At 71.1% G+C, this 113802-nt stretch carries 108 protein-coding genes (2 of these 108 cut by a window edge); 67 read left to right on the top strand and 41 right to left on the bottom strand.

All coding sequences use genetic code 11. From position 1 onward, the window contains the following. Both AB0M35_RS10180 and AB0M35_RS10175 read right to left on the bottom strand, forming a co-directional pair. Positions 1-660, bottom strand: partial view of an ABC transporter permease gene (locus AB0M35_RS10180; protein ID WP_363743709.1) — the 5' portion only. 75 nt of this gene lie to the left of the window's left edge; only the first 660 of its 735 coding nucleotides appear in the window; its start codon is at positions 658-660; its stop codon lies beyond the left edge, outside the window. Positions 661-669: 9 nt separating this feature from the next. Beyond that, on the bottom strand, positions 670-1578 hold the full coding sequence (locus tag AB0M35_RS10175) for an ABC transporter ATP-binding protein (RefSeq protein WP_363743707.1): 909 nt from the start codon (positions 1576-1578) through the stop codon (positions 670-672). Positions 1579-1908: 330 nt separating this feature from the next. Here AB0M35_RS10175 and AB0M35_RS10170 point away from each other — a divergent pair, with 330 nt between their 5' ends. Together AB0M35_RS10170 and AB0M35_RS10165 are read left to right on the top strand one after the other, a co-directional pair. Beyond that, complete coding sequence (locus AB0M35_RS10170; protein ID WP_363743836.1) at positions 1909-2685, top strand: EI24 domain-containing protein; 777 nt, start codon at positions 1909-1911, stop codon at positions 2683-2685. A gap of 3 nt (positions 2686-2688) precedes the next feature. Next, entirely contained in the window at positions 2689-3204 is a 516-nt protein-coding gene (locus AB0M35_RS10165; RefSeq protein ID WP_363743705.1) for an O-acetyl-ADP-ribose deacetylase, read from the top strand. 68 nt (positions 3205-3272) lie between these two features. Here AB0M35_RS10165 and AB0M35_RS10160 read toward each other — a convergent pair whose 3' ends face one another. From AB0M35_RS10160 to AB0M35_RS10130, 7 genes are all read right to left on the bottom strand, one after another. Beyond that, positions 3273-3695: a RidA family protein gene (locus tag AB0M35_RS10160; protein WP_363743703.1), complete on the bottom strand. Its 423-nt coding sequence runs from the start codon at positions 3693-3695 to the stop codon at positions 3273-3275. 118 nt (positions 3696-3813) lie between these two features. Beyond that, entirely contained in the window at positions 3814-4821 is a 1008-nt protein-coding gene (locus AB0M35_RS10155; protein ID WP_363743701.1) for a LacI family DNA-binding transcriptional regulator, read from the bottom strand. A 19-nt stretch (positions 4822-4840) separates the two neighbouring features. Then, positions 4841-6214 (bottom strand): GH1 family beta-glucosidase, encoded by a 1374-nt coding sequence (locus AB0M35_RS10150; protein ID WP_363743699.1) that lies wholly within the window; start codon positions 6212-6214, stop codon positions 4841-4843. Continuing rightward, positions 6211-7044: a carbohydrate ABC transporter permease gene (locus tag AB0M35_RS10145; protein WP_363743697.1), complete on the bottom strand. Its 834-nt coding sequence runs from the start codon at positions 7042-7044 to the stop codon at positions 6211-6213. The genes AB0M35_RS10150 and AB0M35_RS10145 overlap by 4 nt, the downstream gene beginning before the upstream one ends. Next, the gene (locus AB0M35_RS10140; RefSeq protein WP_363743695.1) at positions 7041-8042 is read right to left on the bottom strand and encodes a sugar ABC transporter permease; all 1002 of its coding nucleotides are present in this window, start codon (positions 8040-8042) and stop codon (positions 7041-7043) included. The genes AB0M35_RS10145 and AB0M35_RS10140 overlap by 4 nt, the downstream gene beginning before the upstream one ends. 117 nt (positions 8043-8159) lie before the next feature. Further along, the gene (locus AB0M35_RS10135; RefSeq protein WP_363743693.1) at positions 8160-9464 is read right to left on the bottom strand and encodes an ABC transporter substrate-binding protein; all 1305 of its coding nucleotides are present in this window, start codon (positions 9462-9464) and stop codon (positions 8160-8162) included. Positions 9465-9706: 242 nt separating this feature from the next. Continuing rightward, positions 9707-10471, bottom strand: a complete 765-nt coding sequence (locus AB0M35_RS10130) for a maleylpyruvate isomerase family mycothiol-dependent enzyme (protein WP_363743691.1) — start codon at positions 10469-10471, stop codon at positions 9707-9709. 70 nt (positions 10472-10541) lie between these two features. On the opposite strand from AB0M35_RS10130, the gene AB0M35_RS10125 reads away from it, so the two are divergent. Further along, positions 10542-11624, top strand: a complete 1083-nt coding sequence (locus AB0M35_RS10125; protein WP_363743689.1) for a UDP-N-acetylmuramate dehydrogenase — start codon at positions 10542-10544, stop codon at positions 11622-11624. An 81-nt stretch (positions 11625-11705) separates the two neighbouring features. On the opposite strand, the gene AB0M35_RS10120 is transcribed toward AB0M35_RS10125, so the two are convergent. Further along, on the bottom strand, positions 11706-12503 hold the full coding sequence (locus AB0M35_RS10120) for a class I SAM-dependent methyltransferase (RefSeq protein WP_363743687.1): 798 nt from the start codon (positions 12501-12503) through the stop codon (positions 11706-11708). An 11-nt stretch (positions 12504-12514) separates the two neighbouring features. After that, positions 12515-13285: an SDR family oxidoreductase gene (locus AB0M35_RS10115; protein WP_363743685.1), complete on the bottom strand. Its 771-nt coding sequence runs from the start codon at positions 13283-13285 to the stop codon at positions 12515-12517. Between the two features lie 106 nt (positions 13286-13391). Here AB0M35_RS10115 and mshA point away from each other — a divergent pair, with 106 nt between their 5' ends. From mshA to AB0M35_RS10100, 3 genes are all read left to right on the top strand, one after another. Continuing rightward, positions 13392-14816: a D-inositol-3-phosphate glycosyltransferase gene (gene mshA / locus AB0M35_RS10110; RefSeq protein WP_363743683.1), complete on the top strand. Its 1425-nt coding sequence runs from the start codon at positions 13392-13394 to the stop codon at positions 14814-14816. 105 nt (positions 14817-14921) lie between these two features. Further along, positions 14922-15542: a YbjN domain-containing protein gene (locus tag AB0M35_RS10105; RefSeq protein WP_363743834.1), complete on the top strand. Its 621-nt coding sequence runs from the start codon at positions 14922-14924 to the stop codon at positions 15540-15542. A 248-nt stretch (positions 15543-15790) separates the two neighbouring features. Continuing rightward, positions 15791-16795, top strand: coding sequence for a hypothetical protein (locus AB0M35_RS10100; protein ID WP_363743832.1), 1005 nt, complete (start codon positions 15791-15793; stop codon positions 16793-16795). Between the two features lie 435 nt (positions 16796-17230). Here the strand turns inward: AB0M35_RS10100 and AB0M35_RS10095 are convergent, their stop codons facing one another. After that, complete coding sequence (locus AB0M35_RS10095) at positions 17231-18574, bottom strand: MFS transporter (protein WP_363743681.1); 1344 nt, start codon at positions 18572-18574, stop codon at positions 17231-17233. 156 nt (positions 18575-18730) lie between these two features. On the opposite strand from AB0M35_RS10095, the gene AB0M35_RS10090 reads away from it, so the two are divergent. Next, complete coding sequence (locus AB0M35_RS10090; RefSeq protein WP_363743679.1) at positions 18731-19498, top strand: phosphoglyceromutase; 768 nt, start codon at positions 18731-18733, stop codon at positions 19496-19498. Between the two features lie 70 nt (positions 19499-19568). Here AB0M35_RS10090 and phoU read toward each other — a convergent pair whose 3' ends face one another. After that, entirely contained in the window at positions 19569-20219 is a 651-nt protein-coding gene (gene phoU, locus AB0M35_RS10085) for a phosphate signaling complex protein PhoU (protein ID WP_363743677.1), read from the bottom strand. A 207-nt stretch (positions 20220-20426) separates the two neighbouring features. Here phoU and AB0M35_RS10080 point away from each other — a divergent pair, with 207 nt between their 5' ends. Further along, positions 20427-21713, top strand: coding sequence for an ATP-binding protein (locus tag AB0M35_RS10080; protein ID WP_363743675.1), 1287 nt, complete (start codon positions 20427-20429; stop codon positions 21711-21713). 23 nt (positions 21714-21736) lie between these two features. After that, the gene (locus AB0M35_RS10075) at positions 21737-22420 is read left to right on the top strand and encodes a response regulator transcription factor (protein ID WP_363743674.1); all 684 of its coding nucleotides are present in this window, start codon (positions 21737-21739) and stop codon (positions 22418-22420) included. Positions 22421-22436: 16 nt separating this feature from the next. Here the strand turns inward: AB0M35_RS10075 and AB0M35_RS10070 are convergent, their stop codons facing one another. Then, positions 22437-23246: a hypothetical protein gene (locus tag AB0M35_RS10070; protein WP_363743672.1), complete on the bottom strand. Its 810-nt coding sequence runs from the start codon at positions 23244-23246 to the stop codon at positions 22437-22439. A gap of 72 nt (positions 23247-23318) precedes the next feature. On the opposite strand from AB0M35_RS10070, the gene AB0M35_RS10065 reads away from it, so the two are divergent. Both AB0M35_RS10065 and AB0M35_RS10060 read left to right on the top strand, forming a co-directional pair. Then, the gene (locus AB0M35_RS10065) at positions 23319-24263 is read left to right on the top strand and encodes a Ppx/GppA phosphatase family protein (protein WP_363743670.1); all 945 of its coding nucleotides are present in this window, start codon (positions 23319-23321) and stop codon (positions 24261-24263) included. Positions 24264-24339: 76 nt separating this feature from the next. Next, on the top strand, positions 24340-25143 hold the full coding sequence (locus AB0M35_RS10060; RefSeq protein WP_363743668.1) for a sugar phosphate isomerase/epimerase: 804 nt from the start codon (positions 24340-24342) through the stop codon (positions 25141-25143). Between the two features lie 78 nt (positions 25144-25221). Here AB0M35_RS10060 and AB0M35_RS10055 read toward each other — a convergent pair whose 3' ends face one another. From AB0M35_RS10055 to AB0M35_RS10045, 3 genes are read right to left on the bottom strand one after another with little or no spacing between them, the layout of a single operon-like run. Beyond that, the gene (locus tag AB0M35_RS10055; RefSeq protein ID WP_363743666.1) at positions 25222-25779 is read right to left on the bottom strand and encodes a CGNR zinc finger domain-containing protein; all 558 of its coding nucleotides are present in this window, start codon (positions 25777-25779) and stop codon (positions 25222-25224) included. A gap of 19 nt (positions 25780-25798) precedes the next feature. Then, complete coding sequence (locus tag AB0M35_RS10050) at positions 25799-26965, bottom strand: glutathionylspermidine synthase family protein (RefSeq protein WP_363743664.1); 1167 nt, start codon at positions 26963-26965, stop codon at positions 25799-25801. A 1-nt stretch (position 26966) separates the two neighbouring features. Further along, a complete protein-coding gene (locus AB0M35_RS10045; RefSeq protein WP_363743662.1) occupies positions 26967-27209 on the bottom strand; it encodes a hypothetical protein in 243 nt (80 codons plus the stop codon). A gap of 245 nt (positions 27210-27454) precedes the next feature. Here AB0M35_RS10045 and AB0M35_RS10040 point away from each other — a divergent pair, with 245 nt between their 5' ends. The 11 genes from AB0M35_RS10040 to AB0M35_RS09990 all read left to right on the top strand — a co-directional run bounded on the left by AB0M35_RS10040 (position 27455) and on the right by AB0M35_RS09990 (position 37809). Next, a complete protein-coding gene (locus AB0M35_RS10040) occupies positions 27455-28375 on the top strand; it encodes a proline dehydrogenase family protein (protein WP_363743660.1) in 921 nt (306 codons plus the stop codon). Between the two features lie 175 nt (positions 28376-28550). Continuing rightward, positions 28551-29351, top strand: a complete 801-nt coding sequence (locus AB0M35_RS10035) for an alpha/beta hydrolase (protein ID WP_363743658.1) — start codon at positions 28551-28553, stop codon at positions 29349-29351. Beyond that, entirely contained in the window at positions 29344-29925 is a 582-nt protein-coding gene (locus AB0M35_RS10030; protein ID WP_363743656.1) for a WHG domain-containing protein, read from the top strand. The genes AB0M35_RS10035 and AB0M35_RS10030 overlap by 8 nt, the downstream gene beginning before the upstream one ends. Positions 29926-29997: 72 nt before the next feature. Beyond that, on the top strand, positions 29998-31401 hold the full coding sequence (locus tag AB0M35_RS10025) for a hypothetical protein (protein WP_363743654.1): 1404 nt from the start codon (positions 29998-30000) through the stop codon (positions 31399-31401). A 51-nt stretch (positions 31402-31452) separates the two neighbouring features. Beyond that, entirely contained in the window at positions 31453-32838 is a 1386-nt protein-coding gene (locus AB0M35_RS10020; RefSeq protein WP_363743652.1) for an HlyD family efflux transporter periplasmic adaptor subunit, read from the top strand. Continuing rightward, positions 32835-33665 (top strand): ABC transporter ATP-binding protein, encoded by an 831-nt coding sequence (locus tag AB0M35_RS10015; protein ID WP_363743651.1) that lies wholly within the window; start codon positions 32835-32837, stop codon positions 33663-33665. Before AB0M35_RS10020 ends, AB0M35_RS10015 begins: the two co-directional genes overlap by 4 nt. Then, complete coding sequence (locus AB0M35_RS10010; RefSeq protein WP_363743649.1) at positions 33662-34846, top strand: ABC transporter permease; 1185 nt, start codon at positions 33662-33664, stop codon at positions 34844-34846. The genes AB0M35_RS10015 and AB0M35_RS10010 overlap by 4 nt, the downstream gene beginning before the upstream one ends. A gap of 227 nt (positions 34847-35073) precedes the next feature. Further along, complete coding sequence (locus AB0M35_RS10005) at positions 35074-35283, top strand: helix-turn-helix domain-containing protein (protein WP_013736082.1); 210 nt, start codon at positions 35074-35076, stop codon at positions 35281-35283. Between the two features lie 223 nt (positions 35284-35506). Next, positions 35507-35608 (top strand): AURKAIP1/COX24 domain-containing protein, encoded by a 102-nt coding sequence (locus tag AB0M35_RS10000; protein ID WP_007465623.1) that lies wholly within the window; start codon positions 35507-35509, stop codon positions 35606-35608. Between the two features lie 117 nt (positions 35609-35725). After that, entirely contained in the window at positions 35726-36799 is a 1074-nt protein-coding gene (locus tag AB0M35_RS09995; RefSeq protein ID WP_363743647.1) for an NAD-dependent epimerase/dehydratase family protein, read from the top strand. Continuing rightward, entirely contained in the window at positions 36796-37809 is a 1014-nt protein-coding gene (locus AB0M35_RS09990; RefSeq protein WP_363743645.1) for a lysophospholipid acyltransferase family protein, read from the top strand. The genes AB0M35_RS09995 and AB0M35_RS09990 overlap by 4 nt, the downstream gene beginning before the upstream one ends. Positions 37810-37842: 33 nt before the next feature. Here AB0M35_RS09990 and AB0M35_RS09985 read toward each other — a convergent pair whose 3' ends face one another. The 4 genes from AB0M35_RS09985 to AB0M35_RS09970 form a co-directional block, all read right to left on the bottom strand. Continuing rightward, positions 37843-38742: an HAD-IB family hydrolase gene (locus tag AB0M35_RS09985; protein ID WP_363743643.1), complete on the bottom strand. Its 900-nt coding sequence runs from the start codon at positions 38740-38742 to the stop codon at positions 37843-37845. 104 nt (positions 38743-38846) lie between these two features. Further along, entirely contained in the window at positions 38847-39698 is an 852-nt protein-coding gene (locus tag AB0M35_RS09980; RefSeq protein WP_363743641.1) for a DUF5667 domain-containing protein, read from the bottom strand. 255 nt (positions 39699-39953) lie between these two features. Continuing rightward, positions 39954-40904 (bottom strand): ECF subfamily RNA polymerase sigma factor, BldN family, encoded by a 951-nt coding sequence (locus tag AB0M35_RS09975; RefSeq protein WP_363743639.1) that lies wholly within the window; start codon positions 40902-40904, stop codon positions 39954-39956. Then, positions 40901-41047: a hypothetical protein gene (locus AB0M35_RS09970; RefSeq protein WP_363743638.1), complete on the bottom strand. Its 147-nt coding sequence runs from the start codon at positions 41045-41047 to the stop codon at positions 40901-40903. The genes AB0M35_RS09975 and AB0M35_RS09970 overlap by 4 nt, the downstream gene beginning before the upstream one ends. Before the next feature lie 629 nt (positions 41048-41676). Here AB0M35_RS09970 and AB0M35_RS09965 point away from each other — a divergent pair. From AB0M35_RS09965 to hemB, 7 genes are all read left to right on the top strand, one after another. Then, on the top strand, positions 41677-41928 hold the full coding sequence (locus tag AB0M35_RS09965) for a glutaredoxin family protein (protein ID WP_013736076.1): 252 nt from the start codon (positions 41677-41679) through the stop codon (positions 41926-41928). 51 nt (positions 41929-41979) lie between these two features. Further along, complete coding sequence (locus AB0M35_RS09960) at positions 41980-42642, top strand: HAD hydrolase-like protein (RefSeq protein ID WP_363743636.1); 663 nt, start codon at positions 41980-41982, stop codon at positions 42640-42642. 326 nt (positions 42643-42968) lie between these two features. Continuing rightward, on the top strand, positions 42969-43739 hold the full coding sequence (locus AB0M35_RS09955; protein ID WP_363743634.1) for a redox-sensing transcriptional repressor Rex: 771 nt from the start codon (positions 42969-42971) through the stop codon (positions 43737-43739). Then, positions 43736-45064: a glutamyl-tRNA reductase gene (locus tag AB0M35_RS09950; protein WP_363743632.1), complete on the top strand. Its 1329-nt coding sequence runs from the start codon at positions 43736-43738 to the stop codon at positions 45062-45064. The genes AB0M35_RS09955 and AB0M35_RS09950 overlap by 4 nt, the downstream gene beginning before the upstream one ends. Positions 45065-45075: 11 nt before the next feature. After that, a complete protein-coding gene (hemC, locus tag AB0M35_RS09945) occupies positions 45076-46071 on the top strand; it encodes a hydroxymethylbilane synthase (protein ID WP_363743830.1) in 996 nt (331 codons plus the stop codon). After that, positions 46068-47648 (top strand): uroporphyrinogen-III synthase, encoded by a 1581-nt coding sequence (locus AB0M35_RS09940; protein ID WP_363743630.1) that lies wholly within the window; start codon positions 46068-46070, stop codon positions 47646-47648. Before hemC ends, AB0M35_RS09940 begins: the two co-directional genes overlap by 4 nt. 17 nt (positions 47649-47665) lie before the next feature. Then, positions 47666-48649, top strand: a complete 984-nt coding sequence (gene hemB, locus AB0M35_RS09935; RefSeq protein WP_363743628.1) for a porphobilinogen synthase — start codon at positions 47666-47668, stop codon at positions 48647-48649. 56 nt (positions 48650-48705) lie between these two features. Here the strand turns inward: hemB and AB0M35_RS09930 are convergent, their stop codons facing one another. Both AB0M35_RS09930 and AB0M35_RS09925 read right to left on the bottom strand, forming a co-directional pair. Then, a complete protein-coding gene (locus tag AB0M35_RS09930) occupies positions 48706-49722 on the bottom strand; it encodes a GNAT family N-acetyltransferase (RefSeq protein ID WP_363743828.1) in 1017 nt (338 codons plus the stop codon). 72 nt (positions 49723-49794) lie between these two features. After that, complete coding sequence (locus tag AB0M35_RS09925) at positions 49795-51234, bottom strand: lytic murein transglycosylase (RefSeq protein WP_363743626.1); 1440 nt, start codon at positions 51232-51234, stop codon at positions 49795-49797. A gap of 38 nt (positions 51235-51272) precedes the next feature. Between AB0M35_RS09925 and AB0M35_RS09920 the strand changes: the two genes are divergently transcribed. Both AB0M35_RS09920 and AB0M35_RS09915 read left to right on the top strand, forming a co-directional pair. Continuing rightward, the gene (locus tag AB0M35_RS09920; RefSeq protein WP_363743625.1) at positions 51273-51491 is read left to right on the top strand and encodes a zinc ribbon domain-containing protein; all 219 of its coding nucleotides are present in this window, start codon (positions 51273-51275) and stop codon (positions 51489-51491) included. A gap of 163 nt (positions 51492-51654) precedes the next feature. Next, entirely contained in the window at positions 51655-54450 is a 2796-nt protein-coding gene (locus AB0M35_RS09915) for an adenylate/guanylate cyclase domain-containing protein (RefSeq protein ID WP_363743623.1), read from the top strand. 86 nt (positions 54451-54536) lie between these two features. On the opposite strand, the gene AB0M35_RS09910 is transcribed toward AB0M35_RS09915, so the two are convergent. From AB0M35_RS09910 to AB0M35_RS09900, 3 genes are all read right to left on the bottom strand, one after another. After that, complete coding sequence (locus AB0M35_RS09910; RefSeq protein WP_363743621.1) at positions 54537-55073, bottom strand: phospholipase; 537 nt, start codon at positions 55071-55073, stop codon at positions 54537-54539. 192 nt (positions 55074-55265) lie between these two features. After that, a complete protein-coding gene (locus AB0M35_RS09905; protein WP_363743617.1) occupies positions 55266-55991 on the bottom strand; it encodes a methyltransferase domain-containing protein in 726 nt (241 codons plus the stop codon). 41 nt (positions 55992-56032) lie between these two features. Beyond that, positions 56033-57670, bottom strand: a complete 1638-nt coding sequence (locus AB0M35_RS09900; RefSeq protein ID WP_363743616.1) for an ABC-F family ATP-binding cassette domain-containing protein — start codon at positions 57668-57670, stop codon at positions 56033-56035. A 237-nt stretch (positions 57671-57907) separates the two neighbouring features. Here AB0M35_RS09900 and AB0M35_RS09895 point away from each other — a divergent pair, with 237 nt between their 5' ends. The 3 genes from AB0M35_RS09895 to AB0M35_RS09885 all read left to right on the top strand — a co-directional run bounded on the left by AB0M35_RS09895 (position 57908) and on the right by AB0M35_RS09885 (position 59548). Next, complete coding sequence (locus AB0M35_RS09895) at positions 57908-58660, top strand: ROK family protein (RefSeq protein ID WP_363743614.1); 753 nt, start codon at positions 57908-57910, stop codon at positions 58658-58660. Positions 58661-58809: 149 nt separating this feature from the next. Next, on the top strand, positions 58810-59178 hold the full coding sequence (locus AB0M35_RS09890; protein WP_363743612.1) for a tetratricopeptide repeat protein: 369 nt from the start codon (positions 58810-58812) through the stop codon (positions 59176-59178). A gap of 115 nt (positions 59179-59293) precedes the next feature. After that, a complete protein-coding gene (locus AB0M35_RS09885) occupies positions 59294-59548 on the top strand; it encodes a Smr/MutS family protein (protein WP_013736060.1) in 255 nt (84 codons plus the stop codon). A 199-nt stretch (positions 59549-59747) separates the two neighbouring features. Here the strand turns inward: AB0M35_RS09885 and AB0M35_RS09880 are convergent, their stop codons facing one another. Further along, complete coding sequence (locus AB0M35_RS09880; protein WP_363743611.1) at positions 59748-62123, bottom strand: M28 family peptidase; 2376 nt, start codon at positions 62121-62123, stop codon at positions 59748-59750. A 199-nt stretch (positions 62124-62322) separates the two neighbouring features. Here AB0M35_RS09880 and AB0M35_RS09875 point away from each other — a divergent pair, with 199 nt between their 5' ends. The 7 genes from AB0M35_RS09875 (at position 62323) to AB0M35_RS09845 (ending at position 71213) form a co-directional block, all read left to right on the top strand. Then, positions 62323-63528, top strand: a complete 1206-nt coding sequence (locus tag AB0M35_RS09875) for a fused response regulator/phosphatase (protein WP_363743609.1) — start codon at positions 62323-62325, stop codon at positions 63526-63528. Then, positions 63525-65270, top strand: a complete 1746-nt coding sequence (locus tag AB0M35_RS09870) for an ATP-binding protein (RefSeq protein WP_363743607.1) — start codon at positions 63525-63527, stop codon at positions 65268-65270. Before AB0M35_RS09875 ends, AB0M35_RS09870 begins: the two co-directional genes overlap by 4 nt. Next, the gene (locus AB0M35_RS09865) at positions 65267-65719 is read left to right on the top strand and encodes a response regulator (protein ID WP_013736029.1); all 453 of its coding nucleotides are present in this window, start codon (positions 65267-65269) and stop codon (positions 65717-65719) included. Before AB0M35_RS09870 ends, AB0M35_RS09865 begins: the two co-directional genes overlap by 4 nt. Then, entirely contained in the window at positions 65712-66527 is an 816-nt protein-coding gene (locus AB0M35_RS09860) for an inositol monophosphatase family protein (protein WP_363743605.1), read from the top strand. The genes AB0M35_RS09865 and AB0M35_RS09860 overlap by 8 nt, the downstream gene beginning before the upstream one ends. Positions 66528-66849: 322 nt before the next feature. Beyond that, on the top strand, positions 66850-67854 hold the full coding sequence (locus AB0M35_RS09855; protein WP_363743826.1) for a hypothetical protein: 1005 nt from the start codon (positions 66850-66852) through the stop codon (positions 67852-67854). A 36-nt stretch (positions 67855-67890) separates the two neighbouring features. Further along, positions 67891-69444, top strand: coding sequence for a fused MFS/spermidine synthase (locus AB0M35_RS09850; protein WP_363743602.1), 1554 nt, complete (start codon positions 67891-67893; stop codon positions 69442-69444). A gap of 71 nt (positions 69445-69515) precedes the next feature. After that, positions 69516-71213 carry a serine/threonine-protein kinase gene (locus tag AB0M35_RS09845; protein WP_363743599.1) on the top strand — a complete coding sequence of 566 codons (1698 nt, stop codon included), beginning with the start codon at positions 69516-69518 and terminating at the stop codon, positions 71211-71213. A 67-nt stretch (positions 71214-71280) separates the two neighbouring features. Here the strand turns inward: AB0M35_RS09845 and AB0M35_RS09840 are convergent, their stop codons facing one another. Further along, complete coding sequence (locus tag AB0M35_RS09840; RefSeq protein WP_363743596.1) at positions 71281-71952, bottom strand: TrkA family potassium uptake protein; 672 nt, start codon at positions 71950-71952, stop codon at positions 71281-71283. After that, complete coding sequence (locus AB0M35_RS09835) at positions 71942-73276, bottom strand: potassium transporter TrkG (RefSeq protein ID WP_363743593.1); 1335 nt, start codon at positions 73274-73276, stop codon at positions 71942-71944. The genes AB0M35_RS09840 and AB0M35_RS09835 overlap by 11 nt, the downstream gene beginning before the upstream one ends. A gap of 89 nt (positions 73277-73365) precedes the next feature. Here AB0M35_RS09835 and AB0M35_RS09830 point away from each other — a divergent pair, with 89 nt between their 5' ends. Both AB0M35_RS09830 and AB0M35_RS09825 read left to right on the top strand, forming a co-directional pair. Next, a complete protein-coding gene (locus tag AB0M35_RS09830) occupies positions 73366-73629 on the top strand; it encodes a glycerophosphodiester phosphodiesterase family protein (protein ID WP_363743590.1) in 264 nt (87 codons plus the stop codon). Between the two features lie 142 nt (positions 73630-73771). Then, positions 73772-74527 carry a phage Gp37/Gp68 family protein gene (locus AB0M35_RS09825; RefSeq protein ID WP_363743824.1) on the top strand — a complete coding sequence of 252 codons (756 nt, stop codon included), beginning with the start codon at positions 73772-73774 and terminating at the stop codon, positions 74525-74527. A gap of 18 nt (positions 74528-74545) precedes the next feature. On the opposite strand, the gene tcmP is transcribed toward AB0M35_RS09825, so the two are convergent. After that, on the bottom strand, positions 74546-75709 hold the full coding sequence (tcmP, locus tag AB0M35_RS09820) for a three-Cys-motif partner protein TcmP (RefSeq protein WP_363743588.1): 1164 nt from the start codon (positions 75707-75709) through the stop codon (positions 74546-74548). A 232-nt stretch (positions 75710-75941) separates the two neighbouring features. On the opposite strand from tcmP, the gene AB0M35_RS09815 reads away from it, so the two are divergent. The 6 genes from AB0M35_RS09815 (at position 75942) to AB0M35_RS09790 (ending at position 81560) form a co-directional block, all read left to right on the top strand. Then, on the top strand, positions 75942-76403 hold the full coding sequence (locus AB0M35_RS09815; RefSeq protein WP_363743585.1) for a tetratricopeptide repeat protein: 462 nt from the start codon (positions 75942-75944) through the stop codon (positions 76401-76403). A gap of 361 nt (positions 76404-76764) precedes the next feature. Next, positions 76765-77970, top strand: coding sequence for a substrate-binding domain-containing protein (locus tag AB0M35_RS09810; protein ID WP_363743582.1), 1206 nt, complete (start codon positions 76765-76767; stop codon positions 77968-77970). 2 nt (positions 77971-77972) lie between these two features. Then, the gene (locus AB0M35_RS09805) at positions 77973-78716 is read left to right on the top strand and encodes an ABC transporter ATP-binding protein (RefSeq protein WP_363743579.1); all 744 of its coding nucleotides are present in this window, start codon (positions 77973-77975) and stop codon (positions 78714-78716) included. After that, a complete protein-coding gene (locus AB0M35_RS09800; RefSeq protein WP_363743576.1) occupies positions 78713-79543 on the top strand; it encodes an ABC transporter ATP-binding protein in 831 nt (276 codons plus the stop codon). Before AB0M35_RS09805 ends, AB0M35_RS09800 begins: the two co-directional genes overlap by 4 nt. Beyond that, positions 79543-80433, top strand: a complete 891-nt coding sequence (locus AB0M35_RS09795; RefSeq protein ID WP_363743573.1) for a branched-chain amino acid ABC transporter permease — start codon at positions 79543-79545, stop codon at positions 80431-80433. The genes AB0M35_RS09800 and AB0M35_RS09795 overlap by 1 nt, the downstream gene beginning before the upstream one ends. Next, on the top strand, positions 80430-81560 hold the full coding sequence (locus AB0M35_RS09790; RefSeq protein ID WP_363743570.1) for a branched-chain amino acid ABC transporter permease: 1131 nt from the start codon (positions 80430-80432) through the stop codon (positions 81558-81560). Before AB0M35_RS09795 ends, AB0M35_RS09790 begins: the two co-directional genes overlap by 4 nt. A gap of 73 nt (positions 81561-81633) precedes the next feature. Here AB0M35_RS09790 and AB0M35_RS09785 read toward each other — a convergent pair whose 3' ends face one another. After that, entirely contained in the window at positions 81634-82431 is a 798-nt protein-coding gene (locus tag AB0M35_RS09785) for a hypothetical protein (protein WP_363743567.1), read from the bottom strand. A gap of 100 nt (positions 82432-82531) precedes the next feature. Here AB0M35_RS09785 and AB0M35_RS09780 point away from each other — a divergent pair, with 100 nt between their 5' ends. Together AB0M35_RS09780 and AB0M35_RS09775 are read left to right on the top strand one after the other, a co-directional pair. Continuing rightward, a complete protein-coding gene (locus AB0M35_RS09780; RefSeq protein WP_363743565.1) occupies positions 82532-84673 on the top strand; it encodes a RecQ family ATP-dependent DNA helicase in 2142 nt (713 codons plus the stop codon). A gap of 258 nt (positions 84674-84931) precedes the next feature. Continuing rightward, positions 84932-85906 carry a hypothetical protein gene (locus AB0M35_RS09775; protein WP_363743563.1) on the top strand — a complete coding sequence of 325 codons (975 nt, stop codon included), beginning with the start codon at positions 84932-84934 and terminating at the stop codon, positions 85904-85906. Between the two features lie 26 nt (positions 85907-85932). Here AB0M35_RS09775 and AB0M35_RS09770 read toward each other — a convergent pair whose 3' ends face one another. From AB0M35_RS09770 to AB0M35_RS09760, 3 genes are all read right to left on the bottom strand, one after another. Beyond that, on the bottom strand, positions 85933-86349 hold the full coding sequence (locus tag AB0M35_RS09770) for a helix-turn-helix domain-containing protein (RefSeq protein WP_363743561.1): 417 nt from the start codon (positions 86347-86349) through the stop codon (positions 85933-85935). A 120-nt stretch (positions 86350-86469) separates the two neighbouring features. Continuing rightward, positions 86470-87666, bottom strand: coding sequence for an SAM-dependent methyltransferase (locus AB0M35_RS09765; protein ID WP_363743559.1), 1197 nt, complete (start codon positions 87664-87666; stop codon positions 86470-86472). 144 nt (positions 87667-87810) lie between these two features. Continuing rightward, entirely contained in the window at positions 87811-89517 is a 1707-nt protein-coding gene (locus AB0M35_RS09760) for a DEAD/DEAH box helicase (protein WP_363743557.1), read from the bottom strand. A 471-nt stretch (positions 89518-89988) separates the two neighbouring features. Between AB0M35_RS09760 and AB0M35_RS09755 the strand changes: the two genes are divergently transcribed. Further along, positions 89989-90177: a hypothetical protein gene (locus AB0M35_RS09755; protein WP_363743555.1), complete on the top strand. Its 189-nt coding sequence runs from the start codon at positions 89989-89991 to the stop codon at positions 90175-90177. Positions 90178-90248: 71 nt separating this feature from the next. Here AB0M35_RS09755 and AB0M35_RS09750 read toward each other — a convergent pair whose 3' ends face one another. Together AB0M35_RS09750 and AB0M35_RS09745 are read right to left on the bottom strand one after the other, a co-directional pair. Then, positions 90249-90476 carry a DUF3107 domain-containing protein gene (locus AB0M35_RS09750; RefSeq protein WP_013736008.1) on the bottom strand — a complete coding sequence of 76 codons (228 nt, stop codon included), beginning with the start codon at positions 90474-90476 and terminating at the stop codon, positions 90249-90251. Between the two features lie 63 nt (positions 90477-90539). Continuing rightward, on the bottom strand, positions 90540-91178 hold the full coding sequence (locus AB0M35_RS09745) for a TetR/AcrR family transcriptional regulator (protein ID WP_131302398.1): 639 nt from the start codon (positions 91176-91178) through the stop codon (positions 90540-90542). Between the two features lie 684 nt (positions 91179-91862). Between AB0M35_RS09745 and AB0M35_RS09740 the strand changes: the two genes are divergently transcribed. The 6 genes from AB0M35_RS09740 to AB0M35_RS09715 all read left to right on the top strand — a co-directional run bounded on the left by AB0M35_RS09740 (position 91863) and on the right by AB0M35_RS09715 (position 99645). Then, on the top strand, positions 91863-94493 hold the full coding sequence (locus AB0M35_RS09740) for a hypothetical protein (protein WP_363743553.1): 2631 nt from the start codon (positions 91863-91865) through the stop codon (positions 94491-94493). A gap of 23 nt (positions 94494-94516) precedes the next feature. Beyond that, positions 94517-95491 carry an alpha/beta hydrolase gene (locus AB0M35_RS09735; RefSeq protein ID WP_363743551.1) on the top strand — a complete coding sequence of 325 codons (975 nt, stop codon included), beginning with the start codon at positions 94517-94519 and terminating at the stop codon, positions 95489-95491. Between the two features lie 128 nt (positions 95492-95619). Beyond that, positions 95620-96438, top strand: a complete 819-nt coding sequence (locus tag AB0M35_RS09730) for a DUF3152 domain-containing protein (RefSeq protein WP_363743549.1) — start codon at positions 95620-95622, stop codon at positions 96436-96438. Positions 96439-96509: 71 nt separating this feature from the next. Further along, complete coding sequence (locus tag AB0M35_RS09725) at positions 96510-97313, top strand: DUF3152 domain-containing protein (RefSeq protein ID WP_363743547.1); 804 nt, start codon at positions 96510-96512, stop codon at positions 97311-97313. Positions 97314-97487: 174 nt separating this feature from the next. After that, complete coding sequence (gene moeZ / locus AB0M35_RS09720) at positions 97488-98669, top strand: adenylyltransferase/sulfurtransferase MoeZ (RefSeq protein WP_363743545.1); 1182 nt, start codon at positions 97488-97490, stop codon at positions 98667-98669. A gap of 154 nt (positions 98670-98823) precedes the next feature. Next, complete coding sequence (locus tag AB0M35_RS09715) at positions 98824-99645, top strand: prenyltransferase/squalene oxidase repeat-containing protein (RefSeq protein ID WP_363743544.1); 822 nt, start codon at positions 98824-98826, stop codon at positions 99643-99645. 289 nt (positions 99646-99934) lie between these two features. Here the strand turns inward: AB0M35_RS09715 and AB0M35_RS09710 are convergent, their stop codons facing one another. Both AB0M35_RS09710 and proB read right to left on the bottom strand, forming a co-directional pair. Then, positions 99935-101176 carry a glutamate-5-semialdehyde dehydrogenase gene (locus AB0M35_RS09710; protein WP_363743543.1) on the bottom strand — a complete coding sequence of 414 codons (1242 nt, stop codon included), beginning with the start codon at positions 101174-101176 and terminating at the stop codon, positions 99935-99937. A gap of 85 nt (positions 101177-101261) precedes the next feature. Then, positions 101262-102371: a glutamate 5-kinase gene (gene proB, locus AB0M35_RS09705; RefSeq protein ID WP_363743542.1), complete on the bottom strand. Its 1110-nt coding sequence runs from the start codon at positions 102369-102371 to the stop codon at positions 101262-101264. Positions 102372-102432: 61 nt separating this feature from the next. Here proB and AB0M35_RS09700 point away from each other — a divergent pair, with 61 nt between their 5' ends. The 5 genes from AB0M35_RS09700 to AB0M35_RS09680 all read left to right on the top strand — a co-directional run bounded on the left by AB0M35_RS09700 (position 102433) and on the right by AB0M35_RS09680 (position 107934). Continuing rightward, on the top strand, positions 102433-102747 hold the full coding sequence (locus tag AB0M35_RS09700) for an MGMT family protein (RefSeq protein WP_363743540.1): 315 nt from the start codon (positions 102433-102435) through the stop codon (positions 102745-102747). Between the two features lie 32 nt (positions 102748-102779). Beyond that, positions 102780-104207 carry an MFS transporter gene (locus tag AB0M35_RS09695; RefSeq protein ID WP_363743538.1) on the top strand — a complete coding sequence of 476 codons (1428 nt, stop codon included), beginning with the start codon at positions 102780-102782 and terminating at the stop codon, positions 104205-104207. Next, entirely contained in the window at positions 104204-105679 is a 1476-nt protein-coding gene (locus tag AB0M35_RS09690) for an aminotransferase class V-fold PLP-dependent enzyme (RefSeq protein ID WP_363743536.1), read from the top strand. The genes AB0M35_RS09695 and AB0M35_RS09690 overlap by 4 nt, the downstream gene beginning before the upstream one ends. Before the next feature lie 125 nt (positions 105680-105804). Continuing rightward, positions 105805-106398 carry an NADH-quinone oxidoreductase subunit B family protein gene (locus AB0M35_RS09685; protein WP_363743535.1) on the top strand — a complete coding sequence of 198 codons (594 nt, stop codon included), beginning with the start codon at positions 105805-105807 and terminating at the stop codon, positions 106396-106398. A 222-nt stretch (positions 106399-106620) separates the two neighbouring features. Then, entirely contained in the window at positions 106621-107934 is a 1314-nt protein-coding gene (locus AB0M35_RS09680; protein WP_363743533.1) for a DUF2252 domain-containing protein, read from the top strand. Between the two features lie 27 nt (positions 107935-107961). Here the strand turns inward: AB0M35_RS09680 and AB0M35_RS09675 are convergent, their stop codons facing one another. Further along, positions 107962-109008 carry a glucose 1-dehydrogenase gene (locus AB0M35_RS09675; protein WP_363743531.1) on the bottom strand — a complete coding sequence of 349 codons (1047 nt, stop codon included), beginning with the start codon at positions 109006-109008 and terminating at the stop codon, positions 107962-107964. Between the two features lie 158 nt (positions 109009-109166). On the opposite strand from AB0M35_RS09675, the gene AB0M35_RS09670 reads away from it, so the two are divergent. Further along, on the top strand, positions 109167-109994 hold the full coding sequence (locus AB0M35_RS09670) for an NADH-quinone oxidoreductase subunit C (RefSeq protein ID WP_363743529.1): 828 nt from the start codon (positions 109167-109169) through the stop codon (positions 109992-109994). Next, on the top strand, positions 109994-110956 hold the full coding sequence (gene nuoH / locus AB0M35_RS09665; RefSeq protein ID WP_363743527.1) for an NADH-quinone oxidoreductase subunit NuoH: 963 nt from the start codon (positions 109994-109996) through the stop codon (positions 110954-110956). The genes AB0M35_RS09670 and nuoH overlap by 1 nt, the downstream gene beginning before the upstream one ends. A 331-nt stretch (positions 110957-111287) precedes the next feature. On the opposite strand, the gene AB0M35_RS09660 is transcribed toward nuoH, so the two are convergent. Then, positions 111288-112334 (bottom strand): glutathione S-transferase C-terminal domain-containing protein, encoded by a 1047-nt coding sequence (locus tag AB0M35_RS09660; protein ID WP_363743525.1) that lies wholly within the window; start codon positions 112332-112334, stop codon positions 111288-111290. Positions 112335-112486: 152 nt separating this feature from the next. Continuing rightward, positions 112487-113062, bottom strand: a complete 576-nt coding sequence (locus tag AB0M35_RS09655) for a Uma2 family endonuclease (RefSeq protein WP_363743523.1) — start codon at positions 113060-113062, stop codon at positions 112487-112489. A 98-nt stretch (positions 113063-113160) separates the two neighbouring features. Here AB0M35_RS09655 and AB0M35_RS09650 point away from each other — a divergent pair, with 98 nt between their 5' ends. Next, positions 113161-113802 (top strand): NADH-quinone oxidoreductase subunit I, encoded by a 642-nt coding sequence (locus tag AB0M35_RS09650; RefSeq protein ID WP_363743521.1) that lies wholly within the window; start codon positions 113161-113163, stop codon positions 113800-113802. After that, a protein-coding gene (locus AB0M35_RS09645) for an NADH-quinone oxidoreductase subunit J (protein ID WP_363743518.1) crosses the window boundary here: on the top strand, positions 113799-113802 show its start. The gene runs 557 nt beyond the window's last position; only the first 4 of its 561 coding nucleotides appear in the window; it begins with the start codon at positions 113799-113801; the stop codon falls past the right edge of the window. Before AB0M35_RS09650 ends, AB0M35_RS09645 begins: the two co-directional genes overlap by 4 nt.

Here is a 113802-nt window from a genome sequence, read left to right as displayed (position 1 = left end):
CGGATGCGGGGCGCTGCCCGTCCAGGCGTCCAGCAGGGCCTGCACGCCCGGCGGGGTGTAGGCGCCGATCTCGGCCAGGAAGTCGGGCAGCAGGAACCTCGGCAGGTACACGCCACCGAAGAACATCACCGCCATGAACACCGGTACGGCCAGCGCCTGGGCCGACTTGGCGGTGGGCGCGACCGCCGCCACCAGCAGCCCGAGCGCGAGCAGCGCCGCGGTGCCGAGGACCAGGGCTGCGGCGAATCCGAGCGGATGCTGCGGCAGCGGTACGCCGAACGCCAGCCGGGCCACCACGGCGAGCAGCAGCGCGCTGGCCAGGATGCCGACCAACGCCAGCACCAGTTGGGCCAGCAGCAGGGCCAGCGGGCTGGCCGGGGTGGTGGCCAGCCGGCGCAGGATGCCGCGCTCCCGATAGTTGGCCAGCACGGTGGGCAGGACGTTGACCCCGACCATCGCCAGCGTGACCACCAGCAGGGAGGGGGTGAAGTAGGTGACGAAGGACTGCCCGTCGAGGTCCGGGCTGGGCTGGCGGAGGGTGGGGATGAGCCCGAGGACCACCAGGATCAGGGTGGGTAGCCCGATGGTGAGCACCAGCGTCGAGGTGTCCCGCAGGTAGAGCCGGGCCTCGCTCTTGAGGATCTGTCTGAAGGCGTGCATGGTTTCCCCTCAGTCGGTGAGCCGGTGCCCGGTCAACTCGACGAACGCGTCGTCCAGCGTGGCCTGCTCCAGCCGCAGGTCGGCGGCGATGATCTGGTTACGGGCGAGGACCGAGGTGACCGCGTGCAGCACGTCACCGGTGCCGGTCACCACCACCTGGGCGCCGCTGCGGGTCACTGAGGTCACCTGCGGCAACCCGGTGAGCAGTTGATCGTCGAGCGGGGTGGACGGGCGGAACCGGATCCGTTGCTCGGGTACCACGGCCGAGACCAGCCTGGCGGGGCTGTCCAGCGCGACCACCCGTCCCTTGTCGATCACGGCGAGCCGGTCGCAGAGCCGCTCGGCCTCCTCCATGAAGTGGGTGACCAGCACAATGGTCACGCCGCGATCCCGGACCCGTTCGATCAGGTTCCAGGTGTCCCGGCGGGCCTGCGGATCCAGCCCGGTGGTCAACTCGTCCAGGATGGCGATCCTCGGATTGCCGACCAGCGCCAGCGCGATCGACAGCCGCTGCTTCTGGCCGCCGGAGAGCTTGTCGTACGGGGTGTTGCGCTTCTCGCCGAGCCCCAACTCGTCGATGAGCTGCGCCGGGTCGGCCGGGTCGCGGTAGAACGAGGCGTACAGATCGAGCGCCTCGGCGACTCGGAGCCGATCCGGCAACCGGCTCTCCTGCAGTTGCACCCCGACCAGTTGGCGCAGCCGGGTGGCGTCCCGGCGAGGGTCGAGCCCGAGGACCGACACCTCGCCCCCGTCTGGGACGCGCAGCCCGGCGACACACTCGACCGTGGTGGTCTTGCCCGCACCGTTGGGGCCGAGTACGCCGAAGATCTCGCCCGTCGCGACGTCGAACGACACGTCGTGCACCGCCACTGTCTCGCCGTACCGCTTGTGCAGGTGGGACACCTCGATCACCGGCATCGCGTCGCCCTTCGCTCGGTTACCCGTACAGCGTCGCGGCGGCGGGCCGGCAGGGGATCGACCAGCTGTAGATGATCTCCGTCGGCTCCGGTTGACCCGACCGATCCGTCAATCGGTTGATGCGCTGGCCGGTGACCAGTGCGGTGTCCAGGAACGTTCACCGGGCCGCGCCGGGTCCAGACGACGACCGGCGGCGTTGGAGTCGGGCCCGGATACAACACCGGTATCCAGACCCGACTCCGCCTTGCCGGATCGCCGCCTGGCCCTCGCCGCGACACCGCCAACGTTCCTGGACACCGCACTAGGCTCAGCGGCGTGAACGTTTCCGAGATGTCCGGCACCGCCACGAGCACCGCGCGGCGGTTCGCCGGAGGTGCCGGGTTCCTGCTGCGTGGCATCGGTCTGTACGTACGCAATCCCGGTCTGATGCTGCTCGGCGTGGTGCCGGCGCTGATCTCCGGCGTGCTGTTCCTAGCCGCGTACGCCATCCTGGTCGTCTTCGTCGGCGACCTGGCCACGGCGGTGACACCGTTCGCGGACGACTGGTCGACGGCGACCCGCAGAGTGGTCCGGGTGATCGCCGGCCTGGCCATCCTCGGCCTCGGTGGCCTGCTCGCCGTGCTCACCTTCACCGCCGTGACCCTGGTCATCGGCGACCCGTTCTACGAGAAGATCTCCGAGCGGGTGGAGCAGCGGTACGGCGGCGCGCCCGACGCGGTCGAGGTGCCGTTCTGGGCGTCCCTGCGGCGCAGCGCCGTCGACTCGATCCGGTTGGTCGCCCTGGCGGCACTGTTCGGCATCCCGCTGTTCGCCGCCGGGTTCATCCCGCTGCTCGGCCAGACCGTGGTCCCGGTGATCGGCGCCGCCGTCGGTGGTTGGCTGCTCGCCGTGGAACTGGTCGGCGCGCCCTTCTACCGGCGGGGCAAGGGGCTGCGGGAGCGCCGGGCAGCGCTGAAGGTCGACCGTCCCACCGCGCTCGGCTTCGGGATGGCGGTCTTCGTCTGCTTCCTGATCCCGCTCGGGGCGGTCCTGCTCATGCCCGCCGCGATCGCCGGTGCCACCCTGCTCGCCCGCCGTACCCTCGGCCAACCCGTCACGGAGGACTGACGCATGGACATCACTCTGGTCGAGGGGGACATCACCGCCGAGCGGGTGGACGTGGTGGTCAACGCCGCGAACTCGTCACTGCTCGGCGGCGGTGGGGTGGACGGTGCGATCCACCGCCGGGGCGGCCCGGCGATCCTCGCCGAGTGCCGGGCGCTGCGCGCCTCCCGCTACGGCCGGGGCCTGCCGACCGGGCAGGCCGTCGCGACCACGGCCGGTGAACTGCCGGCGCGGTGGGTGGTGCACACCGTCGGCCCGGTCTGGTCGGCCACCGAGGACCGATCAGGGCTGCTGCGGGACTGCTACGCCAACAGCCTCGCCGTCGCCGACGACCTGGGCGCGGCCACCATCGCCTTCCCGCTCATCTCCGCCGGCGTCTACGGCTGGCCGGTCTCCGACGCCGTTCACCAGGCACTGACGGTGCTGCGGGCGGCCACCCCGGCGAGCCTCACCGAGGCCCGACTGGTGCTGTTCGGCGCCGACACCTACGCCACCGCCGAGCGCGTGTACGTGACCACCTGACCCGCCCGGCTCGGAGCGTGTAAGGAAGGGCCCCTTGTTAACGCCTCGCGTAGTACAGGGGTCCCCTTTTAACGCGCAGCGCCGGAGGCGGGTACGGCGGCGATCGCTTCGACCTCGACGAGCTGGTCGCGGTAGCCGAGCACGGTCACCCCGAGCAGGGTGCTGGGAGCGTCGTGGTCACCGAAGGCCGCCCGTACGACCTCCCAAGCCGTGACCAGGTCCTCCTGGCGGGTGGAGGCCACGTACACCGTGCTCTTGACGACGTCGGACAGGGTGGCACCGGCGGCGGCCAGGGCGGTCTCCAGGTTGGCCATCACCTGCCGGGCCTGGGCCGCGTGGTCGCCGGGGGCGACGGTCCGGCCCTCGGCGTCGAGCGGGCAGGCGCCCGCGGTGAAGACCAGGCGGGTGCCGGGTGCCACGGTGGCCAGATAGGCGTACGGGGCGACATCGGTGAGTGCGGGAACGGGCAGCAGGCGAACCGGGTGGGACATGCGCGGCAGGCTAGCCGCCATCCGAGGCGGGTGCCACACGATAACTCGCTGCCGGCGGTTTGTTAATAAGGGGCCCTTCCTCTACCTGAGGCGTTAATAAGGTGCCCTTCCTTACACCTCAGGCGGAGTCGCGGAGGATGAGTTCGGTGGGGAGGATGAGGGCCGGTTCGACCTCCTCGCCGGCCGCCAGGCGCAGCAGCAGCCGAGTGCCCTGTCGACCGAGTTCCACGATCGGCTGCCGCACGGTGGTCAGGGGCGGTTCGGTGTAGGCGGCGGTCTCGATGTCGTCGAAACCGATCACGGCGACGTCGTCCGGCACCCGCCGTCCCGCCTCGCGCAGGGTTCGCAGGGCGGCGTGCGCCATCAGGTCCGACGCGGCGAAGACGGCGTCCAGGTCGGGGTGGGCGGTGAGCAGTTCGCGCATCGCTGCGGCACCGGACTCCCGGGTGAAGTCCCCGACCGCCACCATCTCCGGCAGCCCGGCGGCGGCCACCGTGTCCCGGTAGCCGGTCAGCCGTTCGATGCCGGCCACCATGTCCTGCGGCCCGGCGATGGTGGCGATGCGTCGCCGCCCGCTGTCGATCAGGTGGCGTACCGCCTTGGTCACCCCGGCGACCTGGTCGACGTCGACGTACGGCACGTTCGCGCCGTCGAGCGGTCGGCCGCTGCACACCACCGGGATGCCCAGCGCGGCGAGCTTGGCGGGCAGCGGGTCGGCGCCGTGCAGCGAGGCGAACAGCACCCCGTCGACGTGCCGACCGGTGGTGTACCGCTCGACCCGTTCGTGCCCGGCCGGCGAACCGGCCAGCATCAGCACCAACTGCTTGTCGGCGGCCTCCAACTCCTGCGCGGCGCCCCGGATGATGCCGGGAAAGACCTGGTCGTCGGAGAAGACCCGGGTCGCCTCCTCCGGCATCACCAGGGCGATCGAGTCGGTCCGCTGGGTGACGAGGGTGCGGGCGGCCAGGTTCGGTACGTACCCCAACTCGGCCACCGCCCGGCGGACCGCCTCCCGGATCGGCTCGGCGACCGTGGTGGAACCGTTCACCACCCGGGAGACGGTGGCCCGGGACACCCCGGCCCGCCGCGCCACCGCTTCCAGAGTGGGCCGTTGTGCGCCCGTCATCGGAGAAACCACCACCTCGTCACAGCCCGTTCCGGGAGATCACCTCCTGGTACCACCGGGCGCTGGACTTCGGTGTACGCCGTTGGGTGAGGTAGTCGACGTGCACGATTCCGAATCGCTTACGGTACCCCTCGGCCCACTCGAAGTTGTCCAGCAATGACCATACGAGATAGCCGCGCAGGTCGACGCCCCGGGCGATGGCCTCGTGCACGGCCCGCAGGTGCCCGTCGAGGTAGGCGATCCGGTCAGCGTCCAGGATCGGGCTGGTGACGTCCGAGGTGCCCTTGTCCGGGAACGCCGCCCCGTTCTCGGTGATCAGCAGTGGCACCGACGGATAGTCGGTGGCGATGCGTTCCAGCAGCCGGGTCAGCCCCGCTGGTTCGATCATCCAGCCCATGTCGGTCAGCGGGCCGACCGGCGGCAGGAACTCCACCGATCCCGCGGTGCCCGGGTATGCGCCGCCGCCACCGGCGCCGTCCGGCCGCCCGGCGACGTAGGTCGGCGCGTAGTAGTTGATTCCGAGCAGGTCGATCGGTGCCGCGATGATCTTCTCGTCGCCGTCGGCGACGAACACCGGCTCGATGATCCGGGCCACGTGCTCGCGGACGTCGTCGGGGTAGCCACCGACCAGCAGCGGATCCAGGAAGATCCGGTTGTGCAGGCCGTCGACCAGGCGTACCGCTTCGGCGTCGGCCGCGCTGTCCGCGTCGGCGGGGCGTACGTCGGCCGGATTGAGGGTGATGCCGACCCGCCCGGCACCGCCCGCGCGCAGCGCCTGCGTGGCCAGGCCGTGCGCCAGCAGCAGATGGTGTACGGCGCTGAAGGCGGCGCCCGGGTCCTGCACCCCGGGGGCGTGCACCCCGTTGCCGTAGCCGAGGTACGCCGAGCACCAGGGTTCGTTGAGCGTGGTCCAGGTGTCGATGCGGTCACCGAGTCGGGCGTACACGGCGGCGGTGTAGGTGGCGAAGTGCTCGGCGGTCTCCCGTGCCGTCCAACCACCCCGGTCCTGCAACGTCTGTGGCAGGTCCCAGTGGTACAGCGTGACGATCGGATCGATCCCCCGGCCGAGCAGTGCGTCGGTCAGCCGGTCGTAGAAGTCCAGGCCGCGCGGGTTGACCGGGCCGCTGCCGTCGGGCTGGATCCGGGGCCAGGACACCGAGAACCGGTACGCCTGTAGGCCCAGGTCGGCCATCATGGCCACGTCGTCGGCGTACCGGTGGTAGTGGTCGCAGGCGACGTCGCCGGTGTGCCCGGCGTACACCTTGCCGGGAGTGCGGCTGAAGGTGTCCCAGATCGACTCCCCGCGCCCGTCGTCGCGGGCCGCACCCTCGATCTGGTACGCGGCCGTCGCCGCTCCCCACAGGAAATTCTCCGGGAACCGTATTCCACTCACGATTTGACCGCACCTTCCATGATTCCGCCGATGATCTGGCGCCCGAACAGTACGAAGACCAGCAGCAGCGGCAGCGTGGCGATTGCCGTACCGGTGAACACCTGGGACATGTCCTGGTAGTAGCCGTCGGACAGGGCCCGCAGGGACAACTGCACGGTGGGATTCTCCGGATCGTTGAGCACCGCGTACGGCCACAGGAAATCGTTCCAGGTGGTCATGAACGTCAGCAGCCCGAGCACCGCGGCGGCTGGCCGCAACGCGGGCAGGACCACGTTCCAGTAGATCCGTGCGGTGCCACAGCCGTCCACCCGCGCCGCCTCGATCAGCTCGGTGCTGATCGCCTGGCCGGCGTACTGCCGCATCATGAAGACACCGAAGCCGGTGACCAGGGCGGGCAGGATCACCGCGGGCAGCCGGTCGTTGAGGTTCAGCCTCGTCATCAGCATGTACAGCGGGATGATGCCGAGCTGGGTGGGCACCATCATCGTCGCGATGATGACCATCAGCAGCGCGTTGCTGCCCCGGAAACGCAGCTTGGCGAAGGCGAACCCGGCCAGCGAGGAGAAGAACACCACCGAGACGGTGACCGTGACCGCCACGATCGCCGAGTTGATCAGACCGGTCAGGAAGTAGGCGTCGGTGTTGTCGAACAGTCGGGAGATGTTGGCGCCCAGATTGCCGCCGGGCGTGACCGGTGGCGGCAGTTGCCCCATCGCGTCGCTGGAGCGACTGGCCACCACGAACATCCAGTAGATCGGGAAGATCGACAGGACTCCGGCAGCGATCAACGCGAAGTACGTCAGCGGGCTGGCCCGCCACAGCCGGCTCATCGGAACCCTGCCTTTCGCTTGCCCTCCGGGGGCCGGGCGGAGGAACCGAGCCGGCGGATGATCAGTACGTTGATCGCGGCGACGATGGCGATCAGGGCGAACAGCAGCCAGGCCACCGCCGAGCCGTAGCCGAAGTTGTAGTGGGGCGCGAAGGCGTTCTCGAACATGTACATGGTCATCGTCTGCGACTCGCGCAGGGTGCCGCCCCGGATCGGGTTGGTGCCGGAGTGGAACAGCCGGGGCTCGGTGAAGAGTTGCAGCCCACCGATGGTGGAGATGATGACGCAGAAGATGATCGTCGGTTTGAGCAACGGCACGGTGACCGACCAGAACTGCCGGGCCCGGTTCGCGCCGTCGATCGCCGCCGCTTCGTACAGGTCGCGGGGAATGGCCTGCATGGCGGCCAGGAAGATCAGCGCGTTGTAGCCGGTCCACCGCCAGTCGACCATGGTCGAGATGGCCACCCAGGAGGCGAACCGGTTGGACTTCCAGCCGATGGGATCGACACCGATCATGTCGAGCAGCCAGTTGACCATGCCGAACTCGCGACCGAACAGCACCCCGAACACGATCGCCACGGCGGCGGTGGAGGTGACGTTGGGTACCAGCACCGCCATCCGCCAGCCGGTACGCATCCGCAGTTGGCGGTTGAGCAGGTTGGCCAGCCAGAGCGCCAGCAGCAGCTGCGGCACCGTACTGAGCAGGAAGATGCCGAGGGTGTTGACCACCGAGTGCCAGAAGTCGCTGTCGGCGAGCAGTTGGGTGTAGTTGTCCGCGCCGATGAAGGTCGGATTGCTGCCGAGCAGGTCCCAGTCGTGCAGCGAAACCCAGAAGGTGTACGCGAGCGGCCAGGCCCCGAAGATCGCGAAGACCACGAAGAACGGGGCGATGTAGAGGTAGGGCGAGTACTTCGCGTCGATCCGGCTGAGCCGGCCGGCCCGCGACCGACGGGACGGTGTCGGCACGGCCGGCGGTCGCGCGTCGAGCTGCAACGCCATGACCCGTTGACTCCTTTCCACACCTCCGCCCCGCGCCGATCCTCCGGCCGGTCGCCACGTACGCCCGGCGAGCGCGGCGGCCCTGGATCGGCGGCGGGGTGGAGGCCGTCGGGCCGGTTACTTGGCGGCGGCCTTCTTGGCGTTGTTGACGGCGTCCTGCCAGCCCTGTTCGGGGTTGCGCTGTCCCAACTCGACGGTGCGGACGGCGTTCTCGACCTCGGTGCGGACCGCCTGGTTCTTCGGGCCCATGTAGACCGGCTGCAGCGTCTTCGCGCCCTCACCGAAGATCGTCCCGATCGGCGCGCCGGAGAAGTACGGGTTGGTGGCCCCGGCGATCGCCGGGTCGTTCAGCGCCTGCGGCGAGGACGGCAGCGGGCCCTTGACCTTGAAGGCGCCGATCTGGCCCTGCGGGCTGGTCAGGAACTTGGCCAGCTTGATGGCCTCTTCCTTGTGCTTGCTCTGCGCCGGCACGGCCAGATGCGAGCCACCCCAGTTGCCGCCGTCGCCGGGCACCCGGGCGATGTCCCACTTGCCGCTGGCCTCCGCCCCGGCGTTGCCCTCGATCACCCCGGTCATCCAGGCCGGGCAGGCGATGGTGGCGAACTTGGCCTGCTTGAAGGCCGAGACCCACTCCTCCGACCAGGAGCCGTACTTGCCGGACAGGCCGGCGCCGATGATCTTCATGGTGGTGTCCCAGGCCTGCTTGACCGCCGGGTTGCTGTCCACCACGAGGTTGTTGCTGGTGTCGTAGTAGTGGTAGCCCTGTGCCTTGCCGGCGGTCTGCAACACGATGGTGTTGAACGTGTTGGTCGCCGCGTCCAGGAACGACGCGCCGGTGTTGGCCGCCTTGAAGCGCTCGCCGACCGCGATGTAGTCCTCCCAGGTCGGCCAGAGCTTCGAGACCTCCTCGCGCTCGGTGGGCAGCCCCGCCTTGGCGAACAGGTCGGTGCGGTAGCACATCGCCATGCCGCCCACGTCGGTGCCGAGCCCGATGAGCTTCTGGCCGTCGGCGGTCAGCCCCTGGTTCCACTTCCATTCCAGGAAGTTGCCCTTGAGTTCCGCAGCGCCGTGGTCGAGCAGGTTGACGAAGTTGTCCGGGTTGGCCTTGTACTCGACCATCAGGCCTTCTTCGATGGCCACGACGTCACCGGCGCCCTTGCCGGCGGCGAGCCACTGGGTCAGCTTCGGCGAGTACTCGTCGAGGTTGCCGCCGGTGCCCCGCTCGACGATCTTCACGCCCGGGTTGGCGTCCATGTACTCCTGGTAGAGCTGGTCATAGCCGAACTGTCCGAAGACGTCGACGGTGAGCGTTATCTTGCCGTCGCCGGCGGCGTCGTCGCTGCCGCAACCGCTGGTGGCGAGTAACGCGCCGACGGTTGCCAGGGCGACCGCCGCGAGGCGGTGGCGCGGAAAAGTGGCCATGGTCAGGTGACCCCTCTCAGGTGTGGGGTGGTGGTGGGATGAGTCTGAGAGCGCTCTCACGTAGCCTGCGGTCCCCGGACCGGACGTGTCAAGAGAGCGCTCTCTCGCCGACGGTCACAGAATGGCCACGAGCCCGCCGGGGAGGCCGTCGTTACGGCGGAAGGGCGGTTACCGGGGTCTACCCGGTAACCGCCCTTCCGTTGGAACGGTGTTGATCAGTGGTGCACCCGACCGGACGTGGGTCAGCCGGTGCGTACCCCGTCGAGCAGGGTCGGGTCACCGGCCACGGTCAGGGTCTCGAAGCTGACCCGCCCCCAGAGCGCCAGCAGCAGGTCGCTCGCCGTGCCGCTGACGTGCACCCGGGCGTGGTGCTCGTCGTGGTCGAAGATGGTGCCGGTGTCCAGCAGGGCCACCCCCTCGCCACGCAACCGCAGGTACCACTCCTGCGCGGCGTCGACCGCGGTGAGCCGCACCACCCCACGCCAATGCCCGGTCGCCGTCCGCCGGCCGGCCGGCAGCCAGGTGTCGAGCACCTCGCTCACCCCGTCGGCCGCGAGCTTGGCCTCGATCGGTTCACCGGCGGCGATGGCGAGCTGGGCGTCCCACCGGTGCACCGCCGTCTCGTGCGCCATCCGGCGTGGCCAGAAACCGGCCTTCTTCGGCTGGGGGGCCCAGTTCCACGCCGGTGCCTCCGGGTCCAGGGTGTCGAAGAGCGCCATCAGTTCGGCGTACGCCTGCTGCCACTGCTCGGCGGCCGTGCGCCCCGGCGAGAGCTGAGGGCGCTGCGACCGGGGGTGCTCCGGCGGGGTGGTCCGACCCGACCCGGCGATGTCGCGCACCCACTGGTAGATGCCGGCGAGGTGCAGGGCCAGGTCGGTCACCGTCCAGCCGGGGCAGGACAGCACGGGTGTCTCGGGCGGCGCCTCGGCCACCGCAGCGGCGAACGCCGGGCCCTCCGCCCGGAGCGCGCCGATCCAGAAGTCCTTGGTGCCGTGCATTCTGCTCATCGCCATCCTCCCGGGGGTGACCGGGCCACCAGTGGGTGCCGCGGCTACCTCTCAGCCTAGGGTGAAAGATGTGTCTGACGTCTACGCCCAGCCGACAGCAGCCGATGAACCCACCAGCACGGACGAGCTATCGCAATACACCACATTGCGTCTCGGTGGACCGGCCCGGCGGATCGTCACCGCAGCCACCGCCGAGGAGATCGTCGCCCGGGTGGGCGAAGCGGGCGAGCAGGTGCTCCTGCTCGCCGGCGGCAGCAACGTGGTGATCGGTGACGCCGGCTTTCCGGGCACGGTGGTCCTCGTCCGGTCCCGGGGCCTGCGGGTGCTGGCCGAGGACGAGCAGACCGTGACCATCCGCGTCGAGGCCGGCGAACCGTGGGACGACCTGGTCGACACGACCGTACGCAACGGGTGGTCCGGGTTGGAGTGCCTGTCCGGCATCCCCGGCTCCACCGGCGCCACCCCGATCCAGAACGTCGGGGCGTACGGGCAGGAGGTCGCCGAGACCATCCTCGGCGTGCAGGTGTACGACCGTACGGCCGGGACGGTCGGCCGGGTGGACGCCGCCGACTGCGGCTTCGCCTACCGGGCCAGCATCTTCAAGCACAGCGAGCGTTACGTGGTGCTCGGGGTCGACTTCCGGCTGGCCCGCTCGCGGCTGTCCGGCCCGGTGCGGTACGCGGAACTGGCCCGGGCGCTCGGCGTCGAGGTCGGTGACCGGGTGCCGCTGGCCCAGGCCCGGGCCACCGTGCTGGGGCTGCGAGCCGGCAAGGGGATGGTGTTGGACGCGGCGGACCCGGACACCCGTTCGGTCGGTTCCTTCTTCACCAATCCGGTCCTCGACGGCGCCGGATACGAGGTGCTGCGACACCACGCCGCCGACCTGGGCGAGCCGCCGGCCTGGCCGGGTGCCGGCGACCGGGTCAAGGTCAGCGCGGCCTGGCTGATCGACAAGGCCGGCTTCGGCAAGGGGTACCCCGGCCCCGAGGGCGTCGCCATCTCCACCAAGCACACCCTCGCCCTCACCAACCAGACCGGCACCGCCAGCACCGAAGCGCTGCTCACCCTGGCTCGCGAGATCCGCGACGGCGTCCACGCCCGCTTCGCCGTCACCCTCCACCCCGAACCCGTCCTAATCAACTGCACCCTCTAACCCGCCCACCCATCCACCGGCGCGTCGATCAAGAAGTGTAGAAAGCGCTTCGCGCGCAAACCTCTTGGTCAACGCGGGGCATCAGGTGCGGGGGGCAATGGCGGGCCAGGGGAGGGTCAGCTCACCTTGGCGCCAGCGGCGGGGGCGGTGGAGGACGGGCCAGCCTTGAGCCCGGACCGCGGCCACGGTGTGCAGCCAGCGCTGACGCGGGCCGTACGGGGCGTAGCCGGCGGCGGCGTGCCAGGCGTCGTCCAGAGTGCGGATCAGGTCGTGGATGGGTTCCCCGGGAACGTTGCGGTGGATCAGAACCTTGGGCAGCCGTTCGGCCAACTCGGCCGGAGTCTGCATGGTGGACAGGCGGGCGGCCAGGGTCAGCGAACGCGGGCCGTCGGCGTCGAGCAGCACCCAGCCGGCGAGGCGGCCCAGTTCGTCGCAGGTGCCCTCGACGAAGAGCCCGCCCGGCGCCAGCCGCCCGGTGACGGTGGCCCAGGCGCCCGCCACCTCGCTCTCGTCGTACTGGCGCAGCACGTTGAACGCGCGCACCAGGGCCGGACGCAGGCCGGCGAGTTCGAACCCGCCCCGGGCGAAGGTGAGGCCGGGTGGGTCGGCGGCGGGCTGGGCGTCGGCGACGCGGATCGGATCGATCTCCAGCCCGACGACGCGTACGTCGGGGCGTACCCCGGCGGCCAGCCGGGCGCGTAGCTCCACCGACGTCACCGGGCTCGCGCCGTATCCCAGGTCGACCACGAGTGGGTCGGGTGCGGCGTGCAGCATCTCGCCGCAGATGTCGACGATCCAGTTGTCCGCCCGCCGGAGCCGGTTGGGATTGGTGGTACCCCGGGTGATGACCCCGAGCGGCCGGGACGCCCGCGTCGCCATGGCCGCGTTCCTCAGGCTCCGCTCGCCCGGTGCACCTTGTGCTGGGCGGCCTGCGCCAACGGGCGGACGACGAGACGGTCCACGTTGACGTGCTGTGGACGGGTCGCGCACCAGGCGATGCAGTCGGCGACGTCCTCAGCGACCAGCGGTTCGGCGACCCCGGCGTACACGGCGTCCGCGCGGTCGGCGTCCCCGCCGAAGCGGACCAGCGCGAACTCGTCGGTCCTCACCATGCCCGGGTCGATCTCGATCACCCGGACCGGTCGGCCGCACAACTCCAGCCGCAACGTGCCGGCGATCGCGGTCTGGGCGTGCTTCGCGGCGGTGTAGCCGCCGCCGCCCTCGTACACGGTGAAGCCGGCGGTCGACGAGACGATGACGATGGTGCCGGCCCCGGAGGATTCCAGGGCGGGCAGCAGCGCCTGCGTCACCCGCAGGGTGCCCAGTACGTTGACGTCGTACATCCATTGCCAGTCATCGATCGAGCCGGCCTCCACCGGGTCCAGGCCCCGAGCGCCGCCGGCGTTGTTGACCAGCAGGGTGACCGGCCCGGGTGCTTGCTGTGCGGCTCGGGCGAGCGCCGCCACCGACTCGTCGGAGGTGACGTCGCAGGCCACCGCGGTGGCGTTGCCGCCGTCGGCGGTGATCTCGGCGACCAGTTCGGCCAGCCGGTCGGTACGCCGGGCTGCCGCCAGGACGTGGAAGCCCTCGCCGGCCAGTCGGCGGGCGGTGGCGGCGCCGATCCCGCTGGATGCACCGGTGACGATGGCGACACGACTCATCCAGCCATTCTCGCCCCTGTCGAGGGGGCGGTCCGGGCCGACCCCGTGATGAGGTCGATCACGCCCGTGGCCCTGGGCGACGTATTACCCGCCGCCCATCGGGAAGATGACATGTGGCGCGGAGGTTGACGCAGAGGCACGTCGGTCGTGCAGCGCGGCATCAACCCTGGCAAAGGGAGCAAAAGTGGCGAAATTGCACACCGGTGTCGGTCGTCAGCGAGGTGCCCTGCCGTGGCCGCGACCCCGGCGGATCGCGACACTCTCGGTGCACACCTCGCCCCTGCACCAACCCGGCACCGGGGACGCGGGCGGTATGAACGTCTACATCCTGGAGGTCGCCCGGCGACTGGCCGAGGCCGACGTCGAGGTGGAGATCTTCACCCGGGCCACCTCGGGGGACCTGCCGCCGGTGGTGGAGGTCGCTCCCGGAGTCCAAGTCCGGCATGTGATGGCCGGTCCGTTGGAAGGGTTGACCAAGGAGGAACTGCCTGGTCAGCTCTGCGCCTTCACGGCCGGCGTACTGCGTGCTGAGGCGGCCCGCCCGCCGGGCCACTACGACCTCGTCCACTCCCACTACTGGCTCTCCGGCCAGGTCGGTTGGCTGGCCAAGGACCGCTGGGGGGTGCCGCTGGTACACACCGCACACACCCTGGCCAAGGTGAAGAACGCGCAGCTCGCCGCCGGGGACCGGCCGGAACCCAAAGCCCGGGTGATCGGCGAGGAGCAGGTCGTAACCGAGGCCGATCGGCTGGTCGCGAACACCCGGGTCGAGGCGCAGGACCTGATCGACCGGTACGACGCCGACCCGACCCGGGTCGCGGTGGTCGAGCCCGGGGTGGACCTGGACCGCTTCTGCCCACCGGTCGGCGACCGGGACGCCGCGACCAGCGCCGCCCGGTCCCGGCTGGGCCTGCCCACCACCGGTTACCTGGTCGCCTTCGTCGGTCGGATCCAACCGCTGAAGGCCCCGGACGTGCTGATCCGCGCGATCGCCGCGTTGCGCGAGCAGGATCCCGTGCTGGCCGGCGAGGTCTCCGTGGTGATCTGCGGTGGCCCCAGCGGCAGCGGACTCGACCGGCCCACCGCCCTGATCGAGTTGGCGGCTTCGCTCGGCGTCGCCGACCGGGTGCACTTCCTGCCGCCGCGTACCGGCGCCGAGCTGCCCCTGCTGTACCAGGCGGCCGACCTGGTCGCGGTGCCTTCGTACAACGAATCCTTCGGCCTGGTCGCCCTGGAGGCACAGGCCTGCGGTACGCCGGTGGTGGCCGCCGCCGTCGGCGGTCTGGTGACCGCGGTGCGGGACCAGGTCAGCGGCATGCTGGTGCGCGGTCACGACCCGGTCGACTGGGCGCACGCCCTGGCCCGCCTGCTGCCCGACCGCACCCGGCGGGCGCAACTGTCGGTCGGCGCCGCACAGCACGCTCGCAACTTCTCCTGGCACCGTACGGCCGAGGGCCTGCTCGCCGTGTACGGCGAGGCGATCACCGCCCACCGCGCCCGCCTGACCTCCGCCCTCGCCGCCACCTACTGACGGAAGGAAGGGCCCCTTGTTAACGCCGCTACCCGTGCTGCTCGCCGTGTCGGCGCCGCTCGCGCCGCCTACGGCCGGACTGCACGTTGCCGGGCGGACCGTAGAATCGATCCGATGAGTGACCTGGGTGCTCTGATCGAGTCGGTCTGCGCCGAACGGGAACTGGCCTGCGAGTCGACGGGTCCAGGCTCGTACGCGGTGACCCTGCCCGGCACACACAAGCTCAAGACGATCTGCAACCTGATCGTCGGCGAGCACGCGCTGCGGATCGAGGCGTTCGTGATGCGCCAGCCGGACGAGCGGCGCGAGGAACTCTGGGCCTGGCTGTTGCAGCGCAACGCCCGGATGTACGCCGTCTCGTTCTCCATCGACGCGGTCGGCGACATCTACCTCACCGGCCGGGTCAACCCCGCCGGAGTCGACGCCGACGAACTGGATCGCCTCCTCGGCTCGGTGCTCAGCTACGCCGACGAGTCCTTCGACAAGATGCTGGAGATCGGTTTCGGCAGCTCGATCCGGCGGGAGTGGGAGTGGCGGGTCAAGCGGGGCGAATCGACCGCGAACCTCGCAGCCTTCGCGCACCTCTTCGAGCCGTCGGGTGAGGCCGCACCCGCCACCGGTGCCTTACCCACCGATGGGGCCGTACCCACCGATCGGGCCGTGCCTGCTGATGCTGCCGTGCCTGCTGATGGGACCGCCTCGGCGGGTGGCGCGGTCCGGCCCTGACCGGGATTTCGGCGCGAGTTCAGCAAGGCGTTCGAACCAGTGGGTTCAGAGCGTTTCTGCTGGGTAAGCCGCACCGCGCGGTGCGGCGTTGGGACCCGCCGCGCGCCGAGACTGAGTGTCGAGGAGCGTGAGCGTTCATGGCTCAGCGAAACAGCTCGGGTCGCGGCGGGACCGCGACCAGGACCAAGCGGCAGGCCGGCAACCAGACCCCGAACACGCCACGGATCTCCGAGGCGGAGATATCCCGCATGCGGGTGGACGACATCCGTGGCCAACTGCGTCGGTACGGGGTCTCCGGTATCTCCGCGCTGCGCAAGCCGGAACTGGTGAAGAGGCTGGCCAGTACGCTCCGTTCGGGCGGAGCGGCACGCGGCAGCAGCGGACCGGCCGGTCGCGCCAGCACCACGAAGACCACCGGAACGAAGCAGGCCCGTACCGCTGCGGGGCGGGCGAAGGCCACGCCCGCCAAGCGGACCGGCCCGGCGCGGAAGGCGACGAGCGGCACCGCCCGCACAACCGGCACCGCCCGCAAGACGACGACGGCCGCCCGCAAGACGACAGCTACCGCCAAGACGACAGCTACCGCGCGGGCGACCACCACCGGGGCCAGGAAGGCGGCCCCGCGCAAGACGGCGCCGGCCGCGAAGACCACGTCGGCGGGGCGGGCCACCAGTGCCCGCAGGTCGGCACCGGCCCGCAAGACCGCGACGGGCACCACCACCAGAGCAGGTACGACGACCCGCGCGGCCACCCAGAAGGCACCGGCCCGTGGCGCGGCGAAGGCGGCACCGGCTCGTGGCGCGGCGAAGGCGGCTCCGGCTCGTGGCGCGGCGAAGGCGGCACCGGGCCGTGGCGCGGCGAAGGTGGCTTCAGCCGGTGGCGGGGTGCGGACCGGCAGGTCGACGGCCCGTTCGTCCCGGTCGTCGCAGGTGATCTCCTCGTTGCAGGATCGGCCGGAGCGCCCCGGTCGGAGCCTGGTCACCACGAACCATGACGTGATCCAGCGGTGGGCCAGGGAGCGTGGGGCGAAGCCGGCGACGATCAGTGGTACCGAGCGGGACGGGCGGGCCGGCGTACTGACGTTCAACATTCCCGGCTACCGGGAGAGCAGCCGGATCCGTGAGATCACCTGGGAGGAGTGGTTCCACACCTTCGATCTGCGCCGGCTGAATCTGATCTATCAGGAACAGTTGCGCGACGGCCGGCAGAGCAACTTCTTCCGTACCGAGTCACCCGATCGGGAAGACGCCTGAGAGGTTTGTGGGAATCCTCGCCGGGTAACCGCTGTTGGCCGTGAACGAAGGCCGCAAGCACCCGCTGTGACGGGCGAGACAGCGAGCCAAGTTGAATCCGTACCACGGGGCGAACTAGCGTTATTGCACCGCACCGCGCTTGGAACCGTTCGGGGGAGCGGCAGATCGAGCAGATCTGTGCACCAGGCGAGGTGTCGGGGGACGGGTGGACCAACACCGTTGGGGGACGGTGCCCACCTGTTTGGACCGGCGGCGCGAGCGGGCGTCGCTTACGGGGGTGAGTGCCGCCCGCCGCCGCCGGTCGTACCGATGACCGATGTGCCCGGCGCCCACGCGCCGGGCACATCGCGTTGTGGGCCTACTCGCGTTGTTAGCCGGCTCAGCCTGTCGGCTACGTCGCTGCCGGGCTCGGTGAGGGCCGGCGCATGGCGGCAGCTACCCGCCGGTGGTCCTGACCGGCTCGGCCGCTTGGGGCGTGACCGGCTCGGCCGTCGGCGCGACCGGCTCGGCCGCCTTCGGGGCGGCCGGCTGGGGTGCCGTCGACTGCGGCGTCACCACGGGCGGGGCTCCGGTGGTGCGCAGCGCGAGGGCGCGGCGTTCCCGGGCCGGCCCGGACAGCAGGTGGCCCACCGCCATCACCAGGCCGATGCCCGCGCAGCCGAGCCAGAGCGTGGCGTTGCCGGCCTGTTCCCGGATCAGGCCGCCGAGGATCGGCGCGGCGGCACCGGCCAACTGCCAGGAGAGGGAGAAGGCGCCTTGGTAGCGACCACGCAGTTCGTCCGGGGACAGCTCGGCGATGAGGGTGGCGTTGGACGGCGAGTTGAGCATCTCGCCGAGCGTCCAGATCAACACCGTCAACCCGTAGAACCAGGCCGCGTCGGCGAACGCGGTCAGCCCGAAGCCGATGCCCATCACCACCGCAGCCAGCGCGAGTACATGCGACCGGCTGCGGCCCCGGATCAGCCGGGGTACGAAGAGTTGACCGGCCACGATGAGTACGCCGTTGAGGGCGATCACCGAACCGTACGTGGCGGGACTCAGCCCGGAGTCGGCCATCGCGATCGGCAGCATCGAGATGTGCTGGAGGAAGACCAGCGCGCCGAGCAGGTTCAGCCCGACGAACACCAGGTAGACCCGGTCGGTCAGGATCGCGCGTAGCGCACCGACGGGAGCGGCGTCGGCTCGTTTGGCCACCGTGATCGTCCGGGTCTCCTTCACCTTGACGAAGATGATCACGGCGGTGACCAGCGTGGTGCTGGCGTTGACCACGAAGAGCAGGAGATAACCGGCCTGGGCGGCGAAGCCGGCGAGCACTGCGGCGCAGGCGAAGCCGAGGTTGATCGCCCAGTAGTTGAGTGAGAAGGCGCGTAGTCGATCCCGGTCGGGCACTACGTCGATCATCATCGCGCCGAATGCGGGCCGGGCCGCCTCGGCGAACAGGCCGAGCAGCAGGGCACCCAGCCCGACCGCCCACAGCTCATGGGCGAAGCCCAACGCGAGCATCATGACCGCGCCGCCCAGGTGGGCGGTGAACAGGGTCGGTCGCCGACCCCACCGGTCGGTCAGGGTGCCGCCGATGGTGGTGCCGACTGCGCCGCCGGCTCCCCAGAGGCCGAGCACGATGCCGGCCTGGGAGGCGGAGAATCCGCGTTCCTGGGTCAGGTAGATGGCGAGGAAGACGAGGACGAACGAGCCGAGTCGATTGATCAGGGTGCCGGTCCAGAGATACCAGAAGGTTCTTGGTAGACCACCGGTGGTGTCCCGGAACCATGCTCGCATCGCACCCACGCGACGCCCCCGTCCGTAATGAGTGATGATCTAAGTGACCCTTACAACCTAGTGGCGCTCCGAAAGCAAGGTCATCCCGTTTTCCACGTGGTGGTCGTCACGACCCTTCTCGCGCGGGCGATCCCGGGTTACGGCAGGATGATCGGCATGACAGCTAGCGAGGGACCCACCGTCGGGACGCTGGTCCTGTTGCGGCACGGCGAAAGCGACTGGAACGCCAAGAACCTCTTCACCGGCTGGGTCGACGTGGACCTGACCGAGAAGGGGGAGAACGAGGCGCGCCGCGGCGGCGAGCTGCTGCGCGAGCACAACCTGCTGCCGGACGTGGTGCACACCAGCCTGTTGCGCCGCGCCATCCGTACCGCCGAACTGGCCCTGGGTGCCGCGGACCGGCACTGGATCGCGGTGCGTCGGTCGTGGCGGCTCAACGAGCGGCACTACGGCGCCCTGCAGGGCAAGGACAAGAAGCAGACCCTGGACGAGTACGGCGAGGAGCAATTCATGCTCTGGCGCCGCTCGTACGACACCCCGCCCCCGCCCATCGCCGACGACGACGAGTGGTCCCAGGTGGGCGACCCCCGGTACGCACTGCTGCCGACCGAGCTGATGCCGCGTACCGAGTGCCTCAAGGACGTCGTCGAGCGGATGCTGCCGTACTGGTACGACTCGATCGTGCCGGACATCCTGGCGGGTCGGACGGTGCTGGTGGCGGCGCACGGGAACTCGCTGCGCGCCCTGGTCAAGCACCTGGACCAGATCAGCGACGAGGCGATCGCGAAGCTGAACATCCCGACCGGGATCCCGCTGCGCTACGACCTCGACCCGCTGCTGCGTCCGCAGACGCTGGGCGGCACCTACCTCGACGCCGAGGCGGCCAAGGCAGCCGCTGCCGCCGTGGCCAACCAGGGCCGCTGACCCGTACCCGTTTGTCAATAAGGGCCCCCTGCTATACGCGAGGCGTTAACAGGGGGCCCTTCCTTGCACCTCAGCTGGGGGTGACGGGTTCGCCGGTGATCAGATAGACCACGTGCTCGGCGCTGTTGACCGCGTGGTCGGCGAACCGTTCGTAGAAGCGGCCGAGCAGCGTGGCGTCGATGGCGGTCTCCACCCCGTACGGCCAGTCCGCGCCGAGCAGCACCCCGAACAGGCCCTTGTGCAGCTCGTCCATCGCGTCGTCGTCGCTGTCCAGCTCGGCGGCGAGGTCGGCGTCCGGGTGGGCCAGCACCTTGGCGATCTTCTCCGCCATCCGGTCGGCGATGGCCGCCATGTCGGTGAAGACCGGCCGCAGCTCCGCAGGCACGGCGGGCGAGGGATGCCGGCGCAACGCGGTCTTGGCGACGTGGTCCGCCAGGTCACCCATCCGCTCCAGGTCCGCGGCCACGTGCAGCGCCGTGATCATGGCTCGTAGGTCGGAGGCGACCGGCGCCTGACGGGCCAGCAGGTCACAGACCCGTTCCTCCACCTGCCGGTAGAGCTCGTCGATCTGGGCGTCCTGGTCGATGACGGTCTCGGCGGCCCGCCGGTCGGCGGTGAGCAGGGCCCGGGTCGCCTGTCGTAGCGCAGCCCGTACGCCCTCGGCCATCTCCACCAGCAGTTGGCTGACGGCTTGCAGTTCGGCCCGGAACTCGTCGCGCATACTCACGTCCTGTCAGGGGTTCGGTGCCGCCGGTACCGGCCGGCGATGCTTTTGCGCAGGTCGCCGCCCAAGTTAGGGCCGCTGGGAGGCTCGGAGGTGAACGCCGGTGAACTGCGCCGGACGCGAAGGTGAACTTTCCCGGAAGTGAGCGTGCTTCGTCCCGTTTTCGTCCGGTAGCTGGGGGAGCATTGACCCTACGATCACCGAGTGACGTGGGCGGTGACGGTGGGATTGGCTGTGGCGCTGGTGGCCGGGGTGGTCGCCGGGCTGTGGCTGTCCCGGGTCATCCCCGCCGCACGTCGTCCGGCCAGCTCCAACCGGAGTGGGTGGGCCGGGCTCGGGTTCGGTAAGGGGAGGCACACGATCGTCGAGGATGTGCAGGCCGGGCTCGGCCGACGAGCGATCGACTCGCTGCGCGCGGGGGTCGTGGTGCTCGACGCCGACGACGTGCCGGTGCTCGTCAACCCCGCAGCCCGGGCGTTGGGGCTGTTGCGTACCGGCGCTCGGCCGGGCTCGATCATCGCGCATCCGTTGGTCCGTACCCTGGCCGGGCAGGTCCGGCGCACCGGTGTGCGTCGCGAGATCGAGCTCGACCTGCCCCGGGGCCGCGACAACGGCGGGGAGAACCCGCTGGGCGTGCACCTGCGGGCGATGGGACTGGGCAACGGCCACGTCGCGGTGGAGGCGGTCGACGTGACCGAGTCCCACCGACTCGCCCGGGTCCGCCGGGACTTCGTGGCCAACGTCAGTCACGAGTTGAAGACGCCGATCGGTGCGCTGCAACTGCTCGCCGAGGCGCTGCTCGACGCCACCGAGCCGGCGAGTGCGGGGCCCGACCGTTCCGAGGACCTGGTTGCCGCCCGGCGCTTCGCCGAACGGATCCAGCACGAGTCGACCCGGCTGGGGCGGCTGGTGCAGGAGTTGCTGGAACTCACCCGGTTGCAGGGCGCCGAACCACAGCCGGCACCGGAACCGGTCGCGGTGGACTGGGTGATCTCCGAGGTGATCGACCGTACCCGGACCGCCGCAACCGCCCGAAGGATCACCGTTGTCGTCGAGGCGCCGCGCGGGCTGACCGTGTACGGCAGCGACAGCCAGTTGGCCACGGCGGTGGCGAATCTGGTGGAGAACGCCGTCAACTATTCGAGCGAGGGTACGACCGTCCTGGTCACCGCCCAGGCCACGCCGGAGCATGTCGAGATCGCCGTGACCGATCAGGGCATCGGCATTGCCCCCACCGACGTGGACCGGGTCTTCGAGCGGTTCTACCGGGCCGACCAGGCCCGTTCCCGCGCGACCGGCGGCACCGGGCTCGGGCTGGCGATCGTCAAACACATCGCCAGCAACCATGGCGGACGGGTGGAGGTGGCGAGCACTCTTGGTGGCGGGTCGACGTTCACTCTCCGGCTGCCCGCCCGTCCTCCGGACGACCTGCTGTCGACACTGCCGTCGGTTGGTATCGAGGCCGGTCCGGCCGAGGCCCGGCAGAGCTGAGTGCACATGGAAAGGAAACGCCGTTGAGCCGCGTACTGGTGGTCGAGGACGAGGAGTCGTTCTCCGACGCCCTGTCGTACATGCTTCGCAAGGAGGGCTTCGAGGTCTCCGTGGCCGCCACGGGCACCTCGGCGCTCACCGAGTTCGACCGGACCGGCGCCGACATCGTGCTGCTCGACCTGATGCTGCCCGAGATGTCCGGCACCGAGGTCTGTCGTCAACTGCGCCAGCGCTCGCACGTGCCGATCATCATGGTCACCGCACGGGACAGCGAGATCGACAAGGTGGTCGGCCTGGAGATCGGCGCCGACGACTACGTCACCAAGCCGTACTCGCCGCGTGAGCTGGTGGCCCGGATCCGGGCGGTGCTGCGTCGGCAGAGTCCCGAAACCGTCGAGTCGGGTACGCCGACGCTGGCCGCCGGTCCGGTCCGGATGGACATCGAGCGGCACGTGGTGACGGTCGGCGGTGCTGCGGTGCAACTGCCGCTCAAGGAGTTCGAGCTGCTGGAACTGCTGCTGCGCAACGCCGGCCGGGTGCTCACCCGAGGGCAGTTGATCGACCGCGTCTGGGGTGCCGACTACGTGGGCGACACCAAGACCCTGGACGTGCACGTCAAGCGCCTGCGTTCCAAGATCGAACCGGAGCCCTCCACGCCACGGCACATCGTCACCGTGCGCGGTCTCGGCTACAAGTTCGAGCCCTGATCCCGGCGTCCGGTCCTCAGGTCGGGTCGGCGGGGTGCGGGGCGACCATGCCCTGCCGCAGTCGCGCCGCACACAACTCGGCCAGCTTCGCGTACGCGGCGGCGCCGATGAGGGCGGTCAACTCCGGGCCGTACGACAGATACATCGGCTCGGCCCCGACGTGCGCGTCCGTGGACGAGGTGCACCACCAGTCGAGGTCGTGGCCGCCGGCGCCCCAGCCCCGGCGGTCGAACTCGGCCAGCGTGGAGACCAGCACCTTGGTGTTGTCCGGCCGCTTCACCCAGTCCTGGTCCCGGCGGATCGGCAACTGCCAGCACACATCCGGCTTGTACTCCAGCGGATGAACCCCGTCGCGCAGCGCCTGGGCGTGCAGCGCGCAGCCGCCACCGCCGGGGAAGTCCGCGTCGTTGAGGAAGACGCAGGGCCCCTCCGCGTCCCGGGTGGCGGTCCGCCGGGCCGGGTTCTTGCCGTCCACGGTGTCGTTCTCGGTCCAGTTCTTGAACCCGCGACGGAAGTGCTGCCAGGTCGCCGGGGTCAGCCGCTTCACCGCCGCCCGGACCCGCTTCTCGTCGTCGGAGTCGGTGAAGAAGGCGCCGTGCGAGCAGCAACCGTCGGCGGCCCGGCCGGCGATGATGCCGTGGCAGCCCTGACCGAAGACGCACGTCCAGCGGGAGAGCAACCAGGTGAGGTCGGCGCGCACCAGGTGCCGCTCGTCCGCCGGGTCGACGAATTCGATCCACTCGCGGGGGAAGTCCAGCGGCACCTCACGGCTGCGCGGGTCCGTCGGGTCGTCCACCAGCACGCGGAGTTCGATCTGCCCTGTCACCCGGCCCAGCGTACGCGTGGTGCGGCGGGCAGGCCGGGCAGTGACGCGAACCGGTTGCCCTAGGGTTCTCCCATGCGACTGGGTGTCCTCGACGTCGGTTCCAACACGGTGCACCTGCTGGTGGTCGACGCCCATCGCGGCGCACATCCGTGGCCGGCGCACTCCGAGAAGGCGGTGTTGCGGCTCGCCGAGCAACTCGGGCCGGACGGTGCGCTGCCCCCGGCCGGCGCGGACGCCCTGGTCGAGGCGGTCGGCGCGGCCCGCGCCTCGGCCACCGCATTCGAGGTCGACGAACTGCTCGCCTTCGCCACCTCCGCCGTACGCGACGCGGCCAACTCCGCCGAGGTGCTCGCCCGGGTCCAGGAGACCACCGGCGTACGCCTGGAGGTGCTCTCCGGTGCCGACGAGGCGCGGATGACCTTCCTCGCGGTGCGGCGGTGGTTCGGCTGGTCGGCGGGCCGACTGCTGGTGCTGGACATCGGTGGCGGCTCGCTGGAGATCGCGGCCGGTGTCGACGAGGACCCCGACGTGGCGGCCTCCCTGCCGCTCGGCGCGGGGCGGCTGACCCGGGACCGGCTCGCCGTCGATCCGCAGAGCGCGGCCCCGCCCGGCCCACAGGCGGTTGACGAGCTTCGGGAGTACGTCGACAGCCTGCTCGAACCGGTGGCCGAGCGGATGGCCGAGGTGGGCTGGGAACGTGCGGTGGCGACCTCCAAGACGTTCCGTACCCTGGCCCGGTTGGCCGGTGCCGCGCCCAGCGGCGCCGGGATCCGGACCCGTCGCCGGCTCACCCGCGCCGGGCTGCGCCAGGTGCTCGGCTTCATCCGGCACATCGCCCCCGCGCAGCTTGCCGAGTTGGAAGGGGTCAGCGCCGGGCGGGCACACCAGTTGCTGGCCGGTGCGGTCGTCGCCGAGTCGGTGATGCGGCGTCTCGGCGTCGACTCGCTGGAGATCTGCCCGTGGGCGCTGCGTGAGGGCGTGATCCTCGATCGGTTGGATCGGTTGACTCCGGAGTGATCGAAGCGCCCCTGATTGACCGGTTTGTGGAGTTCTCGTCGTATTGGCTCAATCGATGGCGGCTACCCTCGGTGGTGTGACTTCCCGCGTCCCGGTGCTTCTCTCCAGTTCCTCGGTCTTCCCTGAGCGGACCGCGGCGGCGTTTCAGCTGGCCGCCGAGCTCGGCTACGACGGGATCGAGGTGATGGTGTGGACCGACGCCGTCAGCCAGGACGTCGGTGCGCTGCGTGGCCTGGCCGAGCACTACGGCGTGCCGGTACTCTCCGTGCACGCACCCTGCCTCCTGGTGACGCAGCGGGTCTGGAGCCCGGACCCGTGGGAGCGACTGCGTCGTTCGGCCGTACTGGCCGAGGCCCTGGAGGCGCCGACCGTGGTGGTGCACCCGCCGTTCACCTGGCAGCGGGACTACGCGCGTAACTTCGCCGACGGGCTGGACAAGGTGGCCGGCGAGTTCGGCGGGATACGGATCGCGGTGGAGAACATGTACCCGGTTCGGATGGCCGGTCGGCAGTTCGTGCCGTACGCCCCCGGTTGGGATCCGACCGAGGTCGGCTACGCCTCGTACACCCTCGATCTGTCGCACTGCGCAGCCTCACACACCGACGCGCTTGGGATGGCCGACCGGATGGCTGCCGGCCTGGCGCACGTGCATCTCGGTGACGGCACCGGCGAGGGGCGGGACGAGCACCTGGTGCCCGGCCGAGGCGGTCAACCCTGCGCCGAACTGCTGCGTTCGCTGGCCGGCCGGGGCTTCACCGGATCGGTCGCGGTGGAGGTGACCACCCGGGGCGCGAAGAGTCGGCAGGTCCGCGAGGCGGACCTGCGCCAGTCCCTCGCCTTCGCCCGCGAGCATCTCAGCGCCGCGTCGGTCGACGCCTGAGCGTACGGTCGCCGTTCGACGCCTGAGCGTGTCGGTCGATGCCGGTGTGGGTGGTTGTCGGGACGACGCCGGAGTGGGTCAGGACACGGGCGCCAGTGGATCGGTCTGCGCCGGCACGGCGGCGCGCTTGCGGGCCCGGTGCGCGGCCACGTGGGAGCGGGTGGCGCAACGCTCCGAGCAGAACCGCCGGCAGCAGTTCGACGACGTGTCCAGGTAGACGTTGCCGCAGCGGTCGTCCGCGCAGACACCGAAGCGGGCGCTGCCGTACTCGCAGAGCCAGACCGACAGCCCCCACACCGCGCCGGCGAGGAATTCCGAACTCACCGAGGCCCCGCGACTGGTCACGTGCATGTGCCAGTCGCTGGAGTCGTGACCCGAGATACGCGGTTGCACCGGGAACGCCTCCAGCAGGGAGTTCAACTCGGCCACCGCCTCGGCATCGCGCCCGGACGTGCCGTACTCGAAGATGTCGCGCAACCGCTTCTGCGCCCGCCGGAAGACCGCCAGGTCGCGTTCCGCGACCTCGTCGCGCATCCACGCGTTCTCGTCGGGGAAGATGGCCCGCAGGTCGTCGAGGCCGTCCAGTCGGGTGTTGACAAGGTCAACTCCGGTCCGGGCGTACGCGTCGAAGTTCACCCCACCAACGGTAGACGACTCATCCGCCGCGCGGCGCGTCGATGTAGTGCGGCAGGAACCGCGCATAGCCGTCAGTGATCAGGCTCGCGCTCTCCCGCAGCCCGGCACCGGCCGACTCGCCATCGACGATCCAGCTGCCCAGCACCAGCCGACTGCCGGCGAATTCGGGCAGCGCCCGGAACTCCTGATAGCAGAAGCCTTCCTCACCGTAGTCGCCCGGATTGCTGATTTCACCGGCGGAGGTGACGATCCGTACCGCCGCGCCTTCCCGGCCGAGCAGCGGCTTGGCGACGTACTCCGGCATGCCGCGCGGCGAGTCGAGGTACGCCGGCAGCAGCAGCTCATGGTCCGGGTACAACTCCCAGAGCACCGCCAGCAACGCCTTGTTGGACAGCAGCAGCTTCCACGCCGGCTCGATCCAGGTCGTCGGGGTGCCCGGCTCCAGCGCCAGCGGCCCGTACGGCTCAGCGAGCATCCACTCCCAGGGATACAGCTTGAAACAGGTGGTGATCGGCTGGTCGGCGCTGTCGACGAAGCGGCGGCCGTCCCAACCGATGTCCTGGACCGGCAGCAGCTCGACATCCAGCCCGGCCTGGCGGGCCGCCTCAGCCAGGTAGCCGGCGGTCATGTGGTCCTCGCCGGACTCCTCCTCGTTCGACCAGACCACGTGTACCCGCCGGTCGTGCAGGCCGGCACCGATCTTCGCCCAGGCGCCGACGAGCCGCTCGTGCAGGCTGTTCCACTGGTCCAGCGCCGGCCGGGTGTGCTCCAGCCAGTACCACTGGATGATGCTCGCCTCGACCAGTGCGGTCGGGGTGTCGGCGTTGTACTCCAGCAGTTTCGGTGGCCAGCTGCCGTCGTACCAGAGATCGAATCGTCCGTAGAGCGTGGGCGGGGCCTCCCGCAGCGATCGGGCGACCGCCTCGGCCGCCCAGCCGGGGATGCCGAACTCGGCGTACCGGTTGCGAGCCACCACGTGCTCGGCGGCGGCCACCGACATCCGGTGCAACTCCTCGGTGGCCTCCTCCAGCCGCAGCACCTCCTCCAGATCGAAGGCGTAGGCGGCGGTCTCGTCCCAGTACGACATCACCCCGCCGTCGGGCAGCTCGGTGTCCACGTACACCAGGCCCTGGGCACGGATGGTGGCATCCCAGTCGGGGCGCGGGTCGACCCGCTCGCGGCGCACCTCAGCCCCCGCAGGATGCCTGGTGGGATCCGAAGCCACCGCGCTCGGGCACGGCCGAGGCCACCGGCTCCGATACCAGGCGGCCGACGCCCATCTCGGGCGCGGACGGCGGAGTCCGCAACGCCATCGCCACGGTGTCACCGCCCCCACCGGGACCCATCGCGCAGTCGTCATCGTCGTCGTCGGAGGTCATGTTGCAGCCGGAGAGGGCGAGCGCCAATGCGGTGAGGGCACCAAGCTGCACGGAGGCCGAACGGAGGCGGCGTCGGGGGTGTTGTTTCACGCCATCGTTGTAACCGATGAACGCCAGGCTCGCCGCCCCGGGCTACCAACACGCTGCTGGTGTAAGGAAGGGCCCCTTATTAACGCCTGCGGTATAGAAGGGTTCCCTTCTCACATCCAAGTGTTAAAAAGGGGCCCTTCCTTACATCGCGGGCGGGGTGGGCCGGGGCAGCGCTTGCGGGGCGGGGTGGGCGTTACGCTCGGCTCATGCTCCGTTCCGTCATTCTCGCCGCCTCCCGGTCATCCCGGGTCGAGCGGCTCGTCGCGACGGCCCCGTTCTCCCGGGACGTCGTGCGTCGGTTCGTCGCCGGCGCGCAGACCGACGACGCGTTGCGCGTGACCCGCGAACTCGTCGACGGTGGCGTCACGGTCACACTTGACCACCTGGGCGAAGACACCGTCACCCCCGAACAGGCCACCACCGTCCGGGACGAATACCTCACCCTGCTGCGGCGGCTCGCCGAGGCGGGGCTGACGCCCGCAGCCGAGGTGAGCGTCAAGCTTTCGGCGCTGGGCCAGGCTTTCGACGAGCAGTTGGCTTACGACAACGCCCGGGCGATCTGTGCCGCCGCCGACGCCGCGCGGACCACGGTCACCCTGGACATGGAGGATCACACCACCACCGACTCGACCCTCGACATCCTGGCCAAGCTGCGCAAGGACCACCCGTCGACCGGGGCGGTGTTGCAGGCGTACCTGCGGCGCACCGAGTCGGACTGCCGCGACCTGGCCACGGCCGGATCCCGGGTGCGGTTGTGCAAGGGGGCGTACAAGGAGCCCGAGTCGGTGGCCTACCAGTCGGCCCGTGAGGTGGACAAGTCCTACGTCCGTTGCCTGAACATCCTGATGTCTGGCGACGGCTATCCGATGCTGGCCACCCACGATCCGCGACTGATCTCCATCGGCGAGGACCGGGCCCGCTGGTTCGACCGCGCTCCGGACAGTTTCGAGTTCCAGATGCTCTACGGCATCCGGCCCGAGGAACAGGACCGGCTGGTCGGCGAGGGCTACACGGTGCGCACCTACGTGCCGTACGGCGACGACTGGTACGGCTACCTGATGCGCCGGCTCGCCGAGCGCCCCGCCAACCTCGCCTTCTTCGCCCGGGCCCTGGCCTCACGCAAGTAATCGCCCCCCGCCCGCACGCGAGTAGTCGACGTCTGGCCTTGCGTAAGTAGTCGCCGCCCGGCGTCGCGCGAGGCTGCCGGTTGGCATGCCCACCGACCGGGCGCCGGGAAGCTCCGCCGGACCCGGTCTCGATGCCGCCTTGACGCGTTTGGCTAATGGCATTAGCCTTGCGGCTATGAACACTAGCTTTACCGAGCGTGGCGGCGGACGGATCGCGTACGAGGTGCACGGGCAGGGGCCGTTGGTGGTGCTCGCGCACGGCATGGGGGAGAACCGCCACTCCTACCGGCACCTGATCCCGCTCCTGGTAACGGCGGGCTACCGGGTGGCCTCGGTCGACGTACGGGGTCACGGCGACTCCACCACCGGCTGGGCGACGTACGCCCCGGCCGAGGTGGGGCGCGATCTGCTGGCGGTGGTCCGTGACCTCGGCGGTCGGCCGGCCACCCTGGTCGGCAACTCCTCCAGTGCCGCGGCCGTGGTCTTCGCCGCCGCCGAGGCGCCGGACCTGGTCAGCGGGATCGTGCTGGTGGGTGCCTTCGTCGCGCAGCCGAAGCTCAACCCCTTCATGCGGCTCGGCGTGTGGGCGGTGGTCCGCAGTCCCCGACTGTTCGGCATGTTCCACCGCACCCTGTTCCCGGTCCACCGGCCGCCGGACGACGCCGAGTACCGCAAGAGCCTGGTGGCCGCGCTGCGCCGGCCGGGCCGGATGCTGCCGGCCCGCGAAGTGGCTGCCCCGGTGGACCCGCACTGGACCACCCTCGCCCCGCAGGTAAGCCAGCCGGTGCTGGTGCTGATGGGCACGAAGGACCCGGACTTCCCCGACCCCGGTGCCGAGGCCCGGGCCGCCCGGCGACTCTTCCCGCTCGCCGAGGCGCGGATGGTCACCGACGCCGGGCACTACCCGCACGCTGACCGGCCCGAGGCGATGGCCGCCGAGCTGACCAGCTTCCTGGCGGTGACCGATCGTGCCTAGGGCCGGACTCAACCCGCAGGTCGTGGTGCGCGAGGCGGCCTTGCTGGCCGACGAGGTCGGTTACCAGAAGCTCACCCTCGCCGCGCTGGCGAACCGGCTCGGTGTGGCGTTGCCCAGCCTCTACAAGCACATCAAGGGCGCCGACGCGTTGGCGCAGCAGCTCTCCGCGCTGGCCACCGCCGAACTCGCCGAGGAGATGACCACGGCCGCCGCCGGCCGCAGCGGCCAGGATGCCCTGCGGGCCGTCGCCACCGCCTACCGGTCGTACGCGCGCCGGCATCCCGGCCGCTACCCGGCCGCGCAGCGGGTGCCGGATCCGACTGATCCGGCGCATGTGGCCGCCGGTCAGCGCGCGGTCGACGTCGTCTACGCCATCCTGCGCGGGTACGGCATCGAGGGCGACAGCGCGGTCGACGGGGTGCGCATGTTCCGGGCCGCCGTGCACGGTTTCGTCGCCTTGGAGGCGGCCGGCGACTTCGGCCTGCCTCGCGAGGTCGACCGTTCCTTCGACCAGATGATCGTGGCCCTCAGCGTTGCCTTCGCCGCCTGGCCGGGTGGTGCCGACGTCGACTGATCAGCCGACTCGCGGAATGCCGGCGGCAGGAACCTACTTCCACGCCGCGCCTCGGGACCGTACCCTGCGCCGGTGACTCACGGGGGGCCTGCGGCCGACGACCAACTGTTCCCGAGCTACCCGACACCGACGGACGCGACGTCCACCGGGATGCCGGCCGTCGTGCCGCCCGCGAGGCACGTCGCGCCGCCGGCTCGGCGTCGGCGCTGGCCGCTGTGGGCTGGGCTCGTCGCGGTCGTGCTGGTGTTGAGCTGTGGCGTGCCGGCGGTGCTGTTGGCCGACGGGTTTCGCGATGCCAGGGGCGGCGTGGCCGCCCCGAGCGCCTCGCCGAGCGAGAATCCGACCACTTTGGCCGCCCGGCAGGTCGCGGAGCGGATCAAGGCGCAGTTGGACAAGCAGTCGGCTGCGCTGCTCGGCGGGGACCGGGCCGGGTTCCTGGAGATCGCCCGGCCTGCCGTACACAAGGATCTGCGTCGCCGGTACGCGGCGTTGCGGGCGTTGCGGGTCACCCGCTGGGAGGGGCACCCGAGCGGCCTGCCCACCACGGCCGGGCGGGCCGGGGAATGGCGCCTACAGGTCGAGTTCCGGTACTGCTTCGTGCTGCCGGAATGCCAGACGAGCCCGGTGGTCGTCGAGACCCGATGGCGCGACGGGGCACAGCCCCGCCTGCTCGCGCTGGGCAGGTCGAAGACCTCGCCGTACGTCATCGGGCGGATGAACGGGCAGCCGGGCAACCTGCCGTGGGAACTGAACGACCTGGTCAGCGCGGTCGGTAAGCGCACGATGGTGGCCACCACACCGGCGTACCGGCATCGGCTGCCGGGTCTGTTGAAGCGGGCCGAGGCGGCGGCGAAGGTGGCCGACACGTACGTGGTGACCGGTCGGGCACCCGACCGGTACCGGATCTTCTACGCCGGGCCGAAGGAGTGGAAGCGCTGGTACGGCGGCGAGCAGCCGTCCTGGGGCGCCGGGTACGCCATCAACGTCGGCGGTGGCCACTACGAGATCGTGCTCGGGCCCGACAGCTTGAACTACGGCCCCCATGTGGAGGAACTTCTCCGGCACGAACTGACCCACGCCGCCTCCCTGCCCGAGAAGGACTACACCGACGAGTCGACGTGGTGGCTGACCGAGGGCTTGGCCGAGCATGCGGGGGCCGACGGGCAACCGGTCGGCCGGTACGACGGCCTAAGCGAGACCCGGCGGTTCGTCCGGGGCGACTGGAACGGCAAGCTGGAAAGCGTCATGCCGGACCACGACACCGCCGAGGGACGGGTGGCCGGCAGTTACGGCATCGCCTATCTCGCCGTCCGGTATCTCGTCGACCGCTTCGGGGAGGAGCGGGTGCTCGCCTTCGTCAAGGCAGTGGTGCACGACCTGCGCATACCCGCACAGACCAGTGAGGAGTTCTTCGACGAGAAGTGGGCCACCCTGCACAAGGCGGCGGTGGCGTACATCCGTTCGGCCGTGCGCTGACCGGGCGAGGCGGTTCTCCGGCTGTTCGAATTGAGCTCGTAGCATGAGCCGGTGCGCCGCCTCGACTCGCCGCGGCTGCTCGCAGTCACGCGGCCCCGCCTGTTCACCGCCCTGCTCGCCGTCACCGTCCTGACCTTCACCAGCGCCGCCTCCTGCGACGGCGACGAGCCGCCGATCGCGTTGGCCTCGGCCGTGCGGGCTCCGGTGACGGAGGAGATCGACGCCCCGGCCACGGTCGTCGCCCGGGCGGCAGCCACCCTCACCGCCCCCGCCGACGGGACGCTGCGCAGCCTCCGGGTCGAGCCGGGGCAGCGAGTCAAGCGCGGCCAGGTGCTGGCCGTGGTCGACTCGCCGTCGGCGCGGCAGCGCCTGCGGCAGGCCCGCGCGGCGCTCGACGCCGCCAAGCGAGCCGGTGGCGGTGGTGGCGGCAACCTCGCCGGGTCGCTGCGGGGCACCGACCGGGCCGCCGCGCAGGCGCACGCCGCCGCCCGCGCCGCCGCCGGGAAGATCAGCGATCCGAAGTTGCGCAAGGCACTGCTCGCGCAGGTCGAGTCCGCGCAGCGGCAGTACGACGCCGCCGCGCGGACTGCCGACCGTGCGGTACGCGAGGTGCAGCGCGGCGTACGCAGCCTCAATTCCGCCGTCGGCGCGCTGGCCACCGCCCAACGCCTCCAGGCACAGCAGGCGTACGACCTGGCCAAGGCGACCGTCGACGCGTTGACCCTGCGGGCACCGATCGCGGGCGTCGTGCAACCGGGCGGGGTCAGCTCCGGTGGTGGTCCGGCGAGTGCCCTGGCCGGGCTGCTCGACGCCGCAGGCGGAATGCCGGGCGGGATCGACCCCGGCACGCTCGGCGCCCCCGCCGCCGGTCCGCCTGCGGGGGTGGACACGGCGGTTCCGGTGGGTGGTCGGGTCACCGCCGGCACTGCGGTGCTGACCGTGGTGGACACCGGCGAACTGGGTCTGCTGGCCGAGGTGGACGAGACCGACGTGCTGCTGGTCCAGGTCGGCCTCACCGGCGCGGTCGAGTTGGACGCGGTCCCCGGCGCGAGCTACCCGGCGACCGTCCGTTCGATCGACGTGCTGCCCAGCACCTCGGCCCGGGGCGGAGTCAGCTACCGGGTCCGGCTCTCGCTCGGGGCGGGTCGGTTCGGCGAGGCGGAACCGGCACCGACCCCGCGACCCGGGATGAACGCGGTGCTGCGGTTGCAGGTCCGTGAGGCGACGGACGCGGTGACCGTACCCGCCTCCGCGGTCTTCTCCGCCGACGGACGGGACACCGTCTGGGTGGTACGCGACGGACGGGTGGGGCGGGCCGCGGTCACCGTCGGGGTGCAGGGCCAGGACCTGGTGCAGATCGTCGACGGAGTGCAGCCGGGCGACCGGGTGGTGGTTCGCGGCACCGACCAGGTGCGCGACGGCCAGGAGGTCGGGTGAGGGTAGGCGCCGGCCGGGACCGGGACGGCTCGGCGGCAGCCCCGGCCATCGAGGCGGTCGAGGTGTCCCGGACATACCAGTTGGACGGGGTCTCCGTACCGGCCCTGCGCGGTGTGTCGTTGACCGTCGCGGCCGGCGACTACGTGGCGTTGATCGGGCCGTCCGGGTCCGGCAAGTCGACCCTCATGCATCTGCTCGGTGGCCTCGACCGGCCGACCGGTGGCCGGCTGGTGATCGGCGGACGGGAGGTGGGCGCGCTGTCCGCGCCCGAGTTGGCCCGACTGCGCAACGAGACCATCGGCTTCGTCTTCCAGGCGTTCCACCTGCTGCCGCGTACCACGGCGGTGGACAACGTGGCGCTGCCGCTGGTGTACCGGGGAGTGGGCGCCCGCCAGCGGCGTGAGCGGGCCGCCGCGATGCTCGGCCGGGTCGGCCTGGGACACCGCCTGGACCACCGGCCCAACCAGCTCTCCGGCGGCGAGCAGCAGCGGGTGGCGATCGCCCGCGCGCTGGTCACCGATCCGACCGTGCTGCTCGCCGACGAGCCGACCGGCAACCTGGACAGCACCACCGGCGCCGCCGTGCTGGAACTGTTGGAACGGCTCAACGCCGAGTCGGGGGTGGCGTTGGTGATGGTCACCCACGACGCGGAGGTCGCCGCCCGGGCCCGCCGTCGGATCACGATGCGCGACGGCATCGTCGTGGCGGACAGCGCCCAGGATCCGCTCGCCGGCAGCGCCGGCTTCGACGAACCCGGCGCGGGTGGACTCGGCACGGCCGGCGCGGGTGGGCCCGGCGCGGCTGGCACGGGCGGGGTCGGGTCGTGAGGCTGGCCGAGGCGTGGCGGGTGGCGGCGGACGCGCTGCGGGCGAACCGGATGCGCAGCCTGCTGACCATGCTCGGAGTGATCATCGGAGTCGCCTCCGTGGTGCTGCTGGTGGCGATCGGCACCGGCACCAAACAGACCGTCGAACAGCAGGTCGAAGGGCTGGGCTCCAACCTGCTGCTGGTCGTACCGGGGCGGCTTGACGTGGGCTCGGCCCCGGCGGTCTCCCCGCTGACCTTGCAGGACGTGGACGCCGTCGGTCGAGTGGTCGGTGACCCTGCCCGGGTCGCCGTGACGGTCGCCTCGGGTGCGACCGTCCGCGCCGGCAGCCGGCAGGACTTCACCACCGTGCAGGGGGTGCTGGAGACCACCCCGACGGTCTTCGCCCGGGATCTGGCCCGGGGCCGCTACCTGACCCGGTCCGACGTGGACACCGGCCGTCGGGTCGCCGTCCTCGGTGACTCGGTCGCCCGGATCCTGTTCCCCGACCGGGAGGCCGTCGGTCAGCAGGTCAACGTCGCCGGGGTGCGGTTCCGGGTGATCGGGGTGTTCACTCCGCTCGGGCAGAGCCTCGGCGTCGACCGGGACGACGAGGTGCACATCCCGGTGACGGCGGCGCAACGGTTGTACGGCACCCAGCGGGTGGACGCGATCGCGGTACGGGCGCCGGACCGGGAACGAATCGACGAACTCGGCCAGCGGATCGTCGCCGAGTTGAACGGTCGGCACCCGGGTACCGAGTTCAGTGCCGTCACCCAGGAGCAGATCCTCGGCGTACTCGGCGACATCCTTGGCATCCTGACCGGCGTCCTGGCCGCCATCGCCGGCATCTCGCTGCTGGTAGGTGGGGTGGGAGTCTCCAACATCATGCTCGTCTCGGTACGCGAGCGGACCAGGGAGATCGGCCTGCGCAAGGCGGTCGGTGCCCGGCCTCGGGACATCGGCGTGCAGTTCCTGCTGGAGGCGGTGCTGCTGACCTCGATCGGCGGGCTGACCGGGATGGCCCTGGGGGTGGGTGGGGCACTGCTGGTGGCCGCGGTCTCGCCCATCCCGGCGGCGGTGACCTGGTGGTCGCTGGCGCTGGCCTTCGGCGTCTCGGCGGCGGTGGGGATCGTCTTCGGGGTGGTGCCCGCCCAGCGGGCCGGTCGCCTCGACCCGGTGGTCGCACTGCGCGCAGAGTGACATCGACGGCACCGGTGGCCGAAGATGGTCGGGTGGGCGATTCGAGCGCATGCCACCCGACCAGGGGTTTTTCGCGATCGAGCCGGTTCCGGATCGTGATCAGTTGCAGGAAGGGATCGCGCCGGTCACAGCCGTCCCGCTACCGTACTGATAACACGCGCGTCGCCGGCCGCGCGGGAGGACCCGTGGGGCGGCACGCGCCGGGCATGGGATGGGTCGGGTGAGCCATGGCCGGGTCACCGTCCGACGGTCGGTTGTCGGATGTCAAGTTCCTGACCGTCGCCGAAGTGGCGACCGTCATGCGGGTGTCGAAGATGACGGTCTACCGTCTCGTGCACAGTGGTGAGTTGGCCGCTGTGCGGGTCGGCAGGTCGTTCCGGGTGCCGGAGCACGCGGTGCACGAATACCTGCGCGGTGCCTTCCAGGAGACCGCCTGATCCGGGTGTCATGTCGATCGGATAGGCCCGCGTAACGGGCATCGACCGGGGGCGCGTTGGTCCGGTTGACGTGGTCCCGCTACGCTGGACTGCGATCGTGACCGCTGGTGCGCCCCGCCGCCCACCCCGCCGGTCCGGTCCCGTTGTCCGTAAGCGGTCGCCGACGTCACCAGTTCGTGGCGTCATACCGGTCGCGCCGCACGTTGCATCGAAAGGCTTTCGTATGGGCTCGGTGGTCAAGAAGCGCCGCAAGCGCATGGCTAAGAAGAAGCACCGCAAGCTGCTGCGCAAGACCCGCGTCCAGCGTCGCCGTCTCGGCAAGTGACTGATGCCGGGCGTTGACCCGGCATTCGTCGCTTGCCAACTGTCGACCCTCGGAGGCTCAGGTGATCAGGCCGTGGCTGCCCCGGCTCGGTCCCAACCGTCGGGGTAGGTGCGAGACATGACCCCCGGTGGCTCATCGAGCCTCCCGGGGGTTGTCGTCGTGACCGGGGTCAGTCGCTACCTCGGCGCCCACGTCGCCGCCCGGCTGGCTGCCGACCCGCGCATCGAGCGGGTAATCGGCATCGACCTGCCCGACCCGAGTCCGGAGGTTGCCGGCCTGCTGGAGCAGGTCGAACGGATTCGTGTCGACGCCGGCTCGGTCGGTGGGCTCCTCGCCGACCTGGACGTCGACACGGTTGTGCATCTGGCCCTGGTCAGCGCCCCGGATCAGCAGCAGGGCGGCCGGTCGGCGATGAAGGAACAGAACGTCATCGGCACCATGCAGCTGCTCGCCGCCTGCCAACGGGCACCTCGGCTCCGCAAGCTCGTGGTCCGCTCCTCGACTGCGGCGTACGGCGCCTCGTTCCGGGACCCCGCCGTCTTCACCGAGGAGACCGAGCCGCGTGAGGTGCCGCGCGGCGGCTTCGGCCGGGACATCCTCGACATCGAGGGATACGTTCGGGGCTTCCGCCGGCGGCGGTCCGACGTCACGGCCACCGTGCTGCGGTTCGCCCCGTTCATCGGCTCGACGGCCAACACCACGCTGACCCGCTACTTCTCGCTGCCGGTGGTGCCCACCATCCTCGGCCGGGATGCCCGGTTGCAGTTCCTGCACTTCGATGACGCGCTTGAGGTGGTACACCGTTCGGTCACCGAGGACCACCCGGGCACGTACAACGTCGCCGGGCCCGGGGTGCTCTCGCTGTCCCAGGCGATCCGCCGGGCCGGCCGGGTGGCCGTACCGATGCTGGAGCCGGGCCTGTCGGGTGCCGCGGCGCTCGCCCGGAGCATGGGACTCGGTCGTTACGGCCTCGACCAGGTCGACCTCCTCGTGCACGGCCGGGTGGTGGACACCACCCGCCTGGAGCGCGAGTACGGCTTCACGCCCCGATCCACTGCCGCCGCGTTCGACGACTTCATCCGCGCCCACCACGGTCGGTCCGTGGTGACGCGCGAGCAGTTGGTCGCCGCCGAGCAACTCGTGCTCGATCAGATCCGCCGGGTACGGGCGGCTGCGCGGGAGCAGTCGTGAGGGAGCCGGAGATGGGCAGCGACGAGGCGCGTGCCGACAACGGGCAGGCGGCGCGGCCGGAGAACGCTCCGGCTCGGCTCAACGGGCAGCGACCGGTGGCAGCGGGCCAGGTCGGTCGGGCCGCTCAGCCACCCGAGCCGGCTGCGCCGGCCGTACCGGACCGACCCGGCGACGTATGGGATCAGCGGATCGCCGGCGGGCTGGCGTTCCTTCGACGGCGACTGGCCGGCGACTACGAGGTGGACGAGTTCGGCTTCGACCCGGAGCTGACCGAGGCGGTGTTCCATCCGCTGCTGCGGCGGCTCTACCGGGACTGGTTCCGTACCGAGGTGACCGGGCTTGCGAACGTACCCGCCGACGGGGCGGGACTGGTGGTCGGCAACCACTCCGGCACCGTGGCACTGGACGCGTTGATCCTCTCCACCGCCCTGCACCACGAGCACCCCGCCCACCGTTACCTGCGCCTGCTCGGTGCCGACCTGGTCTTCCGGATGCCGGTGGTCTCCGAGATCGCCCGCAAGACCGGAGGCACCGTGGCCTGCAACCCGGACGCCGAGCGGCTGCTGCGCGGCGGCGAGCTGGTGGGTGTCTTCCCCGAGGGCTTCAAGGGCGTCGGCAAGCTGTACGCGGAGCGCTACAAGCTGCAACGCTTCGGCCGAGGCGGCTTCGTCTCGGCGGCGCTGCGTACCGGCACCCCGATCATTCCGGTCGCGATCGTCGGCGGCGAGGAGATCTATCCGATGCTCGCCGACATCAAGCCCCTCGCCCGGCTGCTCAAGCTGCCCTACTTCCCGGTGACGCCGACCTTTCCCTGGCTCGGGCCGCTGGGCATGGTGCCGTTGCCGAGCAAGTGGCTGATCGAGTTCTGCCCGCCGATCCCCACGGCGCACCTGGTCGACTCCGCAGACGACCCGCTGGTCGTGTTCAACCTCGCCGACCAGGTGCGCGAGACCATCCAGCAGACGCTGCACGAACTCCTCGAACGACGCCCCGACCCGTTCGGCCCCTAGCCGGCTGCTGATCGGTGGCACCGACACCGGGCCTCAGCGTGCCGCGCGCCGTTCCTCGGCCGTACCGCCACCACGGCGGCGGCGCTGCAACGCCACACCGGCCGTGACCGCTCCCGCCACCAGGCTGGCGGCGGCGGTGGACGGAACAGCGATCTTGACAGCGCGGCGGCCGGTGCGGAAGTCGCGTACCTCCCAGCCGTGCTGGCGTGCCGCACGCAGCAGGGCGGCATCCGGGTTGACCGCCACCGCCCGGCCCACCGCGGACAGCATCGGCAGGTCGTTCGCCGAGTCGCTGTAGGCGGCGCAACGGCCCAGGTCCAGCCCTTCCACCGCCGCGAGCGCGGTGATCGCCTCGGCCTTGACCGGCCCGTGCATGAGGTCACCGACCAACCGGCCGGTGTACGCCCCGTCGACCACCTCGGCGACGGTGCCGACCGCGCCGGTCAGGTTGAGCCGAGCGGCGATCACCCGGCCGATCTCCACGGGGGCGGCGCTGACCAGCCAGACCCGCTCACCGGCGTCGAGGTGGCCCTGCGCCAGCCGTCGGGTCCCCGCCCAGATCCGGGGTGCCATCAGCTCGTCGAAGATCTCCTCCGCGAGGCGTTCGATGTCGTCGACGCGCCAACCCTCGATGAAGGCCAGGGCGGCATCCTTGGCCTGTGACATGTCTCCGGCGTGCTCCCGGGCGAGTAGCCGGAAACGTAGCTGTTGCCAGGCGAACCGGGCCAGATCGGCGGTGGTGAAGTAGTTGCGTGCGGCGAGGCCGCGAGCGAACCAGTAGATGGAGGCGCCCTGCATCATCGTGTTGTCCACGTCGAAGAAGGCTGCGGCGCATGGATCCGGCGCGATCGGGGGAGCCGGCTCGGTCTGGGCCCAACCTGTGGTGTGCCCGTGCACATCGGTGCTGACGGTCACCTTCCGGCTGCGCGCCACCCGTTCCCCCTCACCTCGCCCGCATCTGCTGCCCTCCGCGAGGGTAGCCGCCGCCCGGCCTGCCGACCTGGCCGGCGAGCCGGTCGGGACCTGTCACACACCGCTCAGGCGCAGGTGCCGGGGAGAGGGCCGAGGCTGTCGCTGGCGGAGCCGACCGGCTGGCCGCAGGCGATCGTCGCGCGCAGGGCGTCGGCACGTTCGGTGACCGACTCCAACAGGAGCAGCGACTGGGCGGTCCGCTCCCGGTCGGTACGGGAGCCGCTGTCCATCAGCGCGTTGAGAGCCCGGCGTTGCCGGATGAGGAAGGCGTCGACCGCTTCGAGCGCCGCCGCGTCCGATCGCTGCGCCGCAGCACCGGTCAGCAGACGTACGCCCTGCCGGGTGTCGGCGTCCATGTCGTCGAGCACCGTGCCGTACCCGGACCGGTTGCCGTGCAGGGCGGACGCCTCGACCAACCGGGTACGGGCGAAGTCGAGGAAGAGTTGACCACGGCTGATCTCGGAACTGGCGAGCGCGAGTTGGGCCCGCTCGGTGCCGCGCTTCATGCCGTACAGCGCGTCGCCGGGAACCGCGTTCTCGCTGGCGGCCGAGATGCCGGAGACGGCGATCGCGCCGGCCGCGATGCCGACCAGGATGGCACCCCGGGCGCGGGCGCGGCGCGCGGTGACGGCCGGTAGCAGTGCGGCCCGGTTGTTGCTGACCTTCTCGGTCGGGGCCGGGGCAGCGATGCCCTCGCGCTCGGCGGTGGCCAGCAACATGGCCCGCAGGCCGGTCCGGAACTCCGGATCCACCTCGGGCGCGGGCGGGTTGGCGCCCAGTTGCCGGCCGAGCCCGACCAGCGGCGTGAGCTGGTCGTCGATCCGGGAGCGGACGTGATGGCGTCGGCCACCGTTCGCTTCGTCGAGAAGCTGCGCGAAGCGCTCGGCGCGCCGACGGGAGAAGAGGGCGTTGTCCACCGCGGCACCTCCTCTCGCTGGGCGCGGCCGGTCGGCCGCGATCACCGCCAGCGACCGATGACCGCGTGACACCACGGCGGACGCCGTTGGCGTCGTTGCCCGTCGTCCGTAGCCCGGGGCCGGGCTGTCACCGGTCGCACCCGGAGAAACGCGCCGTGCCGGGATCGGGTTACGGGCCAGCCGGAGTCGGAAATCACCCAAAGTGATCGCGCTGAGTGCCCGGTCGGGACACGCAACAGTTGGCGCCCCCGGGCGTTACGGCTGGAAACCGTCGGGCAGCAGCCGGGCCAGGGCGCGGACCGCACGGTACTGGAGGGCCTTGATCGCGCCCTCGTTCTTGCCCATCGCCCGAGCCGTCTCGGCCACCGAGAAGCCTTGCAGGAAGCGGAGCACGATGCACTCCTGCTGCTCGGGGTTGAGTCGTTTGACGGCGGTCAGCAGGGCGACGTTGGTGATGTGTTCCACCACGGCAGCCTCCGGGCTGCCCTCCGGGCCACGATCCTCGCGGTCGGCGTCGAGTACGTCACCGGTGGTCACCTCCAACCGGTAGCGGCCTGACTTGAAGTGGTCGGCGACCAGGTTGCGGGCAATGGTGACCAGCCAGGCGCCGAGGTCACGGCCCTGCCAGGTGAAACTGCCGATGCGTTTGAGTGCCCGCAGGAACGTGTCGGAGGTGAGGTCCTCGGCGAGTTGCCGGTTGCCGACCCGGAAGTAGACGAAGCGGAACACGGTGTCGACATAGCGGTCGTAGATCAGCCCGAACGCCTCCGCCTCACCTGCCTGGGCGCGTTCGACCAGGGTCCACACCTCGGTGGCCGGATCGGACGGGTCCGGGCGGCTCGGGTAGCCGGTGGAGGTGCCGGCCGAGCTGGTGACCGCAGGGATCACCGCAGTCTCGGCCGCCGGCAGGTCGGTGACCGGCGCGTCACCGCCGCTGCGCCGGGCCTGGGCCGGCATGGTCGGTCGGCTCGGGGTGGCTACTCCGCCGCCGGCCGGCTTCGCATTTGCGCCCGGCACCGCTGGTCGGTGTGGTGGCTCGTTCTGATGTGGCCGGTTACCGACCCGACGCGCGGTGCTTTCACTCCGGCCGGCCAGGTTGCCCGTCGCGTTCTGCGGGGCATGGGCGGTCCCGCGTTCGTTGACCGGGATCCGCCCGGCCGGACCGGTCAGACCCGCCGGACGGTGCGTGAAGCCGAAGGTGGTCATCGGGCCACCTCCGTTCCAGCACCGGCGAGGGCGCCGACGGCGGCCGGTTGACCGGCCAGATCACCGCCGGGCAGGGCGGCTCCGGGGTGTGCCGACTGGCGGCAGTTCCCCTTGAGGTGCTGGTCCAATGCGCTGACGGGCACGGGGGCCTCCTCGGGCTGAGGGGTGTCGACTCACGGCAAATGGGGTGAGCCGACCCGAGTGATGATAGGGCCAACGTCACCCGCGCGTGGCAAGTCCGTTACACAGGGCCGAAGTATTTCCCGACGTGTCGCACCGCTGCCGGACCGGTTGTCCGTCGAGTGTGGTTGACAATCGCCTGTCCACCTGATCCGCGATAGATGCGCAGGTCAGAAGGATGGCGCAGGCTGTCGTGGAGGGTCCTCGCGGCTCCGACGCGGCCGGTGCGCGTACCGGCCGGCAGGGCGGCGGCGGTAGCTTGCGCCGTACCCTCGGTGACGTCGGCCGAGTTCCGTCGACGGGACTGCGGCGCTGGTGTGGGCGCCGCGTCGTCGTCGCCCGATCAAGCGGCAGGCCGCGAGACGTGGCCAGCCGGGTCGTGGAGTTGGCCGCCCACTCGCGCGTAACCTGGCGAGGTTCAAGTGCCCGACCGGCGTCGAGCTTGTCGACGTGTCGCCGCGTTCGACGATCGGGAAGGTACGCAAGACGTTTGCTCCGGCCACGGCCGGAGGCGCAGGATCGGGCGCGGCCTTGGTGCCGCCCGAGTCCGGGACCGACCAGCCGGCACCACCCGGCACGACGGAGGAGACCGATGCGTGAGCCCCGCCTGACCCTGATCACCCGACCCGGCTGCCACCTGTGCGAGGACGCCAAGGCGGCGCTCGACCGGGTGGTCGCGGTCACCGGCGACCGGTGGACCGAGCGGGACGTCAGCGGTGACATCGAGTTGGAGCGCGAGTACGGCGACCGGCTGCCGGTGGTGCTGCTCGACGGCAAGGAGCACGGCTATTGGCGGGTCGAGGAGGAACGGCTGCTGCGCGACCTGACCACACCGCAGCTCTAGTGCGGTTCGGCGCGACGGCCGACCCGGCGGTGGCGTCGATAGAGTGCGACGATGACCCCTTCGTACCCCCATCTGGTCTGGGACTGGAACGGGACGCTGCTCAACGACCTGAGCCTGGTGGTGGCTTGCACCAACGCCGTCTTCACCAGCGAGGGCGGGCCGACGGTGACGGCGGAGGAGCACCGGGTCCGGTTCCGCCGGCCGATCGCCGACTATTACGCGGAGATGCTCGGCCGGGCGGTGGACGACGAGGCGTTCGGCCGCTTCGACAAGATCTTTCACGATGCGTACCGGCTGGGTCTGACCAGCTGTGAGCTGGCCCACGACGCGGTGGAGGCGATGGCGGCCTGGCCGGGAAACCAGTCGCTGTTGTCCATGTGGTTCCACGACGAACTGATGCCGACCGTCCAGACGTACGGCTTGACCGGCCGGTTCGCCCGGGTCGACGGACTGCGGGCCTCGGTCGGCGGCGACCGTAAGGCCGAGTCGCTGGTGCGGCACCTGGCCGAACTCGGCGTCGACGGTCGCTCGGTCGTGCTGATCGGCGACTCGCTCGACGACGCCGACGCGGCCCGTGCCGTCGGGGGCAGCGCGGTGCTCTACAGCGGTGGTTTCACCGACCGCGCCCGCCTGTTCGCTTCCGGTCACCCGGTCGCCGATTCCCTCACCGAAGCGGTGACTCTCGCCACCACTCTCACCCGGCCGACAGGCTGAGCACGAATCGCCAGCCGGGCATTACTCCATGATCAACGAATTGGGATGGGCCGATGGGGCGCGTGTAATTGGTCAGAGAAGTCGGAATTGAGCGATAATCGCGCGGGCGGCCCCGAAGAGTGGGCGCCCGTCGATCTTGTCGGACGGAGGGGCTGGTGGGGACGGGGGGTGGGGCAGCAAGATCGCGATTTGTGCACGTCTTCACAAGCGCCTACTCTGTAATTCCGACGCGCCCTGCTAGCACAGCCGGCAATTTCGGTCGCCAGCGGGAGTCCCCAAACGGCCGGCCGGTGGAGTTGGTCAAGGATCGCACCGCACGGAGTCTCATGAGTCAGCACCGTCACCCTGGCGCGCCCGGTCGCGCCGGTGCCGTACCGGCGCTTCCGGACCTACCCGAGGCGACGGTGGCACGGCTCCCCGAGTACCTCCGTGCCCTGCACAACCTGGCCGAAACCGGTAACGAGACGGTTTCCAGCGAAGGGCTCGCCAACGCCGCCGGGGTGAACTCCGCCAAGCTCCGCAAGGACCTGTCCCACCTGGGCTCGTACGGCACCCGTGGCGTCGGCTACGACGTGGCGCTGCTGATAGAGCAGATCGAGTACGTGCTCGGGCTCACCCAACGTCGGGCGGTCGCCCTGGTCGGCGTGGGTAATCTCGGTCACGCCCTGGCCGGCTACGACGGCTTCGCCAGCCGTGGCTTCCGGATCGCCGCCCTGCTCGACGCCGACCCGGCCCGGGTCGGTGAGGAGATCCACGGGATGGTCGTCCGGCACGTCGACGAGCTGCCCCAGGTGGCGGCCGAGGAGTCGATCGCGATCGGCGTCATCGCCACTCCCGCGTCGGCAGCCCAACGGGTCGCCGACCAACTCGTGGCCGTCGGCGTGACGAGCATCCTGAACTTCGCGCCCTGCGTACTCTCGGTTCCGGACGGGGTCGACGTTCGCAAGGTCGACCTCGCCATCGAGTTGCAGATTCTGTCGTTCCACGAGCACCGCAAGGCGTCCCTGACCGGGCTGCCCGGCACGGGCGGCTCCGCCCTGACCGCTCTGCCCGGTGGTCTTGTGGTCACAGAGGGCCAGGAGGCGATCGGAACGTGAAACTCCTCGTCGTGGGTGCCTCCTACCGCACCGCGCCGGTCGCCACCCTGGAGCGGCTCGCGGTCGCCCCGGAGAGCCTCACCCGCATCCTGGGCCGCCTGGTCGCCCAGCCGTACGTCAGCGAGGCCGTGCTGGTCTCCACCTGCAACCGGGTGGAGGTCTACGCGGCGGTCTCCGGTTTCCACGGCGGCCTCGGCGACATCTGCGCCGTCCTCGCCGAGCAGGCCGGCTGCCAGCCAGCGGCGCTGGCCAACCATCTCTACGTGCACTTCGACTCCGCCGCGGTCGACCATGTCTTCCGGGTCGCCGCCGGCCTGGACTCGATGGTGATCGGCGAGGCGCAGATCCTCGGTCAGCTCCGGGACGCCTATCACGGGGCCAGCGGGGCGGACACCACCGGCCGGCTGCTGCACGAGCTGATGCAGCAGGCGCTGCGGGTGGGCAAGCGGGCCCACTCCGAGACCGGCATCGACCGGGCCGGCCAGAGCGTGGTCACCGCCGCGCTGGGACTGGCCGCCGGTCATCTCGGCGACGAACTCGCCGGTCGGCCCGCGCTCGTGGTCGGGGCCGGGGCGATGGGTTCGCTGGGCGTGGCGACGCTGTCCCGGCTCGGTGCCGGCCCGTTGACCGTGACCAACCGCAGCGCCGACCGTGCGGTACGGCTGGCCGAGTCGTACGGCGCTGCCGCGCGACCGATGGCCGAGCTGGCCGAAACGCTCTCCACAGTGGACATCGTAGTGGCCGCCACCGCGGCCACGGAGCCGGTCCTCACCCGGCCCATCGTCGCCGGTGCGGTGGCTGGCCGGGCCCCCGGGCGTGGCCCGTTGGTCCTGCTTGACCTGGCAGTACCGCGTGACGTCGGGCCCGGCGTGGCCGAGCTGCCCGGCGTCGAGGTGATCGACATCGACCGGATGGCCGCGCTGCTCGCCGACGGCCCGGTCGCCGCCGATGCCGCCGCCGTCGAACGGATCGTGGCCGGTGAGGTCGATTCCTTCCTCACCTGGCTGCGCGGCGCGGACGTGGCACCGACCGTGGCCGCCCTGCGGGGCCGGGCCGAGGACGTGGTCAGCGCCGAACTGCGCCGGCTCGCCCAGCGCCGCCCCGACCTCACCGACGACCAGCGCGCCGAGGTGGCCCGTACCGTGCACCGGGTGGTCCAGCGGCTGTTGCACCAGCCGACCGTACGGGTCCGTCAGCTCGCCGCCGAGCCCGGCGGCGACCAGTACGCGGCGCTGCTGCGCGAACTGTTCGACCTGGAGGTACCGCAGACCTCCCCGGTGGACACCGTCCCCGACATCAGCCCAACCACCGGAGGTGAACGATGAGCCAGCGGCAACTGAGTGACCCGCTGCGTCTCGGCACCCGGGGCAGCAAGCTGGCGATGGCCCAGTCCGGGCAGGTAGCCGAAGCCCTGACCGCCCGCACCGGACGTCCGGTCGAGTTGGTCGAGGTGGTCACCGCCGGTGACCGCTCCAACGCGCCGGTGCACCGCCTCGGCGTCGGGGTGTTCGTCTCCGCGCTGCGCGACGCGCTGGTCGCCGGGGAGATCGACTTCGCGGTCCACTCGTACAAGGACCTGCCCACCGCGATGGCGGCCGGGCTGCACATCGCCGCGGTGCCCCCGCGCCAGGACCCGCGTGACGCGCTCGTCGCCCGCGACGGCAAGACGCTGGCCGAACTCGCCCCGGGCGCGTCGGTCGGCACCGGCGCGCTGCGCCGGATCGCCCAGCTGCACGCACTGGGCATGCAACTGTCGGTCAGCCCCATCCGCGGCAACATCGACACCCGGCTGGCCCGGGTGCTCGGCCCGGACGCCGACCTGGACGCGATCGTCCTCGCTCGGGCCGGGCTGGCCCGCATCGACCGGCTCGACGTCATCACTGAGACCCTCGACCCGATGCTGATGCTGCCGGCCCCCGCCCAGGGCGCGCTGGCGGTGGAGTGCCGGATCGACGACCCGGAGATGGTCGAACTGCTCGGTACGCTTGACGACGCACCGTCACGCGCCGCAGTCACCGCGGAGCGGGCAATGCTGGCCACCCTGGAGGCCGGATGCTCCGCTCCGGTCGCCGCCTATGCCGTCGTCGCCGAAGGCGAGCCAACCGGCTCCGGCGCCGAAGGCGATGTTGTCCAGGAGATCTACCTGCGCGGGGCGGTGATCAGCCCGGACGGCGTGCGCGACATCCGGCTGTCCCGCACCGGAACGCTCGCCGATGCGGCGGAGATCGGTAAGGCCCTCGCCGCCGAACTCCTCGACCTCGGCGCCGACTCGATCCTCGGCCCGCAAGGACACGACGGCCCGGGGACCCAGCAATTTGGGAGCACAGAATGACCCGCACCCGTAAGCCCGTAGGCCGGATCGCGTTCGTCGGGGCTGGACCCGGCGACCCGGGCCTGCTGACCCGCCGGGCGCACGACGCCCTGGTCGACGCCGACCAGGTGGTGTACGACCGGGGAGTCCCCGAGTCGTTGCTCGACGTCGTCCGGGCCGAGGCCAAGGCCGAGACCGAGTTCACCCCGGCCGAAGGCGTACCGGGCGACGTGGCGAAGGTGCTGATCTCGGCCGCCCGCTCCGGGCAGAACGCGGTGCACCTGGTGGCCGGCGACCCGTTCGGCCACGACTCGGTGGTCAAGGAGGTGCAGGCGGTGGCGCGTACCGCCGCGCACTTCGAGGTGGTGCCCGGCGTCAGCCAGGCCGAGGGCGTGGCCACCTACGCCGGTGTGCCCCTGCCCGGCGTACGCACCACCGCCGACGTCGAGGACGTCAGCACCCTGGACTTCGACGCGCTGGCCGCGGCGGTGCAGCGCGGCTCGCTGGCACTCGCCGTGGACGCCGGTGACCTGGCCGCGATCCGGGACGGACTGCTCGCCGCCGGGGTGGACGGCGGCACCGCCGTCGGTGTCACCGGTGACGGCACGGGGGAGACGCAGTACACCACCACGTCGACCGTCGACTCGTTCGTCGCGGCGGCACTCGGCTTCACCGGCCGGGTGGTGCTGACCGTCGGTGACGGCGTGAGCCAGCGGGACAAGCTCAGCTGGTGGGAGAACCGCCCGCTGTACGGCTGGAAGGTGCTGGTTCCCCGGACCAAGGAGCAGGCCGGGGTGATGAGTGCCCGGCTGCGCGCGTACGGTGCGATCCCGTGCGAGGTGCCGACCATCGCGGTCGAGCCGCCGCGTACCCCGGCCCAGATGGAGCGGGCGGTCAAGGGCCTGGTCGACGGCCGGTACGCCTGGGTGATCTTCACCTCGGTCAACGCGGTCCGGGCGGTCTGGGAGAAGTTCGCCGAGCACGGCCTCGACGCCCGGCACTTCGGCGGCGTGAAGATCGCCTGTATCGGTGAGGCCACCGCCGAGGCGGTCCGTGCCTTCGGCATCCAGCCGGAGCTGATCCCCGCCGGGGAGCAGTCCTCCGAGGGGCTGCTGGCCGAGTTCTCGCCGCACGACGAGGTCCTCGACCCGGTCGGCCGGGTGCTGCTGCCGCGCGCCGACATCGCCACCGAGACCCTCGCCGCCGGGCTCACCGAGCGCGGCTGGGAGGTCGACGACGTGACCGCCTACCGTACGGTCCGGGCCGCCCCGCCGCCCGCCGAGATCCGGGATGCGATCAAGTCCGGTGGTTTCGACGCCGTGCTCTTCACGTCAAGCTCGACAGTGCGCAATCTCGTCGGTATCGCCGGCAAGCCGCACGCGCGTACCGTTGTCGCCGTAATCGGGCCCAAGACCGCGGAGACCGCGACGGAGTTCGGCCTGCGGGTCGACGTCCAGCCGCCGCACGCCTCGGTGCCCGACCTGGTGGAGGCGCTCGCCGGCTACGCCGTCGAGCTGCGGGAGAAGCTCGCCGCGATGCCGGCGAAGCAACGCCGTGGCTCGAAGGTCCAGGGGCCGACCGCGCTCAGGTTCCGGTAGCCGCTAGGAGACTCACCATGCCGTACCCCGAGCACCGGCCCCGCCGGCTGCGCCGTAACGCAGCCGTGCGGCGGCTGGTCGCCGAGACCCGCCCCGCCCCGGCCGAACTGGTCGTACCGATGTTCGTCAAGGAGGGGCTGACCGAGCCACGCCCGATCGGCTCGCTGCCGGGCGTGCTTCAGCACACCCGCGACTCACTGCGCAAGGCCGCGGTGGAGGCGGTGCAGGCCGGCGTCGGCGGGATCATGCTCTTCGGAGTACCGGCAACGCGTGACGAGTCCGGTTCCGGCGGCATCGACCCCAACGGCATCCTCAACGTGGCCATCCGGGACGTGGTCTCCGAGGTCGGCGACGCGACCGTGGTGATGAGCGACCTCTGCCTGGACGAGTTCACCTCGCACGGGCACTGTGGGCTGCTCGCCCCCGACGGCTCGGTGGACAACGACGCCACGCTCGCCGCGTACGCCGAGTTGGCGGTCGCCCAGGCCGCCGCCGGGGTGTCGGTGGTCGGGCCGTCCGGGATGATGGACGGCCAGGTCGGCGTGGTACGCCGGGCGCTGGACGCGGCCGGGTACACCGACGTCGCGGTGCTGGCGTACGCCGCCAAGTACGCCTCGGCGTTCTTCGGCCCCTTCCGCGACGCCGTCGAGTCGGCGTTGGAGGGGGACCGGTGCACCTACCAGCAGGACCCGGCGAACCTGCGCGAGTCGCTGCGTGAGGTGGAACTGGACGTGGCCGAGGGCGCCGACATGGTGATGGTCAAGCCGGCCCTGCCCTACCTCGACGTGGTTTCGGCGGTCCGTGCCGCCGTGCAGGTGCCGGTCGCCGCCTACCAGGTCTCCGGCGAGTACGCGATGGTCGAGGCGGCTGCCGCGAACGGCTGGATCGATCGTGAGCGGGTGATGTTGGAAACCCTCACCTCGATCCGGCGTGCGGGCGCGCAGATCATCCTCACCTACTGGGCCGTCGAAGCCGCCCAACTGCTCCGCCAGCGCTACTGACCCGCTTCCGCCGGTCCCCTCCGCCATCGGGTCCTGGGCTACTGAGCCCGCCCCGATCAGCGGGAGTTGTCCAGGCGGTGTACCAGCTCGGCCACGTCCACGCTGTATTCACACCACTCGCGGTCCGGTAGATATCCCAGCTCGGCGTTCACCTTGAGCATCGCCTCGTTGGCCTGGGCGTTCCAGGTCTGCACCTCGGTCAGCTGCGGCTCGGTCGAGCGCAACTCCAGCAGCATCCGAGCCTTGATCGCCCGGTCGATGCCGTAGCCCCGGTGATCCTGCACCACGATCGTGTCGTACTGGTCGGCGCGGGTGGGGTGCTGAGCCGGCACCACCACCTCGGTCAGCCCAGCCACCTCGCCGGTCTGCTCGTGCAGGGCCAGCACGATGTAGGGCTTCATGCCGCGCCGGTGCAGGCAGTCCAGGCTGTCGCGCAGTCGCTGCGGGTCGTACGAACTCGGCCGCAGTTCGCCGTCCTCGACGTCACGGATCTCCGCCTTGGCCCGCGCGTACGCCTCGATCAGCTCGTCCGGCGGCCCACCCGGGTGGAACTGGACGTGGTAACCCGTTCCGACGCCGGTGGACATCTCGGCCAACTCGGTCCAGTCGACGGCGGCCAGGTCGAGCACGCTACGGGTCTCGACGTACTCCCGGGCGAAACCCAGCGACTCGTAGAAGGCGACGGCGGGAGTACCGCCGACCACCTCCACCCCGATCGACTCGAAGCCCTCCTGATAGACCCGGCGGGCGGCGCGCAGGACGAGATCGCGGCCGAGCCCGAGGCGCCGGACGGAGGGGTGTACCAGCACTTCAAGCACGCCGATGCTGCCGAGCAGCAGCACGTGCACATGCCCCAGGATCGGCCCGGGGGTGCCGTCGGCGGCCGGCTCGGCCTGAGCCACCCAGGAAATCCGCCGCTCGCCCGGCATCACCTCGGCGAGATACTCCCGCATGCAGGTCTCGCGCCATGGCGGATCCTGCGGAAGATCGGTCGCCAGGACCGCATTGAGCGTGTCCAGTAGCGACGCGAGCTCGGCGGACGACGCGTTCCGGGGGTCCCACTCGCGCACCATCACCCGTCTAGCTTGCCGTCAAGAGCAGCCTGGGGGAAGTGTCCAGTTCTCCAATGTCTGGAGACGATCAAATCAAGTACGACTGGCCTGTCCGTACCTGTTGGCGGTGTTGAACACGTCTTGGGCGTATGGTCGGACGTTGTTGTACGACAGGATGGCGTTCCACCAGTCGCCGGGGATCGTCAGGTTGCGATTGCCTTTGCACAGGTAGGCCCCGGCGGCCAGCGCGGCATCGTGGATGTTGTGCGGGTCCTTGCGGCCGTCGTTGTCGGCGTCCGCGCCGATCTCCTGCCAGGTCGTGGGGATGAACTGCATCGGCCCGATCGCCCGGTCGTAGGTGGTGTCCCCGTCCAGCTCACCCCGATCGGTGTCAGCGATCCGCATCCGACCGCCCTGGCCGTCCAGCGGCAGGCCGATGATCTCCGGGATGGCCCGGCCGTCCGGGCCCAGGCGGGCGTTGTTGGCCTGCCCGTGTCGCGATTCGACGAAGCCGATCGCGGCCAGCGTCGTCCAGCTCAGACCGCAGCTGCGGTTGGTCTCGGCGAGAACCAGCTCGGCATAGCCGTACGCCTGCATGGCGATCGGGTCGATGCCGGCCCTGGCGCCGACCTCACGGGCCCAGCCGGCGAGTGCGTCGGAGGGGCGTCCACCGATCGGCACGGCACCGGTCGGCGCGGCGGTGCCCGGCGCGGTCGGCGGTGCCATGCCCGGCGGCAGCGTCGCGTCGGGGGGCGGGAAGACGCCGGGTGCCTCATCGGACGGCGGCCGGTCACCGGCAGCCCCGGACTCGCCAGCGGCGACCGGCCGCGACGCGCCGATGGTCGCCGGTACCAGCATCGCCCCGACTGTGGCGGTCGCCGCCACCAGCGCGAGTAGGAACACCCCGGGCAGGGTCAGCCGGCCGCTCGGCCGCCGCGACCAGTCCCGGGTCGCCCGAGCTGCGGTGCGCGGGCCCGGCAGGCGTACGGCGTGCGCGAACCGCGTCCGGCGTCGCCGAGCACCCGACGGCGCCGGGTCCGGTGCGGACGCCGCCGGCTCGCCCTCGGCCTTGCCGGTCTGCTTGCTCTCGGCCTCGCTGACTGGCTCGCCCTCGGCGTTGCCGGTCTGCTTGCTGTCGGCCTTGTCGGTCGGCTGTTCTTCGGCCTTGACCGTCGGCTGTTCTTCGGCCTTAGCCGTCGGCTTTTCCTCGGCCTTGCTGGTCGATGAGGCTTCGACCTCGGTGGAGTCCGGGTCGACCGTGGTCTGTGGATCGTCGCTTTCGGACTCGCCGGGCGCGGCTGCTGGCTCGGCGGGCGGGCGGGCGTCGGCGGCCTTGGGGCCGGCATCGCCGCTCGCCGCCACGGGTGCACCGCTGGCCGGCTCGGTGGAGCGCAGCCAGGGCCGGCGAGGTCGGGGCAGCCTGCTGGTCGGGCCGTCGGGTACGACGTCGGAGCCGGCACGCGGCGTGGCCGGCCGGAGGGGGCGTAGGGGGATGCTCTCTTCGCCGTCTGCCACCCGTCGAGTATCACCCATGGTCCGGCGGACGTCAGGTCCGGTCGTACCCTGATGTCATGCCCCGGTACGAGTTCCGCTGCCGCGCCTGCGGCGACACCTTCGAGGTCAACCGTCCGATGGCCCAGGCCGGTGAGCCGGCGTCCTGTCCTCAGGGACACTCCGACACCGTCAAGCTGCTCTCCACGATCGCGGTCACCGGCCGTGGTGGGGGCGCTGCCGGTGGCGCGACCGCACCGTCCGGCGGTGGCTGCTGCGGTGGTGGCTGCGGCTGTTAGGCCGGTTACCGCACAGTCAGTTGATGAGAGGGGGGGTGGTTGTCTTGCCCGGATGCCGGGTCTGATGGCACCTTGGGGCGGAGTCTCGGCTGGCCGTTCTCGCGATGCGTGACGATCCGGCTTCGTGGAGTATGGGCTCGAGGCCAGGGGGGAGGTGCCACGCGTGTCGTCACGGATCCACCTCCCGGCCGGTTGGGTGACTTTCGTCTTCACCGACATCGAGGGTTCCACCCGGCTGGCGCAGCTGCTCGGCCCCGGCTACCGGCCGGTGCTGGCGGAACATCGCCGGCTGCTGCGCCGGACGATCGCCGCCACCGAGGGGGCGGAACTGCTGACCGAAGGCGATTCGTTCTTCCTGGCCTTCGACGACGCCGGCGCCGCGCTGACCGCGTGCCTGACCGCCCAACGTGCGCTCGGCGAGCACGAGTGGCCCACCCCGGAGGCGGCGCCCCGAGTGCGGATGGGCCTGCACACCGGCTGGGCCGAGCCACGCGACGGTGAGTACGCCAGCCCCGAGGTGCATCGGGCGGCACGGGTGGCCGCTGCCGCGCACGGTGGACAGGTGCTCTGCTCGGCGGCGACCGCGCGGCGCGCCGATCCGCTGCCGGCGGGCGCGTCCCTGCTCGACCTCGGGCTGCACCGGTTGCGGGGCTTCGACGACCGGGAACGACTCTTCCAACTCGTCGCGCCCGGGCTGGAACGGCAGTTCCCGCGCCCGCGTACCGCCGACGCGGTGGCGCACAACCTGCCCGTCCAGGTCACCTCGTTCGTCGGCCGGCAGGCGGAGCGAGCCGAACTCCGGCAGCTTGTCGCCCGGCACCGGCTGGTCACCGTGCTCGGCTCGGGTGGCGGCGGCAAGACCCGGCTGGCCGTGGAACTCGCCACCGATCTGGTCGAGGAATATCCGGACGGCGTCTGGTTCGTCGACATCGCCTCGGTCACCGATCCGGGGCTGGTGGCCTTCGCGATCGCCGCAGTGCTCGGGCTGCGTCCGGAGCCGGGCCGCCCGATGGTCGACACGCTGGTGGAGTACGCGGCCAACCGCCGGATGCTGATCGTGCTGGACACCTGTGACGCCCAGCCGGCCGCCTGCGCGGACGCCGTCACCCGGCTGCTGGCCGGCGGGGGTGGGGTCCGGGTGCTGGCCACCACCCGGGAGCCGCTGGCGTTACCCGGCGAGGTGGTGTGGCGGATCCCGCCGCTGTCGGTCGACCCGTCCCCCGACGGTTCCGAGAGCGACGCGGTCGCGTTGCTGCTGGACCGCACGGCGGCGGCCCGGGGAGGCCGACAGCCGGATCAGGCCGAGTCCGCCGACCTGCGTCGGGTGGTACGCCGGCTGGACGGTCTGCCGCTGGCCATAGAGTTGGCCGCCGCACGGCTGCGGGTGCTCTCGGTCGGGCAGCTCGCCGAACGCCTCGACGACGTGCTCGGCACCCTCGACGCCGGTCGGGACGACCCGCCGCCACCGGCCACCGGGGCGCCGGCTGGCACCGAGGGCGACCGCGTCGACCCGACTGGGGGCGACCAGCCGGAGTTGTTGGCGCGTACGGCGGTCGAACGGCATTTGACCATGCAGGCCACCGTCACGTGGTCGTACCGGACGCTCGGTCCGCGCGCCGCGCGGCTGCTGCGCTGGCTGGCGGTCTTCGCCGGCCCGGTCGATTTCGAGACGGTGGAGTGGCTGCTGGGCGACGATCCACTCGACCCGCTCTCGGTGCTGGTGGACAAGTCTCTGGTCCTGGCCGAGCCGCACGCCTCGGGTTACACCTACCGGATGCTCGATCCGATTCGGGCGTACGCGGCCCGCCGACTCGTCGAGGCCGGCGAGGAGCAGGCCGCCCGGAACCGGCACGTGGCCTGGTCCGCGCACGCCCTGGAGCAGGCCCATCTCGGCCCGGACGGGCAACCGGTGACCCTGTCGCTGTACGCGCTGGATCCCCTGGCCGGCGAACTGCGCGCCGCCCTGCGTTGGTGCGCCACCGGCGGCAGCGCCCGGATCGGGCTGCGGTTGGCCGGTGGCCTGGAACAGTGGTGGCGCGAGCGTGGGCTGGCGCGGGAGGGTCGGCTGTGGCTGTTCCGGCTCTACGGTCGGCTCGCGGAGACCGGCGAGGCGGTTCCGGAAGGGGAGTTGGCGGCGGCGTACCACCTGCATTCACTGCACGCCGGTGCCGACGGTGAGTACGCCGAGGAGTTGCGTTACTCGCAGCGGGCGGAGGCGGCAGCCCGACAGGCCGGCGACGTCGGGCTGCTGGCCCGGGTGCTCGCCGGACGGGCCGCACCGCTGGTCGACATGGGGCAGTTCGCCGAGGCCGAGCGGATCTGCCGGGAGGTCATCGACTGGGCGCACGACCAGGGGGTCGAGTCCGAGGCGTTGTTCGCCGTGTTCCGGCTCGCCGAGTTGCTGTGGCTGCGTGGTGCGTTGGACGAGGCGGCGGAGTTGCTCGGCGCGGCCCGGCCGGTCGAGGCGGCCCGGCCGGTCGAGCGGGGCCGCCGGTCGGTGGACATGTTGCTCGGTATGGTCGCGTTGGCCCGGGGTGACCTGGTGGCGGCGCATGAGCACCTGCTGGCGGCGCTGCGATCCCGGATGAACCACGGCTTCCACGGACGGGCCTGCGACACCCTGAACGCCGTCGCCGTACGGTGCGCCGTCGGGGATGAGCCGCTGACGGCGGCCCGACTCTTCGGCGCGGCGCAGGCGACCCGGGCGAGTCTGCGTTCGACGCCCGGGATCTACGACGCCTACTGGGCGCAACAGCAGGTGGCCCTACGTCGCATCCTGGGCGATGCCGCCTTCGACGAGGCGTACGGCGAAGGCGCCGACCTCGGCCTCGACGAGGCGGTCGCGCTGGCGCTCGGTGTCGAGCATCCGGATCTGGCCGCCGACTCCACCCGGTTCGCGGCCCAGGCTCGGCGTGCCACTTCCCGCCAGTCGGGCGCCAGCGCCGACCGTCACAGGTGAACACGCCTGAGAACAGGTTCTCTCGCCTGCCCGTACCACCGGACGCCCTGGACCGAGGTCAGGTGGGGCGTCCGGTGGCGCTGCGGTCAGGCGCGGGCGTGGTGCTCGGCCTCGGCCTTCATCCGGGCGGCACGGTCGATGTCGGCCTGCTGCACGGCGGCGACCGAGCCGAAGATGGAGACCGCCTGGTAGTAGGTCCAGGCGAGGCTGGTGCAGGCCGGCCGCACGACGGAGTTGTAGGTGGCGCAGACCCGCTTCAGGTCCTCGTAGAAGGCACTGTCCAGGCGCGACTTGTTGGCGCTGAACTGGCCGACCGCCTTGTAGTTGCGGTAGCCGAAGTCGTGTCGGAAGCAGGAGAGGGAGAAGTTGAAACCGAGCGGGTTGTCCGGGCTGGACGAGCAGTAGTCGGTCGACCAGTCGAACTTGTACTCCGCCCATGCGGCGCGGTTCTGGCGGGCCGAGTTCCAGGCGTTGTAGCTGCTGGCGCTGGTCTGCGTCCAACTGGACAGCACGGACAGCTTCTGTGCCGGGGTTACGGCGGCTGCTGCGGGGGATGCGACGGCGAGCGCCGTGAGCAGCGCGAGTACGCCCGAGGCGAGGAGGGTGGCGAATCGTCTGGGCACGAGGGGGACCTCCGCTGGGGGTGTGCGGTGGGACGGGTGGTTACCGGCGAGTCACCGGCGCCATCAGTGTCGATCAATGGATTGGCGCTCCGGTGTTACTGGCGGGAAATATTGATGACCCGCGCTGAAACAGACGAATGCCCCGGGAGCTGGTGCTCCCGGGGCATTCGCCACCGACGTGGCGCTGCGGGGCTAGTCGAAGAAGCGGGCCAGGTGGGTCGAGGAGGGGTCCACGTCGTCGGGCCCGAGTGGCGTCAGATCCGCGAAGATCGAGGCGCCGTCGGTGCCGGCGTGCAGCGGGTACCAACGTGGCGTGCCCGGCGGGCGCATGACGCAGACGCCCTTGACCGTCTGCACGTCGAGCAGCCGGACGTGCGTCGGATCGGCCACCGCGTTCACATGCCCCCACCAAGGGCTCATGACATGCAGTACGCCGCCCGGGCGGAGCACTCGGTGGCATTCGTCCAGCAACGGCAGGAAGTCGATCAGGTGCTCCAGGATGTGCACCGCGAACAGCACGTCCACGGAGTCGTCGGCCAGCGGAAGCGACCCGGACAGGTCGGCCACCGCGTCCACTCCGGGTGCCGGGAAGATGTCCAGTCCCAGGTTGCCCGGCCACTGCTTGGTGGCCCCACACCCGAGGTCCACCACCACCGGGTCGCGTCCGCCCACCCGTACCCGGCACCAGATGCCGAAGACTCCGGCCAGTCGGCCGACCTGCTCCCGTACCAGCCGTAGCTGGGCCGGGTCGTCGACCTCGCCGGTCAGGTGGGCGACACCCCGGTCGAAGCGGACCTCGACTCGCATCGGGCGCAGCCGATCGTCGTGACGGACCTGGTCCGCCCACGCCTCGGCGAGGAATTCGTCAACCGCCCGCAGCCGCTCGGCCGAGGGCGGAGTGTGTGCCAACGCCACCATCCGGGCCACCTCCGGCCGCCCGTTACCCGGATCTCTGCCCGTTATGCGTCGGTTATCCGCCCGGCAGCCACCATCAGCCGGCGGTCGAGGCGTACCGCGTCGAGCATCCGCCGATCGTGGGTCACCAGCAGTAGCGTGCCCGGAAAGCTGTCCAACGCCGACTCCAACTGCTCGATGGCCGGCAGATCCAGATGGTTGGTCGGCTCGTCCAGCACCAGCAGGTTGACCCCACGCCCCTGCAACAACGCCAGCGCGGCCCGGGTCCGTTCACCGGGGGACAACGTGGCGGCCGGGCGCAGTACGTGCTGCGCCCGCAGGCCGAACTTGGCCAGCAGGGTCCGCGCGTCGGCGGGCGACAGATCCGGTACGGCCGCCCGGAAGGCGTCCAGCAGTGGCACGTCCCCGAGGAACAGCCCACGAGCCTGATCCACCTCGCCGACCACCACCCCCGGACCGAGCGCGGCCTGACCGTCGGCCAACGGCAGTCGGCCCAGCAGGGCACCCAGCAGGGTCGACTTGCCGGATCCGTTCGCCCCGGTGACCGCCACCCGGTCCGCCCAGTCGATCTGGAGATTCACCGGTCCGAGGGTGAACTCGCCACGGCGTACCACGGCGTCGCGGAGCGTGGCCACCACGGCGCCGGCACGGGGCGCGGCGGCGATCTCCATCCGCAGTTCCCATTCCTTGCGGGGCTCCTCGACCACCTCCAGCCGTTCGATCAGCCGTTCGGTCTGCCGGGCCTTCGCCGCCTGCTTCTCACTCGACTCGGACCGGAACTTGCGGCCGATCTTGTCGTTGTCGGTGGCCTTACGCCGGGCGTTGCGGACGCCCTTCTCCATCCAGCCACGCTGGGTCCGGGCCCGCGCCTCCAACGTCGACTTCGTGTCGGCGTACTCCTCGAAGTCGGCGCGTGCCTGGCGGCGCGCCACCTCCCGCTCCTCCAGGTACGCCGCGTAACCACCACCGAACTGGTTGACCTGCTGCTGGTGCAGGTCGAGTTCCAGCACCCGGGTCACCGTGCGGGCCAGGAACTCCCGGTCGTGGCTGACCAGCACCGTGCCGGCCCGCAATCCGGTGACGAACTGCTCCAACCGGTGCAGGCCAGCCAGGTCCAGGTCGTTGGTGGGCTCGTCGAGCAGGAACACGTCGTACCGGCTGAGTAGCAGCGACGCCAGCCCGGCGCGGGCCGCCTGGCCTCCGGAGAGGCCGGTCATCTCGTGGTCGAGGTCGACGGTGAGCCCCAACTCGGCCACCACCTCCTCGGCGCGTTCGTCGAGATCCGCCCCGCCCAGGCCGAGCCAACGCTCCAGGGCTTCGGCGTAGGCGTCGTCGGCGCCCGGCCTACCGGCGGTCAGCGCCTCGGTCGCCACATCGAGGGCGGCCTGCGCAGCGGTCACTCCGGTGCGCCGGGCCAGGAACGCCCGTACCGTCTCGCCGGGACGCCGATCCGGCTCCTGCGGCAGGTGCCCGACGCTCGCGCCGGGTGGGCTCACCGTGACGCTGCCGGCCTCCACCGGCAACAGCCCGGCGAGGGTACGCAGCAAGGTCGACTTGCCCGCCCCGTTGGGCCCGACCAAGCCGATCACGTCGCCCGGAGCCACCACCAGGTCCAGCCCGGTGAACAGCGTCCGGTCCCCGTGGCCGGCGGCAAGGTCTTTGACGATCAGCGTGGCGCTCACAAACAGCCGAGCCTACCCGTCGACGCCCTCGCAGTCCGCAGGTTGATCGCCCACCTCCGTCCGGCGCGTGCCCTCTGATGCTTTGCCGTCCGCCGCTGCACCGTCTCGCTGCCCGCCGCCGGCCCTCGCCGTCTGCCGCCCGCAGCCTGGCTGGCCGGTGGTGCGGTGAGGGCCGGTCGGCGTGGTTGCTGGCGACCTGTCGTGCCGGACGGGGGAGCACGAGGCAGACTCACGGTCGTGCAGACCACTCTGGCGATCGACTGCGGCGGCGGCGGGATCAAGGCGTCCGTCCTCGACGGCGCCGGCACGATGCGGGCGCAACCGCTGCGGGTGCCCACGCCGTACCCTCTCCCGCCGGAACTGTTCGTCAAGACCCTGCTCGACCTGGGCGCCCGGCTGCCCTCGGCCGACCGGGTGACGGTCGGGATGCCGGGCATGATCCGGCACGGCGTGGTGGTGGCCACCCCGCACTACGTGACCCGCTCCGGCCCGCGCAGCCGAGTCGACCCGGCGCTGCTCGCCGAGTGGTCCGGGTACGACGCGCGCAGCGCCCTCGCCACCGCGTTCGGGCTGCCCACGCTGGTGCTCAACGATGCCGAGGTGCACGGTGCGGGGGTGGTCGCAGGCACCGGTTGCGAGCTGGTGCTGACGCTGGGCACCGGGCTGGGCAGCGCGTTGTTCGACGGCGGGGTGCTCGCCCCGCACCTGGAGTTGTCGCACGCCCCGGTGCGCTGGGGCACCACCTACGACACCTACGTCGGCGAGCCGGAACGCCGCCGGCTGGGCGATGCGTTCTGGTCCCGGCGGATCCGACAGGTGGTCGAGGGGCTGCGCCCGGTGTTCCGCTGGGACCGGCTCTACCTCGGCGGTGGCAACTCCCGACTGATCCGCCCCGAACAACTCGCCCGGATGGGCGACGACGTGGTCGTGGTACCCAACAGCGCCGGAATAGTAGGCGGTGTCCGCGCCTGGGACCTCGTCGCGGTGTAAGGAAGGGCACCTTATTAACGCCTCGTGTATAGGAAGGGCCCCTGCTTAACACCTCGACCGGGTGGAAAAGGGAGCCGGGAACAGGCGGCGTACGCCTCGTGTTGTTGCCAGCGTCGGGACAGTGCTGCGACACGGAGGGGGTGGGCGGAATGGATCTTCTGACCGAGTACCGGCGGGCGACCCTGTTCTTCGAGTCGGGTGACCCGACCGGGGCGGCCCGGCTGCTCGAACCGATCATCGAGGCCGAGCCGGACAACGCGGCCGTACGGCAACTGCTGGCCCGGGCGTACTTCCAGTCCGCCCAGCTCGGCCGCGCCGAGGAGCACCTGCGGGAGCTGGTCGACCGCAACCCCAGCGACCACTACGCCCACCACGTGCTGGGCCGGACGCTGGAGCGGCTCAACCGGCACACCGACGCGCTGCGTCACCTGCGCATCGCGGCGGCCATGCACGGCGCCAACGACGACTACACGACCGCCCTGCGGCGGGTCGAGACCCGGGTCGGCGGCAGACGCTGACGCAGGACACGGACGATGGGCGGCCTGATTCGGGCCGCCCATCGTCGTCTTGTCGGCCGGGCGGCCTGCCTGCCTACCATGGCCGCATGGAGACCGACCGGACGGTGGCCGCGGCATGAAGCTGAAGCTGGACCTGCATGACATCTTCAACAAGGGCCACGACATCGACCGCGCCCTGCGCGGGATCATGGACGAGGCGGTGGCGAAGAAGGCCACCCTCGTCGAGATCATCCCCGGCAAGGGCTCCGGCCAGCTCAAGAAGCGGGTGCTGCGCTTCCTCGACCAGAAGGACGTGAAGCAGCTCTACCACCGAGTCGAAAAGGACTCCAAGAACTTCGGCCGCCTCTTCGTCCACTTCCGCTGGAAATAAGGCCGGACGCCGGCAAACAAAAGCCCGCAACCCAAAACGCGTAGCACGCCCCCACCCCACCCCCTCAGCCCGTCGATCTTGCACTTTCGGTCGCCGATTCGGGTAGATAGCACCTTTTGCGGGGACAGAAAGTGCAAGATCGACGGGGCGAGGGGGGTGGGGGCGAGGGAGGGGGGGAGGGGCGAGGGCAGGGGGCGGGTTATAGGGGGTAGGTGCGGGTTACGGCGAGCATTTCGGAGGTGTGTGAGCCGACCACGCCGACGTCCGGGGGGCGCGGGCGGAATCCGGGTAGCTCGTCGAGGCCGTCGCTGACGTCTGTCGCGCGCAGCGCGACCTGCGCCGCCTTGGGTTCGACGGTCAGGGTGATCTCGATGCCGTCGGGTGGCGGGGCGTGGAAGACCACCCCGAATCCCCACCGGCCCTCGCGTTTCTCGATCGGCACCGGTCGGCCGGCCACCTGGACGCTGCGGACCGTCGCCGTCGAGGTGTCCACGTGCAGGGCGGTCAGGCGTACCTGACGTTGTGGGGTGAGCCGCAATCTCAGGGTGCGCTGGCCGGCGGTGCTGGTGTCGGCGAGTACCTCCAGCCGGGGTGCGGGCAGGGTGGCCGCCTGTGCCGGGCCGCCGAGCAGTTCGTCGCGGCCGAAGCCGGGGAAGTCGTCGGCGATGGAGACCGGCCCGTCGACGTACTCCGCCGTCCACGGCTGTGGGTCGGACTCGATGCTGAGCCAGCGGGCCTGGCCGGTGTCGGCGTCCAGCGCGTACATCAGGTGGGTGGGGGCGGGGTGCGCGGCGTCGAACCGGTCGACGGCCAGCCCGACCCCGGCGAGCACCACTGCCGCCAGCGTGGCGGCACCCGCGGGCAGCGCGCCGAGCCGGCGGGCCCGCAGCGCCACCATGCCGCGCTGGCCACCGGCCTCGGGGTGCAGCAGGTCCACCACCGGCAGCGCGGCCAGGCCGAGCAGTACCGCGAACAGTGCCGCGACACCGCCCATCTCCATGCCCAGCGCCGGAAAGAGCAGCACCACGATGGGCAACAGGATGATCACCGCCACCGCGCCGGCCAGGGTCACTGCGATCACCGGCACCGGGCCGTCGACGCGGGTGGCCACCGCGATCAGCCCGGCGAGCGCGCCGGCCAGGGCAGGCAGGGTCGCCAGGTACGCCCCACCGGGCACCAGCACCGCGAGCAGTACGCCGAGCAGTGCCAGCCAGCCCAGTCCGCCGATGGCCAGCGCGGCGGGGCCGACCCGTCGACGGGTCAGCGCGTACCAGGCGAACAGCACGGCAGCGGCCAGCGCCAGCACGGCCAGTCGATACCAGGTCGGCCGGTACGGGTCGAGCAGCATGGCGTAGCCGGGCCGGATGGCGGTGATCATCGTCCAGAGCAACTGCGCGCCCAGCGGGGCGACCACGATCGGCAGCAGAGCCAGCCCGAACCCGGCGGCCAACCGGCCACCGGTGACCCGGCCCCGGCGCCGCGCCAACCAGCCGAGGAGGATCACCCCGGCCAGCGCGAGCAGCGCCAGCGGCAGCCCCAGCGGCCCCGGGTAGCGGGCCAGTCCGCCGGGGACCGGGAAGTAGGTGGCGTCGTGTCCGGCTTGCAGATCACCCAGGTCGATCCGACCGAACTCCCGGGCCAGGCCGAGTGCGTTGTCGCCATGGTGCTGGAGACTGGCCCGATCCATCGAGTCGGGCGTGTCCAGCGGGGTGTGGTAGATCGCGCCGCCGTCCAGGTAGGCCGAGTTCAGCCCGCTGAAGCCGTGGTCGAGGAAGGCGGTGAAGTCGGTGTCGTTGGGCAGCGCTCGGTAGACCTCCACGGCGAACGAGGTGCCCACCGGATGCGGTGCGGCCCGACCGAAGACGTCGACCAGCGCGGCGTTCTCCGGCGAGGTCTCGAACATGATCACCGGTCCGGTACGGCCCCGGGCTTCCAGGTTGAGCACCACGCCCTTGCCGGCGGCCAGCGGATGGTCGGCAGCGAACGCCGACGCTCCGCACAGGCATGCCTCCTCCGCGTCGGTGAGCACGAACACAAGGTCGTTGCGAGGGGTCGGACCGCTGGTCAGCGCCCGGGCCACCTCCAGGACGGTGGCGACGCCCGCCCCGTTGTCGTTGCCGCCCGGCCCGCTCTGCACCGCGTCGTAGTGGGCGACCAGGAATACCGTGCCGGTCGGGTCGGTGCCGCCCAGCCGTGCCACCACGTTGCGGACCCGGGCCAGCGTGGCGCCACCCGCCGCTCCGCTGAGCTGACCGGCCTCCTCGGCGACGGTGTCCTGCACCTCGGTGCTCAGGCCCAGCTTGCGTAGTTCGGCCTCCAGATAGGCCCGGACCTCGTCGTTGGCCGGGCTGCCGGCGGCGTGCCGCTGGCCGGCGACGACGGGCACGTGGGCGTACGCCCGGCCGGCGCTGAACTCCCCGGCTGGTGCGTCGGGTGGCCGGGGCGTCGGGGGGCGGATGTCGAGCAGCGCGAGCGTGCCGACGGCGGCGAGCGCGAGCAGGGCCGTCAGCGCGGCGATCAGGCGGTGGCGTGGCCGGGACAGGGCACGATCGGCGGGGCTGGGGGATGCGCCCACGGAAAGCTCCTCGGGGTGGGATGTGGGTGCACATCATCCTCTATGCCTCGCCAGGGCGCCCCGTCGTGTTGTGTGCGAACGTTGTCTAATACAGGATCAGCAGGGCACTCGGAAGGAGCCCGACATCACCAGCGATCTCCCGCCCGTCGCGGCGGTGGCCCGGCCACACCGGGGGACCGGCACGACCGGTCCCTCCGTCGTGTCGTGGCCGTACCCGCGAGGTGGCCTGGGCGGTAATCCCAACCTGCCGCCGGGGGAGCGGCTGCGGGTGCTGCTGGTCGAGGACGACGAGGGTGACGCGTTCCTGGTCGGTGAGCTGCTGGCCGAGACGAACTCGGGAATCGACCTGCTGGTCGCCACCAGCCTCAGCGAGGCCCGCCGACGGATGACGGGTGTGGACTGCGTCCTGCTGGACCTGGGCCTGCCCGACGCGCAGGGGCTGGACGGCCTGCGGCAGGTGTTGGAGATGTCCGGCAGCGCGGCCGTCTGCGTACTGACCGGCCGCTCCGACGAGCACCTGGGCATCGTCGCGGTCGCTGAGGGCGCGCAGGACTACCTGGTCAAGGGCCAGGTCGACGGAGTGCTGCTGACCAGGGCGCTGCGCTACGCGGTGGAGCGCAAACGGGCCGACGAGAACGCCCGCCGGCTGCGCGAGGTGGAGCTGCGGCAGGCCGAGTCGGCCCGGTTGGAACGAGGGCTGCTGCCCCAGCCGCTGATGTCGACCGACAAGATCGCCGTGCACACCTTCTATCGACCGGGGCGACACGCTGCCCTGATCGGTGGCGATTTCTTCGATGTTGTGCAGACCCGTCCCGATCAAGTCGACCTGATCGTCGGTGACGTGTGCGGGCACGGGGTGGACGAGGCGGCGCTCGGGGTCGAGCTTCGGGTGGCCTGGCGGGCGCTGGTCCTGGCCGGGGTGCCCGACGACGAGGTGCTGCCCGCGCTGGAGCAGGTGCTGATGAGCGAGCGCCGGCTGCAGGAGATCTTCGCCACGGTCGCGACGGTGCGCCTCGACCTCGACGCGAACCGGGCGACCGTACGGCTGGCCGGTCATCCTCCGCCGGTCCTGCTCGCCGGGGGTCAGGTGGCGCCGGTGCCGGCACCGGGCGGCCTGCTGCTCGGCGTACGACCACGGCGTCCGGTCGCCTTCGACCTGCAGTTCGACACCGAGGACTGGTCTCTGCTGATGTACACAGACGGTCTGATCGAAGGCCGGGTGGGCGAGGGCGACGAGCGTCTCGACGTGCCCGGCCTGACCCGACTGCTCAAGGAGCCGGACAGCCGCGAAGTCGCGCTGCCCGACCTGCCGGCCTGGCTGGTGGGGCGCGCCGAGCAGCTCAACGGCGGCCCGTTCGCCGACGACGTGGCGATGCTGCTGGTCACCCGGGGCGGTGGCCGATGAGCGTCGGGGCCGATTGGTGGACGCTGCGCCGCCGGGTGCTGGCGTTGCTCGGTGTGGTCGGCGTGCTGCTGCTCAGCGTCGCGGTGGCCGAGGCGGTGGTCGCCACCAAGAACCGCGAGTACACCGACGTGCTGCTGGGAGAGGTCGGCCCGCTGCGGGTGCAGGGCCAGGAGATGCTCAACGCGCTACTCGACCAGGAGACCGCCGTACGCGGTTACGTGGTGACCGCCGATCCCGAGGACCTCGCCCCGTACGAGCAGGGGCTGGCCCAGGAGCGGGCAACCGCGCGGGAGATCCGGCAGTTGTCCGCCAAGTACCCCGCGATCGTGGCGGACCTTGAGGCGGTGGAGCAGCAGGCGGACGAGTGGCGGCGCGGCGTCGCCCAGCCGGTGATCGAGACGACCCGGACCGACGGCACCGAAGCCGGCCAGGCGCTGCTGACCGACGAGGCTCGACAGCGGTTCGACGAGGTGCGTGGTGCGGTCGCCGCGCTCCAGGACGAGATCCTGACCGCCCGGGAGGCCACCGCTCGGAATGTGGAGCGGACCGGCAACCTCCTGGTCATCCTGCTCATCGTCGCCGCGCTCGTGGTGGCCACGGCCGGCATCGCCCTGCTGCTGGCACTGGATCGGATGGTGCTGCGTCCGCTGACCGCCCTGGCCGGGCAGGTCAGAGAGGTCGTCACCGGTGACTACGCGCACCGGATCGTCGGTGGCGGGCCGCCGGAGTTCCAACGCCTCGGTGCGGACGTGGACGCCATGCGCCAGCGGATCGCGGCGGACCTTGCCGAGGTACGCGAGGCGCGGGAGCGGATCGAGTGGGTCAACACCCAGTTGCAGAAGCAGGCCGAGGAGTTGACCCGGTCCAACCGTGATCTGGAGCAGTTCGCCTACGTCGCCTCGCACGACCTGCAGGAGCCGCTGCGCAAGGTGGCCAGCTTCTGCCAGTTGCTGCAACGCCGGTACGCGGGCCGGCTCGACGAGCGGGCCGACCAGTACATCGCCTTCGCGGTGGACGGCGCGCAGCGGATGCAGCGGCTGATCAACGACCTGTTGGCGTTCTCCCGGATCGGTCGGCTCACCGCCGGCTTCGCCGACGTCGACCTGAACCAGCTGATGGCGGAGGTCGCCGCGCAGACCGAGCCGGCCCGGCAGTACGCCGACGCCGAGCTGACCTGGGACAACCTGCCGGTGATCCGAGGCGAGGAACCGCTGTTGACCAATCTGCTGGTGAACCTGGTCAGCAACTCGGTCAAGTTCCGCCGGCCCGACGTGGCACCGAAGGTGCATGTCTCGGCCCGGTTGGTCGGCGAGGAATGGGAGATCAGCTGCCAGGACAACGGCATCGGGATCGAGCCCGAGTTCGCCGACAAGATTTTCGTGATCTTCCAGCGGTTGCACGCGAAGGATGCCTACCCCGGGACCGGCATCGGGCTGGCCATCGTCAAGAAGATCGTGGAGTACCACGGTGGCCGGGTCTGGGTGGACACCGACGTACCGGAGGGCACGGCCATCCGGTTCACCCTGCCCGCCCTGCCCGGTGACGTCGAGGCAGCGGGCCGCACCGGCCAGCCGGCCGGCACGGCGGAGCCGGATCCGGACGTCCCCGGCGACGACGGGTCGCTGGCCGAGGGGAAGCAGTCCGCCGGTGACGGTACGGTCGGCGCGGACGCCGACGCGGAGGGTTCCACCGGCGAGGCATCCGGCGGTGACACAGGTGGGATGAAGGAGGCGGTGAGATGACCGCGCCAGCGGACGGCAACAGCCCGATCGAGGTGCTGCTCGTCGAGGACGACCCGGGTGACGTGCTGATGACCCGGGAGGCGTTCGAGGAGCACAAGCTGCGCAACCGGCTCAACGTCGTCTCCGACGGTGCCGAGGCGCTGGCCTACCTGCGCCGCGAGGGCCAGTACGCCGACGCGGTGCTGCCGGATCTGATCCTGCTGGACCTGAACCTGCCCCGCCGGGACGGCCGGGAGGTGCTGGAGGAGATCAAGAACGACGAGCAGTTCCGCCGGATCCCGGTGGTGGTGCTGACCACGTCCCAGGCCGACGAGGACATCCTGCGGAGCTACCAACTGCACGCGAACGCGTACGTCACCAAGCCGGTGGACTTCGAGCGGTTCATCTCGGTGGTCCGACAGATCGACGAGTTCTTCGTCAGCGTGGTGAAGCTGCCGCCGCGTGGCTGACACCCTGCTCGACGACGTCGCCGGACTGCTGCGGGAGACCGCCGACCGGATCGTACTGCCGTTGTTCCGACATCTCGGCGACGACGACGTGACCGAGAAGGCGCCTGGTGAGCTGGTCACCGTCGCCGACCGCCGGGCCGAGGAGGCGCTCACGGCCGGGTTGCGTCGGCTGCGGCCCAACTCGCTCGTGGTGGGCGAGGAAGCCGTGGCGGAGGAACCGGGCCTGCTGCGCCATCTGCGTTCCGCAGGGAACGTGTGGCTGGTCGACCCGATCGACGGCACCGCCAACTTCGCGGCCGGTCGTCGCCCGTTCGCTCTGATGATCTCCCTGCTCTCCGACGGTGAACCGCTGGCCGGTTGGATCTTCGACCCGTTGGCGGACACCCTGGCGACGGGCTGGCTGGAGACCGGTGCCTACCTCGACGGTCGTGAACTGCGCCTGCCGACCGAGACGCCGCCGATCGGCGGGTTGCGGGGTGCGGCGATGACCAGGTTCCTGCCGCCGTCGTCGCGGCGGACGGTCGAGGCAGGTGGCGCACGCATCGGCGAACTGCTGCCGGGCCAGCACTGCGCCGGCCGCGAGTATCTCGACCTGCTCACCGGTGACCAGCAGTTCGTACTCTTCTGGCGCACCCTGCCCTGGGACCACGGGCCGGGCACGCTGTTGGTGCGGGCGGCAGGCGGAGTGGCCCGCCGCTTCGACGGTACGGATTACCACCCGGCCGACACCACCCACGGCCTCCTGGTCGCCGCCAACGACCAGATCTGGCACCAAGTCCAGTCCACCCTCCTCCCCACCCCCACCTAGCCCCCACCCCACCGCCGTGTTGATCAAGCAGTTCTGGTCGCCCTCAGCCCGGATCTCGACCAAAAGCTCTTGATCACCCGGCCTGAGGCGGGCGTCAGGTGAGGGCGGGGTGGGTGGGCGGAGGGTGAGGTGGGGGTTGCGGTGTGTCGATTGTCGATGGGTGTGGGAGTCGGGGGACTGGTCGGGGAGGTTGGTTCCGGTATCCTGACCGGCGGTCTACCGCCAGCAGGCCGCCGACCGGCGCCGGCGGGGACCGCCGCCGCGCAGTGATCTCACCGGGGGGGCCGGCGGACGACGAAAGGATGCTTTCGTGCGCAGGTCCATGCCCGTTCGGCGGCGCTTACGGCAGCCGCTGATCGCACTGCTCGCCGCCATGGCGTTGCTGTTCGGTGTCGGTGCCGTGCCGGCGTACGCCGAGCCCAACGAGGGGGGCAGCAAGAAGCTGCGGGACACCCTGGAGGCCACCGCCAAGGCGCACATCGAGGCCAAGCGCAAGCTCGACGGCTCCAAGAAGCGCCAGAAGCAGATGGCCAAGGAGTTGTCCGAGTTGGAGGGGCGGCTGGACGAGCTGAGCCTGATGGTCGGTGAGGTGGCCGCGCAGTCGTACCGGATCGGCCGGCTGAGCGCCGCCGCCGCGCTGCTGGACAGCGGCAGCCCGGAGGCGTTCGTGCAGCGGGCCGCCAGCCTCGACATGATGGCCCAGCGCGATGGCCGCCGGGTACGTGAGCTGACCGAGGCCCGCGAGCAGACCCGGCAGGCCAAGCTCGCGATCAACGCCGAGGTGCGGGAGCAGACGAAGCAGCTCGCCGTGATCGCGAAGAAGAAGAAGGAGACCGAGGCGGCGTTGGCCGCGGTCAGCTCGGGTAGCAGCGGCGGCTTCAGCGGCGGCAGTTCCACGTCGGCCCGGCCCGCGCCGCGCAACTCCGACGGCTCCTGGCCGTCCGAGTCCTGCTCGGTGAACGACCCGACCACCTCCGGCTGCATCACCCCGCGCACCCTGCACGCGCTCCAGCAGACCCAGGCCGCCGGCTACAAGCGGTACGTCTCCTGCTTCCGCAGCGGTGGCTCGGGTGAGCACCCCAAGGGTCGGGCCTGTGATTTCTCCGCCGCCACCAACGGCTTCGAGAACCGCACGGCCACCGGCGGTGACAAGGCGTACGGGGACAGCCTGGCCGCCTGGCACGTACGCAACGCGGACCGGCTCGGTGTGTTGTACGTCATCTGGTACCGGCAGATCTGGCATCCAGGCACCGGCTGGCGGGCGTACGGCGGCAGTGGCAGTCCCGCTGCCGACCACACGAACCACGTTCATCTCTCGATGTACTGACCCGCGGCCGCCGCAGCGCTGCGTACCATCGCCACGATGAACTCTCCATCGCCTGACGTCACGGCACCGACCGCGCCGGACGAGCCGGCAGCCGCCCGGGCGCTGCCCAACGGGCTCGCCGCGTTCCTGGTCTTCTACTCCAGCGGTGCCGTCCTGGTCCTGGAGACCGCCGCGTTGCGCCTGGTCGGGCCGTACGTCGGGGTGACGCTCCAGGTGACCAGTTCGGTCATCGGCATCGCGCTGGCCGCCATCGCGTACGGCGCGTGGGCCGGCGGCTGGCTGGCCGACAGGCGCAACCCACGCACGCTGCTGGCGCCCGCGCTGGTGCTCTCCGGCATCGCCACCGCGATCACCCTGCCGGCGGTGCGGTACGCCGGTGAGGTGCTCCAGGGAGGCACCGCCAGCGCCATCCTGCTGCTGGTCGCGGTCGCCGTGTTCGCGCCCGCGATGCTGCTGTCGGCGGTCACCCCGCTGGTGGTCAAGCTCCAACTCGCCGACCTGCGCCGCACCGGCCAGGTGGTCGGCCGGCTCTCCGGCATCGGCACGCTGGGCGCCGTCACGGCCACTCTGGTCACCGGCTTCGTGCTCGTCGCCGCGCTGCCCAGCACGGTCATCCTGTTCGGGTTGGCCGCTTCGCTCGGGATCACCGGGATCGCTCTCGGCGTGTACCTGCACCGGCAGGACCGGGCGACGCTGCCCGGCCCGGCCCGGGTCAAGGCCGCGCTGGCGGTGCTCGGCCTGGCTGGTGCCGGGTTGACGATGGTCGCGCCGAACCCGTGCGACGTGGAGACGGCGTACCACTGTGCCCGGGTCGAGGCGGATCCCGGCCGTGAGACCGGGCGGACGCTGCTGCTCAACTCGGCCCAGCACTCGTACGTGGATCTCGCCGACCCGAGGCACCTGGAGTACGCGTACACCCGGTGGATCGGGGCGGTGGCGGACGTGATCGCTCCCGAGGGGCAGCGGCTCGACGCACTGCACCTGGGCGGGGGTGGGTTCACCATGCCGCGCTACCTGACCGCCACCCGACCCGGCACCGACAACCTGGTCTTCGAGCTCGACGGCGGGCTGGTCGACCTGGGCGAGCAGCACCTCGGCGTACGCCAAGGGCCGGATCTTGAGGTGATGGTGGGCGACGCCCGGCTGTGGACGGCCCGGCAGGGGACCGACAGCCGGGACTTCGTGGTCGGCGACGCGTTCGGGCATCTGGTGGTGCCCTGGCACCTGGCCACCCGGGAGATGGCCGCCGACATCCGCCGGGTCACCCGGCCCGGTGGGGTGTACGTGCAGAACGTCATCGACTACCCGCCGCTGCGGTTCATCCGCAGCGAGGTGGCCACCGTCGCCGCCGAGTTCCGGCATGTCGCGTTGATCGCCCCGCCGGAGGCGCTGGCCGGCGAGCGGGGCGCCAACTTCCTCATCGTCGCCTCCGACGCGCCGTTGCCGCTGGCCGCGCTCCGTGCCCGGCTGGACGCGGACAACGAGCCGGTCAGCCTGCTCAGCAGCGGGGACCTGACCGACTTCGTCGGTGACGCGCTGGTGCTCACCGACGACTACGCCCCGGTGGACCAACTGCTCGCCACCGCCTGATCGGGTGACATCCTTGACCGAATCCGCTCAGAAAGGTGTAGCCGGGTTCGCTTCGGGCAACAAGGCCGACCATGGGTGCAGAGGTACGCAGGGGCGCGCAGCTGCTCGGTGAGCGGTACCGGCTGATCGAGCAGCTCGGCACGGGCGGGATGTCCGTGGTCTGGCGCGGCTACGACGAGGTGCTCGGCCGGCAGGTGGCGGTCAAGGTCCTCGCCTCCCGGCTGGCCAGCGACCGGGCGTTCCGGCACCGGATCCGCAGCGAGGCCCAGGCCGCGGCCCGGCTCTGCCACCCCAACATCACCAACGTGTACGACTACGGCGAGTCCCAGCAGGTCGGGCTGACCGTGCCGTACGTGGTGATGGAGCTGATCGACGGTGCTCCGCTGACCGCCCGACTCGCCAGTGTGGGCACCCTGCCCTGGCGGGAGGCGGTGGCGATCGCGGCCGAGGTCGCCTCCGCGCTGGCCACCGCACACGCCCGCGGCGTGGTGCACCGTGACGTCACCCCCGGCAACGTGATGCTCACCCCCACCGGCGTGAAGGTGGTCGACTTCGGCATCTCGGCGCTGGTGGGGGAGAGCGAGAAGGGTGCGGACGGCACCCTGCTCGGCACGCCCGCCTACCTCGCTCCGGAACGCCTCGACAACGGCCAGGTCAGCCCCGCCACCGACGTGTACGCGGTGGGGCTGCTGCTCTACCGGATGCTGACCGGCCGGCTGCCCTGGCAGGCGGAAACCACCACGCAGATGCTGCGGGCGCACATGTACCGCGAACCCGAGCCGATGCCGCCGGTGCCGGAACTGCCGGCCGGGGTGGCCGAGCTGGTTCACCGCTGCCTGGCTAAGCGGCCGGCGAACCGGCCCGGCACGGCCGAGCTGGCCCGAACCCTCGCCGAGGCGATCGGGAAGCTGCCCAGCGTGCCGGTGCCGTCGGCCGACCAACGAACCGATCCGATGCTGCTGGCCAGCGCCGGTACCACGATCCTGTCCTGGTCGGCGGCGACCGACGCGTTGCCGCTCGTCGGTCTGCGTACCGGCCGTCGGCTGGACCGCCGACGCCGGGCCGAGGCGGCGGTGGCCGCCGTCGCGCTGATGGCCGTCACCGCGGCGGTGTGGGGGGTCACCTCGCGCAGCCCGGCCAGCGGCGGCATCGACCAACCGACCCAGGCACGGATGGGCGGCGAGCAGCGGATTCCGTGCCAGGTCTCGTACGCGTTGCGCAAGGATTCCGGCAAGGACTTCACCGCCGAGCTGAGCCTGACCAACACCGGCGACCGGGAACTTCGGGACTGGACGGTACGTTTCGCCTTCCCGGGCGAGCAGCAGGTGACCGATGCGAGCCCGGCGCCGGCCCGTCAGCGGGGGCACGCGGTCGCGGTGCAGGCCGCCCCGGAGCGTCCCGCCCTGGCACCCGGTGCCACCGAGAAGCTGCGCCTGACCGGGACCTACACCGGCACGAACCCGCTGCCAGTCGAGTTCCGCCTCGGTGACGTGCTGTGCGGGGTGCAGGTGTCCGGCATCGCCGGCAGCGCACCGACTCCGGCGCAACCGGTGAAGGCCGCCGCTGACAAGGCCGGTTCCGGCGGCTCGGACAAGCCGAAGAAGGCCAAGCCCGGGAAGAAGGCCGAACCGGGGAAGAAGGACGGCAAGAAGGACGCGCCCGGAAAGAAGGAGCAGCCGGCCAAGGGCACCGCGGCGAAGGGGAAGCCGGAGAAGACCAAGGCGGGTAAGCGGGGCAAGCCGAAGCCGCCCCCCGGTAGGAGAGGCTGAGGGTCGGCTCGACAGGGGCACCGGAGGCGATCACACCGGCGCGGTCGGTCAGGTGGGGTCAGGTGGGTCAGGACAGCGAGGCGAAGGCCTGGACCTGCTCGATGGTGCCTTCGACGATGACGATGTCGTCGGGGCCGAGTTCCAGGCCGTCGGACACGAAGTGATACCGCTGCTCGCTCGGCGACTTGATCCCGATGATCCGTACCCCGTAGCGGTCGAGCAGTTGTTCCTCGCTCATGCCGCGTCCGGCCAACGGTTCGGGTACGTGCATCTTCGCGATGGCGAAGGCGTCACCGAACTCCATGAAGTCGAGCATCCGGCTGGCGATCAGGTGGGCCAGCCGCTCGCCGGTCTCTTTCTCGGGGAAGATCACGTGGTGGGCGCCGACCGCGGCCAGGATCTTCGAGTGCTGCATCGAGGTGGCCCGCGCCCAGATCTGCGGCACGCCCAGTTCGACCAGCGCGAGCACGGTGAGCACGCTGGACTCCACCGAGGCACCGATGGCCACCACGACCCGGCTCAGGTCGGCCACCCCGAGTTGACGCAGCGCCTGATCGTCGGTGGAGTCGGCCTGCGCCACCTGATCGAGCTGAGCCGACCACTTCTGCACCCGCCGGGAATCGTGGTCGATGGCGAGCACCTCGTGACCGAGGGCGCTGAGCGATTCGGCCAGGCGGGAGCCGAACCGGCCGAGGCCGATCACGGCGATGCCGCCCGAGTCCGGGTTCTTAGCCGACAATGGGTTGCTCCTCCGGATAGCGGTACAGCCGATGACGTGTGTTCAGGGCGATCGCCGAGCCGAGGGTGAGCGGCCCGACCCGGCCGACGTACATCAGCACGGTCAGCACGAGAAGGCCGCTGTCGGCCAGGGCCGACGTCACGCCGACCGAGAGGCCGGTGGTGCTGAACGCCGAGGTGACCTCGAACAGCGCCGCGTAGAACGGCACCTGGTTGGTCAGGGCGATCAACAGGGTGGTGCCGCCGGCCACGATCGCGACGCTCAGCAGGGCGACCGTGAGTGCCTGCCGCTGGCTGGCGGTGGCCACCCGACGATGCCCGACGGTGACGTCCGGCTCGCCCCGGAGCTCCGTCCAGATCACGAAGGCGAGCAGGAAGAACGTGGTGACCTTGATGCCTCCGGCGGTGCTCGCGCTGCCACCGCCGATGAACATCAACCCGGTCAGCAGCGGATAGCTCTCCTCCCGCAGCCCGGTGGTGGGCACCACCTCGATCCCGCCGGTACGCGACAGTGCGATCTGGGTGAACGCGGCGAGTACCTTGTCGCCGACGGCGTACGGGCCGATGGTGCGCGCGTTGCCCCACTCGATCAGCAGGAACGTCAGAGAACCGAGGACGACCAGGGCGACGCTGCCCCAGATGGTCAACTTGGTGGCGACCGCCCAACGGATCGGCTGGCGCCACTCGCGGACCGCCTCGAACAGGGCCGGGAAACCGAGCCCGCCGACGATGCTGCCCAGTGCCAGCGGCAGGCTGACCCACGGGTCGCGGGAGAAGGCCAGCAGACCGTGGGGATAGAGCGAGAAGCCGGAGTTGTTGAACGCCTGGACGGCGTGGAAGCCGGCCGACCACAGGGCGCGGCCGAGCGGATAGTCGTAGCCCAGCCAGAGCCGTACGGTGACGATGGCCGTCATCGCCGCCTCGCAGGCCAGCACCGTCCCGCCGATGCCCAGCAGCAGGCGACGGAGGTTGCCGATCCCGTACTCCAGGGTCTCCGCCTGCACCAGCATCCGGTTGTGCAGGCCGAGCCGCCGGGAGACCGTCAGGATCACCAGTGCGGCGCCGGTGAGGATGCCCAGCCCGCCGATCTGCGTGAGTGCCGTGATCACGATCAGGCCGGGGGTGGACCAGAAGTCCGGGGTGTTCACCGCGGCCAGCCCGGTGACCGAGATCGCCGAGGTGGCGGTGAACAGGGCGGTGAGCAGCGGCGCCGGCTCGTGGCGGATCGTCATCGCGGGCAGCATCAGCAGGCCGGTGCCGATTGCGATCGCCACCAGGAAAGCGAGCGGCACCAGCCGTACGGGGTGACGAAGTAACCGGCGCACCAGACAATCTTCCGATTTCACATGTTCTCGAACCGTGGAAACCAGAATCCCGAGGATGCCGACGGCCCGGCGCGAACAAGAATTCGATCGTGCCGCGTGACTCCGCCGGCAAGCTGCTCGCCCCGACCACGGTCGTGCGGGACGCGCACAAGGAGAAGCTGATCGTGCATGCCTGGACGTTCCGGGCGGAGAACCAGTTCCTCTCGGTCGACCTCCGCATCGGCACCGACCCGAACGCCCGTGGCGACATCCAGTCCGAGTACGAGTTGTTCTACCGCCTCGGCTTCGACGGCGTCTTCACCGACCACCCCGACACCGCAGTGGCCGCCCGCGCCGGCCGACCCCACCGCTGATCCACCCTTGCCGGCCCATCACCTCGGCCCGGGGTGGCGAGCCGTCCGATAGGTTGACAGATATGGCCCGACACGCGTGGCGATCCTTCACGTACGTACGGTTGTTCGACAGTATTGGCGCTTCGAGTGGGAGGAGAAGCGCGTGGCAGACAAGAGCGCCATCGAGTGGACAGAGGCGACCTGGAATCCCACCACAGGTTGCGATCGAATCTCGACCGGCTGCGACAACTGCTACGCGATGACGCTTGCGAAGCGCTTGAAAGCGATGGGCTCGGCGAAATACCAGACCGACGGCGATCCGCGTACGTCCGGCCCGGGGTTCGGTGTGGCCCTGCACCCGGAGGCGCTCGACGTGCCCCGTCGCTGGCGTGAGCCCCGTACGGTCTTCGTTAACTCGATGTCCGACCTGTTCCACGCCCGGGTACCGCTCAGCTACGTGCAGCGGGTGTTCGAAGTCATCCGCGAAACGCCATGGCACACCTACCAGATCCTCACCAAACGGGCCGCTCGGCTGGCCAAGCTCGCGCCGCACATCGACTGGCCATCGAACGTCTGGATGGGCGTGAGCGTCGAGAACGACAGCCAATGTGTCCGGGTAGATCATCTGCGTGCGGTGCCGGCGGTGGTGCGCTTCATCTCGGCCGAGCCGCTGCTCGGCCCGCTGCCGAGTCTCGATCTCGACGGGATCGACTGGTTGATCGCGGGCGGCGAGTCGGGGCCGAGCTGCCGCCCGATGGAGCCGGCCTGGGTGACGGACCTGCGCGACCAGTGCAGGGGCTCTGGAACGGCCTTCTTCTTCAAGCAGTGGGGCGGGCGGACTCCGAAGGCAGGCGGCCGGGCCCTCGAGGGCCGCACCTGGGACGAGTTGCCCGAGCCGCGCCTGCCCGTGGTCGCATGACACTGCTCGACCGCAGGCTCAGAGCCGGCAGATCGGCGATTTCCAGAAGTCACCGATGCCCTTGTGATCGATCAACCCGCGCTTGTACAACGACTTGACGGCACGTCGAGCGTGCCTCTCCCAGGCCTGCCCCAGGACGTCCGCATACACCTCGGACACCTGATCGGCGAGCCGTACCTGCTGCGACTCTTTCAGTAGGCGGAAGATGTTGCGTTCGATGATCGCGGAGATGCGGGGCATGGTCGCGCTGATGTGGCGTTCACGGTCGAAGGGCGTCATGCCGCCGAAGAGAGTGTCCGGTCCCATCCGGCTGTTGTAGTGCTCCTCCTCCAGATCGAGCCCGGCCTGCCCGAGCGCGTTGACAAAGTGCCAGGCCCCGTCGGGGTGCGTGGTGAAGAGCGTGAGGACATATTTCGGAGCTAACTCGGGGCGAGGACGGACGGGCATGGCGATCGCCCTGAACGTGCTGCCCGCGGTGAGCCGTTTGTCGTACTCCGCACCGACCCGCAGCGCGATATCGGTCGCTCGCTCGTCATCGTTCTCACGGCCGACACTGGCGAAGTGTTCCTGCCACCAGTCGCCACCGAGAAACCTGGTGAGATGGTTGGCCGTCTTCTGGTGATCCAGTGCGAGGTGGCCGCTGCGACCACGAGCCGCCTGGACCGCCCGGCCCATGCGAGCCACCGCTGACACGCTGAAATGCAGGAGCACTTCCGTGGGGCGACCAGATGCCCGGCCGAGTAGCTTCGAGCGCACTAAGTCGAAGTCCAGGGCGAGCCCGAAAGGGTCCAGGAACGCGAAGAGAGAGGCACCGCGGGCAATGGTCAGCACCTCGGGCAGGTGATCGGCGACATCTCCCTGCCGCAGGAAGCGTTGGGTCGTACCGCCCTTCGCCGCGAGCACCTGTTGCAGGTTGGCGAAGTGGTCCGGATTTTGCTCCACGAAGAAGAGCGTCACGTTCCGGAAGTCCCGCACCGTGTCTGCGCAACGAGACAAAAGAAGAGGCGAGCCCGCCTCCTTGCCGTCGTCGTATTCGCCGCGACCGGCGTAGCCGTCGAGGAAGACGACGGGATTGCCCTGGCCAGTCTTCGAGGCGAAGATAACCGGGTAGCGCTTGAGGATGCCGTGTTTCAGCACGGCGGCTGCCTTCCGAGTGGTGAAGAAGTCCTCGTTCGCAGACAACGCACCCTCCCTATCGGAATCACCAAAGGTGAAGTGACGGTAGCGGAGGGTGTGAATGAATGTACTTCTCTCGTCCCGCGTGGTGCGTTGTATTGTCCGCTAACAACGGGTTCACCCAGGCAAGACGGCCCCTGTCGTCTTGCCGGATGTCCGTGATCCGACAGCTCTGCTGATGCTCTTCAAGCAAGTACGATCCATGTGATCGTCGTCAGCGGGGTCGACAGGAGAGCTGATGGTCACCGATGCAACGCTTGCCCTCATCAACGAAGGGGTGCAGTTGCATCATCAAGAAGGTCAGCGTGAGGCCGCTCGCGACCTGTTCGCACAGATCTGGAACGAGATCGGCGGGGAAGGCGGCGACCCCTTGCACGTGTGCGTTCTCGCGCACTCGATGGCCGATGTGCAGGACGACGTCCACCAGGAGTTGCTCTGGGACCAACGGGCGCTGGCCGCGGCCGACCAACTCACCGAGGCTCGGGTCGCCGAGGCTGGGGTGGCATTGCCGGTGGCCGGTCTGTATCCGTCGTTGCACCTCAACCTAGGTGAGTGCTACCGCAAGCTCGGCGATTTCGACCGGGCCCGTGTGCACCTCCAGCACGCAGAGGCGGGGATCGGCGCGCTCGGCGACGACGGCTATGGCCGGCTGATCAAGGACGGACTGGACCGCCTGGCCAAGCAACTGGCTTCCGACTGAGAGAGGCCGGCAGTAGGGCGGTGGGAGGCCCTCCGGCTGGGCATGTAGTGATCGACACCAGATCGTCGGAACGGCGGCATCTGGCCCGGGAGGATGCCACCATTCCACCGAAACGGAGTCGATCAAGGATGCGTGGGGCGGGCGCGGCGTGTCCGGGGTCGACACATAGGTGGGCGCGGGGATGGCGGTGGTGGCCGTCGGAGGGGCGGGGGCGGGTGACCCTCGCCCGGCACTTGTAACAACCGGCCACTCCATGCTGGTTACTTGTGTGTTTCCGCCACATAGCCCGTGGGTGACGTCACTTCTAGCGTGAGCCGACACATAAGGTTTCTCTCCCTCTGAGTCCTCACGTGGAGTCGCAATGACGGTCCGGACGACACGGCGGGTGTTCCTGTCCGCCGCAACGATGATGGCCGCGGCGATGGCCGCCACGGCCTGTGGCAGCCCGCAGGACACCGCCAACGGCGGTGGCGACAGCGCCGCCCCGGTGAAGGTTGGCCTGGTCTACTCCCAGTCGGGAGCGCTGGCCAGTTACGGCAAGCAGTACATCGAAGGGTTTCGGGCTGGTCTGGACTTCGCCACCGGCGGCACCAACAAGGTCGGTGACCGGGCGATTGAGATCACCGAGGTCGACGACGCCGGTGACCCGGCGAAGGCGGTCTCCGCGGCCAAGGATCTGATCGGCAAGGGCAACAAGATCATCGCCGGCTCGACGGCGTCCGGTGTGGCGCTTCAGGTCGCCCCGATCGCCGCCCAGAACAAGGTCCTGTTCATCTCCGGTCCGGCTGCCACCGACGCGGTGACCGGCGCGAACAGGTACACGTTCCGCTCCGGCCGGCAGTCGTACCAGGACGTGGTGACCGCCAGGTCGTTCATCGGTGACCCGACCGGCAAGAAGGTCGTGGTGTTCGCCCAGGACGGTGCGTTCGGCGACGCCAACGAGGCGGCGGTCAAGGCCGTCATCGGGGGTGCCGGGGCGACCGTCAGCGCCGTCCGGGCGCCGGCCAGTGCCACCGAGTTCACCCCGTTCGCCAGCCAGATAAAGTCCGCCAAGCCGGATCTGCTCTTCGTCGCCTGGGCCGGCACCACCGCCCCGGCGATGTGGCAGACCCTCGACCAGCAGGGCGTACTCACCTCCACCACGGTCGTCACCGGCCTGGACATCCGCGCCTCCTGGCCCACCTTCGGCGCGGCCGGCAGCAAGATCTCTTTCCTGTCGCACTACTTCGACGGGGCCAGCGACACCGAGGCGGCCAAAGCCGCGAAGGCGAAGATCCCCGGCGGCATCCTCGACCTGTTCCACCCGGACGGCTTCGCCGCCGCGCAGATGGTGGTCCGGGCCGCGCAGGAGGGCGGCGACGACGTCGACAAGATGATCACTGCGCTGGAGGGCTGGAGCTTCGAGGGCGTGAAGGGCACCATGACCATCCGCGCCGAGGACCACGCCCTGCTCCAGCCGATGTACCAGGCGAGCCTGACCGGCAGCGGTGACGCCTTCACCGCCACCGCCCAGCAGGCGCTCGCCGGTGACGAGACCGCCCCGCCGGTCCAGGCGATGAAGGGCTGAAGATGCTCGCCACCCGCGGTCTGACCTGGCGGATCGGTGAGGTCGCCATCGTCGACTCCGTTGAACTCGACCTGGCGCCCGGGGAGTTCCTCGGCGTGATCGGGCCCAACGGCGCCGGCAAGACCTCACTGTTCAACCTGATCACCGGCCTGCGCCGGCCCACCGAGGGCCAGGTCACCCTGGACGGGCAGGACATCTCCACCCTGCCCCCGCATCGGCGGGCCCGGCTCGGGCTGGGGCGTACCTTCCAGGCGTCCTCGGTCTTCGGCTCGCTGAGCGTGCGGGAGAACGTCCGGCTCGCCGTGCAGGCACACCGCGGGGGCTCGATGAAGCTGTGGCGGCGGGCGGCGGCCGACCGGGAGGTGGCCGCCGCCGCCGACGCGGCGCTGGAGCGGGTCGGCCTGGCCCACCGGGGTACGGCGTTGGCCGGCACCCTCGCCCACGGCGAGAAGCGCAAGCTGGAGATCGCGCTGCTGCTGGCCGGCGAGCCACGGGTGATGCTGCTCGACGAGCCGATGGCCGGGGTCAGCGCCGAGGACGTGCCGGAACTGGTCCAGGTCATCCGCTCGTTGACCGGCGACAGCGGTCGGTCGGTGCTGATGGTCGAGCACCACATGGACGTGATCCTCGAACTGGCCGACCGGATCGCCGTGATGCACCACGGCGCCCTGTTGGCCTGCGACACCCCGGAGACGGTGATGGCCAACCCGACGGTGCAAGAGGCATACCTGGGGGAGGAGTTGTGACCGAGCCGGATTCGCGAGCGCGCACCGTCGAGCCGGTGTTGACGGTGGAGAAGTTGTCCGTCCGGATCGCCGGGCTGCACATCCTGCAAGGGGTGTCGTTCACGGTCGCGCCGACGGGGGTCACTGTGCTGCTCGGCCGCAACGGCGTCGGCAAGACCACCACCCTGCGGGCCGTGGTCGGGCTGACCCCCCGCAACGGCGAGGTGAGCGGCACGGTCCGGATGGGTGGGCAGGGCCTGCTGACCCAACCGACCCACCGGCTGGTCCGTGGTGGGCTCGGCTACGTGCCGGAGGACCGCTGTGTCTTCGCCGGACTCACCGTCGCGGAGAACCTGCGGCTCGCCGAGCGGCGGGGCAGCGCTGCGGCGTACGACCGGGTGTTCGCACTTTTCCCCGAGTTGCAGCGGCGGGCCCGGCAGCGGGCCGGCTCGCTCTCCGGCGGGCAGCAGCAGATGCTCGCCATCGGTCGGGTGCTGCTCAACGACAACCGGCTGCTGCTGGTCGACGAGCCGACCAAGGGTTTGGCGCCGAAGGTGGTGACCGAGGTGGCCGAGGTGTTGGCCCGGGTCGCCGAATCCGTGCCGGTGCTGCTGGTCGAGCAGAACCTGGCCGTGGTCCGGCGGCTGGCCCGCGACGCCGTGGTGCTGGCCGCCGGCCGGGTGGCCTGGACCGGCGACGCGCAGCAACTGCTGGCGGAGACCGAGCTGACCAGGTCGCTGCTCGGCGTCGGCTCGGCCGACAGCCACCACCACGCCGCCACGGCGGCGAAGAACTCGGCGCAGCAGCAGGCCGTCGCACCGGCCGCAGCGCGGAAGGACGGCCACTGATGGACGCGGTCATCCTGTTGACGCTGACCGGACTGGGTCTGGCGGCCCTCTACTTCCTGGTGGCCTCCGGCCTGTCACTGGTCTTCGGCCTGGCCGACGTGCTCAACTTCGCGCACGGGCTGTTCCTCGGCGTCGGGGCGTACGCCACCTGGTGGGCTGCCGGGAACCTGCCCGGCGCCGGACCCGACGGGTTCGGCTTCGTGGTCGCGGTCGCCTTCGGGGTGGCCGCCGGCACGCTGATGGCGGTGCTGGTCGAGCTGGTGCTGATCCGGCCGCTCTACTCCCGCACCATCGAGCAGGTGCTGGTCACCGTCGGTCTCTCCCTGGCCGGGGTGGCGTTGTTGCAGGCCACCTGGGGTGCCGATGCCCGGCCGTTCCCGCGTCCGGAGTGGACCCGCCAGGTGACGACAATCCTCGGTGCGCAGGTGCCCAACGGGGGGTTGCTGCTGATCGTCGCCGCACTGCTGGTGCTCGGCGCGATCCTGGCCTTCCTCCAGTGGACCCGGTACGGCCTGATCATTCGGGCCGGGGTGGAGAACCGGGAGATGGTCACCGCGCTGGGCATCGACGTCCGCAAGGCGTTCACCCTGGTCTTCGCCATCGGCGGCGCGGCGGCGGCGCTGGCCGGCGCGTTGGGCAGTGTCTACTTCGGCACCGTCTCGCCCCAGCAGGGCGGCTCGCTGCTGATCTTCGCGTTCATCGTGGTGGTCATCGGCGGCATGGGTTCGGTGATCGGGTCCGCGTACGCGGCGGTCGCGGTCGGGCTGCTGCAACAGTTCGTCAACTACTACGGCACCTCCGGGCTGGGCGACATCTGCGTGGTCGCGCTGCTGGCCGTGGTGCTGCTGCTGCGCCCGCAGGGCATCGCCGGAAAGGTGGCTACGGCATGACCGAGGTCAAGAGTCCCGAGGTAAGGGCGCCTGCGGCGGCGGTGCCGTCGGAGTCGGTCGCCGAGTCGACCCGCTGGTCCCGGCTGCGCCCGTTCCTGCCGCTGGTCGTGCTGGCCGTGGCGCTGCTCCTGCCGTACTCGACGCTGCACCTGCCGGGCATCTTCGAGGGCGCCCTGAACTCGCCCGGCACGCTGCAACTGCTCGCCGTCTGCCTGGTCTTCGGCGGTCTGGCGGCCGGCTACGACCTGCTGTACGGGCGGACCGGGATGCTCTCCTTCGGGCACGCCCTCTACTTCGCCGCCGGGGTGTACGGCACCGACATTCTGATCACCCGGGCCGGGCTGCCGCTGTGGCAGGCCGCGCCGCTGGCGATCGTCGGCGGGACGATCCTGGCCGGTCTGATCGGTGCGGTGGCCCTGCGTACGGTCGGCATCGCCTTCGCCATGGTGACGTTGGCCTTCGCCCAGGTCGGGGCGATCCTGGTGGCCCGCGACTTCGGTGGGCTCACCGGTGGCGAGGAGGGGCTACCGCTGGACGTGGCCGGGGTGCCGTCCGGGCTGGTCGGCGTGGCCAACACGGTCAACCTGTACTGGCTGGCGTTGGCGTACCTGGTCGTGGTGGTCTTCGTGGTGCACCGGGTCAGTGGTTCGCCGACCGGGCGGGTGCTGGCCGGGCTGCGCGACGACGAGCGGCGCATCGGCGTGCTCGGGCTCGACCCGTACCGTTTCAAGCTGGTCGCCTTCACCCTGGCCGGTGGCCTCGCGGCGGGGGGCGGGGTGGTCTACTGCCTGATCGTCGGCGGCGCCTCGCCGCACATCACCAGCAGTGAGCTGACCCTGTCGCTGCTGGTGATGGTGGTGCTCGGCGGCCCCGGTACGCGCTGGGGTCCGGTCCTGGGCGGCATCCTCTACATGTACCTGGACCACCGCCTGATCTCGGTGGGCAGTTCGGGTGCCATCGACGCGCTACCGGCCTTCCTCAGCCGCCCGCTGTCCCAGCCCCTCTTCGTCCTCGGCACCGTCTTCATTCTGGCCGTCTACTTCTTCCCCGGCGGCCTGGCCAGCCTCGCCCCCCGCCTGACCCTCCTGCGCAACTCCCTGCACCTCGGCGACCGCCAGAAGCGTTGATCAAGAAGTTTGCGTCACCAGATGAGCCGAACTGGACGCAAACTTCTTGATCAACGCGCAGAGGTGGGGTGGGTCAGCCGTTGAGCAGGTCGTAGGCGGCGGTGGGGGCCTGCTGGGCCTGGGTGTCGGTGAAGGCGACGACTGCGGGGGTGGTGCCGTAGTCGGAGTACTCGACCACGTACTCGGACGCCTTCTGCTTGCCGGCTGCGGGGATCTCCAAGGTCAGCGAGGAAAGGTTGCCGTCCGCGCCGACCACCGCGCTGAGCGGGAGCTGCCCGGACGCGTCGCCGAGCGTGGCCACGCCCTCCAGCGCGGCCACCAGATCCGGCTGGGTGGACAGGTCGAGTACACCGGTGTAGGTCCCGCCCTCGCCGGCCTGGATGTCGGTGGCGGCGCGAATGATCACCTCGGCGTTGCCGGGGTCGGTGCCCTGGTAGGTGGGCAGGGTGTCCGGGCTGTCGACCTTCGTCGGGTCCATCTCCATCCACTTGGTGGGCAGCTTCATCAGCCTCTGGATGTCCTTCGACCCCTTGAAGTTGACCTTCATCCAGGTCCGTGAGTCGACCATCCGGAAGGACATCTCCAGGGTGAAGTCCTTGTCCTTGGTGACGGTCTCGATGTCCATGCCCCGGTTCGCCGGATCGATCACGCCGGAAACGTCGCCGGAGGTGTCACTGGTGGTGAAGCGGAAGGCCGGATCCTCGTCGGTCGGCACCGCCGCCAGCAGTTCCTGCTTCGGGTCCGGCGGCGGGGGAGCCGCCTCCGGCGAGTCCTTGTCGTCGCAGCCGGCCACCAGAGCGGCGGTGAGCAGGGCGACCACGGTGGCCGCGATCCGCCGGCTCGCGACGGTGGTGCCGGTTCGCTGTGTCATCTTGTCCTCTCTCACTGATCGAACGGCATCGTATGCCAGCCGGTCGGGTCGCGCCGGAGGGCGTGACGGTCCGTACTGACTGCGCTGGTAGAAAGGCTGAATGAGCCAGGAACGCAGCATGGTCCGGGACAGCGCCGAGGAGGTGCTGCGGCGGCTGGCCGGCAACCACGCCCGACTCCGCGAGGACCAGTGGCGGGCGATCGAGGCGCTGGTGGTCGACCGGCGGCGGGTGCTTTGCGTGCAACGTACCGGGTGGGGCAAGTCGGCGGTCTACTTCGTGGCCACCGCGCTGCTGCGCGACCGGCCCAGCCCCGCCGGACCGACCGTGATCGTCTCGCCGTTGCTGGCGCTGATGCGTAACCAGGTCGAGGCCGCCGCCCGCGCCGGCATCCGGGCCCGCACCATCAACTCCGCCAACCTCGACGAGTGGGACGAGATCACCGCCGAGATCCACGCCGGGTCGGTGGACGTGCTGCTGATCAGCCCGGAACGGCTCAACAATCCGGACTTCCGCGACGGTGTACTGCCGAAGCTCGCCGCCACCACCGGCCTGCTGGTGGTGGACGAGGCGCACTGTGTTTCCGACTGGGGGCACGACTTCCGGCCGGACTACCGCCGGTTGCGTACCTTCCTCGGCAACCTGCCCGAGCACACGCCGGTGCTGGCCACCACCGCCACCGCCAACGCCCGGGTGACCCAGGACGTGGCCGAGCAACTCGGCACCGAACTGGCCGCGCAACGGCCGGACGTACTGGTGCTGCGCGGCAGCCTGGACCGCGAGTCGCTGCGGCTGGCCGTACTCGACCTGCCGACCCCCGCGCACCGGCTCGGCTGGCTCGCCGACCACCTGGACCAGTTGCCGGGCTCGGGCATCGTCTACACGTTGACCGTCGCGTCGGCGACCGAGACCGCCGAATTCCTGCGGAGCCGGGGCTGGTCGGTGGCGGCGTACACCGGGCAGGCCGAAGACGCCGACCGTCGCGCCGCCGAGCAGGACCTGCTCGACAACAAGATCAAGGCGCTGGTGGCCACCAGCGCGCTCGGCATGGGCTTCGACAAGCCGGACCTCGGGTTCGTGGTGCACCTGGGCGCCCCACCCTCACCGATCGCCTACTACCAGCAGGTCGGCCGGGCCGGCCGGGCCGTCGAACACGCCGAGGTGCTGCTGCTGCCGGGCGCCGAGGACGTGGCCATCTGGCGGTACTTCGCCTCACTCGCCTTCCCGCCGGAGGACCAGGTACGCGCGGTGCTCGCCGCCCTGCACACCGACCGCCCGCTCTCCACCCCGGCCCTGGAACCACTGGTCGACCTGCGCCGGGCCCGTCTGGAGATGATGCTCAAGGTGCTCGACGTCGACGGCGTCGTCCGCCGGGTGCGCGGCGGCTGGCTCGCCACCGGCGAGCCGTGGGTCTACGACGCCGACCGGTTGCGCCGCGTCGCCACCGCCCGCGTCGCCGAGCAACAGGCCATGCTGGAGTACGCCTCGACGACCGGTTGCCGGCTGCGTTACCTGCGCGAGTGCCTGGACGACGCCGAGGCGACCGGCTGCGGCCGATGTGACCGGTGTGCCGGGCCACTGTTCACGCCGGAGGTGTCACCGATCGCGCTGACCGCCGCGCAGACCTTCCTCGGTCGCCCCGGCGTGCAGATCGCACCGAAGAAGCTCTGGCCGACCGGGCTGGAGGCGGTCGGCGTACCGCTGAAGGGGCGCATCGCCCCGGCGGAGCAGGCACTTCCCGGCCGGGCCGTGGGCCGGCTCTCCGATCTCGGTTGGGGTGACCGGCTGCGTGGCCTGGTCGGGCCCGGCACCTCCGACGGGCCGGTCCCCGACGATGTGGCCGCCGCCGTCATCGAGGTGCTCAAGGCGTGGGCGCACGGCGACGACCCCTGGCCCAGCCGCCCGGTCGGGGTGGTCACGGTCGACTCGACCAGTCATCCGGCACTGATCAACTCACTCGCTGAGCGAATCGCCGCCGTCGGACGGATACCGCTGCTGGGCCGGGTGGCCGTCGCCAGCCCGTCCGGTGCCCCGCGTGGAAACAGCGCCCAGCGGGTACGCGCCCTGCACAACACCCTCACCGTCCCCGGCCCGCTCGCCGCGGCCCTCCCCGGGCTGACCGGCCCCGTCCTGCTCGTCGACGACCTGGTCGAGACCGGCTGGACCCTCACCATGGCAGCCCGCGAACTCCGCCGAGCCGGCACCCCCGCCGTCCTCCCCCTAACCCTCGCCCTCTCCCCCTAACCCACCCCCACCCCCACCCCCACCCCCACCCCCACCCCCACCCCGCCCCGCCCCGCTCCCCGCCCCGCTTCCCGCGATCTTGCACTTTCTGTCGGGGCATAACGGTCAAAAGCCGCATCATGGCGACATGAAGTGCAAGATCGCGGCGGAGGTGGGGTGGGGGTGAGGGGGAGGTGGGGTGGGGGAGGGGGAGGGGGTGGTGGTTACGGTGGGTGGGTGCCGGGGGAGCGGGAGGGGAATGTGGCGGTGCTTGGGTCGGTGCGGGGGGATGAACAAGCGGCTGAGCAGGGTGCCGGGGAGGTTGGGGTCGGCGGCGGTGCGGCGGGGGGCCCGGATCGGAGCACCCTGCGGCTGGCGCTGGTGGTCGGTGGGCTGGTGCTGGCCGTGCTGCTCGGTTTCGGGCTCGGCCGGATCAACAGCGGCGGGGCCATGGCGGCGGGCGGATCGCTGGACAGCGCGTTGAACGGCCACACCCACGCGCCGGGGACCGGTGCCCATTCGCACGGGGCGGGACAGGCGGAGGCGGCCGAGGCGGGCGGCCTGGCGGTCAGTCGTGCCGGCTACACCCTCACTCCACGGTCGGCCGAGTTCGCCGCCGGCCAGACCGGTGAGCTGCGGTTCCAGATCCAGGACGGGCAACGCCGGACGGTGACCCGGTTCGCGGTGGTGCACGACAAGCCGATGCACCTCATCGTGGTACGCCGTGACCTGACCGGCTATCAGCACCTGCACCCGAGCATGGCGGCCGACGGCACCTGGTCGGTGCCGTTGACCTTGCCGCAGCCGGGCGTCTGGCGGGCGTACGCCGACTTCACGGCCCTCGCCGACGACGGCCGGCAGACCGCGACGACCCTCGGCGTGGACCTGGTCGCGCCGGGTGAGTACGCGCCACGAGACCTCCCCGTCCCCGCGGCCAGCACGACGGTCGACGGCCTGACCGTGGGCTACCAGGGCAACCCGGAGCCCGGCCTGACCGTGCCGGTGAGCTTCCGGGTCACCGCTGCGGACGGCAGCAGCCCGAAACTGGAGCACTACCTCGGGGCGTACGGCCACCTCGTCGCGCTGCGCGAGGGTGACCTCGGCTACCTGCACGTACACCCGGAACCGGAACTGGTGGACGGCGCGATCCAGTTCTGGCTGACCACCCCCGGACCGGGGCGGTACCGCCTCTTCCTGGACTTCGCCACGGGCGGTGCGGTGCGCACCGCCGAGTTCACGGTGCTGGTGCGGTAACCGGCCGAGTCCGGACCGGGCGGCGGTCAGCCGGCGCGGCGGATCGGGCGGCGGGCGAGGTAGCGCAACAGGTCACGGATGTGGTGTTTCTCCTCGGCCGGCACCGTGGGATCGGCCAGCCGTTGCAGGATCACCCGGACGTCCGCCTCGACCGGGCCTTCACTGCCACGTCGCGACGGCCCCGAGCCGGTGTCCGGCAGGCCGAGCGCGCGGAAGGCCGCTGCGACCGGCAGGTCCAGGGCGGAACAGAAACCACGGACCTTGGCCAGTTCCGGGTAGTCCTGCCAGTCGCCGGCCAGCCAGCGGAAGACGGTGGAACGACCGACTCCGGTGTGCGCGGCCAGGTCGGTGACCGTCCACCCACGTTCCTCGCGGGCGTCGTCGATAGCCCGACGCACGAAGCGCGCGAACGCCATCTGCGGCGATATTTCTGCCGAACCCATCAGGTGGGTCTTCCCTCCCGACCGGCACCCGACGGTGCGTTCTTCGAGACTAGTACGGGATGAGCCGGAAGCAATTGACTGACCGACCAGACAGTCTCGGTGGCGGGACCGAACCCGTCCCTAATGACTCGCTGTGGCCGGGTTGAGCAGGGTTTCCAGCCGGGGTGTGATTCGCCACTGCTCGACCAGCTGTCGATATTCCGTACGCTGCTCGTCGGTGGGGACGGCGTCCGTGCGCCGGGCTCGGATGAGCAGGTTGCGCGGGGTATGCGCGGAATCCACGAACTCGACCACCTCGGCCCGGTAGCCGTGCAGACGCAGCAGCCCGGCGCGCAGCGCGTCGGTGAGGACGTCCGCGAAGCGCTCCCGCAGGATGCCCTGCCGGGTCAGCATTCCGTACGGCGTCGGCGCCCCGCCGGCGCGAAGTTGTGCCGCCACGTCGTGATGGCAGCACGGCGCGGCCAACACCCACCGCGCGCCCCAGCGCACCGCTCGGGCCAGCGCCTCGTCGGTGGCGGTGTCGCACGCGTGCAGGGCGAGTACGAGATCGGGCGCCGGCTCGACGGCGGCGTCGGCGATGGTGCCGGCCACGAAACGCACCCGATCCGCCCAGCCGAGCCGCTCGGCCAACTCGGTGTTGCGGCGGCGCTGATCCTCGCGTACGTCGACGCCGACCAGGTCCACGTCCAGGCCGTGCTGGGAAAGGTAGCGGTACGCGGTGAAGGTCAGGTAGGCGTTGCCGCAACCGAGATCGACCACCCGCAGTGGGCCGGTCAGCCCGCTGGGCAACGTGGCGACCAGCGCTCGGAGGAACGCGTCCACCTGTCGGCGCTTGGCGGCCGAGCCACCGATCTCGACGAAGATCGGGTCACCGGGGTCGAGCAGGTACTCCTTGGCCCGGTCGTGCCCACCCGGCACAGCGGCGGTCTGCTGCTGGCCGTCGGGCTGGTCACCGCTGGCCCGGACGGGCTGCGCCGCCGCGCGGTGCACCTGCGCCTCACCCGACTTGGTGACCCGCAGTTGCAGGGTGCTGTTCGCGGTCTCGACATGCCAGTTGCCGAACGGCTCGGCCAGCAGCGCCTCGACCGCCGCGTCCGACTCCGGGCCCGGTGCCACGTTGCGGGTGTACGGCCGCACGCCGTCGGAGGTGGCGATCTGCAACCGGGGACCGGCCTTGAGCACAACCGGCCGTAGCTCGGCCCGGACCACCGAAGGACGCTGACCACGCCGCCGACCGGCGGCCACGGCTCGGGTCAGCCCGGAACCGAGCAGCATCGAGCGGACCTCGGCCAGGGCAGCGTCCAACGGTTCGGGCATGACTCCATCTTCCATGTCGATCTGGTGCCACTCGGCGACCTGGGCCGCGATGATCCGCGCGGCGCGGGTACTGCGAAGTCGCCGGACAGGGCCGGACACACGGCCGCACCGCCCGACGTGGACGGTGCGGCATGTGTGAGTGGGTCAGTCGGTCGTTTCGGCTGCCGTACCGGCGGCGGATGCGGCGCTCCGGCGGCGTCGGCGGCGACGGGGTCGCGCTGCCTCGCCCCCGGTGCCCTCGGTGCCGGTGCTGCTCTCGACTGCGATGGTGTCGCCGGCCGAGTTGGCTGCCTCGACGACACCGGCAACGACCTCGCCGGCCCGGCGGCGACGGCGACGGCGGGGGGTACGGCCGCTGCCCTCACCGGTCAGTTCGGCGGACTCGGTGGTCTCCGGCGCGGTGTCGCCGTCCTGACGGGACCGGCCTGCGGCCCGCCCGCGACTCTCGCCCCGACCAGAATCGCTGCGTCCACCCTCGCCGCGTCCGCGCTCCCGGCGGTGTCCGCCGCGCGACTCGCCCCGGCGTGACCGGCCGCCGCCCAGGTCCTCCTCGACCTCGGCGGACAGCCCGGCGCGGGTGCGCTCGGCGGTCGGCAGAGTGCCGGTGACCTCGGTCGAGATGTGCAGGTCGGTGTAGAGGTGCGGGGAGGTGTGGTACGTCTCCTGCGGTTCGGGCATGTCCAGCCCGAGAGTCTTGTCGATGATCCGCCAGCGGGGCATGTCGTCCCAGTCGACGAAGGTCACCGCGACACCGCTCGCGCCCGCCCGGCCGGTGCGGCCGATGCGGTGGGTGTAGGTGTCCTGGTCTTCCGGGCAGTCGTAGTTGATCACGTGGGTGACGCCGGTGACGTCGATGCCCCGGGCCGCGACGTCGGTGGCGACCAGGGTGTCGATCTTCCCGGCGCGGAAGGCCCGCAGGGCCCGCTCGCGGGCGCCCTGGCCGAGGTCACCGTGTACGGCGGCGACGGCGAAGCCGCGGAAGTCGAGATCCTCGGCGACCCGGTCGGCGGCACGCTTGGTCCGCGTGAAGATCATCGTCAGGCCGCGGCTCTCCGCCTGGAGGATCCGGGCGACGATCTCGACCTTGTTCATCGAGTGGGTGCGGTAGACCAGCTGCTCGGTCTGCGGCGACGGGCCGGTCTCCGCGGTGTGCCCGGCGTGGATCGTGATCGGGTGACGCAGGAACCGCCGGGACAGCGTCACGATCGGATCGGGCATGGTCGCCGAGAACAGCATGGTCTGCCGGTCCTCGGGCAGCATCGCCAGGATCCGCTCGACGTCGTCGAGGAAGCCTAGGTCGAGCATCCGGTCGGCCTCGTCCAACACCAGTGCGCGTACGCCGTGCAGGCGCAGGTGCTTCTGCTTGGCGAGGTCCAGCAGGCGGCCCGGCGTGCCGACGAGGATCTCCACGCCCTTACGCAGCGCCTCGACCTGCGGCTCGTACGCCACGCCACCGTAGATCGGCAGCACGCGTACGCCGCGGGTGCGGCCGGCGGCGGCGATGTCCTTGGCGACCTGGATGCCCAGCTCACGGGTGGGTACCACGACCAGCGCCTGAGGCAGACCGTCGCCACCCTCGGCGGGTGCGAAGACCCGCTCCAGCAGCGGTACGCCGAAGCCGAGGGTCTTGCCGGTGCCGGTCGGGGCCTGCCCGATCAGGTCGGCGCCGCGCAGCGCGATCGGCAGCGCGTACTCCTGGATGGCGAAGGCGCGGGTGATGCCGGCCGCGGCCAGCGCGTCGACGGTCTCGGCGCGGGCGCCGAGCTCGGCGAAGGTCGGTGCCTCCGGTCGGACCGGGGCGGTGGGGGCCAGTTCCTGGCCGTCTGTGAGGTCTTGAGTCAGCTCACTCATATGGATTTGGGGGTGCCCTCTCGTGGGTGCGCCCCGTCATGTCCTCAGGGCGCGTTCGGTATGGCGCGGGCCACACGGTCGGCGGCAGAAAGCCGAGCGGACCGGGCCGCACGCGCGCCGTGGGTCGGACTTCGACTCGGGGTCGACCGCGACTCGGGATGGAATGCCACCCCGTATCAACTGCGACTCCGGCCGGATCGGCGCCTACGGCAACTCCTCCATGCTACCTGAACGGGCCATACGCCGTCCTGATTCCGAGCCGGCAAGCGTCACCGGGCAGACTCATGAGTGATGTGTATCACCAGCTCGTCGCTCTGTCGACCGATTCGGGGCGGCGTTAGCGACCTGCCGCACATCCCGCTGCGTCCCCGTCGGGCGGTAATCTGCGCGAGTGTCCGCCCCGGCGCCAACTTCGCTGTGGTCGACCTGCTCGGCCTGTGACCCTCGGTGTGCTGCTCGTCCTTCGAACGGATGGCGGCCGACGCCCGACTCGCCCCGCATCTGCGGCGCTGCGCGGTACTGAGCGAGATGGCCGCCGCCGAGATCGCGAGCTACCGGCGCCTGGTCGGTGCGGCGCTCTCCCAGGTGGGGCGGGTGGCCGCCGTCGATCGTGGGGCGCTCAACACCTTGATCACACCCAGGGCGAGCTGGCGGAGGTGACCGGATTGATCCGGCGGCTGACCGACGCGCATACCGCGCGGATGGCCGCCGCCGGACTCAACAACTGACCGTCAGCGGACGGTGAAACCCACCGCCCGGGGAGACGCCTCGGCGATCTCGACGTAGGCGACCTTGCTGACCGGCACAATGATCCGCCGGCCCTTCTCGTCGGTCAGGGACAGCGTGCCCTCGCCCCTGGCGACGGCGTCGGTCACGATCCGCTCGATCTCGGCCGGCGACTGCGCGCTCTCCAGAACCAGTTCGCGGGGCGCGTACTGCACGCCGATCTTGACCTCCACTGTGCCTCCTCCGTCGGGCGAAATGGCCGCCGTGCGAAGGCTATCCGATCACAAGGTGGTAGTTCAGGCTGACTCACCTTGCAGCGGAAAGCTGGCGATGCCCCGCCAGGAGAGCGCGGCCACCAGCGCCTCCGCCTCGGCCTTGGGCACCTGACGGCCCCCGGCCAGCCAGAACTGCGCGGCGGTCTCGGCGGCACCGACCAGGCCGGAGGCGAGCAGTTCGGCGTGAGCGCGGCTCACCCCCGTGTCGGAGATGATGGTGTCCGTGATCGCCGCGATGCAGCCCTGCTCGACCCGTTCGACCCGCTGCCGTACGGCCGGTTCGTTGCGTAGGTCGGACTCGAAGACCAGCCGGAAGGCTTCGCTCTCGTGGTCGACGAAGTCGAAGTAGGCCCGCACCGACGCGCTGACCCGCTCCTTGTTGTCGGTGGTGCTGGCCATGGCGTCGTGCACCTTGGCGACGATGGCGTCACAGTGCGTGTCGAGCAACGCCAGGTACAGCTCCATCTTTCCCGGGAAGTGCTGGTACAGCACAGGCTTGGAGACTCCCGCCCGCTCAGCGATGTCGTCCATGGCTGCGGCGTGGTAGCCCTGCGCGACGAACACCTCCTGAGCTGCGGCGAGCAGCTGCTTGCGGCGCGCCGAACGAGGTAGGCGCGTGGGCCGGCCGGCGGTCTGGGCGCCGTTCCCCACAGCGGTCATGGGAACCTCCGAGATTGTCGTACGGACCGGCATTTCACCCAAACCGGCTAGGGCCTGGGTGGCCCTTCGCGGAATTGGCCCGCCGCTGTAACTTATCGCCACTGTCGCCACACGGTAGCCTCAGCGGGGGCGACCAAGGAGCGCGCGGTGAGTGAAACAGGACAGCCCGGTGCTGCCACCCCGGGAGAGCACGGCGACGGTACGGGTCAGCGGGATGACCTGGCCCGTTCCGGCAACGGGTGGGCCCCGCCATCGGGTGACTGGTCCTGGAGCGCACAGGCCCCCCAGGAGACCGGGGAGAGCTGGCGGGTGATCCCCCCGCCGTCGGGATGGTCCACCGCGTCGCCACGCTACGCCGATCTGCCTGCTCCGGCCGGTGAGCCGACGCAGCAGCGATCGGAACAGGTCAACGGCCATCGGGTCAACGGGCTGCAGCACGGGTCGGATGATCATCCGGCCGGTTGGCATGCTCCGGTGAGCGCTCCGCCCGGGTCACGTGATTCCGGCCACGATCCCGGCCACGAGCGTCTCGTCCTGCCCGCTCCGCGCCCCGTACCAGCCAGTGAGCGCCCCGAGTTGCCGACCTCCGCGCCGCCGGTGAGCGGTTTGCCGACTTCTGCGCCGCCGGCTGGTTTACCGACTTCTGCGCCGCCGGTGAGCGGTTTGCCGACTTCTGCGCCGCCGATGGGCGGTTTGCCGACTTCTGCGCCCCCGGCGATGCAGGTGCCGCCGGTCGGGACCGCCGCATCGGGCTTCGAGATGCCGCCCGGCCTGCACGCGCCCAGCGCCGAGCGGAGCGGGGACGAGTCGGCGGGCGGCCCGCCGCGCGGGTGGGAGGACCACTTCGGCCCCGCGTCGCCCCCGGATTCCCGATGGGTGCCGTCCGACCCCGTCACCGCAGCGGGCACCGCTGACCAGCCGCCGACCGACACGCCCGGGCCCCGGCCCCCGGAGCCGCCAGCCGAATCCGAGCAGCCGGACTGGGCGCGGCCGGGTCCGGCCAGCGACTGGGCTCCGGCGTGGGCCCGGGGCGAGGGCGACTCGCCCGGCCGACGCTCGCGCGAGACGCCGGCCCAGACCTGGGCCCACGAACCAAGCCGGCCGTACGAGCCGGTGCGCGCCGAGCCGACTCGGCCCTACGAGGCGGTACGCGTGGAACAGCCCCGACCGTACGAGGCGTCCCGGCCCGGCCAAGGGCCGGATGTCGCGGCACAACAGACCCCGCCCGGTCGGCCTGAGCAGACCCCGCCCGATCGACGTGAGCAGACCCCGCCCGGCTGGGCTGAGCAGACTGCGCCCGATTGGGCTGAGCAGAATGCACCCGGTCGGGTTGAGCAGGCCCCGCCGCACTGGGCTGACCAGACCGCACCCGGTTGGGCTGACCAGACCGGACCTGGTTGGGCTGAGCAGAGTGCACCCGAGCGGCCGGACTGGGCGATGGCGCCGACGAGCACGCCGCCGGCTGCGGAGCGGCCGACGTGGGTTCCTCGACCGGCCGACGAGCGGCCGGCAGCCAACCCGACCGGGGTGCCGGACGATCGTCCGGCATGGGCCCGTCCGGTCAGCGCGGCGCCGGCCGACGAGGCTCTGCCCTGGGGCTCACGAGCGGCCAGCCAGCCATCGGCAGAGGAGCGGCTGCCCTGGGCCCTCGGCCCGGCCAGCGCCCCACCGGCCAGCGCGCCGACCTACTGGGAGGCTCCACCCGAGCCCCGCTCGGCGTCGGTCGACCCCGATGCCGGGCCGACCGCCGACCCCAGGCCAGCTGCTGAGGCCAGGCCCGCTGCCGATCCCAGGCCCGCCGCTGAGGCCAGGCCGACCGCTGAGGCCGGATCGGTCTCGGATACCCGGATGTCGTCCGACCTGGCCGCCCATCGGCCGTTCCGGCTTCGGCCGGTGCCCAGCGAGCCGGCCCTGACCCGTCCCGCACCGACAGCCGGTCAGCCTGACCCGGTCCCGGCGCCGGCCACAGTCGATCCGCCGACCGGTGCGAGCACCAGCGGAACGGGTCGCCACGAGCAGACGCCCTCCGCCCCTCGCGCCAGCGGTTCGGATCGGCACGAACACGGCCTGTCCGCGTCCGGTGTGACCGCCGGAGGGCCGGGACGCCACGAGCACACCCCTGCCGCGAACGGTTCGACGAACGCGGCCCCGTACGCGGCACGTCGGTCCGCGCCTGAACCCGTACCGTCGGCGGAACCGGGCAACGGCCGGTCGCCGGACAGCACGTCGGCGGTGTTGCCGCAGCGCGTCCCCGCCGAGCCGGACGTGCCCGTCGTGCCGGAGCCGCCTGCCGTGGAGCCACCTGCCGAAACTCCGGAACTCGCCCGGATCGCCACCCACCTGCGCCGCGATGACGAGCCGGCACCGTTGCGCGAGCGGCCTGAGGGTTTCGACGTCAACGCGATCCTCGATGCGGTCCGGGGTGTCGAGGGCGTACGCGACGCCGCGCTGCGCCGTACCCCGGCGGGTGCGCACAGCCTGCGTCTCGACCTCGCCGATGGTGCCGACCCGGCCGAGGTGAGCCGGCAGGTGGCCCGCCTGTTACAGGAGCGGATGGGTCTGGCCGCCGCGCCGCGCGGCGTTCCGGGTGTGCCGGCCGCACCCGTCCGGCGCCGGTCCGCCGACAACCGGGGCGGCGACGGCGGTGAGAGCCGGCCTGCCGGGGAGCCTCGGCGCCCGACCAACCGGCCGGCGGGAGCCCGTGCGGAAACGGTGGCGACCCGAGCTGAACCGGCGCCGGACCAGTCGCGGCGGAGACGTCCGGCACCTGCACCGCAACGCGGCCGGGCCACCGTTGAGGAGACCGGTTCGACGGGGAGCCCGGCGACCCTCGGCGCCTCGTACTCCGGCGGGCAACTGACCACCACCGAGTCCGCGCCGTCACGGCCGTTGGACACCGGCGGCCGACCCGGCCCCCGGGTCGTGCTCGACCACGTGCAGGTGAGCACGTTCGGGCTCGACGCCACCGTCGAGGTCCGGCTGATCGCCGGTGAGCAGAGTGCCGCCGGTTACGCCACCGGCCCTGCCGTGGACGGTTACGTGCTGCGACTCTGCGCGGTCGCCGCTGCGGCCGCGATCGACGAGTTGTTGCGGAGCGCCGGCACCACCGCCGACCGTGGACGGTGCTTCGTCGAGCATGCCGCCGTGGTGCCGTTCGGTAACTGCGAGGTGGCCACCGTCGTGGTGCTGCTGGTGTGCGACGGGTGGGTCGAGCAACTCGCCGGTTCCGCGCTGGTCGCGGGCGACCCCCGGCAGGCGGTGGTACGCGCCACACTGGCTGCGGTCAATCGTCGGCTGGAGGCCCTGCTGGCCTGAGCGGACCCGGGCAGACTGGAACGGTGAAGCCTGCCATCCTCTCATCCGACCGGCTGCTGCCCGCCCACTCGGTTCCGCCCCCGTGGCCGGGCCGTCAGGTACGACTCGACGGCTTGGTCACCTACGTGCGCGACACCCCGGCCACCAGGCCGGACGCGGAACCGGCGTTGTACGTGCACGGGCTGGGTGGCTCCTCGCAGAACTGGACCGACCTGGCCGGCCTGCTCGCCGACCGGCTCGACGGCCAGGCGATCGACCTGCCGGGTTTCGGGCGCAGCGAGCCGGGCCGGCGGTACACCGTGCCGGTCTTCGCGCAACGGGTGATCCGCTGGCTTGAGTACTCCGACCGGGGGCCGGTGCACCTGTTCGGCAACTCGTTGGGCGGGGCCATCTCGGTGCGGGTGGCCGCGCTACGGCCGGATCTGGTCCGGACGCTGACGCTGGTGTCGCCCGCTCTGCCGTTCCTCGACTTCCGTCGGTCGTTGCAGGGTCGGATGCTGCCGCTGCTGGCGACCCCCCGAGGCGAGCGGCTGGCCGCCTGGCGGCTGGCCCGGATGGCACCGGAGGTGATGGCGCAGCAGGTGATGGAGGCTTGCGTGGCCGACCTCAGCCGGATCTGCGACCAGCGCCGGCAGGAGGCGCTGGAGGAGATCCGGGTGCGTTACCAGGCGGAGCATTATGCGGCGGCCTACGTGCGTACGTTTCGTGGGCTGGTCTACAGCTTCCTACGGTCGTACCTGCCGGGATCGGGCTCGCTGTGGCGGCTGGCCCGTTCGGTGCAGGCGCCGACGCTGGTCGTCGGTGGTCGGCGGGACCGACTGGTCGACGTCCGGGTGGCGCCACAGACCGCCCGGGTGATCCCGGACAGCCGACTGTTGATGCTCGACGGCGTGGGCCATGTGGCGCAACTGGAGGTGCCACGCCTGGTGGCTCGGGCCGTGATCGGGCTGCTCACCGAGACGGGGGACGCGAGGCACGGGGCTGGCCTGGCAGGATGACCGGGATGGTCATCCCCCGTAGCCACCGCCGACAGCCTGGCCGGCACACCCGTCGCGCGGGTTCGTCGGGAGACGACGCTGGTGGCGTCGGCGGAGGTGCCGGCCATCGGCCCAAGGTCGTTGCCCGGGTGGCCGTGCTGGTGGCGGTCGGCGCTGCGGTGGCGCTGGTGGCTGGGTGGACGGGTTGGTTGCCCGGTGCCGCCGATGCCGACGAGGTGCCGGCGATCCCGCCGCCGGTGTCGGCCGTCGTTCCGCCCGTGGTGACGCCGTCGTCCGAGCCGTCCCTGGCGACGCGGTCGCCCGAGCCACCTGCGGCGAGGCCGTCGCCCGAAGCGCCGATGTTGCAGCAGCCCGGGCGGGTGCCGTCGGCCGGGCGGGGCCGCTTCGACTACGACGAGCGGACGGGCCCGGTGCTGGGGAAGGCTGGCGGGATTCAGCGGTACCGGGTGGCGGTGGAGTCCGGCGCGGGCGTCGAGCCGGGCGAGTTCGGTCTGGCAGTGCAGGAGGCGCTGACCGGGCCGGGTAGTTGGGTGGACAGTGGACGGCTGCGGTTGCGGCAGGTGGAGACGACGTCTCGGTACGACTTCACCGTCTACCTGGCCACCGCGCCGACGGCGGGCCGGATGTGCGCGGCCGGCGGGGTCGACATCCGGGTCGGTGGGCGGCCCTACACCTCCTGCCGTGCCCCCGGGAAGGTGATCATCAACCTGGAACGGTGGCGGCGGTCCGTGCCGCACTTCGTCGAGGCGGAGGTGCCGCTGTCGGTCTACCGCACGTACGTGATCAACCATGAGGTCGGGCACCAGCTCGGCAACCGCCACGAGCGCTGCCCCGGGCCGGGCAGACCGGCGCCGGTGATGATGCAGCAGACCCTCTTCCTCAAGGGGTGCATCGCGAATCCCTGGCCGTACCTCGATGGCCGGCGGTACGCCGGTCCACCGCTGTGACCTGGCCGGCTGCGCTGACAGCTGCTTCGATTATGCGGCGTTAGTGGCGATTTGGGTGCGACGATGAGGTCATGCCCTCTTCACCCCTTTATGGGCGCCCGACGGGCTCGGCTCGACACACGCCCTCCCGACGGCTGTTCCCGTCCTGGCTTCGTACGCTCGCGGTGCTCGTCGGCCTGATGGTGCTCGCGGTCGCCGTCACGGTGCTGTTGGTGGCCCAGTCCGGTGACCGGGCGGTGCGGGAGCCCGACGACCGGAGCAGGGCCGCGCAGGGTGTGCTGGATCAGCGCCCGCAGCCGACCGGGTACCCGAGTGCCGGTGCCGGACGTTTCCTGACGGCCGGTGAGGCCTCACCGGTGCACGGGCTGGACGGCCCGGTCGTGCGCTACCGGGTGGCCGTCGAGCAGGGCACCGGGCAGGATCCGGCGGGGTTCGCAGCCGAAGTCGACGCGGTGCTGTCCGACCCGCGCAGCTGGATCGGCTCGGGTGAGCTGCGGGTGCAGCGGGTCGCCGAGTTCGACCGGGCCGACTTCACCGTCTACCTGGCCACCCCGCTGACCTCGGAGGCGATGTGTGCCGAGGGCGGCCTGAGCACCGAGGGTTACACCTCCTGTCGCCTACCCGGTCAGGTGATCATCAATTTGGCGCGGTGGTTGGAGGCGGTGCCGGATTACGGGGCGCCGCTGGAGGTCTATCGGGCCTACGTGATCAACCACGAGGTCGGGCACGAGTTCGGTCAGTGGCACGAGGAGTGCCCGGGCCCGGGGCGCCCGGCGCCGGTCATGCAGCAACAGACGTACGGCCTGGCCGGCTGCCTGGCCAACGCCTGGCCCTACCTCGACGGCCACCGATACGCCGGCGACCTGGTCCCGTGAGTGCCCCCGGCTGCCTACCCGCTGGTCGGCCCATGCCGCCGGCCCGGCTCTTACCCGGCAGCCGGATATTCCCCTCCCGCATGCCGGGCGACGTGTCCCTGCTCATGGCCGACGGCTGCGTCGGCGAGCAACAATGGCTCGGTTGTCCACCACATCGATTCCGGGGAGTTCACCGTGTCGTTGCCCCCGCTCGTCGAACCCGCCGCCGAGCTGACCGTTGACGAGATCCGCCGCTACTCCCGTCACCTGATCATTCCGGACGTCGGGGTGACCGGTCAGAAGCGGCTGAAGAACGCCCGGGTGCTCTGTGTCGGCGCCGGTGGCCTCGGTTCCCCCGCCCTGATGTACCTCGCCGCCGCGGGGGTCGGCACCCTCGGCATCATCGACTTCGACACCGTCGACGAGTCGAACCTCCAGCGGCAGATCATCCACGGTGTCTCCGATATCGGCCGGTCCAAGGCCGAGTCGGCCGCGGCGAGCATCCGCGAGATCAACCCGCTGGTCAACGTCGAGATTCACAACACCGCGCTGGACCGGGACAACGTCCGCGAGATCTTCGCCCAGTACGACCTGATCGTCGACGGTACGGACAACTTCGCCACCCGGTACATGGTCAACGACGCGGCGGTGCTGCTCGGCAAGCCGTACGTCTGGGGTTCGATCTACCGGTTCGACGGCCAGGCGTCGGTGTTCTGGGCCGAGCACGGTCCCTGCTACCGCTGCCTCTACCCGGAGCCCCCGCCGCCCGGCATGGTCCCCTCCTGCGCCGAGGGCGGCGTGCTCGGCGTGCTCTGCGCCTCGATCGGCTCGATCCAGGTCAACGAGGCGATCAAGCTGCTCGCCGGTGTCGGTGAGCCCTTGGTCGGCCGGCTGATGGTCTACGACGCCCTGGAGATGAGCTACCGCAAGATCAAGGTTCGCAAGGACCCGAACTGCGTGCTCTGCGGCGAGAACCCGACGGTGACCGACCTGCTGGAGGACTACGAGGACTTCTGCGGCGCGGTGTCGGTCGAGGCCCAGGAGGCGGTGGTCGACGCCACCATCACCGCAGCCGAGCTGAAGGAGTGGCAGGACGCCGGCAAGGACATCTTCCTGGTCGACGTGCGGGAGCCGGCCGAGTACGAGATCGTCCGCATCCCCGGCGCCACGCTGATTCCCAAGGGCGAGATCCTCTCCGGCGAGGCGTTGGTCAAACTGCCGCAGGACAAGCAGATCGTGCTGCACTGCAAGTCCGGCGTCCGCTCCGCCGAGGCGCTGGCCGCGCTCAAGGCGGCCGGGTTCCGCGACGCCGTGCACGTCCAGGGCGGCGTGCTCTCCTGGATCAAGCAGATCGACCCCTCGCTCCCGGCCTACTGAGGTGTAAGGAAGGGGCCCTTCTTAACGCCTCCGGTAGAGGAGGGGCCCCTTCTTAACATCGGCCGCAACGCCCTGCTCACACCTGCCGTCGGGCCGGTGTCGGCTGCCCGATTCACCGAGGCGAGATCACGTTTGCGCCGGTAGCCTGACCGCCGTGGTCGACATCGACGCCGCGATCGGGTTCGTGGTGGCACACGGAGACGCGGTGGAACGTGCCCGCCTCTCCTGGTTGCGCACCGGCGCGCCGCCATCGCCCGAGACGCTCGACAGCGCCGAGATCGGGCAGACGCTCGGCGGCGGCTGGCCGGCCTCCTGGGGCGAAGAGGTTGCTTCGGTCGACGCCACCTGCTTTCGCCTCGCCGAACTGGACGATCTCGGCGCGCTGAGCCGTCCGGCCGCCCGCCGGGCCCTGGACTGGCTGGCCGCCGCCCAGCGGCGGGACGGCTGCTGGGAGGAGGACGAGGCCCTGGCCGACGTCGCCCCCGAGTGGGCCCGGCCGGGTGATCCGGAAGCGCGGCTCTACCTGACCGCCAACGCGGCCTTCTGGCTCACCGTGGCCGGGCTGGACGCCCGTGCTGCCGGGCCGCTGGACCACCGGGTCGGTGGGGCGTACGCCGGGGTGGTGCACGCCGCCGGGCAGGCGCTCGCCGCTCACCTCAACCCGGACGGCAGTTGGCCGTCGTTCCTGGCCACCGGTTGGCTGACCGCTGCGGTGCTGCACCGGCAGCAACTGTTCTACGAGTCGGCGCGGATCAAGGCGGTGCTCGCCGAGCGGCTTCCGCAGGCCTCACCCGCCGACGCCGCCTGGCTCGCCTCGACGCTGCGCCGTGTCGGCGTCGACGAGCAGGAATGGACCCTCGTCGCGGCCCGCCGCCGACTTGCCGAAACCCAGCGCACCGACGGCGGCTGGACCAGCGACGACGGCCACCAGTTCGACGTCCACACCACCCTCGCCGTAATCCGCGCCTTCCGCTAACCCCACCCCCACCCCCACCCGACCCCACCCCACCCCACGCATCCCGCCGCGCCGCACCCACCCCACCGCGCGCGCGCACAGATCTTGCACTTTTCGTCGCGACAATAAATGCCATAACGGGCAAACTGCCGACGAAAAGTGCAAGATCGCGGGTGCGGGTGCGGGTGCGGGTGCGGGTGCGGGTGCGGGTGCGGGTGCGGGTGCGGGGAGCGGGGAGCGGGGAGCGGGGAGCGGGGAGCGGGGAGCGGGGAGCGGGGAGCGGGAGTGGGAGTGGGAGTGGGGTGGGTGGTTAGCGGAGGTGGCCGGTGCCGGTTACTACGTATTTGGTGCTGGTCAGTTCGGGGAGGCCCATGGGGCCGCGGGCGTGCAGCTTCTGGGTGGAGATGCCGATCTCGGCACCGAAGCCGAACTCGCCGCCGTCGGTGAACCGGGTCGAGGCGTTCACCATCACTGCGGCCGAGTCGACCCGGGCCACGAACTCCCGGGCGGCCGACTGCGAGTCGGTGACAATGGCCTCGGTGTGGCCGCTGCCGTACTGCCGGATGTGCGTGACCGCCGCGTCGAGCGAGTCGACGACGGCGACCGAGATGTCCTTCGAGAGGTACTCGGTGGCGAAGTCCTCGTCGGTGGCCGGGACCACGGCGTCGGAGTACGTCGCGGTCCGGGCATCGCCGTGCACGGTCACCCCGGCCTCGGCGAAGGCGGCCAGCATCGTCGGCAGGAACTCGTCGGCGACAGCCGCGTGCACCAGCAGCGACTCGGCGGTGTTGCAGGTCGACAGCCGTTGCGTCTTGGCGTTCAGGGTGATCGACACGGCCATCGACAGGTCGGCACCGGCGTCGACGTAGACGTGGCAGTTGCCCACCCCGGTCTCGATCACCGGCACGGTGGACTCCTCAACCACGGTCCGGATCAGCGACGCACCGCCGCGCGGGATCAGCACGTCCACCAGGCCCCGGGCGCGCATCAGCTCCTTGACCGAGTCGCGGGTGCTGGAGTCGAGCAGTTGCACCGCGTCCGCCGGCAGGCCGGCGCCGGTGATCGCGTCCCGCAGCACGGCCACCAGCGCCGCGTTGGAGTGCGCGGCCGACGACGAGCCGCGCAGCAACGCCGCGTTACCGGACTTCAGACAGATGCCGGCGGCGTCCACGGTCACGTTCGGCCGACCTTCGTAGACGATGCCGACCACGCCGAACGGGACCCGGATCTGCCGCAACTCCAGCCCGTTGGGCAAGGTCGAGCCGCGTACCACCTCACCCACCGGGTCGGGCAGCGCGGCCATCTGGCGCAGCGCGTCGGCGATGCCGACCATCCGGCCCTCGTCGAGGGCGAGCCGGTCCAGCACGGCCGCGCTCAGCCCGGCTTCACGCCCGGCCGCCAGGTCCGCCTCGTTCGCGGTGAGGATCTCCGGCGTACGCGCGACCAGCGCGTCGGCCATCGCGTTCAGCGCGGCGTCCTTGACGGTACGCGTCGCGACGGCCAGCGTCTCCGCTGCCGTCCGCGCCCGACGCGCCTGCTCGCTCACGCTCATCCCATGCTCCTTCGGGTGGTAAGGAAGGGCCCCCTGTTAACGCCTCGCGTATAGGAAGGGCCCCTTGTTATCACGTCGTTCGGGCTCACAGCAGCACCAGGTCGTCGCGGTGGACGACCTCCCGTTCGTAGGCCGGGCCGAGCGCCGCGGCAAGGTCCGCAGTGGAGCGACCCAGCAGGCCGGGCAGCTCGACCGCGTCGTAGTTGACCAGTCCCCGGGCGACCGGGGCGCCGGAGGTGTCGACCAGGTCGACGGGGTCGCCGGCGGTGAACACCCCGTCGACGGCGGTGATCCCGGCCGGCAGCAGCGACTTGCGCCGGCCCACCACGGCGGCCACCGCCCCCGGATCGAGGTGCAGCCGACCTCTGGGCGAGGTCGCGTGGGCGAGCCAGAACAGGCGGGCCGCCGGTCGCCGGAGGCTGGGGTGGAAGAAGGTGCCGACCGGCTCACCGGCCAGCGCCGCGCCGGCCTGCGTGGCAGAGGTGAGCACCACCGGGATGCCGAACCCGGTGGCGATCCGGGCCGCCTCGACCTTGGTCACCATGCCGCCGGTGCCGACGCCGGAGCGACCGGTGCCGCCGATGTCGACGCCGGCCAGGTCCGCCTCGTCGCGTACCTCGGCGATGCGGCGTGAACCGGGTCGCGACGGGTCGCCCGTCCAGAGGGCGTCGACGTCGGAGAGCAGCACCAGCAGGTCGGCGTCGACCAGCGCGGCCACCAGGGCGGCCAGCCGGTCGTTGTCGCCGAACCGGATCTCCTCGGTGGCGACCGTGTCGTTCTCGTTGACGATCGGCACGGCCCGCAGGTCGAGCAGCTTGCGCAAGGTGCGGTACGCGTTGCGGTAGTGCGCCCGTCGGGTCACGTCGTCGACGGTCAGCAGCACCTGGCCGACGGTGCGACCGTGCCGCGCGAACGCGGCGGCGTACCGCCCGATCAGCAGGCCCTGCCCGACGCTCGCGGCGGCCTGCTGGGTGGCCAGGTCGCGCGGTCGCCGGGCCAACCCGAGCGGCGTCAGGCCCGCGGCGATCGCGCCGGAGGAGACGAGCACCACCTCGCGGCCGTCGGCGGCGCGCGTGTCGAGCGCGTCGACCAGCGCGTCGAGGCGTTCGTCGTCCAGCCCGCCGGTCGCGGTGGTCAACGAGGAAGATCCGATCTTGACGACGACCCGCCGGGCCGTGGTGACTGCGTCGCGCACCCGCCTATTCTGCGCTGTCACCGTCGAGCCACCCGTCGGCGTTCCCATACTCTGGCTGGTCATGACACCAGACGAGTACGTCGAGGCGGTACTGGAACTGGTCGACCGGATTCCGTCCGGACGGGTGATGTCGTACGGGGCGGTGGCCGACGCGCTCACCGAACGCTCAGGTCGGGCGTCCGCCCGGCTGGTCGGCTCGATCATGGCCCGGCATGGCGGTGCCGTCCGATGGCACCGGGTCGTCAACGCCTCCGGTGCGATGCCGCCCCGGCTGGCAGCCGAGGCGCGGGCACGTTGGCTCGCCGAGGGTACGCCGCTGCGCCAGGACCGGGTGGACATGCGGGCCGCGAGTTGGTGGCCCGGTGAGGGGGTGTGACGAGGGCCATAACGTGAGTAGCATTCGGCGCCATGACCGCACCGCCGAGTGGACCCGGCGCACCATCCCTGCCCCGCAAGGTGCACGCCGGCTATGCGCTCGGCTCGCTGGCCACCGGGGCGTTCGGCACCGTACCGGGGCTGTTGCTGCTGCCGTACCTCACCGACACGCTCGGCGTGGCGGCCGGCGTCGCGGCGCTGCTGGTGCTCCTGCCAAAGGCCTGGGACGTGCTGGTCAACCCGGTCGCCGGGCGGATCTCCGACCGGACTCGCTCCCGCTGGGGCGCCCGCCGGCCGTACCTGCTCATCGGTGGACTGGCGCTGGCCGTACTGTTCGGGTCGATCTTCGCCGCGCCGTTCGGCGCCGGGTCGGCGGCCGGGGCGTACGTCGCCATCGCCTTCCTGGCCACGGCGACCGCGTTCGCCTTCTTCCAGGTGCCGTACGTGGCCATGCCGGCCGAGTTGACCAGCGACTACGCCGAACGTACCCGGATGATGACCTGGCGGATCGCGGTGCTGGCGCTGGCCATCCTGGTCGCCGGCGCGGTGGCCCCGTTGGTCCGCGACGCCGCCGGCGGTGGCGTGCCGGGACACCGCTGGATGGGGGTGTTCGTCGCCGCGCTGATCGCGGTCGGTGCGGTCGGCGCCTTCCTGGGTACCCGGTCCGCTCCGCAACAGGTGGTCACCGAGAGCGAGCCCAGCCTGCGCGCCCAACTCGCGGTGGCCAGCCGCAACCGGCCGTTCCGGGCGCTGCTGCTCTGCTTCGTGGTGCAGTCCGCCGGGGTGGCCACGATTCTCGCCGGGGTGCAGTACTTCGCCGACCAGATCCTGCGCGACTCGAAGACCGGCCCGACCCTGCTGTTCGCCTGCTTCGTCGGGCCCGCGCTGGTGGTGATGCCACTGTGGTCGCGGGTGGGCGCCCGGCTCGGCAAGCTCGCCGCCCTGGTGATCGCGTCGCTGATGCTGTCGATCGGCGGCCTGGCGCTGGTCGCCGCGCCGATGTTGCCCGCCGCCGTGATCTACCTGCTGGTCGCGCTGCTCGGCGTCGGGTACGCCGGGCAGCAGGTGTTCGCGCTGGCCATGCTCCCGGACTGCATCGCGTACGACACCGCCCGCACCGGCCGCCGTCAGGCCGGCGTATTCACCGGCGTCTGGACCGCCGGTGAGACCTTCGGCCTGGCGCTCGGCCCCGGCATCTACGGCCTGGTGCTCGCCCTCACCGGCTACGTCTCCTCCACCACCGGCACCGCCGCCGCCCAGTCCGACACCGCCCGCCTCGGCGTCCTGCTCGGCTTCACCGTGCTGCCCGCCCTCCTGATCGCCCTGGCCACCCTCCTCCTCCGCCCCTACGACCTCACCGAGGCTCGCCTCGTCACCCTCACCCCTTCCGCCGCCGATCATGGAGTTGTGGTCGGAACGGAAGCCGCGAACCAGTACGAAAAGGGGACCACAAGTCCATGATCGACGAGAGTATGGGGGCCCTGCCTGCGCGTGGAGTGCCGGCGGAGCGGGTGTTGGGGGAGATCCGGGAGCTGCGGGGGCTGGATCGGCCTACGCATGGGGGGCGGTTGTTCGCCTATGTGTACGACCCGGGGGTGGCGGGGCTGGACGAGTTGGCTGCCGCCGCGTACGCGGAGAGTGCTCATGTCAACGGGCTCGATCCGACTGCTTTTCCGTCGCTGTTGGCGATGGAGAACGCGCTGGTGGGGGCGGCGGCTCGGGTGCTCGGCGGTGGGCCGGGCACGAGTGCGCCGGAGGTGGTCGGCAGCGTCACCAGCGGCGGCACCGAGTCGCTGATCCTGGCCGTGAAGACGGCCCGGGACGCCCGGCCGGAGGTCGACACGCCCCGGATCGTGGTACCGGCCAGCGCGCACGCGGCGTTCGCCAAGGCGGCGCACTACCTGCGGGTGGAACTCGACCCGGTGCCGATTCATCCCGACACGCTCCGACCGGCGGTCGCCGACGTGGCCGCCGCGATCCGCCCTGAGACGGTGCTGGTGGTCTGCTCCGCCCCCTCGTACGCACACGGCGTCATCGACCCGGTCGAACAGATCGCCGAGGTGGCCGCCGCGGCCGGGGTACGGTGCCACGTCGACGCCTGCTTCGGCGGCTGGACCCTGCCGTACCTGCGCCGCCTCGGCGAACCGGTGCCCGCGTTCGACTTCGCCGTACCCGGGGTCACCTCGATCTCCGTGGACCTGCACAAGTACGCGTACGCCCCGAAGGGCGTCTCGGTCCTGCTGCACCGCGATGCGGCGCTACGGGCTCCGCAGTACTTCGCGTACGCCGACTGGCCCGGGTACACGATGATCAACCCGGTGATCTCCTCCACCCGCTCGGGCGGGCCGATCGCCGCCGCGTACGCGACCCTGCGGCACCTCGGTGACGACGGCTACCTGGAGCTGACCCGGCGGACGCGGGAGGCGGTGCGGGTGCTGGCCGACGCGGTGCGCGGTGTCGACGGGTTGCGGCTGGTCACCGAGCCGGAGTCGACCGTGGTCTGCTTCACCACCACCGACTCCGGGCCCGACCTGTTCGTCCTGGTCGACGAGCTGGCGGCGCGGGGTTGGCACACCCAACCCCAGCTCACGTACGCCGGACTGCCGCGCAGCGTGCACCTGACGGTGACTGCGGCGGTGGCCCCCAGGGCGGCCGAGTTCACCGTCGACCTGGCCGAGGCGGTCGCGGTGGCGGGTGTCGCCGGGCCGGTCGCGCTGCCGCCGGAGTTGCTCGCGCTGGCCGGTGCGCTCTCCCCGGAGGCGCTCACCGGTGAACTGGTCGCCGGACTGGCCGCCGGGCTGGGCCTCGGCTCGGGCGGCGGGCTGCCGGAGCGGATGGCACCGGTGAACACCCTGCTCGACGTCGCGCCACCGGCGCTCCGCGAGCGGCTGCTGGTGGAGTTCGTCAGCCTGCTGCAACGCCCGTCCTACTGACCGGCCGCATCGGCGCTGCTCGTTCTCGTTAAGAGGGGGGCCCTATACAACGCTAGGCGTTAACAGGGGGCCCTTCCTTGCCGAATGGGCTGTGGTTGACTGTCGGGGACGGGAAGGGGACGGTCGTGCAGCTGCCGGCGGTGCTCGGCGAGCCGATCCGGTTCGTGCTCAACTGGGGCCGGCGGTACTCGCTCTGGGTCTTCAACTTCGGGCTGGCCTGCTGCGCCATCGAGTTCATCGCGACCAGCATGTCCCGGCACGACTTCATGCGCCTCGGCGTCATCCCGTTCGCGCACGGTCCTCGGCAGGCCGACCTGATGGTGGTCTCCGGCACGGTCACCGACAAGATGGCCCCGGCCATCAAGCGGCTCTACGACCAGATGCCCGAGCCCAAGTACGTCATCTCCTTCGGCGCCTGCTCCAACTGCGGCGGCCCGTACTGGGACTCGTACTCGGTGACCAAGGGCGTCGACCAGCTCATCCCGGTCGACGTCTACGTGCCGGGCTGCCCGCCCCGGCCGGAGGCGCTGCTGCACGGCATCCTCCGCCTTCAGGAGAAGATCGCCGCCGAGCAGTCCGGCCCCGGCGGGGTATCCCGCCCCGACCTGCTCGCCCCGCCCACTGACGCCCCGCTCGCTGACGCCCCGTCCGGCGAGGGCGTGGCGCCCCGCTCCGCTGCCTCGCTGACCGCCCCACCGGTACGCCCGCCGAGCACCTGAAATCCGGCGTACCGAGCCGCCGAGCGTCGCGCTCCGGCCAAGCCGCAACCGTAGTGGTGGCGGCACCGCCTGGACGATCTCCTATATGGACGGGCGTCACTAGCCGCCCGGCACCGTGATCGAGTCCGATGGTCGGTCCGGGGATGACCGAACCGGACCGGCCCTCGGCCGACTCGATCGGGCAGGGCGTTTCAGTGGCGGCCAGGGATTAGCGTACGGATCATGACCGACCTCGCGGAGAAACGTTCCGCCTTCATCGTCGAGGTGCTGACCCAGGAGTTCGGCACCCTGATGGCGCTCGACCCGGCCGCCTTCCGGCGCAAGTTCCGTAAGATGGCCGCCTCCCCGTTCGCCTTCTACCGGGGCAGCGCCAGCCTCTTCTACGCCGACCAGCGCGGCGACTTCGCCGACGACCGCTACCTCGATGCCCAGACCAGCCGAGTGTGGATCCACGGTGACCTGCACGCGGAGAACTTCGGCACGTACATGAACGGTTCCGGCCAACTCGTGTTCAACGTCAACGACTTCGACGAGGCGTACGTCGGGCCGTTCACCTGGGACCTGCGGCGCTTCGTCGCCAGCGTGGCGCTGATCGGCTACACCAAGGCGCTCTCCGACCGGGTGATCAGCGACCTGGTCACCGGCTTCGCCGAGAGCTACCTGACCGAGCTGCGAGCCATCGCCGCGGGCGGTGACGACGCCATCGGGTCGATCACCCTCGACAACGCCGACGGTGTGCTGCGCCGGGTGCTCCAGCAGGCCCGGCTCAACACCCGGGTCGACCTGCTGCGGGAGCAGACCACCATCGACGCGTACGAGCGGCGGTTCTCGCTGCGCGACGGGGTGTACGAGGTCGACGGCGAGGTGCGGGCCCAGGTCTGCGCCGCGTTCGAGGCGTACCTGGGCACGCTGCCTGCGGCGACCGCGCAGGCCCGGCCCCTGGCGGCGCAGATCAAGGATGTGGTGCTGCGCAAGGGTGTGGGCATCGGCTCGGCCGGGTTGCCGTCGTACAACCTCCTGTTGGAGGGGCACACCCAGGCGCTGGAGAACGACGTGGTCATCTACATGAAGCAGGCTCAGGTGCCGGCGGTGGCCCGGTACGTCGACGACGAGCGGGTCCGCAACTACTTCCGGCACCAGGGCCACCGCACCGCGGAGTCGCAGCGGGCCTTGCAGGCGCACGCCGACCCCTGGGTGGGTTTCACCGAGCTGGACGGGGTGGGCCAACTCGTCGCGGAGGTCTCTCCGTACGCCGCCGACCTCGACTGGGCCGACGTCAACGAGCCCGAGGAGTTGTCGGGGGTCCTGGCCGACCTGGGTCGGGCGGTCGCCCGGATGCACTCGGTCGCCGACGACGAGTCCAGCCACGACCTGGTCGACTACTCCACCGAGGAGGCGATCGTCGCCGCCGTCGCCGACCAGGCCGGCTTCGTCGAGCACCTGGTCGACTTCGCCCACGCGTACGGCGTCCGCGCCCGCCAGGATCACCAGCTCTTCGTCGACCTGTTCCGCAACGGCCAGTTGCCCGGCATCTGAGCGCTGCCCTCCCCCGGCCGGTGCGGATCAGGCGGTGAAGTCGAGGATCACCTTGATGTCCTGCGGGCCGGGGGAGTACGCGGCGGCGTACTCCGACAGCGGCACCCGGCGGGTGATCAGCGAGGCGAGCCAGGACCGGTCGGCCTGGGACAGCGCCTCGGCGGCGGCGTCCCAGTGCCGCCGGTTGGCGTTGACCGAGCCGAACACGACATTGTTCTCCAGGACCAGGGTGCGGTTGAGGGAGCCGGCGTCGAGGTCGACGGTCCGGCCGCCACTGGAGACCCCGGCCAGGCAGACGATCCCGGTGGGCGCGACCTTGTACATCGCTTCGAGGACGACCGCCGGTGCGCCGGTGCACTCGACGATGACGTCCGGTTCGAAGTCGAGCTGGTCGATCGAGCCGGCGTGGTAGGTGGCGCCGAGCGCGCCGGCCAGCGCCGGCTTCGGACCCTCGGTGGCCAGATCGAGCACGTGTACGGAGAGGCCCCGCTGACTGGCCAGCAGGGCGGCCAACAGGCCGATCGGACCGGCTCCGGTGATCAATGCGGTACGCGGCTGCCACTCGGCCCGCTGACCGATCCGGAAGATGTGGTCCCACGCCTTGACCACCACACTGGTCGGTTCGAGCAGCACCCCGACCTCGCTCAGGGTCGCGTCCAGCCCGACGGCGAAGCGGGGCTGGAGCCGCCAGCGTTGCCGGGCGAAGCCGGGCAGCGCCTTGATGCCGTGCTCGGTGAACATCCCGTTGCGGCACATGTCCCACTCGTCGACCGCGCAGTTCGGGCAGGGTACCGGGTCCGGATGCCGGACGATCCCGGCCACCAGCTCGCCGGGTTGCAGGGTGCCGGTCGGGTCCTCGATCACCCGGCCCAGCGACTCGTGCCCGAGAACCAGATGATCCGTGCCGGGCGGGGCCTCGCCGTACTTCCCCTCGATGATTTCGAGGTCCGTGCCGCAGATCCCCACCGCGACGGCCTCCACCAGGATCGAACCCTCCTCGGTGGTCGGCTCCGGGTAGTCGTCGAGCAGCCGCAGCGAGCCGGGTACCCCTGGAATGACAGTCACAGCGCGCACGGGCCCATCCTGGCGGGCAAGCACCGACGCTCGCCGGCAAAGCCCGGATCTCCACTCGGCCGCGTGCACCCGGCCCACGTCGACGTTCGCAACCGGGATGGCGTCGGCGTCGTACCGGGTGGGCGCGTGGCGCCGGGCGCGGCCATAGGATCAGCGTCATGACACCGGAAGAGGCCGGCCAGCGACTCGTCACGCTGCTTGCACCCGTCGAGGCCACCGCGACGGTCTCCGGAGGTCAGGCACACGCTCGGGCCACCGTCGACGTACCTGCGCAGGCGTGGCGGGCGGCGCTGCTGGCCGCGCGTGACGACACCGAGCTGGCCTGCGACTTCTTCGACTGGCTCTCCGCTGTCGACGAACTGGCCGAGGGTTTCGACCTGGTGGCCCACCTGTGGTCCACCACCCACCGGCACGGTCTGCTGCTGCGGGCGCGGATGCCCCGGGCGACACCGACAATCGACTCGGTGGTGGCGGTCTATCCCGGTGCGGCCTGGCATGAGCGGGAAACCCACGAGATGTTCGGCATCGACTTCGCCGGGCACGACGGCCTGCGGCCGCTGCTGCTGCCACCGGAGTTCGAGGGGCATCCGCTGCGCAAGGAGTTCGTGCTCGCCTCACGGGTGGCCAAGCCCTGGCCGGGTGCGAAGGAACCGGGCGAGTCGGAGGCCGGCGGTGGCCGACGGCCGATCCGGCCACCCGGCGTACCCGCCCCGGGCGAGTGGGGGACGACACCGACCCCGGCCGGTGCAGGTGGCGCCGGGGAGGGACCGCGCGGCGGCACCCCGGCCCGACCCGCCCGGGAACGCCCCGCCCGCCCGGCCCCGGGGGCACGCGTCGCCCGTACCCCCGGGACCGCCACCACGCCGCCCCCGGCCGCCGGCCCGTCCGCCGCGCCGGCCGACGCGGACCCGGCGCCCGGGACGGTCGGCGAGAGCCCGGAGGCCGCGGCCGGGAGCGCTCAGCCTGACGAGGGGGGTACGCCCTGATGCCACTGTGGCTGGAACTGGTGATCCGGATCGGTGGAGTACTGGTCGCCTTTCTCGTGCTGCCGCTGCTGGTGGGGCAGGCGGAACACAAGGTGATGGCACACATGCAGGGCCGGCTCGGGCCGATGTACGCGGGCGGGTTCCACGGCTGGGCGCAGCTCGTCGCCGACGGGGTGAAGTTCGTGCAGAAGGAGGACATCACTCCGCGCGCGGCGGACCGGCCGGTGTTCCGGCTTGCTCCGGCGGTGGCCCTGGTGCCGTACCTGCTGGCCCTGCTGGTCATCCCGCTGGGCCCGAACGACATGGTGGGGCAGCCGCTCGACGTCGGTCTGTTCTTCGTGCTCGCGGTGGTCGGCGTGGGCGTGCTCGCGGTGCTGATGTCGGCCTGGGCGTCGGCCAACAAGTACAGCCTGCTCGGCGGGGTACGCGGTGCCGCCCAACTGCTCGGCTACGAGCTGCCGCTGGTGTTGGCCGCCGCGTCGGTGGCGATGGCCGCCGGCACACTGAGTCTGTCCGGCATCGTCGAGGCGTGGCAGCCGTGGTGGCTGATCTGGCAGGCCCCTGCGATGGTGGTCTTCTTCCTGGCCGGTCTGGCCGAGATCCGTCGGCCGCCGTTCGACATGCCGGTAGCCGACTCGGAGCTGGTCTTCGGGTACATGACCGAGTACACCGGCCTACGGTTCGCCTTCCTGCTGCTCGCCGAGTACGTCGGCATCGTGGTGATCGCCGCGCTGACCACCGTGCTGTTCCTCGGTGGCTGGCAGGGGCCGTTCGCCGACGCGCAGCTCGGTTGGCTCTGGACCTTGCTCAAGGTCGCCGCCGTCAGCTTCGTGATCATCTGGCTGCGGGTCTCCTACCCCCGCCTCCGCGAGGACCAACTCCAACGCCTCTGCTGGCTGATCCTCGTCCCCACCGCCCTGGCCCAACTAGTCCTCACCGCCACCGTCCGCCTAGCCCTCTAAACCCCACCCTCCCTCGCCCCCCGCCCCCCGCCCCCCACGCCCCCCGCCCCCCACGCCCCCCGCCCCACGCGCCCCGCCCCACGCGCTCTCGCCCTCGCCCCGCCCCACGCGCTCTCGCCCTCGCGATCTTGCACTTTTGGTCGCTGTTATGCCTCTTATGCCCCCTTTTGTGGCGACAAGAAGTGCAAGATCGCGGAGCCGAGGCGGGCGAGCGTGGGCGAGCGTGGGGCGAGCGCGGGGCGTGGGCTGTGCGAGGCGCGGGCAGCCTACGCACGGTGCGCAGCGCGTGGGTGCGCTGGGCGCACAGGGCGGGCGGGGGACGGGGTGGGGGTTAGGGCAGGGGGGTGTGGGTGGGGGTGACCTGTTCGGTGGGGGAGGGGGGTGGTGGGGGTGTGCCGTTGCCGAAGGGGCGGCCGCCGAGGGCTTCGCGGCCGTGCGGGGTGAGCCAGTTCGACAGGTCAGGGCCCAGGGGCACGATCCCGGTCGGGTTGATGTCCCGGTGCACCTCGTAGTAGTGCCGCTTGATGTGGTCGAAGTCGACCGTGTCGCCGAAGCCGGGGGTGGTGAACAGGTCCCGGGCGTACGCCCACAGCACCGGCATCTCGGTGAGCTTCTGCCGGTTGCACTTGAAGTGCCCGTGGTACACCGGGTCGAAGCGGACCAGCGTGGTGAACAGCCGTACGTCGGCCTCGGTGATGGTGTCCCCGACCAGATAGCGCTGCCCGGCGAGCCGCTCGCTGAGCCAGTCCAGTCGGTCGAAAAGCCGGTGGTACGCCTTGTCGTACGCCTCCTGGCTGCCGGCGAAGCCACACCGGTACACGCCGTTGTTGACGTCGCTGAAGACCACCGCGTTGACCTCGTCGATCTCGGCCCGCAGGTGCTCGGGATACAGGTCCGGGGCACCGGGTCGGTGGTAGGCGGTCCACTCGGTGGAGAGATCCAGGCTCATCTGGGCGTAGTCGTTGGTCACCACCTGCCCGCTCGGCACGTCGACGATCGCCGGCACGGTGATGCCGCGCGGGTAGTCGGGGTAGCGGGCGAAGTACGCCTCCTGGATGCGTTCGATGCCGAGCACCGGGTCCCGCCCGCCCGGGTCCAGGTCGAAGGTCCAGCTTCGCGCGTCGTGGGTCGGCCCGGTGACGCCCATCGACAGGACGTCCTCAAGACCCAACAGCCGCCGTACGATGATCAGCCGGTTCGCCCAGGGGCAGGCGCGACTGACCACCAGCCGGTAGCGCCCGGGCTCGACCGGATAGCCGTCCCGTCCGTCGGCGGTGATCCGGGTGGTGATGTAGTTCTGGTCCCGGTTGAACTCCCCGCCCGGCTCCACATACTTCCCGCCGGTCTGTCTCTGGCCCACGCCGTTGTCTGCCGTCATCGTCTCGCTCCTCGCCCGTGCCGCCTGCCGTCCCGGTCCCATCATGGCTGACGCCTCGCCTGCTGGCTTGGCAGAAGGGCCGGTGATCGAGCGGAAGCGACGAGGTCCTGGCTGATCTCCTGGACGGGCCGCCGCGGTGGCCGTCGGGCCGGTCAGAGGTATCTGGGTGTCAGGTGGGCCAGTGACAGGTTCACTGGGAACGGCTCGCCGGTGTCGACGAACTTGGTCCACCGTCCGGTCTCGGTGTAGACCTCGTGCACCGGATCGATCCGGTGCGTGTGCACCACGAGACCGGTCGGATCGGTCTCGATCCGCCAGTAGTAGGGGATGCCGGCCTGGGCGTAGAGCGCCGGCTTGAGCACCCGGTCGATCGAGCGGGTGCTCGGCGACACGATCTCGACGGCGAGCACCACCTCGTGCGGCTCGTACCGCGCGGGCCGGCGTTGCGCCGCCGGTGCGGTGATGACCAGGACGTCCGGGATGAAGGAACGGGTGCGGTTGATCCGCACCTCGACGCCCTGGGTCACCTCGTACTCGTCCGGGCACTCCGCTTCGAGCGCGACCATGAGTCGGCCTGCGATGGTCTGGTGGGCGGCGGTGGGGGAGGGGGACACGAGCAGCACTCCATCGAGCAGTTCGCGGCGGCGGCCGTCGTCGGGCAGGGCGTCGAGGTCGTCGGTCGTCCACTCGCCCGACGGCGGTTGGTCGTCGTGCAGCGCGGCGGTCATCTGACGGGTCCTTTCCGATGTGTCGTTCTCTCCCCGTGGTCACGGTACTACCGGCAGAGCCCGGGTGGTGGTCGCGCGCGCCGTGGCCACAGGGCAGGATGGTCGACATGAGCGAGCGAAGCGAGCCGGCGGGTGTGCCGGGCAGCGGGCTGGTCAAGGGCCTGGCGGTCACGCTCAAGACGATGACGAAGCGCTCCACCACCCAGCAGTATCCGGACGTCGCCCCCGAGCTGCCGCCCCGCTCACGTGGGGTGATCGCGCTGCTGGAGGAGAACTGCACGGTCTGCATGCTCTGCTCCCGCGAATGTCCGGACTGGTGCATCTACATCGACTCGCACAAGGAGGAGGTGGCGGTGCCCGGCGCCGCCCGCCCCCGCCAGCGCAACGTGCTCGACCGGTTCGACATCGACTTCTCGCTCTGCATGTACTGCGGCATCTGCATCGAGGTCTGCCCGTTCGATGCGCTCTACTGGTCACCCGAGTTCGAGTACGCCGAGTACGACATCAAGGACCTGCTGCACGACAAGGATCATCTCGGCGAGTGGATGGCGACCGTACCGCCGCCACCGGCGCACGATCCCAACGGCGAGCCGGCCAAGGAGGAGACCGCCGCCGCACGCAAGGCCGCGATCCCCGCCGCGCCCGCCGCCCGCCCGACCGTCCCGCCGGTACGCCCCAAGCCCGCGACCGGTGGTACGGGTGCCGCCGAGCCCGGTGACGGGGAAGGTGCTTCCGAGTGA

It is taken from the genome of Micromonospora sp. NPDC051196, assembly GCF_040682415.1.
In the GTDB taxonomy this organism is placed as follows: Bacteria; Actinomycetota; Actinomycetes; order Mycobacteriales; family Micromonosporaceae; genus Micromonospora.
The sequence above is the reverse complement of the archived record's forward strand: the minus strand, read 5'-3'. Positions and strand labels throughout refer to the sequence as shown.

Coding starts and splice junctions, on each gene's coding strand:
- AB0M35_RS10175 (WP_363743707.1), bottom strand. CDS start 1,578: ATGCCGGTGATCGAGGTGTCCCACCTGCACAAGCGGTACGGCGAGACA.
- AB0M35_RS10170 (WP_363743836.1), top strand. CDS start 1,909: ATGTCCGGCACCGCCACGAGCACCGCGCGGCGGTTCGCCGGAGGTGCC.
- AB0M35_RS10165 (WP_363743705.1), top strand. CDS start 2,689: ATGGACATCACTCTGGTCGAGGGGGACATCACCGCCGAGCGGGTGGAC.
- AB0M35_RS10160 (WP_363743703.1), bottom strand. CDS start 3,695: ATGTCCCACCCGGTTCGCCTGCTGCCCGTTCCCGCACTCACCGATGTC.
- AB0M35_RS10155 (WP_363743701.1), bottom strand. CDS start 4,821: ATGACGGGCGCACAACGGCCCACTCTGGAAGCGGTGGCGCGGCGGGCC.
- AB0M35_RS10145 (WP_363743697.1), bottom strand. CDS start 7,044: ATGAGCCGGCTGTGGCGGGCCAGCCCGCTGACGTACTTCGCGTTGATC.
- AB0M35_RS10140 (WP_363743695.1), bottom strand. CDS start 8,042: ATGGCGTTGCAGCTCGACGCGCGACCGCCGGCCGTGCCGACACCGTCC.
- AB0M35_RS10135 (WP_363743693.1), bottom strand. CDS start 9,464: ATGGCCACTTTTCCGCGCCACCGCCTCGCGGCGGTCGCCCTGGCAACC.
- AB0M35_RS10130 (WP_363743691.1), bottom strand. CDS start 10,471: ATGAGCAGAATGCACGGCACCAAGGACTTCTGGATCGGCGCGCTCCGG.
- AB0M35_RS10120 (WP_363743687.1), bottom strand. CDS start 12,503: ATGGCGACGCGGGCGTCCCGGCCGCTCGGGGTCATCACCCGGGGTACC.
- AB0M35_RS10115 (WP_363743685.1), bottom strand. CDS start 13,285: ATGAGTCGTGTCGCCATCGTCACCGGTGCATCCAGCGGGATCGGCGCC.
- mshA (WP_363743683.1), top strand. CDS start 13,392: ATGACATGTGGCGCGGAGGTTGACGCAGAGGCACGTCGGTCGTGCAGC.
- AB0M35_RS10100 (WP_363743832.1), top strand. CDS start 15,791: ATGCGGGTGGACGACATCCGTGGCCAACTGCGTCGGTACGGGGTCTCC.
- AB0M35_RS10095 (WP_363743681.1), bottom strand. CDS start 18,574: ATGCGAGCATGGTTCCGGGACACCACCGGTGGTCTACCAAGAACCTTC.
- AB0M35_RS10090 (WP_363743679.1), top strand. CDS start 18,731: ATGACAGCTAGCGAGGGACCCACCGTCGGGACGCTGGTCCTGTTGCGG.
- phoU (WP_363743677.1), bottom strand. CDS start 20,219: ATGCGCGACGAGTTCCGGGCCGAACTGCAAGCCGTCAGCCAACTGCTG.
- AB0M35_RS10065 (WP_363743670.1), top strand. CDS start 23,319: ATGCGACTGGGTGTCCTCGACGTCGGTTCCAACACGGTGCACCTGCTG.
- AB0M35_RS10040 (WP_363743660.1), top strand. CDS start 27,455: ATGCTCCGTTCCGTCATTCTCGCCGCCTCCCGGTCATCCCGGGTCGAG.
- AB0M35_RS10035 (WP_363743658.1), top strand. CDS start 28,551: ATGAACACTAGCTTTACCGAGCGTGGCGGCGGACGGATCGCGTACGAG.
- AB0M35_RS10005 (WP_013736082.1), top strand. CDS start 35,074: ATGGCCGGGTCACCGTCCGACGGTCGGTTGTCGGATGTCAAGTTCCTG.
- AB0M35_RS10000 (WP_007465623.1), top strand. CDS start 35,507: ATGGGCTCGGTGGTCAAGAAGCGCCGCAAGCGCATGGCTAAGAAGAAG.
- AB0M35_RS09995 (WP_363743647.1), top strand. CDS start 35,726: ATGACCCCCGGTGGCTCATCGAGCCTCCCGGGGGTTGTCGTCGTGACC.
- AB0M35_RS09975 (WP_363743639.1), bottom strand. CDS start 40,904: ATGACCACCTTCGGCTTCACGCACCGTCCGGCGGGTCTGACCGGTCCG.
- AB0M35_RS09965 (WP_013736076.1), top strand. CDS start 41,677: ATGCGTGAGCCCCGCCTGACCCTGATCACCCGACCCGGCTGCCACCTG.
- AB0M35_RS09960 (WP_363743636.1), top strand. CDS start 41,980: ATGACCCCTTCGTACCCCCATCTGGTCTGGGACTGGAACGGGACGCTG.
- AB0M35_RS09955 (WP_363743634.1), top strand. CDS start 42,969: ATGAGTCAGCACCGTCACCCTGGCGCGCCCGGTCGCGCCGGTGCCGTA.
- AB0M35_RS09940 (WP_363743630.1), top strand. CDS start 46,068: ATGACCCGCACCCGTAAGCCCGTAGGCCGGATCGCGTTCGTCGGGGCT.
- hemB (WP_363743628.1), top strand. CDS start 47,666: ATGCCGTACCCCGAGCACCGGCCCCGCCGGCTGCGCCGTAACGCAGCC.
- AB0M35_RS09930 (WP_363743828.1), bottom strand. CDS start 49,722: ATGGTGCGCGAGTGGGACCCCCGGAACGCGTCGTCCGCCGAGCTCGCG.
- AB0M35_RS09925 (WP_363743626.1), bottom strand. CDS start 51,234: ATGGGTGATACTCGACGGGTGGCAGACGGCGAAGAGAGCATCCCCCTA.
- AB0M35_RS09920 (WP_363743625.1), top strand. CDS start 51,273: ATGCCCCGGTACGAGTTCCGCTGCCGCGCCTGCGGCGACACCTTCGAG.
- AB0M35_RS09905 (WP_363743617.1), bottom strand. CDS start 55,991: ATGGTGGCGTTGGCACACACTCCGCCCTCGGCCGAGCGGCTGCGGGCG.
- AB0M35_RS09890 (WP_363743612.1), top strand. CDS start 58,810: ATGGATCTTCTGACCGAGTACCGGCGGGCGACCCTGTTCTTCGAGTCG.
- AB0M35_RS09885 (WP_013736060.1), top strand. CDS start 59,294: ATGAAGCTGAAGCTGGACCTGCATGACATCTTCAACAAGGGCCACGAC.
- AB0M35_RS09870 (WP_363743607.1), top strand. CDS start 63,525: ATGAGCGTCGGGGCCGATTGGTGGACGCTGCGCCGCCGGGTGCTGGCG.
- AB0M35_RS09865 (WP_013736029.1), top strand. CDS start 65,267: ATGACCGCGCCAGCGGACGGCAACAGCCCGATCGAGGTGCTGCTCGTC.
- AB0M35_RS09855 (WP_363743826.1), top strand. CDS start 66,850: ATGCCCGTTCGGCGGCGCTTACGGCAGCCGCTGATCGCACTGCTCGCC.
- AB0M35_RS09850 (WP_363743602.1), top strand. CDS start 67,891: ATGAACTCTCCATCGCCTGACGTCACGGCACCGACCGCGCCGGACGAG.
- AB0M35_RS09845 (WP_363743599.1), top strand. CDS start 69,516: ATGGGTGCAGAGGTACGCAGGGGCGCGCAGCTGCTCGGTGAGCGGTAC.
- AB0M35_RS09815 (WP_363743585.1), top strand. CDS start 75,942: ATGGTCACCGATGCAACGCTTGCCCTCATCAACGAAGGGGTGCAGTTG.
- AB0M35_RS09810 (WP_363743582.1), top strand. CDS start 76,765: ATGACGGTCCGGACGACACGGCGGGTGTTCCTGTCCGCCGCAACGATG.
- AB0M35_RS09805 (WP_363743579.1), top strand. CDS start 77,973: ATGCTCGCCACCCGCGGTCTGACCTGGCGGATCGGTGAGGTCGCCATC.
- AB0M35_RS09795 (WP_363743573.1), top strand. CDS start 79,543: ATGGACGCGGTCATCCTGTTGACGCTGACCGGACTGGGTCTGGCGGCC.
- AB0M35_RS09790 (WP_363743570.1), top strand. CDS start 80,430: ATGACCGAGGTCAAGAGTCCCGAGGTAAGGGCGCCTGCGGCGGCGGTG.
- AB0M35_RS09785 (WP_363743567.1), bottom strand. CDS start 82,431: ATGACACAGCGAACCGGCACCACCGTCGCGAGCCGGCGGATCGCGGCC.
- AB0M35_RS09780 (WP_363743565.1), top strand. CDS start 82,532: ATGAGCCAGGAACGCAGCATGGTCCGGGACAGCGCCGAGGAGGTGCTG.
- AB0M35_RS09770 (WP_363743561.1), bottom strand. CDS start 86,349: ATGGGTTCGGCAGAAATATCGCCGCAGATGGCGTTCGCGCGCTTCGTG.
- AB0M35_RS09765 (WP_363743559.1), bottom strand. CDS start 87,666: ATGCCCGAACCGTTGGACGCTGCCCTGGCCGAGGTCCGCTCGATGCTG.
- AB0M35_RS09760 (WP_363743557.1), bottom strand. CDS start 89,517: ATGAGTGAGCTGACTCAAGACCTCACAGACGGCCAGGAACTGGCCCCC.
- AB0M35_RS09755 (WP_363743555.1), top strand. CDS start 89,989: ATGGCGGCCGACGCCCGACTCGCCCCGCATCTGCGGCGCTGCGCGGTA.
- AB0M35_RS09745 (WP_131302398.1), bottom strand. CDS start 91,178: ATGACCGCTGTGGGGAACGGCGCCCAGACCGCCGGCCGGCCCACGCGC.
- AB0M35_RS09740 (WP_363743553.1), top strand. CDS start 91,863: ATGGGCGGTTTGCCGACTTCTGCGCCCCCGGCGATGCAGGTGCCGCCG.
- AB0M35_RS09725 (WP_363743547.1), top strand. CDS start 96,510: ATGCCCTCTTCACCCCTTTATGGGCGCCCGACGGGCTCGGCTCGACAC.
- AB0M35_RS09710 (WP_363743543.1), bottom strand. CDS start 101,176: ATGAGCGTGAGCGAGCAGGCGCGTCGGGCGCGGACGGCAGCGGAGACG.
- AB0M35_RS09700 (WP_363743540.1), top strand. CDS start 102,433: ATGACACCAGACGAGTACGTCGAGGCGGTACTGGAACTGGTCGACCGG.
- AB0M35_RS09695 (WP_363743538.1), top strand. CDS start 102,780: ATGACCGCACCGCCGAGTGGACCCGGCGCACCATCCCTGCCCCGCAAG.
- AB0M35_RS09690 (WP_363743536.1), top strand. CDS start 104,204: ATGATCGACGAGAGTATGGGGGCCCTGCCTGCGCGTGGAGTGCCGGCG.
- AB0M35_RS09680 (WP_363743533.1), top strand. CDS start 106,621: ATGACCGACCTCGCGGAGAAACGTTCCGCCTTCATCGTCGAGGTGCTG.
- AB0M35_RS09670 (WP_363743529.1), top strand. CDS start 109,167: ATGACACCGGAAGAGGCCGGCCAGCGACTCGTCACGCTGCTTGCACCC.
- nuoH (WP_363743527.1), top strand. CDS start 109,994: ATGCCACTGTGGCTGGAACTGGTGATCCGGATCGGTGGAGTACTGGTC.
- AB0M35_RS09660 (WP_363743525.1), bottom strand. CDS start 112,334: ATGACGGCAGACAACGGCGTGGGCCAGAGACAGACCGGCGGGAAGTAT.
- AB0M35_RS09655 (WP_363743523.1), bottom strand. CDS start 113,062: ATGACCGCCGCGCTGCACGACGACCAACCGCCGTCGGGCGAGTGGACG.
- AB0M35_RS09650 (WP_363743521.1), top strand. CDS start 113,161: ATGGTCGACATGAGCGAGCGAAGCGAGCCGGCGGGTGTGCCGGGCAGC.